Source organism: Arthrobacter crystallopoietes (assembly GCF_017603825.1).
Classification (GTDB): domain Bacteria; phylum Actinomycetota; class Actinomycetes; order Actinomycetales; family Micrococcaceae; genus Crystallibacter; species Crystallibacter crystallopoietes_B.
The window spans coordinates 450444-562860 of record NZ_CP072014.1 but is presented as its reverse complement, the minus strand read 5'-3'; the positions used below and the strand labels follow the sequence as shown (position 1 = coordinate 562860).

The window sequence follows — 112417 nt, the reverse complement described above, 5'->3', positions numbered from 1 at the left end:
GCATCGACCTGGCTTTGGAGGTCGTACATGTATGGAGCTGCAGATTATGACTCTCCTGATGCCTCCGTCCCTTCTGGATTATCGAAGAGTATGTTCATGCTCGGAACCTTTTTCGCTCTTCTAGGCCTGTCCGTCGCCCTGTCCATAGCGGAAGCAGAGCGCTACTAAATGTTCCCTGCTCCTCGAAGGCCGACGGATCCGGTGCGTGAGCTGTGTGCTAACGGGCGACCACCTCTTGACGGCGCAAGGCTGTCCGGTCGCAGGGAGTCAGCGTGCCGTTAAATACCTGCCTCGGCCTTGCCATCGCGTTCGTCTCAGCGATTGGGCTGCTGCTGCACGCGCGCTCCGAGCGTCCGGGAGTCTCACGCGGGAAGCGTCCTTACTTTATGGAGGGCATGCCCTGGGTGCTGGTTTTCCACCCTATTGTTCTATTCTTCGGATTTTGCGCCTACTTAGGGGGTCAAGATTTCGTAGGCTCTGGCATCCCGGGCCTTGCTGCTTGGGGCGTGTTGTGGCCGGCAGCAGCCGAGGTGGCTTCTTGCGGACGCCCTTACAGGGTAGCCCGCCTGCTCGGGCTGTACTCAGAGTATCGATTTGCCCTGGTGTTCACCTCTGAACACAAGAATTACCGTAGGAAAATGCGTCCCTTACGGCCGACGGAATGGAAGCTCTTCGCCCTCGTTCTACCTGTCATCTTTGTCGGCGTTGTGCTGACCAGCCTCTTCTCTGAGATTCTTTTCCAATAGACCCCAACGTGCGTTGAAGGATCCTCAAAGGACGCTTGAATGAGCGCTGTGGTCCGGAGATCTTTGGTTCGAGCCCTTTCCAAGCACAATTCGATTCAATGGGAGGGACGGGAGCAATCGCGCCAGAAGCCGCGATGCCACATGAATATGTTCCAGGACTACAGGAGCTCGCTATGAAAAGATTTCCCCCACTTGAGGTACTTCTAGCACTTGCCGTGGTCTTGACCGGTTGTGGTGATTTCTCAGGCGAGGCTGTACAGCACGCAGGTGTCGTCACCGGTCCCAAGGATGAGATGCTTCTGATTAATCCGGACAGCGGCGTCGAGAACTTTGAGATGGAAGCAGGGTTCGAGGGGACCTTGCTCCTGAGCGACGAGAACTGCGTCATCGGCAGGACGGTCGAGGGGCGCGACATGGCACTCGTGTTCCCCGCCGGTACAAGTCTCCAAGGTGGGAACCCGCTAACCGTGGAAGTGGAAGGACGATCAATCGAGGTCGGGATCCCCCTGTCCGTCACGCTGGGCGGAGGTGTGATTTCCCAAGGGCAGCTCGGAAAACTCTTAGAGAAAGCACCAGAACAATGCCGTCGCGAGGAAACCTTCTACGTGCAGACCGTCTCTACTCGCTAATTCGAGAGTGGCCGGCAAGAGGAAAGCCAGCGAAATAACGCGTTCTGGTTCAACCCTCTCGCACTCAATCACCGACTGCTGCGAATAGTATCCCGATGCTCGTCATGCGGGGGTAGCCCCTGCCCGGCAAAATCTTCGTTAGCGGATCGGCAAACGGCTCTAGCAACTCTAGGGTTTCGTCAAGTGAGTGGAGAGACCCTTGATGAAGGGCACGGCGGGTCAAAGTTCAGGCAGGAATGGGAGACCAATGTTCCCGAAGCGAGGACAAGTCTGGACATACCGCGAACGCGGAAGGTTTCTGAGCTTCGTTTGGGGCCTACCGCTAGTGCCGATGATCGCGATCGGCATCTACTTTGGTGTAACCCAATCGAACTGGAGCCTGCTGCTAATAGCTCTCGTTGCTGTCGTGGGATTAGCTTTGTTCTTGTTTAGCAGCGAACGTAGCCATCGCGGGGAGCCGTAGACCTGACAGCGTTAGATCCAAACGGAATGATTTCCATCTCTCGAAAGGATGTGTGAGTTTGCGGATCGTTCAGAGACTGAGGCTGGAACATCGTCGGCTCCCTCAGCCAGTGCGAATGTTCCGTTGGCTTATTGCAACGCTGGTGGTGCTAGTTTTGTGTTTTGCAGTTTCGGCCCTGATCTTTCGCTTTCCCCTCTCAGCGTTGAACGCCTTGTTGTCTGCTGTCCTCGTGGGAATTATGGCCTGTTGTTTCGGCCTGGGGCTGCTGAAGTGGATCAACTACAAGGGCACTGCTGATATTTGGGCGAACAATGTAAGGGGGCGAGGTTTCGATAGCGCCGGGGCGGGTTGGCTCGTGGACAGGGGTACCATCCGAGGGATCGGCGCACTCCAAGCAATCTTTTCCGTAGTCTGCGCTGTTAGCGCCCTCGTGCAAGTCCTATTTCCCTAGTGACAATCACCGCCGTGACAAGACGATTGGAGTCACCTGAACAAGTGTCCGGTGGAGCATCGGCTACCGGGACATCGGCTGGCACCTACCAGGGCGCAAAGAACCTATAGGTGTCAGGGGCTCCCTTCGCTCGCTCATGAGACCGATACAGGCGTGGACCTGACCGGCAGCCGAATACAGTTGTCTCGACGCGCGCTTTCCGGGTCGTTTCGGTGAAGGCGACCATGCGTCCCAAAGCGATCGCCTCTGCGAGCTCGACGAGGGTTTCGAGTCGGGCATCTGCGCGACCTTGATCAGGAACAGGCCCAAGCAGATCGAAGTATCCGGTGGAGAACCCGATTTGGATGTCTATACCGCTTGCTTCCCAGCCGACGTCAAGGATGCTGGCACCCTCAGCCTCTGGCCTCCATTCGAGAAGGACATCCTCGGGGTACATCGAGTCGGGGCGCTGGTTCATAGGTACATGTACCGGGAGCACTTCGGTTAGTGCTGCAACCAGGTCAGCGAGCTCGGTCCTAACCACATTTGTTGCTGCGGCTCGCTTGCTGAATAGCTTCATAGGCTCACCATAGCGGCGGCATTCAGGGTAAGCCCACAATGTTCGTGTGACTACTGGGGTTACAAGCAGGGCACGCTGGAGGATCAGGTTACGGGACATTCTGGCGCACTAGCGCAGCGGTAGATGGCGCAGCCTATTCCTCGACGCCAAGTACAGCGGATTTCTTCTCCTCTACGGCAGCGCCGGGTCTGGCGCCGATGGCCATTCTAATTTCGGAACCTTGTTTGTACGCGCGTCTGCGCAGGGTCAGGCATGGGCATCAGCGCATCTGTGGAAGGGAGCGTGTGGATAGCCAGGCGGCTACGGCTCCGAGGAGTGGGACGACGATGAGGACGGCGATGACTTGGGCCCAGGGGACGATAACGCTGTAGTCCCGGATGAGAGCCAGGATGGCGATGGCCGGCAGCAGCCCGGCCACGACGCCCAGCGTTCCTCCTATCCCTGAGGTCAGCAGACTTTGGGCGGCTGCAAGTGCTTTCCGCATCCGTGGTGCAGCCCCAACGCCGGCAAGGGTCGTCTGGTCTGCCCGACCGTCGGCGAGGGCGAGCCCGGCGGTGATGCCGGCTGCAGTGAGTGCAACCAGGGCAGCGAACGCCGCAACAGACCACGCGATTATTTGCGAGCCGGCCGGTGGTCCGGGTTCATAGGCAAAGGGGGTGTTGGTGCTGTTGGTGGATGCCAGTTGCTGCTGGACCCGATCTGCTTCGTCCGTGGTCGGTGTGCGTTCCATGTCTACCCACAGCCCGTAGTCCCATGTGGGGATGCCGAGTTCGTCGGCGGTCTGGGGAGAGATCATGCCCATGACATCGATGTCGCGCACGCCTTCTGTCAGGAATGCGTTCAGCTCATGGGACTCGACGACAGAGGGGCCGAGCTTCTCACCAATCGCTCCGCCGCCGCTGGGGTCAATCACCTCGATGGTCGCCTTGCCGCTGTCTTCATATACCGGGTTGAGCAGCACGGCGCTTCCCGTTTCCAGTGCGCTCAGCGTTTGAGCATCGGGTTCCTTTCCGAGCAGTGCTGCAAGTTCGGACTCGCCCCCGACCAACAGCTGTGGGAAACCGGAGGCTCCTGTCGGCGCGTCGGCGCACCTCCAGTCAGCGGGATCAGGGGCGGTGCCGTCTGGTTGAGGGCAGGTGTTCGTTTCCGGTATGGCCATCTGGTACTGGGTGCAGTTGTATAAGTCGGTGCAGGCACTCATGACGGAACTGATGATCATGGATTGGTGCACTGGTCCCATGACGTCCTCGACGGCGTCGAGGAGAGGTTGGTGGTCGAGTTGTTCAAGTGTTCCGGCCTGTCCGGGCGATGCTGGTTCCTCTAGTTGCTGCAGTCCGAGGACGGCGTCTGTTTCCTGCAGGGTCCAGTGATGGTCGTTCTTGGCCTTTTCATAGAAGGCGGCTGTTCCGGTCATGGCCAGTGTTGCCATGGCAGTGGCTGCCAGAATTGCCGCGATGGAGGGCACGCTGCGGGCCCGGTTCCGTGTCGCATCACGGGCGGCCATGCGCAGCGGGACGGGAAGCCGGCCGGCGAGTGAGGCAACCGTTTCGAGGACCCGCCCGGTCAGCATGACAAGCCCGAGCAACAGGCACAGTGCCGCTGATCCGAGGGCAACGAGGCTGACTACGAACCGTAGCGACCCGCTCGTTGCCGAGCCACCGGCTGCCAGCAGGCCGCCCGCGCTGCCCGAAACCAGTGCCGTGGTGAGCAAGACCAGGGCGGTTCTGATCCGTGCAGGCTGCTGGGGCGGGGCCTGGGAACTGCGTAGCGCCGCGAACGCGTCCTGGCGGGCGACCGCCCGGGCGGGAACCAGAGCCGCGATGAGGGCTGCAACAGTGCCCAGCAGTGCGATCAGGGCCAGCGCCGGCCAGGGAACGTGATAGCCGGGAATTGGCAGTACATCCGCGGCATGGAATGCCGTCGTGGTGAGCCAAGCCAAACCGAGACCCAGAACTGCACCGCCGAAACCCGCGATGCCGCCGAGGATGATGCCGGAGCTCAGGACTACGCCCTGGAGTCTGGAGGCCTCGGCACCGGTAGCCGAAAGGAGGGCGAGGGCGCGGCGTTGTTTCCGCACTCCGACAGCGAAGGCAGCGCCTGCGAGCATAGTGGTCTCGGCCAGTGCAAGGAGTCCTGCGACTGCGCCCAGCAGCACCATCTCGGGTTTGATCGTCGAGGAGAGTGCGCCGAAGTCGGCATAGTCTTCGGCGGCGGGCGGATTCATGATAACGGCACGGGACAAGGCGACAACGCCGACCCTGTTGAGGGCTCGAACTTCCGCCCATGCGAGGGGAGCATCGCCGGCGAGGTACAGCCGGTCCCGGTCGGCGAAGTCGGAGAGTGGATGGGCGGGGGCCACGTACAGGACCTCGGCCGATTTCAACACACCCGTCTGGTGCAGAACACCGCTGACGGTGTAACTGCCATCGGCAGTGTTGATCCGGTCCCCGACGCCGATGCCCAGTCGCTCCATGAGGCCCTGGCTGGCCAGCACTTCCCCGGCTCCGGGGGCTGCACCATCGGCGAGTTCGTATTTGCCGGCAAAGGCGGGGTCGAGGGCGTCCACGGCAGCGAGTTCCACAGAAACCGGGACTTCGCCCTTGAGCACATCAACGGCACCCAGTGATTCGGTCAGTGTGGCGTGCCCGTCCGGAGCGGCGGCGTCGAGGCTAGCCGGAACCAGATCAGGGTCAGCTTCTCCGATGCCGAGAATCAGCGATTCGTTCAGCGGATGCTGGGTCAACGGCAACGGGTACCCATCGGCTACCGAGAGCCTTGCCTGTGTCTGCCCGAGTTCGCGCTGGGCTGTTTCCTGCGGTAGCGGCTGTGTGCTGGCCGCTACCGTGGCGGCAGCGGCAAGTGCTGCGACCGGAAGTGCAATCAGGGCGACAATCAGCAGGCTGCGGGCCCGGTGCGCCAGGATGTCCCTCCAGGCAAGGCGGAACGACAACCGGGAGAGCTGTATCGAATTTCGGCGTCGGGCCGGTGTGCGTTTCATTGCCAGCTTCCCGAGAGGAGATCGGCAGGATTCCGGGCAGGCGCCGATTCATCGATTATCCGTCCGTCGCGGATGAACACGACCCGGTCTGCCCAGGCAGCATGTCGTGCCTCATGGGTCACGAGCATGACGGCGCAGCCGGCATCAGCTCTGGCACGCAGGACCGAGAGGATCTCGTCCCCGGTCGCGGAGTCCAACGCTCCGGTCGGTTCGTCAGCCAGGATTAGCCGGCGGTCACCAACAATGGCGCGCGCGATGGCAACCCGTTGCTGCTGCCCGCCGGAAAGCTGGTCCATGAAACGTCCGGCGAGGTGTTCAATGCCCACCTGGCGCAGCGCATCGACGGCCTGCCTTCGTGCCTTGCGCAGCGGGACTCCATCGAGTTCGCGTGGCAGGGCCACATTCTCGGCCGCGGTCAGCGTCGGAATGAGGTTGAAGTCCTGGAAAACGTAGCCGACCGAGCGGCGGCGCAGCTGCGCCAGCCCGTCCTGGTCCAGTTTCGCCAACGGCACTGATCCGACATACACGTCCCCCGCGGTCGGCCGGTCCAGGCCGCCGGCAATGGAGAGGAGCGAGGATTTCCCGGAACCGGACGGTCCCATTACCGCGATGAATTCACCGGTGTGGATTGTCAGGTCCACGTCGCGCAGGGCCGCGACCGCCGTGGCGCCTTCTCCGTAGGTTCGGCACACTCCGGCCAGTTGCAAAGCTTCCGGCATGACGGTCAGCCCTTCCGTTCCGTGGTTGCCGCTGAGGCGCCGGCTGCTGCCTGTCGGGTGTCCGGCCCCTGGTGCAGGGGCCGGACACCGTTGCCGATACCGGATGCATCCTTGGCCAGCTGGGTCAGCCGCGATTCGCAGTGATCCAGCCAGCGCACTTCGGCCTCGGTGCTGAAGATCAGCGAGTCCAGCACCAGCAGCCAGGCCGTGTCGTCGACCCGGCCGGCCGCAGCGGTGTCGCGCCTGGCCTTGTTGTAGTTCTGCAGCGACCGGATCGAGGCCGTGCGTTGGGCCTGGACCAACCGGGCAACATCCACCCCCGGCAGCGTGACTGCCAGGGCCAGTTTGATGGCCAGCTCGTTCCGGGGTGGGTTGGTCATGGTCACCGGTTGCGAAAACCACTGATCAACCTCCGCCGCGCCTGCCGGGGTCAGCCGGTACATCACATGGCCTTCACCGTCGTCACCGTCGTTAGCCACCAGACCGTCCCGTTCCAGACGGTCCAGCGTGCTGTAGACCTGGCCAACGTTGAGCGGCCAGGTTGAGCCCGTTCGTTGCTCAAACTCGGCCCTCAACTGGTAGCCGTAACGCGGCCGCTCCCCCAACAAGGCCAATAACCCGTGACGCACCGACATGACCGACCCCTTAGAAATGCATACTCAGTATCTAGCATCTGAATACTTGCATACGGAGTATGCAACCTGCAAGCCGGGGGATGACGAATGGTTCTTTACCCTTGTCGCGGCCAGGGCCGGCGAGAAAGTGTCCTGGTCGGTGGCCGACCGGACGCTCTAGACGCACGGTAAAGGATCCCTTCAACGGGCACTTTCGCTATGCGGCTAGGCCTGTCTGTCCCTACGAGAGCGGCGACGTTTTATGAGTAGTCCGATGAGATTGGCGGCGGCGAATCCAAAAGTCGCAACCACCAGCACGATTTTAAAAGTCACCCAGCCTGGCGTCGAGACGGGTGTGAATAAAGCAGCCGTTCCTGTGACGAGACCTACTACTACACCCCCCACGTCGGGAAATCCTCGGGTGTTCATTGGTGTCCTCCGATCGATGTTTCATAACCTCAGTTTCATTGAAGGCATTCGCCAACGGGACGGGCGCTATCTCCTTCGCATGACACGCCGGTAGACAACCAGCCAGAAAAGAGCCATGCAAAGCCCCACCGTCACCAGTATCCAGGCCAGGTTGAAAGCCGTTCCGGTTAGAGGAACGCTCATCATCAGCGACGCCAAAAACATGCCGGAGCCCACAAGAGCCATGCCCAAGGCAAAGGAAGCATTGAGGAGGGGTCGCCGCAATTTCGCGTCTGAATCAGAACCGGCCATGGCTGAGGCTATCAACGTCCAGCTGTGCTTTTCCTAGGGCAGCATTGATCCCTCTTTCCTTGTACGAGTCGTCGCGCAGAAGGATCGCTACTTGGAACGGCAAAGGTGCAAGTCTAGATCACCTCTGGTGGTTCTCCAGATGAGGCTGGTTCGAGGATTGGATCGGGCGGCGTCCTGCCCAGCCTGCCATCAAAAGCCCTACCAAAACCCCTGCGCTTGCGAAGCCCTCCGGCGAGGTCCAACCTAGCTCCGGCAACGTCAGAGCCACGGCTACGACTGCGCAGGACAGCAGGAACTCCGTGGCGGCCTGCAGGGGCCGGTGCCTGTAGCCGGGCGATGCAATGAAGTGAGCCAGTGGAACCGCTGGCACCACGGCGAGTAGGGCGAGGCCCAAGATGGGATAGAACCCGTAAAGGACGAAGAACAGCGACGACGCCGCCAGGAGCGCCACGAACAGTGCCAGCTTTCCGGCCTGCCGTCCCCTGCCGTAGCTGCGCCAGCGCCGGCAGATGATGGCCCATGCCGGCAGACCCAGCAGCCAGAGCCCGCCCCAGTAGCCGGTGCCCAGCGCCCACAACGCCACCATCACAAGACCGGGCACGACGAAGGCCAGCAGCTGGCCCCAGGAAACCTCCCTGATGCCCGGGCCGAACATGAACAGCCCAATCAGGGCGTAGACAACCACATATCCGGGCAGCAGCTCAGGGTCGGGCCGGGTCCCCAGCCTCAGTAGGAGCAACAGGATGCCGATAATCGACACAGCAACAGCAGCCACAGTCCAGGGTCGGCCCGGACCTGATGCCTCGCTAAGCCAATAGTGCCGATCCTTCAAGGTCTCCACCTCGGCAGTATTGCATAGCAACTGCGCTTCAGATCGCCATACAAGGTCGCGATTTAGCAGCGGCCAGCGAATGACTAAAACAGGTCTCTATGACGATCAGGCTTATCGGACCAGCGACCGCCAACCCGAACTGTGAAGACTCCAACGTCCTGAACTAACTTTCACACCGGTCTTTGGCCTGCCATTCAGTTTCCTCTACGCATCTCATTGAGAGCGCGCACAATTTCGCGCATCTTCTTTTCGTGCGGGGTAGCACCGTTGGGCTGTTCAATACCGGAGGCTCCCATTGGTGTCATGCCCAATACCGTCGAGTCCAGGCGGAACGTATCCCTGTACTCGGATGCTTCACGGTTGTCGCTCTTATAGGTGACCGTCAGATCAACTGGTTGATCGAAACCCACCGGATGGCTTGATCGGGGATGCTTGCTCGGCCCCAAACTCCAGTAAGACCGAATGCTTGTGTTCGGCGGAAGTGTCTGGGGTGTTTCGAACATCGTCCGGAGGGCTTTGGTCAGAATGTCTTCTTCAGGCCAAGCCGAAACGGTCAGTCTCAGATCATAGGCGGCCGACCGTCCAGAATTGCGCAGGATCAGATCCCAAGCTTGATTGCCTCCGATGCTTGGCACAATCTAGGCGAAGACGTAAGGACGTGTCTGGGAGCGGCTGTCATGCTTCATTTGATCCAGTGTTGCCTTGGCTGTTTGCCATGCCTTTAACGCTCCGACGACCAGCCCTATGGTGGCGGCAGCAGTCGCGCAGGTCCCGATCATGGTCCAAAGAAGTATGGTGTGCTCGCTCACCCATTGATTCTAGGCTGATGCCTCCCGACCAAAGGAGCCATAAACGACTGGCTCAGATGAGCGAACCTAACTATATGTCCGTCGCCGCTAGAAACTACTCATGATCGTCCGGTAATCGATCCTCAAACGGATTGCGAGAGATCGTTCTTCAGGGCGTAGTAGAGCTCTCTGGCGACGTAGCGTTTGAGGCTGCGGATTACGTCTGATTTGGAATGCCCCTGGCTGATTTTCCGATCACGGTATGCCTGCGATTTCGGATCGATTTTCAGCCTGCCGACAGTGATGAGGTAAATGACCCTGTTGGCTTGGCGGTTGCCGCCGCGGTGAAGCCGCATCCGGTGAGATTTACCTGATGAGACAGGCACGGGAGCGACTCCGCAGAGCCGTGCGAAGGCGGCTTCGCTGGGAAATCTTTCAATGTTTTCGCCGGCCGTGATCAGCAGCTGGGCGGCGCTGACCGGTCCGACTTGGGGCAGTGCCATAACCGTGGGCGCAACGGCGTGGAGGAGGCGGTGCAGATGTTTATCCGCAGCGTTGATCTGTGCGGTGAGGTCTTCAACTCGGCGCCCGAGTTCACGCAGCGCGTATTTGGCTGCCTGCTCGGGCTGGTTTAGCCGATCCAAATCCGGCCGAAGCGACCTGGCTTGCGTGGCTTTTGCCTGAAGAGTTTTGGCATCAAGGCGCTGCCTCAGTGTCCCGGGCGCGGTGACAAGGATGTCGCGTAGCTGTACAAGTGCTGCTGTGCGGGACTTGATTGCTGAGTCCCGCACAAGATGCAGATTCCGGATGGCTTCAATCGTGCCGGTGGTGTCCTTCGCAGGCGAGGAACATTCCCCGGAGAGGACTTTCCGCGCGGCTTCTTCCGCGTCGATGGCATCGTTCTTGCCAGACCGGCTGCGCGTCAGGGCGTGGCCCCGGTTGACTTCGACGACGTCCACACCGGCCGCGAGCAAGTGCCTCGTCAGCCCTGCCCCGTAAGACCCGGTGCATTCGACTCCGAAGGCGTTGATGATTCCAAAGCCGGCGGCCCAGTCCAGAAGCTCCTGGTAGCCGGCTAGGTCCGTGGAAAACTTCCGGTCGCCCAGAACCTGCCCCAGTGAATCCAGTGCGGCGGCGTGGTGGACCAGAGAGTGGGTGTCCACACCGATCGTGACGGTAGTGATCGTTTGTGTCGTTGTTAGAGTCATGCTCTCTCATTCCGGTAGAGGGAAGGGTTGAGGCGAGCACGGTGGACCGGGCCGGGCGGACAAAGCACTGAAGAGCTAAGCTGCACGTTCCTATCAAGTCACATCTCCCGTCCGGCCCGGTCGCCCATGGTGAGTGGCAGGGGAACGGAACCGACATATCTCCTCCTGGACAGTTCCAGCAGTCAGTGCTGGCCGTCACGCAGCGGGTAAGTCAGGAGCCCCTCCCCTGCCACATGGCATCCATCATTCCTCAGTGTGCAGCGGGGCCGAAGATGCGGCCTGCGCCTACATGTACGGCTGGGCCAAGGCTTACGACGACGCCAATATCCGCGGCATCAGCAACCCCGAGGACTATCTGTGGTGGCTCGACGTCGAAACCGAGAATAGCTGGTCGACTGACAAGGTCGCTAACGCCGCCGATCTGGAGGGCATGACCGACTACTTCGAGAGCATCGGCGCCGACGTCGGCATCTATTCCACCAGCGTCCAGTGGGGCCAGATCGTTGGCCGTGTCAGCGCGGACAGCAGCCTGGCGGGGCTCCCGAGTTGGCTGGCCGGCGCCCGGACAGCCAACGGGGCCAAGAACAACTGCTCCTCTGCGCCGCTTACTCCCGGCGGCTTCGTGTCCGTCACGCAGTTCGTCTCGCGCGGCTTCGACTACGACTACTCCTGCATCTAGCCCACCGGCTACCGGATTCGGCCTGCTGACTGCTGCCGGCCCCGCCGACGACATCCACCAACTAACGACGACGGCCGCCCTCCCGTTCGGGAAGGCGGCCGTTCGAGGCTCCTGGCCGGGTGGCCCTACTGCTGGGGCTGGCCGGCGATATTGACCAGCCAGTTGATGCCGAATTTGTCCGTGAACATGCCGAAGGTGTCGCCCCAGGGGGCCTTCTCCAGCGGTTCGGCGATGGTGGCGCCCTCGGTCAGCTTGTCCCAGTAGCCGCACAGTTCTGCTTCGTCGTCGCCGCTGAGCGAGACCGAGATGTTGTCCCCGGGGTTGTAGGCCATGCCGTTCGGGGTGTCCGCGCACATGAGGGTGAGGCCGTTCGGGGTTTCCAGCATGGAGTGCATGATCTTCTCCCCTTCGGCCGGATCGTCACTCGCGTGCAAGTCGGCGAATGTGCTGCGGCTCAGTTCGCCGCCGAAGGCTGCGTGGTAAAAGTCCATGGCCTGCCGGGCATTGTCGCGGAAGCTAAGGTACGGGTTGAGGCGCGTTGCCATGATCGAACTCCTTTGTTGGTCATGCTCGTGTGCTGTCCAAGGTTGATTATTTACCAGTGGCTACGGGTAGGGAAGACTACGGAGAGACCGAAAGTTGGTTCCATGCCAGTTCAGTTGTCATCGCACGCGCAGGTCTTGGTTGAGGAGAGGCTCCGCGCTGCGGGCTGTGTCTTTGCCGAGGACGAGGCGCAGTTGCTGGTCGCTGCTGCGGTGACACCGGCGGTGCTTGAGGACATGCTTGCCCGGCGGGTTGCCGGGCTGCCGCTGGAGCAGATTCTCGGCTGGGCGGAGTTTTGCGGCCTGCGGATCGCCGTGGAGCCCGGCGTGTTTGTGCCCCGCCGCCGGACGGAGTTTCTGGCTTCCAAGGCCATCGATTTGGCTTGCCGCGTGGACGGACTACCGGTAGCGGTTGACCTTTGCTGCGGCTCGGGTGCTGTCGCAGCCGCGCTGGCCAGCACAGTCAGCGGGCTGGAGCTGTATGCAGCGGATATCGACCAGGCGGCCGTAAACTGCGCTCGCCGCAATATCGGCACGGCCGGCAAGGTCTTCGAAGGGGATCTCTACGATGCCCTGCCCATTGACCTGCGCGGCCGGGTGGACGTCCTCGTCGCCAATGCACCTTACGTTCCCACCGGAGCGATCGGACTGATGCCGCCGGAAGCCCGTCTGCATGAACCGCAGATTGCGCTCGACGGCGGGACGGACGGACTGGATATCCAGCGGCGCATAGTCGATGCCCACGAGTGGCTGGCGCCCGGGGGCTACCTGCTGGTCGAGACCGGCCCGAGCCAACTGCCCGAGACCGCCAGGGTTTTCGCATGCAACGGTTTTGCCGTTCAAGCCAACTTTTCCGCGGAACTGGATGCCGCAGTCGTTATTGGGACCATCCCCGGGAAGTAGAGACAACGGCGGCAACACAAGCCGCCTTCCCAGTGGCGTTGACGCAAACCGGTTTGTAATGCAAACTAGTTTGCAGAGTCCACTACGACGAAAGGCCCGCGAGCATGGCACCGCATTCCAACAACACTGGCGCCCAGCCCGGCGAACCGGAAGAAGCGCCGCTGGACCTGCACGCCGCGCTGCGCCTGGTCAACGACTCCGAAACCAAGGCCCGGGACGAACTCCAGGGCAACGAGGCCGGCGTCTACCTGATCTGGGGTTTCGCCTGGCTGCTTGGCTACGGTTCCATGCACGGGGCCCGGTTCGGCTGGCTCCCGCTCGGTGCCGGGGCGTCGCTGACAGTCTTCGCCGCGTGCATTACGGTCGCGCTGTCGACCACGGTCTACATCGTGACCCGCCAACGGCGCGGCATCCGCGGCCACTCGTCCTTCGTCGGCGCCATGTACGGGGGCGCATGGGCGCTCGGCTTCATCGTGATGGGCGCGTTGGCCGGTGTAGTCGGCGGCGCCGTCGATGACTTCTGGCTCACCGGCATGATCATCAACGGGATCGCGCTGCTGATTGTGGGACTGATGTATATGGTCGGTGGCGCCATGTTCAACGACAAGAGCCAGGCCCGGCTGGGCATCTGGTTCCTCGTGGTGAACCTCGCCGCAATTCTGGCCGGTCCGGAAAACTTCGTGACCGTGTGCTTCATCCTCGGTCCGCTCGGCTTCTTCGCAGGAGCCGTGGCCGAATTCCGCCGGCGCCGGCGGCTGCGCAACGGGCGGGTGTAACCGTGCCCGAACTGGACCCGGTGATCCACGCCGAATCCCGGCTGCGCGCCATCACCATCCTGAACGAGGTGGGGGAGCGGGACAAGATTGCCTTCACCAAGCTGCGCAAGATGCTGGACATGACCGCCGGCAACCTCTCCACCCACCTGCGCAAGCTCGAAGACGCCGGTTATGTGGAGGTCACCAAGACCATCGAGGGCCGGACCCCCGCCACCTACGTGGGCATCACCGCCAAGGGCAAGGCCGCCTATGCGCAGTACCGGGTGGCGCTGCGCGAACTGCTCACCGGCCTGCCTTAGTCATGCACCGGCAAGTATCCGCAATCACTCAGGATCACCGATGGGCCTGCTTGGTCCCAACAGCGGGTAAGTCCAGGCTGATCAGTTTGCTCACTGGCCTCCGCCGGCGCGACCCCGGCACGGTGGAACTGTTCGGCCACAATCCGCTGGACTCGGTAGTGCTGGGCGCGCCGAACCGCCGGGAACAGGGCCGCCGGTTCAATAGGCGGCGGCAAGAGCCACTAACGACGGCGGACGGACCGGTCGCCTCTCCCGCACGCCTGGATAGACGGTACGGAGTCCTAAGCTGGGAGGCGTGAGTCCTAAACAACCTGTCGCGCCCGTCACTGGGCAGGGCCTGAACCGTGCCATTCTCGCCCTCGCGCTGCCGGCCTTCGGCGCGCTGATCGCCGAGCCGCTGTTCCTGCTGGCTGATTCGGCGATTGTCGGCCACTTGGGTGTGGCCCAACTGGCCGGCGTGGGACTCGCGGCCACCGTGGTGCAGACCGTGGTGGGCCTGATGGTGTTCCTGGCCTATTCGACCACGCCCGCTGTGGCCCGGCTGCTCGGTGCAGGGCGACATGCGGATGCGCTCGCCGTCGGCCGGGACGGTATTTGGCTCGCCTTCTTCCTCGGCCTGGTGCTCTCCGTGGCCGGCTGGGTGTCGGCTCCCGCTCTCGCGTCCGCGATGGGGGCGGCAGGCGAGGTGCACGGCTATGCGGTGGATTATCTGCGCTGGTCGATGCCGGGGCTGACCGCGATGTTGATCGTGCTAGCGGCTACCGGTGTGCTGCGCGGGCTGCAGGACACTAAGACCCCGCTGCTGGTGGCCGGCATCGGCTTCCTGGTTAACATCGGGCTGAATTTCGTGCTGGTCTACGGGCTGGATCTGTCCGTGGCTGGATCGGCCATGGGCACCAGCCTGGTGCAGTGGGGGATGGCCGCCGTTTATTTGGTCATCGTCTACCGCGGCAGCGTGAAATACGGCGTGCCGCTGGCGCCCACCTGGACCGGGGTTAAGGCCACCACACACGTGGGCTCGTGGCTGATGCTGCGTACCCTGAGTCTGCGGGTCGCGATCCTCGCCACGGTCTTCGTGGCCACGGCACAGGGGCCGGTGAGCCTGGCTGCGCACCAACTGGTCATGACGGTCTTCACCTTCCTCGCCTTCGCGCTGGACGCCATCGCGATCGCGGCGCAGGCGCTGATCGGCAAGGAACTCGGGGCGGGCAACAAGGCTCTGGCACATTCGCTGACCCGCCGGATGATTGTCTGGGGCGTCGGCTTCGGGGTCATCACCGGCGTGCTGCTGGCACTCGCCGGACCGCACCTGGGCTGGATCTTCTCGTCCGACGCAGCCGTGCAGGATGCGTTCGCCATCGGAGTGCTGCTGCTGGCGCTCAGCCAGCCGATCTGCGGTTTCGTCTTCGTGCTCGACGGCGTGCTGATCGGCGCCGGTGACGCAAAGTATCTGGCGATTGCCGGCGTCGTAAATCTCTTGGTCTACGTGCCGCTGCTGGCCTGGGTGCAGCTGTCGGCGCTCAGCGGCGTCGCCGGATTGGCCTGGCTTTGGGCGGCATTCGGGCTGGGCTACATGGCCGCGCGGGGCCTGACGCTCGGCTGGCGGGTCCGCACGGATGCATGGATGGTCACCGGAGCGCACTAAACTCGAGGGGTGAGCACTAACAGCACTGTCCAGGCCGCAGCCTACTGGCAGCCCGTTTTGATGCGGGCGCTTGTCGCGGCCGCGTTCGGCATCCTCACCATTTTCTGGCCCGAGCCGGGGGACACGGTCATGGCCCTGGCCGGCGGTGCGTTCCTGCTGCTCAGCGGCGCGGCGGTGTGGCTGCTGGCGCGCAAGCCCGAGGCCAGCGAGTACCGGACGCTGCTGCAGCTCGAAGCCGGCGCGTTCGCCGTCGCGGGGGCGCTGGCGTTCGCGCTGCAGACCCCATCCACCTTCACCATCCTCGCCACGGCGGCGCTGCTCATCGGTGGCGGCGCGGAACTGGTGCTGTGGTGGCAGAACCGCGGCCCGCAGGGCTCGGTCCTGTCCAAGGACTGGCTGATCGTCGGCACCGCCTTGGTGGGCTTCGGCGCGGCCCTGCCGTTCTTCACCTACCTTGGCGCGCACGCGCTGCTGGGTGTCCTCGGCGGCGCGGCGATCATCACCGCCGTCGTACTGGGGATCGCCGCCCTGACCTACCGCTTCGATTCCCGCAAGGCCGCCGCCGGCTAACCCCGGCCCCGCAGCCGTGACTGCGCCCACACCGAAATCCCGACGTCTTCTACAGCCGGTAGACTGGAGTGAGACTTTTCGCAGTAATCAGGAGGAATTCATCGTGGGCAACAACGCTTCGGGCGAGCCGAACGGACCGCGGATGTCGGTCAAGGGGCCGCTGATTTTCTCCGCTGCGCTCGGCGTGATCGCCGGTTTCTGCACGATGATCTTCTCCACCGGCGGCGCCGAAAACCAGCTGCGCTGGGACCTGGGCATCACCGCGGCCGGCATCGCCTTCATCGCCACATTGCTGGTGGTGGCCGTGCTGACCATGGCGGGCAAGGACAACCCGGACCACCTGAGCCAAGGGTCGGGCGTCAATCGCAGCTCGGCGAAGATCCCGGGCGGCGCCGGCAGCGTAGGCGGGACTACGCGTGCTCCCCGCGAGCCCCAGACGGATCCCGACACCATTCGCGATGAAGACCAGAACGACGACGGCGGCAGCCACCGTCCGCAGGTGTGAGCGTCTGACGCTTTCGCCGGCGAATCTACCCGCTGGCTTTCCATGGCCCCGAGCTGACAAGCTGGGGCCATGACTTTTGGACAGGAGACAGGTGAGACCGCCGAGGGCAAGACCCTGCTGTTAGCCGAGCTCTGGTACCGGGGCGATCCCGGGCTCTCCTCGGCCGGGTTGCGGGACAAGCTTGAGGCCCGGTTCCCCGGGGCTGCCTTCTCCGAAGGCGTCACCCTGCTCCCGCACCGGGAGCATTCGTTTGAACTCCGAGGCAAGACCGTCAGCCTCAGCACCGGGCTGGCGGAGCCGTCCGAGCCGCTGCCCGCAGCGGACGCGCTCGAAGCCACGCCCACCGACCAAAGCTGGACCTGGCCCGATGCCGGCCAAGTGGTGCCCAGCTGCACGCACCGGATCCTGGTCACCGAAGTCCTCTCCAGCACCTTTGAACCGCGGCCGCGGGTGGAGTCTTTCCGCAGCGTCCTCCAGTTCCTGGTTGGGGAGACCAACCCGGCGGCCATCCGGTGGTTGCACAACTCCCATTGGCGGGAACCGGGCGAACTCGAGGCGGCACATCCGCTGGCCGGGCCGGTTAACATGCGGTTCTTCCTGGTGACCAATGACGAGGGAGCCATGGTGGTGGACAGCCTGGGCATGCACCAACTGGGCCTGCCCGATGTGCAGATCCACTTCCGGGACAAGGACCCCAACATGCTGGTGGAGCTGGCCTTCAACGTGGCCGCCTACCTCTACGAGAACGGGCCGGTGATCGCAGGCGGCACCACCTTGAACGGTCCGGACGGCTTGGTGCTGACCTGTTCCTGGGAAGACTCGCTGATCGGGCCGCTGCGCAGCGTCATCGATCTGGAGCCCGGGGCGCCCTTTGCCGCCGGGCGCCGTAGTTGAGGTGCAGGGCGGCTGCTGGTAAGACTCTGGTATGAGTGCGGCCGGTAATGAACCACGCTCTTCGGCAGCACATGCAGCGGACGCCGCCGAAGAGCTCTCCAACACGACGACGCTGGATGTCTTTGCCCGCGTCGGCTTCGCCGTACTCGGCCTGATCCACATTCTCATCGGGGCCATTGCCCTGCGGATCGCCTTGGGCGGCTACGGCGAGGCTGATCCTGCCGGCGCCGTGGAGATCCTGGCATCACGGCCGGTGCTGGGCCCGCTGATGATGTGGACCTGCTTTGCCAGCTGTCTGGGCCTCGCACTGTGGCAACTCAGCGAGGCATCCCTGCGTGCCCGGCACCTGCCGCGCAAGGAACAGATCTCCAAGGGCATCTCCTCCGGTTCCTTGAGCGTGACGTATGCCCTGTTCGCGTTCATGTTCGCCCGGTTCGCCCTCGGTGACGAATCCGACTCAGGCGAATCCACCAAAGACTTCACCATCGCGATGCTCCGGCATCCCCTGGGCGTGCCGTTCCTCCTGGCGGTGGGCGGCACAGTCATCGGCATCGGGATCTACTTTGTGGTCAAGGCGTTGCGCAGGCAGTTCACAGATGAACTGGACTTCGGCGATTCGAAGCGCGGCAGGGCGTTGCGCGTCCTCGGCGTAGCGGGACATATCGCGAAGGGTGTTGCCCTGTTCCTCGTCGGGCTGCTGATTATCATCGCCGGCGTCACGCACCGGCCGAGCCAATCCACCGGGCTGGACGGCAGCCTGAAGGCCCTCCCGGAGCAGCCCTTCGGCATCGTCGCCCTGGTCGCCATCGCCGTCGGACTGATGTGTTACGGGGTCTTCGCGATCATCCGTGCCCGCTACGGGCGCATGTAGCGCAGAGATGAAGGGCCGGTCCGCACCCGGAATCGGGAGCGGACCGGCCCTGGGTTTCTGATAGCGCAGAGCTACGGGATCATGCCGGTGGTGGTGCCCGTGGTTTCAGGGGATCCCGGAGTTCCCGTTGTCCCGGTGGAGCCTGGGACGCCGGTGCTGGGAGTGCCGCTGTAGCTGCCCGAACCGGAGGTGCCGGACGAGGAGGATCCGGCGTCGTTCTTATGCAGAACCCCCTTCGCCTTTTCGGTTACCTTTTCCTGCAGCTGCGGCGCCTTTTCCTTGGCCCATTCAGTGCCTTCGGACACCTTGTGCTGGACCTTGGGATCATTCCATAGCTTCTGGGCCTGGACCTTGATCTTCTCGTAGCTTTCGCGGCCGGCCCGGGAACCAAGCACAAAGCCCGCGCCGACGCCCGCTACAAACACAATCTTCTTCAACATGAGGGCTCCTCCAGTTCATCTGACACTGTTGCCGGACTATTCCTCAGCCTACTGATGATTCGGTAATGCGCAATATCCGGATGGTACTTATGCGGTAGCTTTGCGGGCGCGGTAGGCAGCCACGTGGGTGCGGTTGGCGCAGTTGCCGGTATCGCAGAAGCGCTTGGAGCGGTTGCGGGAGAGGTCTACCAGGACGGCGTTGCAGTCCTCGGCGGCGCAGACCCGCAGCCGGTCGAGTTCCTTCTCGCGGATCACGTCCACCAAGGCCATGGCCGCATCAACCGCCATCCGGATGTCCAGCGGCGCATCCGGCGTGGTGGCGTGCAGGTGGTAGTCCCAACCGTCGTGTTGGACCAGTTGGGGTAAGGCGCGGCCGTTGCGCAGGATGTTGTTGACCAGGCGCACGGCTTCGTCTTCCTCCGCCGTCCAGACTGCCCGTAGCCGTGGCCGCAGGTGACGCACCGCGCGCAGTTCCCCCATGGTGTGGCTGCGTGAGCCGGAGTACTCGTTCGCCTTCACGAACTCGTCCAGGTCTGCCAAGGTGTTCAGCTGGTCCACCTCGGACTCGGCGGTGTTGATCAACTTGGCCGCGTCGATCAGCGATCTTTCCGTGTCATGGGCAAACACCATCTTGACTCCTGAATATGCTCGGCATTACTGTCACTACTATATCCATCTTTAGGTCCTGACATGCTCCAATTTTCCGCGTTCATCCGGGGTGGCGGGCCGTCAATTAGCGCATTCGAGGTAACCATGGGCGGCGGTACCGTGTCGGTCAAGCCTGCAAGAGGCATCATTAGATCCTCCGCCGTATCCGGGGTGGGCATCGCCCTGTTCTCTTCGGCGGTGTTCGGGTTGTCGGGGTCTTTTGCAAAGTCCCTGCTGGAGGCGGGCTGGACACCCGGCGCCGCCGTTGCCGTCCGCATGCTCGGGGCCGCATTGGTGCTCACCGTTCCGGCGCTCATTGTGCTGCACGGCCGCTGGAGCCAGGTCCGGCAGAACTGGAAGACCATCGTGCTGTTCGGGCTGATCGGGGTGGCTGGCTGCCAGCTCGCCTATTTCAACGCCGTATCGACTCTCTCCGTTGGTGTAGCGTTGCTGCTCGAGTTCATGGCCCCCGTGCTGATTGTGCTCTGGCTGTGGCTGACGAGCCGCCGGCGGCCCCGCTCCGCCACGATGGCCGGCACCGTCCTGGCCGTGGCCGGACTGGTGCTGGTGCTGGATGTTTTCGGCGACGTGCGCCTCGACCTCGGCGGCATCCTCTGGGGCCTCGCGGCCGCAGTGTGCCTGGTCATCTACTTCTTCATCACCGCGCGGCACAATGACTCCCTGCCGCCGCTGGTTCTGGCGGCAGGCGGACTGCTGGTGGGTGGTGCGTCCATGGTGGTGCTGGGTGCGGCCCGGGTTCTGCCCATGGCGGTGAGCACCGCGGATGTTAGCCTGGCCGGTTGGCGGACGAGCTGGTGGGTGCCGCTGGCGGCGCTGGTGCTGCTGTCCACCGTGATCTCCTACGTCACGGGCATCATGGCTGCCCGGGCGCTCGGCACCAAGGTGGCGTCTTTCGTCTCCCTGACCGAGGTGCTCTTTGCCGTGCTGTGGGCATGGCTGCTGCTGGGCGAACTACCCGCAGCCATCCAGCTGCTGGGCGGTGCGCTGATCGTGCTGGGCGTAGTGCTTGTCCGGCTGGATGAACTGCGGGGCCCGCGGCTGAGGGTACAGGCGTAGGTGCTGTGAGTTGTGTCTCAAGCTATGGCCTGCGGCACATGGTGGCGTAGCGGAGCTCATATAGTTAATGGCTGCGGTGATTTTGAACACTTGTTCGCAGCACGAACACCGCCCCGTGTGGCCGACGTTCTCCCGTTGGCTCACGGCCCAAGTCAGCAACAGTAAGGCCCTGCAATGGATATCAAGTCGCGCATCGAAGCGGCCCCCATGAAGCGCACCCAGGTCGGCGTCATTGCCATCTGCACCGCGCTGTACATGATCGACGGCTTCGACGTCCTCGTCATGGCGTTCAGCGCCAACGCCGTCAGTGAATACTGGGGCCTGAGTGCGTCCCAGCTCGGCATCCTGCTCAGCTCCGCCCTGGTCGGCATGGCCATCGGCTCGATCTTCGTCTCCACCATCGCTGACATTATCGGCCGCCAGAAGACGCTGGCGCTCGGAGCCTTGGTTGTCGCCCTGGGCATGCTCGCCTCGGCTTTCGTACCGAGCTACGAACTTCTGGTCGTGCTTCGCTTCATCACCGGCCTGGCCGTGGGCACGTTGCAGGCCACCGCAAATGTCCTCGCGTCCGAGTTCACCAACGCCAAGCGGCGCTCCACCTCCCTGGCGATCGTCAGCATCGGCCAGCCGATCGGCGGCGTGCTGGGCGGCATGGCCACCGGCGTGCTGATCCTGCAGTTCGGTTGGCGGTCGGCCTTCCTGTTCGGCGCGATCATCACCGCCATCATGATTCCGTTCATCCTCCGTGCCGTGCCGGAGTCCGTGGACTACCTGCTGGTCCGCCGGCCGGTCAACGCTCTGGAGCGCGTCAACAAGGTCCTGGCCCGAATCGAACAGCCGGCGGTCACGGAATTGCCCGCGCCGGCCCCGGCTCCGGCCAAAAAGAAATCCCGTTTCGCAGACGTGCTTACCGGTGTCAACGCCCGCCGCACTATCCTCATCTCGCTGGCGTACTTCATCCTGATGGCCAGCTTCTACTTCGCCAACTCCTGGACCCCGAAACTGGTGACCGCCAGCGGCTTCAGCGAGCAGGACGGCATCACGGCCGGCGTCCTCTTCAGCACGGGGGCCATCATTGGCGCCGTCGTACTGGGATTCTTCGGTGCACGCTTCCCGATGCGCAAGGTCCTGGCCGTCTTCTTCGTCATGGGCGGCCTCACCTTCGGCGCGTTCTCGCTGTCCACAGGATCGCTCGCCGGCGCCCTGCTGGCGGCGGCCTTGGTCGGTTTCGGCTCAAACGCCCCGATTGCCGGCATGCTCGCCATCAGCCCGACCTACTACACCTCCGAGGTCCGCGGCACGGCGCTGGGCCTTGTCATCGGCATGGGCCGCGTGGGCGCCATCGCATCCCCGATGATCGCCGGTACCTTGATGGACGGCGGCTGGCAGCCGACCGACCTGTACTTCCTGTTCATCATTCCGATGCTGATCGGCGCCGTGGTGATCTCCATGCTGGGCAAGCCCGTCCTGGGCGAGCCTGCCGCCGCCGGCGCCCAGAGCGGCGCAAGCGAGCGGGAGCTGACCAACAGCCACTAGTTACCCTGGAGAGTTTGATGCGGGAGGGGCCCCTGCTGCCGATTACGACGGCGGCGGGGGCCTTTCCTCTTACATCCCACCGGCACTCTGGCGCACACTGGAAAGAGGCAATCCAGAAACCCGAGGAGCTTTCCATGTGCCGCAACATCCGCCGTCTCTACAATTTCGAGCCGTCCGCCACGAGCGCCGAGGTCGAGGCCGCCGCATTGCAGTACGTCCGCAAAGTCAGCGGCACCAACAAACCCTCCAAGGCCAATGAAGAGGCCTTCAACGAGGCGGTACACGAAATCGCGCACATAACGGCGCACCTGCTCGATTCGCTCGTGACCACAGCACCGCCGAAGAACCGCGATGAAGAAGCAGCCAAGGCGAAGGCCCGCGCGGCCGTCCGCTATGGCGCCGCCGGGTAGCCGGTGAAGTCGCTCCTGCGCTGGTCCAATGCGATCGTCCTGGTCGCTGTCGCCGGCATGATGCTGGTCGTTTACGGCAACCGGGGCCAATGGGTGCAGGCGCTCGTGGTCGCCGCTATCCTGCTGGCCGCCGCATGGTTTGTCAGTCCCGTTTACGGCGGCCGGCAAAAACCGTGGTCAACGCTTCGGCAGCGCCAACAGTACGAGCCCGGAGTGGTGATCTTCTGGCGGCCGGGCTGTGTCTACTGCATGCGGATGATGGCCTCGCTGAGCCGGACCCGGCGCAAGGCGCAGTGGGTCAATATCTGGCGCGATGCCGAGGCGGCCGCGTTTGTCCGCGAGCATAATGACGGGAATGAAACGGTACCCACGGTCATCCTGCGCGACGGGGTTGTCACCAACCCCCATCCGGAAATTGTGCGTCGGGAACTCGTCCGGGGGTAATGCCGCCCCGGAAAGGGCGGGGGCTCTCCGACGCCGGGGAGCCGCCGCCCATCCGGAGCGGAAGGCGCTGGTTACCGGGCGAAGGCCCGCAGCCGCAGGGAGTTCGCCACCACCAGTACCGAGCTCGCGGCCATCGCAGCGCCGGCGATCATCGGGTTCAGCAACCCGAACGCCGCCACCGGGATGCCGAGGGTGTTGTAGGCGAAGGCCCAGAACAGGTTGCTCTTGATGGTGCTCAAGGTCTTGCGGCTCAGCTCGATGGACTGCACCACCTGGCCCAGATCGCTGCCCATCACCGTGATGTCCGCGGCCTCGATGGCAACATCCGTCCCTGCACCCATGGCGATCCCGAGGTCGGCCTGCGCCAAAGCAGCAGCATCATTCACGCCGTCGCCGACCATCGCCACGGTCTTGCCTGCGTCCTGCAGCTTCTGCACGGCCTCGACCTTGCCCTCGGGGAGGACGTCGGCGAAGACGTCTTCAGCGGCAATTCCGACGGCGGCGGCAACCTGGGCGGCGACCGCGCCGTTGTCTCCGGTCAGCAGGATCGGGCGGAGGCCCAGTTCCTTGAGGCGGGCAATCGCCGTGGCCGAGCTGTCCTTGATGGTGTCCTTGAGGTTGACGATGCCGGCAAGTTCGCCGTCCACGGCCACCCAGATGGCGGTCGCGCCGGACTCCTGCTGTTCCAGCAGCATGGCGCGGTCCTGCGCCGACAGGTTGACGCCGTTCTCTTCCAACCACCCGGTCCGGCCGGCCACCACGGTGAGCCGTCCGCCGTCGCTATTTGTCACGGTGCCGCGCACACCGCCGCCGGCCGCACTGTGGAAATCCGCCAGAGCCGGCAAGCCGGGCTGCCCTGACGCGCTTACGGCTGCCCCGGCGGCGGCCGAGGCGAGGCGCTCCTTGGCTGCGTCGACGATCGCGTGGGCGATCGGGTGCTCGGAGCCGGATTCGACCGCGCCGGCCAGCGCCAGTACTTCGTCTTCCGCATGAGAACCAAGGGCGACGACGCCGGAAACAGCCTGCTTGCCGGTGGTCACCGTGCCCGTCTTGTCCAGCAGAATGGTGTCCACATGCCGGGTGTCCTCAAGGATCTGCGGGCCCTTGATCAGGATGCCCAGCTGCGCGCCCCTGCCCGTACCGGTGAGCAGCGCGGTCGGCGTGGCCAGCCCCAATGCGCAGGGGCAGGCGATGACCAGCACCGTCACCGCGGCGGTGAAGGCGGACTCCAGGTCACCGGTGAGGACCAGCCAGAGGACAAAAGTAACGACGGCGATGGCGATCACGATGGGGACGAAGACCGAGCTGATGCGGTCCGCCAGCCGCGCGATGGGCGCTTTGCCTGCCTGTGCCTGGCTGACCAGCCGGCCCATCTGCGCCAACGTCGTGTCCGAGCCGACGCGGGTCGCCCGGACCAGCAGGCGGCCGGACGTGTTGATGGTGGCGCCGGTGACAGTGTCGTCCACGTCCACTTCCACCGGGACGGATTCGCCGGTGATCAGGGACGTATCGACGGCGGAATGTCCCTCGACCACGTAGCCGTCCGTGGCGATCTTTTCACCGGGGCGGACCACGATGAGGTCGCCGGGAACCAGTTGGTCCGCGGATACTTTCGCCTCGGCGCCATCGCGCAGTACGGTGGCTTCCTTGGCCCCGAGATCCAGCAAGGATTTGAGCGCGTTGCCTGCCTTCTGTTTGGCGTTGGCTTCGAGATAGCGGCCCAGCAGCAGGAAGGTCGTGACGACGGCGGCGGTCTCGAAGTAGAGCGCGTGGTCGGCCATGCTGCCGTGGACGTGCTCCGTCATCATCGGGTCCATCAGCAGTTGCCATGCGGAGAAGAAGAACGCCGCGAGGACGCCGATCGACACCAGCGTGTCCATGGTCGAGGCCAGATGCCGTGCGTTGATCGCCGCGGCGCGGTGGAAAGGCCAGGCCGACCAGAAGACCACGGGGATGGACAATGGGAAGACAACCCACCCCCAGTGCGGGAACTGCGCGCCCGGAATCATCGAGATGGCGAAGATCGGGAGGGTCAGGATGGTGGCTGCCCACAGCCGTGGCCGCAGTTGCGACGCCGTGCCGCCGTGCGCCATGTGGTCCTCGTGGTCGGCGTGCTCGTTATGCGGGGCGCCTTCGCGGGCGTCCCTGCGCCTAGACGCAGTAATGTTCGCAGGCTCTCCTGATTCCTCGCTGCGCCACAACTCGTGCTGCCCGGATGCGCCCGCCTCCGGGGCCTCGCGATGGGTGGCGTCCTGGGGCGAGGATTTGATGCGGGCACGGTAGCCGGTGGCCTTGACCGTGTCGAGCAACTGCTGGTCCGACACGTTTTCGGGCACGGTGACCTGCGCCGATTCGAGGGGGAGGTTGACGCTGGCTTGGACACCTTCGAGCTTGCCCAGTTTGCGCTCCACGCGGTTGACGCAGGACGCGCACGTCATGCCTTCGATCTCCAGCTCGACCAGGCGGGTCGGAGCCACCTGCATACCGCTGATTCCGGCGGAGCCGGCCTGGTTGCTGCTAGTAATCCGGGCACCCGTGTTCTGGGCCATGATTGCCTTCTTCCCCTTCGATTGTCAAAGGCGGGCCGTTCGCTTGACGCTGGGCCCGCCGTCGTACTCTTACGCGTCTGCTGCCACGACCAGGTAACCCGCTTCGGCTACGGCTTCGCCGATCTGTTCCGGATCCAGGGCATCGGTGGAGTTGACGGTCGCGGTGGAAATGCCGCCCTTGTTCAGCTCGATGGCCACATCCTGCACGCCCTTGATGGCCTTGAGTTCTTCGGTGACTGCGTCAATGCAGTGGCCGCAGGTCATGCCGTCAATGCTGACTTTGGTGATGGTGCTCATGGTTCCTCCTGTTGGAATTGATTCTGTTCTGGCCTAGCGCAGCAGCCGGCCGATAGCGTCCGAGGCTTCCTTGACCTTGTCCTGGACGATCGCTGGGTCTCCGGCGGCTTCGGAGTCCTTCGCGGCGCCGACGACGCAGTGCGCGATGTGGTCCTCGAGCAGGCCGATGCTGACGGCGTGCAGGGCCTTGTTGACTGCGGACACCTGCGTGAGGATGTCGATGCAGTACTTGTCCTCGTCCACCATGCGGGCGATACCCCGGACCTGGCCCTCGATCCGCTTGAGCCTGCGCAGGTAGGCCGCCTTGTCGGTGGTGTAGGCGTGCCCGATGTGCTCGTCGGCTGCGAGGGCATCCTCAAGGACCGACGGCTCGGCCGCGGGAAGTTCTGTGTGGCTCATGGCGTTCCTTCCGTGGATTACTAGGTTCAATGTATACCCCTTGGGGGTATGAATCAAGGGCGTGTGGCCGACGCCTCAGCACTGGAGATTCAGTGCGATGTCGGAGTGTGACTTCTCGCCGCCGGGCCTCGTCACGGCGGGAACGTGCCTTAAACGCGAGAACGTCCCTTACTCCCGGGTGTCGGGCAGGTAAGGGACGTTCTCGCGGCGGAATGCTGGTCCGGGCCAGAGGATTCGGACCCAGGACTCAGGACTGGGTGTCGCGCAAGGTGCGGAAGGCCAGCCAGGCCGCGGCAACCATCAGCACGGAGGCGATTCCGGCCGTGACCGTGACACCGCTGTCGAAGGCGTGGAAAGCCGACTCCAGGAGCGGGTCCGCCGTCCTGCCGGGAAGTTCGGCGGCAGTGTTGATGGCGCCGCCCAATGTTTCGCTCGCGATGGTCTGTTGCGACGCCGTGAGGTTCGCGGGCAGGTCGATGTTCTGCCGGTAGGCCGCCACCAGGATGCTGCCGAGTACCGCGGTGCCGAAGACCGAGCCCACTTCGTAGGCCGTTTCGGAAACCGCCGACGCGGCACCGGCCTTGGCCGCCGGAACGCTGGAGAGGATCAGGTCGTTGGAGAGCGTCTCCGAAGCTCCCACTCCCGCGCCAAGTACCGCAAAGGCCAGCATGAGGTTTCCGGCCGAAGCGCCGGGGGTTGCGGCCACCATCCAGTAGGCCGTTGCAGAAAGCAGCAGCGCGGCTGACACCACCAGATGCGGGCGGATCCGGCGCACCAGCGGCACCGCCAGCAGGCCGGCAGTGATGGTGATCGCCAGACCGGGCAGCAGTACCAGCCCGGCATCGAGCGGGCTCAGCCCGAGGACCAGCTGCAGGTGCTGGGACACGAAGTACAGGAAGCCGACCAGCGAGAACACCGCCAGCAGGTTGACCAGTACCGCACCGGTGAAGGGCCGGACCGTGAAAAGCCGTACGTCCAGCATCGGCTGGGAGCGGCGGAGCTGGCGCCGGGTGAACAGCCAGCCGGCAGTCACTCCGAGCACGGCAATGCCCAGGGTGGCCATGAGGTTGCCGCCGTTGGCGAGGTTCTTGATGGCGTAGACCACCGGCAGCATCGTTGCGATGGAGAGGAAAATGCTCCAAATATCGACGGCGCCCGGTGCCGGATCCTTGGATTCCGGCACGAAAAGCGGGGTCAGGATCAGCATCAGCACCAGCACCGGAACGGCCAGCAGGAACACGGATCCCCACCAGAAGTGTTCCAGCAGCAGTCCGCCCAGGATCGGGCCCAGCGCGGCGCCGGCGGAGAAGCCGGCGGCCCAGACCGCGATGGCCAGACGGCGCTGTCCGCGGTCGGTGAAGATGTTGCGGATCAGGGAGAGCGTGGCCGGCATCAGCATGGCACCGAAGACGCCCAGGCCGGCACGCGCGGCCACCAGTACCTCGGCGCTTGGTGCGAAGGCTGCGAGCGCCGAGAAGACGGCAAAGCCCACGGCGCCCGTGATGAGCATGCGCCGGCGGCCGAACCGGTCGCCCAAGCTCCCCATGGCGACCAGCAGGCCGGCGAGAACCAGGGGATAGATGTCGATGATCCAGAGCAGGGTAGTCCCGCTGGTGTTGAACTCCAGCGAGATGGCAGGCAGGGCAAAGCTCAGCACCGTATTGTCCACGGCGACCAGCAGTACCGGCAGCATGAGTGCTGCCAGAGCGGTCCATTCTTTCCGGCCGGCACGTTGGGTGATGGTGAGCATAGTGCACCTCCTGAAAATTGCGGGGACGCATTTACTGTACCGGCTGGACGGTTTAGTGGCAAGCGGATCGAAAGCTAGGATGGATGGATGGCCAGCGCAAAAGACCGGATCCTCGACAGCTTTGAAGACATCCTCATCAAGGAGGGCGAACGGGCGGCCACTATGGATGCCGTTGCGGCGGCGGCAGGGGTGTCCAAGGGAGGGCTGCTCTACCACTTCCCCTCCAAGGAGGCCATGGTAGAAGGGCTCTGCGAACGGCTCGCGGCGCTGACAGCGGAGGATGCGGAGAAGATCGGCAAGGCGCCCGAAGGAGCGGCCCGCTACTACGTGCGCACTTCTTTATATGTGGACTCGCCGCTGGACCGGGCCATCGTCGCCGTGGCCCGCTTGGTGCAGCAGGGGCATCCCGCGGCCGCCCAGACCTTTGCCCGTATCGAGGGGCTTTGGCTGGATGCGCTGGAGAAGGCCCTCGGCAGCAGGCCGGTTGCACAGGCCATCAAGCTGATGGGGGACGGACTCTATTACAGCGCTACCTTTTTCTCCGGGGCTAGCCAGCCCGCCAAAGTTACCGAAGCAGAATTGGAAGCGCTGCTGGAGCAGGTAGACGCACTGGTGGAGCGCATCTAAGGCTGAGCGGACTACCGGCCGGCCGGAATCGACCCGGCGCGGGCGTCAGGCATGCGTTTCTTCTTCCACCAAAGCGGTGGCGATACTGTCCGAATCTTCCAGTGCGGCGAGGTAGCGTTCGGCGTCGAGCGCGGCAGCGCAGCCGGTGCCCGCGGCGGTGATGGCCTGCCGGTAGCGGTGGTCCACGGCGTCGCCGCACGCGAAGACGCCCCGCTGGCTGGTCACGGTGGTGGGGGAGTCCACCTTGATATAGCCCTCCGCATCCAGATCGATCTGGCCCTTGACCAGTTCGGTCCGCGGCAGGTGACCGATGGCCACGAAGATCCCGGTGGCGGCCAGTTGGCGCGTCGCCCCGGTAACAGTGTCCGTCAGCGTCACGCCGGAGACCTTGCCGTTGCCGTGGATGGCGGAAACGGTGCTGTTCCATTCGAAGCGGATCTTCTCGTTGTCCCGCGCCCGCTGCGCCATGATCTTCGATGCCCGCAGCGCATCCCTACGTACGACGACGGTGACGGACTTTCCGAAGCGGGTCAGGAAGAGTGCTTCCTCCATGGCCGAATCCCCGCCGCCGACGACGATGATGTCCTGGTTTCGGAAGAAGAACCCGTCGCAGGTGGCGCACCAGGAGACGCCGTGGCCGGAGAACTTCTTTTCCTCCGGCAGCCCGAGTTCCTTGTAGGCGGAGCCGGTGGCCAGGATGACCGCCGGCGCCTGGTAGACGTTCTCGCCGGCGGTGACCACTTCTTTAAGGTGGCCTTCAAGCGAGACGGAGGAGACGTCGTCGTACTCAATGGTCGCGCCGAACTTCTCCGCCTGCTGCTGCAGGCTCTCCATCAGCTCCGGACCCTGGATACCCTCGGGAAAGCCCGGAAAATTCTCCACATCCGTCGTGTTCATCAGCGCGCCGCCCGCGGTGACGGCGCCGGCAATTACGCGCGGTTCCAGCCCGGCCCGCGCGGCGTAGATCGCTGCCGTGTAGCCCGCGGGACCGGAACCGATAATGATGATCTTCTCGCTCATGATGTTTCTCCTTCAGGTGCCGTCGCCGCGGGCTAGCTGGCGTCCGGGTGCAGCGCGGGGAGCAGGCCGGAAACCAGGCTCTGGACGCGTGCCTTGATGTCATCGCGCAGGACGCGGGCGGCCCCAACGTCCTTGCCTGCAGGGTCCCTCAGCTCCCAGTCCTCGTACTTCCGGCCGGGGATGACCGGAACATCGACGCCGCCGCCCAAGGTGATGACCATATTGGCGTCATGGAGCTGCTCCGTGGTGAGCTGCCTGGTGGTGCGGCCGGAAATGTCGATTCCGTCCTCCGCCATGGCTTCCACTACCGCCGGATTGACCTCTTTTGCCGGCCGTGAACCGGCGGACCGGACATCGATGGCGCCTCTGGACAGGTGCTCCAGATAGGCGGCGGCCATTTGCGAGCGGCCCGCGTTGTGGACGCAGACGAAGAGGACGGTGGGCTTGTGGCTGTTGGTCTCGGTCATGGCGGGTCCTTTGCTTCTGCCGGCAGTGCCTCTAGTGGGTGAAGAAACGTTCCGGCGCGGGCTGTATAGACCAGTGCAACAAGAACCGCGGCTAGTATCAAGAGCCTTCGCCTTCCCGGCAGGCGCGAAGACCCTCCCGGCAGCCGATCTGCGCATAATGGACTCCACGCCCTTCTTCGGAACCAGCCAGCAGAAAGCGACCTCATGACCCCGCAGCCAGGTAAGCCCAGCGTCCTCTTTGTCTGCTCCTCCAACAGCGGCAAGTCCCCGATGGCCGCCGGCTTGCTGGAAAAACTCGCCAACGGCACGGTGGATGTGCACTCCTGCGGCACCAATCCCGGGACCGCGGTCAACCAGGAATCGGCCGAGGCGCTGCTCGAGAAGGGCATCGACATCAGCGGCGGCACGCCTACGGCGGTGACCGAAGAAGCGCAGCGGGCGGCCGACGTCGTCGTTATCTTGGGCAGCAACGCGCAGCTGGAGGAGGTGCCGGGCACGCGCTACGAGCGCTGGGAGATCAGCGAACCGAGCCTGCGCGACATCCACGGCATGGAACGGATGCGCTTGGTGCGCGACGAGATCGACGCCCGTGTGCACCGGCTCTACGAAGAACTCGTCGGCGAGTAACGATCTCGGGCAATCAGGCCTGCGCGGCCCCGGCATCTTGATGCTCGTGCTCGTCCACGGACTCTTGGGACATCCAGAGCAGTTCCCAAACGTGGCCGTCGGGGTCGGCGATGGAGGCGCCGTACATGCCGGGCATGCTTTCCTTGGCTGGCAGGTAGACGCTGCCGCCGCTGGCCTGCGCCTTGCCCACCAGGTCATCGACTTCTTCGACCGACGAGGCGGTGAGGCAGTTCAGGACTTCCTTCGCGGAGGAGCCCAGATGCGGGGTGCTGCCCTCGGCAAGGAAGCCTGCGAAGAAGTCCTGCTTCAAAAGCATGACAAAAATGGTGTCGGAGATGACGATGCAGGAGCCCTCATCCGAACTGAAGTCCGGGTTCAGGGTGAAGCCCAGGCCGAGGTAGAAGTCCGTAGCCTTCTGCAGGTCGGAGACGGGGAGGTTGGCGAAAATCATGCGGTCCATGGCAGATCCTTATCAAGTGGAATGAACGAGTAGAGGAACTTGTGGAGCTGATCGCGTGCAAAGCGCACAGTGTTCACCTTAAATGAGCCGGATACCTCGGTCCATAGTTCGCCGCCCGGAAATGCCGACAGGCCTCAGGGGGGGATATGCGCGGAACGCGAGCTGTCAGATGGCCAGGTGCTTCGACAGGGCCGGGAGCAGGCTGGCGGCTGCGCTGACGGCGATGGCGGCCGGTTCTTTACCGGGGAGGCCGGGCAGCCCGATCGGGCAACTGATGGTGTCGATGGCCTCGGAGCTGTGACCTTCTGCCTGCAGTTTCTGGCGGAACCTGGACCACTTGGCCGAGGATCCGATGAGGCCGACTGAGCCGAGGTTGCCCCTGCGCAGCGCGGCGTCGCACAGCAGGAAGTCTTCGGCATGGTCGTGGGTCATGATGAACACGTGGGACCCCGGCGGCAGTCCTGCCAAAGTGGTATCCGGAACAGCGCTGTGCTTGGGCTGGACTTCGGCCGGTCCCGCCAGGATGTCGGCGAGGTGCGCCGGATTAAGCTGGTCGGCCCTGTTGTCCACAAGGTGCAGTTGGATCGGCAGCCGGGAAAGGATCCGGGCCAGTTCATGGCCTACGTGCCCCATGCCGAAGATGGCAACGGTGGCGCGGGCAGGAAACGGCTCGAGCAGAACACTGACTACTCCTCCGCAGCACTGCTGCCCATGCTCGGTGACGGCATGTTCATTGAGCGGGAACGGCAGGCATTCCGGGACCGTGCTTCCTGACCGGAGCAGCGCGCGTGCCCGGTCGATGACCGTTGCCTCGAGGTTGCCGCCCCCGATGCTGCCCCAGGTGGACTCGGCGCCGACCAGCATCTTTGCCCCCGCCTCCCGCGGGGCATGGCCCCGCGCCTCGGTGACCGTAGCCAAGACGCTTGGCAGGCCAGCCGAGCGCAGATCCTGCAGCGCCTGCAGCCAGTCCATCTCAGCCTGCTGCGGTACTAACAGATGAAGGCGCGGATTCGTCCCCTGCCCGGGCCCCGCCGTCGTAAGCCTTCGAGGTTGTCTCCCGCGCTGACTGGATCGCCCAGAAGACCGCCTCGGGGGTTGCCGGGCTGGCCAATTCGACGGGCTGGTCCCCGGCACCGAACGCAGCCACGGCCTGGCGCAGGGCCTCCCTGACGCTGAAGGCAAGCATGAGCGGCGGTTCACCCACCGCTTTGGAACCATAGACGACGCCGCTTTCGGTGGCCTGCTCGAAGAGATGGACGTTGAACTCCTCGGGCATCTCGGAGAAGCTGGGCAGCTTGTAGGTGCTGGCGGACTGGGTCGCCAGACGCCCCCGGTGCTCGCCGTCGGACTCGTCCCAGCGCAGTTCCTCAAGCGTCAGCCATCCGGCGCCCTGGACGAAGCCACCCTCGATCTGGCCGAGGTCGATGAGCGGGGAGAGGCTGTCGCCGACATCGTGGACAATGTCCGTCCGCAGCTGGCGGTACGCGCCGGTGAACCCGTCCACCTCCACCTCGGAAACGGCTGCCCCGTAGGCGAAGTACTTGAACGGCTCCCCTTGCATGCGGGCGCTGTCCCAGTGCAATCCCGAGGTGCGGTAGTAACCGGCCGCCCAAAGCGGAATCCGCTGGAAGTAAGCGTCGTTGGCCAGATCGGCGAAGGCAATGTCCCTGTCGTGGAAGCCGATGCCGGTCACTTTCCCGTTGGCGAACCGGACGTCATCGGGGTGGATGTTCATCTTGCGGGCCGCCACCTCGGCCAGCCGTGCGCTGATATGCTCGCAGGCGTCCTTGATGGCCCCGCCGTTCAGGTCCGCTCCTGAGCTGGCCGCCGTGGCCGACGTGTTCGGCACCTTGTCCGTGCGGGTGGGGGCCAGACGGATGAAATCCAGCGGAACGCCCAAGGCAGTGGCAGCGACCTGGCACATTTTGGTGTGCAGGCCCTGGCCCATTTCCGTGCCGCCGTGATTGATCAGGACGGAGCCGTCCTTATATACGTGCACGAGCGCGCCGGCTTGGTTGAAGGCCGTGAGGTTGAACGAGATGCCGAACTTCACCGGAGTGATGGCGAGGGCACGCCGGTTATGCGGGTGCGCGGCGTTGAAGGCGTCGATATCTGCCCGCCGGCGCACGACGTCGGCACGTTCCAGCAGGGTTTGCCAGATGTTGTGCAGCCGCTCGGCATGGCGGACCGGCTGGCCGTACGGCGTGGTCTGCCCGGGAACGTAGAGGTTGCGCTGCCGCAGTTCGCCCGGGTCGAGCCCCAGTGCCGGGGCGGCTCTGCCCATGACCTCCTCGATGAGGAACATGCCCTGCGGGCCGCCGAAGCCGCGGAACGCCGTCTGGGACGTCTTGTTGGTCTTCGCGATCCGGCCATCAACGTGCACGTTAGGGATCCAGTAGGAATTGTCCACGTGGCACAACGCACGGGTCAGGACTGGCTCCGAAAGATCAAGGCTCCACCCGCCGTCGCTGGTCAGCGTAGCCTTCAGCGCCTGGATGCGGCCATCCTGGTCGAAGCCGGCCTCCCACCTGGCGTGGAACGGGTGGCGCTTGCCCGTCATCGTGATGTCCTGGGTGCGGTTAAGGCGCAGGCGCACCGGCCGGCCGGTGAGAACGGCGCCCAGCGCGGCGACCGCGCCGAAGCCGTGGGGCTGCATTTCCTTGCCGCCGAAGCCGCCGCCCATGCGCAGGCACTGGACGGTGACATCGTGGTTGTGCCGGCCCAACACGTGCGCCACGATTTCCTGTGTCTCCGACGGATGCTGCGTGCTGCTGTGGACAAAGATCTGCCCGCCCTCATCGAGGTACGCGAACGATGCGTGGGTCTCCAGATAAAAGTGCTCCTGGCCGCCGTACTCGATCTCGCCGGAAAACCGGTGCGCAGATCCCTGCAGAGCCGCGTCGGCGTCGCCCCTGCTGAGGGTCGGCTGGAGGCCCTGGAAGCTCTCCGCCTCGATGGCTTCCGTGAGCGTCAGCAGCGAGGGGAGCGGGTCGTAGCTAACTTCGACGGCCTCCGCGCCCAGCCGCGCGGCCTCGGGTGTTTCGCCAAGCACCCAGCAGATGGCATGGCCGTAGTACATGACCTCGGTGGGAAAAAGCGGCTCGTCGTGCTTGGTGCCGGCGTCGTTAACGCCGGGAACGTCCGCTCCGGTCAGCACCCGGACTACTCCCGGGACCTGCAGCGCCGGTTCGGTTCGCAAGGAGGTTACGACGGCGTGGGCATGGGGTGCCTGGACGGGCCAGGCATGCAGCACATTCTGGCGGCCCACGATGAGGTCGTCGGTGTAGAGGGCGGTACCCGTGACATGCAGTGCGGCGGATTCGTGCGGCACCGACACGCCAACGACGGGATTGACCGGGCGGTCGGCAAGGGATTTCATCGGGCTACCTCCACAGCGGATGCCGTTTCCGCATAAAACTTGAGCAACGCCTGTCCGAGCATGGCCGAACGATACTTGGCGCTCGCCCTGAAATCGTCGATCGGAGTGCCTTCAGCGGACATGACGGCGGCGGCAGCCTCGGCCGTTTCACCTGTCCACGGCTGGCCCGCCAGCGCCTGCTCCGTGCTGGTTGCCCGGATCGGCGTGGCCGCTACGCCCCCGACCCCTATCCGAACGGAGGAGACGGTGCCGCCGTCGAGCTGCATGGCGAAAGCGACGGCGACACTCGAAATGTCGTCAAAACGGCGCTTGGCGATCTTGTAAAAGGCGGTGTTTTCCGCCAGCGGCAGCGGGATCCGCACCTCGCGCAGGAGCTCGCCGGATTTCCTGACGCTCTGGCGGTACCCGGTGAAGTATTCAGCCAGTGCGACTTCCCGCTCACCGCCTGCGGAGGCCAGCACGACCGACGCGTTCAGGGCCAGCAGCGCTGGCGCCGAATCACCGATCGGCGATCCTGTCGCGAGGTTGCCGCCCAGGCTTGCCGTATTGCGGATCAGCGGAGAGGCGAACTGGGGGAAGAGCTGGCTCAGCAACGGGACGCGCCCCGAGAGCCCGCGATCGATCTCGCTGAGGCTCAGGGCCGCCCCGATGGTGATCCGGTCGCTGCCGACCTCCAGCGTCCGCAGCGGTTCGAGCCGGTCGATGGCAAGGGTCAGCGGCGGCCGCGTGTGCCGCAGGTTCACCTCCACTCCGAGGTCCGTGGCGCCGGCGACCAGCTTGGCTTCCGGATTCTGCTCGAGCAGGTCGAAGAGCTCTTCCATGGCTGCAGGCCGGACGAAGCGGGCGCCGTCGACAATTTTTTCCGTGGGTTGAGCGGCAGGTGCGGGGCCACCCTGCCGGACAAGCAGCGGGTCGGATCCATCGGGGGAGCCGAGCGCGTACGCGGCGTCCCGGATGGGCCGGTAGCCGGTGCAGCGGCACAGATTGCCGCTCAGGGCGTGCAGGTCGAAGCCGTTGGGTCCGCTTTCATGGTCGGTCGCATGCTCCTCGCCGGCCACCGCGGTCCCGGTCTGCACCGCGGCACCGGAGCGGGCAGCATCCCGCTCGGGGCGGTAGTACTCGGCGGCCATGGAGCAGATGAACCCCGGCGTGCAGTAGCCGCATTGCGCTCCGCCGCGGTCCGCCATCTCCCGTTGAACGGGGTGCAGGGCCTCCTCGGAGCAAGGCCCCGGTGCGGTACCGAGGCCCTCTGCAGTCACGATTTCCTGGCCGTCGAACGCCAAGGCAGGAGGCAGGCACGCGTTGATTGAGGTCCAGCGGCTTCGGTCGGCCCCGTTGGGGCGGGCGACGAGGATGGCACACGCACCGCACTCACCCTCGGCGCACCCTTCCTTCGCCCCGGTCAACCCCTCTGTTCTCAACCAGTCGAGCAGCCGGGTGTGCGGACCGGCCCCGCCGCAATCGCGCAGTTGGCCGTTGACCGTTATCTGGCTATCGCCCATGCCTCAATCTCCTCAGCGCCCTCGTTAGACGTGCTTGAGAATCATCCTGTGACTCACACCATACTGCGCCATGCGTAGGTGTAAACCCAAGAACGACGGCGGATCCACCCTTCCGCCGTGATCGCCACCACCGGGTGCGTTGCGCGAAAGGGGCGGCCGCGGCCAGCAAGCTTTGTCGTCGTCGAGCGCCTGAAAGAGTCTTTGGAACGGGGGGCTTCTTGTATGACCTTGGTCACGGGGAGGGTGTCGCGGCTGCGACCCGGAAGCGCGACCCGCGCGGCCCTTTGCTGCCATTGAGTTTTTCGTTTAAGCGGGAGTGTCGCCAGCGGCAGGTCAATGTGGCGCGTGTCACGCAATCACACCGAAGGGGCGCAAATATACGTCACAGAAGATTTGCCTCATGGAAATTCCCGACGGTACGGTACCAAACTAACCAGCCCGAGAAGGAGTCGCCGTGACTTCTCCTGGACGGATCGACCGGCACTGCGCCGGGATCTTCGGCTGGCAGGGGCTCCCGGCAACGCGCAAGACAGTGCGTGAACGCGCAGGACAGTGCGAACCGGTCAGATAGACAGCCCCGCCACAGACCACTTTTCCCACTCCCCAGGAGAAAACACCCATGTCAACCATGCAGGAAACACCTCCCACGATGACGGCGTCGACTTCCACGGCCGACCCCGTACAGCTGCGCCAGGCCGCGCTCCCGCGGCGTGCCCGTCCGCTGGCGATACTGCGGATCCTGCTGGGGTCGGTCTTTCTCTGGGCCTTCTTCGATAAGACCTTCGGCCTGGGTTTCGCCACAGCACCCGAGAAGGCCTGGCTCGCGGGCGGCTCGCCCACTGCAGGCTACTTAGGCAGCGTGGAAGGTTCGTTCGCAGGACTGTTCCAGTCGCTGGCTGGCGCGCCGGTCGTGGACTGGGCCTTCATGCTTGGCCTGCTGGCCGTTGGTACGGCACTGGTTCTTGGCATCGCGCTCCGTGCAGCCGCTGTCGGCGGCACCGCCCTCATGATCCTGATGTGGCTGTCTTCGCTGCCGCTCAAGTCCAATCCGGTCATCGACGAGCACATCGTCTACGCGGCGGCAATGATCGTCCTGGCCGCAACACACGCCGGCAACACGTTTGGCCTGGGCCGCCAGTGGTCAGCCCTGACCTCGTCCCCGGCCCTGCGCTGGTTGCGCTAACTACATCCTTCAGTAGCTCGTTCCCGGGATGACCTTGTACCCGTCGCTGTCCGCACTTACGGTGGAACCAGACGACAACGGAGGGCCTGAGATGACTGAGAAGAGCATTGAACAATGGTGGCCGGAGCTGCATACGGCAACCAAACAATGGTTCCGGCAGAACTTGCGGGCCGAGAGCATTGAGTCGGATGTCGCCCTCGAGGTTTATGACGCGGGCGGCCCGGATCTTAAAGACACAACGCTCGCGCAGAAGGACTGGGACTTCATTGAGACGCAGTCCGAATTCGTAGACTAGGACGGCAGACTGACGGTCGCGGAAGCGTCAACCGGATTTCCGGTTGGCGCTTCCTGCCGTTCATGAGGATGCTGCAGGATGGAACCATGACTCAGGGCTACAGCGCGGACTTCCTGCTGACCACCGTTGAACTTCCCCGTCCCGCAACCGCAGTGAAGGTGCTGGATTACACGCATTTCACGATTTGCCTCAACACACAGCAACGGCTCGCGGAGCTGGCCGCAGTGAATATCGACGGCGACCAGCTCCAGGACTTGCCACGGGAAGACAGCTGGCGGCTGGATCCGAGGCTGGCCGCGGAGCTGCAGGCCGGTGAAGAGCTGTACCGCGGAAACGACCTGGACCGCGGGCACCTGGTGCGGCGGCTGGACCCGGTGTGGGGCAGCCGGGCCGAGGCCGCGAAGGCCAATACCGAGACCTTTTTCTATACGAATGCGGCGCCGCAGGTGAACATCTTCAACCAGTCCAAGGAGCTGTGGCTGGGCTTGGAGGACTACCTCTAGGTCCACGCCGACAATTACGACACCCGGCTCAGCGTCTTTACCGGTCCGGTCTTCGACAGTGCGGATCCGCAATACCGGGGCTTTTCGATCCCACTGCTGTTCTGGAAAGTGGCAGCCTGGCGTGCGGCCGAAGGAATCGCGAGCACGGCCTACATCCTGGACCAGTCTCCCTTGCTGGACGAGCTCGAACTGGAAAGGCAGACCGCCGCCGCCACGGCAGCGGGCGAGATTCCGCCGCTTGGGCCGTACCGGACCTTCCAGGTTCCCGTGCAGGACGTCCAGTCCCTTACCGGACTCGGGCTGGAGCAGCTTGTCGAAGCCGACCGGTTCACCCCGCGGGGGCATGATCGTGACGGACGCCCGCGGTGGCTCCTGTTGGAAAAGCCGGAGCAGATGCGCTTGAAGCCCTGAGCCGGCCAGCGTTGGCGGCCGGGGGCTAGGCCAGCAGCCAGGCCGCGATGATGAGGGCCGGCACCGCCAGCGCGGAGGACAGCAGCACCACGTCGCGGGCCACCGTGACGCCGCGGCCGTAGCGGCTGGCGAAGAGGAACACATTCTGCGCCGAAGGCAGGGCCGCCATGATGACCGCCCCGAAGACCAGTCCCGCGTCCAGCCGGAACAGGAATGTGGCCACCAGGTAAGTGAGCAGCGGCATCACCGCTGACTTGAGGGCGGTGGCGACGATGACCTCGGTGCGCCCCTCGCTCACCTTCAGCGGACGGCTGCCGCGCAGCGACATGCCGAAAGCCATCAGCACCAGCGGAACGGCCGCACCGCCCAGCAGCATCAGGGGCTCCCAGACCACTTCGGGAAGTTCGACGCCGGTCCAGGCCACGGCCACGCCCAGGAACGACGCGATGATCATCGGATTGCGGAACGGCTGCGTCAGGATGTTTTTCAGCGACGGTTTGCGTCCGGAGGAGAGATCCAGAATGGTCAGGTACGCCGGTGCCAGCAACAACAGCTGGATCAGCAGCACCGGCGCCACCGGCGTCGCGTTCCCCAGGGCATAGAGGGCGATCGGTATGCCGATGTTATTCGCATTGACGTAGGAGCTGGCCATGGCTCCCACCGCGGTTTCGGCGGCAGGACGGCGGAACCAGATCCGGCTGAGCAGCACATAAAGCCCCGCCGTCGCCACCGCGGTGATCAGGGCAATCGGCACGTAGGCGGAGAAGACCGCCGCCAGATCTGCCTGGGCGAGCACGGTAAACAGCAGCGCCGGATTGGTGATGAAGAAGGCGGTTTGGGTCAGCGCCTGTCCGGCGTGCGGGCCGCCGATCTGGAAGCGGGCGGCAATGTAGCCAACCACAATGACGGCGCCGACTATGGCGAAACCAATCAGGACGCCGACCAACAGATACCTCCGTAATTCAGGCAAAAAGGGTCCGGCCCCGCCGCCTTGGACAGCGGGGCCGGACCCTTCGACTTTACTAGCGGACCAGCTTTCCTAACGCACCAGCGCCGGCCGCTTCGGGTTGAACTCCCAGCCGGGCACCAGGTACTGCATGGCGGCGGCATCGTCCCGGGCACCGAGCCCGTGTGCGAGGTAGAGCTGGTGTGCGGCGTCGAGCGCCTGCCGGTCCAGCTCGACGCCGAGGCCAGGACGCGCCGGAACCTCGATGTAGCCGCCCTTGATCTGCAGCGGGTCCGTGGTCAGCCCCTGGCCGTCCTGCCAGATCCAGTGCGTGTCCAGTGCAGTGATCTTGCCTGGTGCCGCCGCGCCGACCTGGGTGAACATGGCCAGCGAGATATCGAAGTGGTTGTTCGAGTGCGAACCCCAGGTCAGACCGAAGTCGTTGCACAGCTGCGCCACCCGGACGGAGCCCTGCATGGTCCAGAAATGCGGATCCGCCAGCGGAATATCAACGGCGTTCGTGCGGATGGCGTGGGCCATCTGACGCCAATCCGTGGCGATCATGTTGGTGGCTGTCGGCAGGCCGGTGGCACGCTTGAACTCCGCCATGGTCTCGCGGCCGGAGTAGGTTCCCTCCGGACCGCACGGATCCTCGGCATACGCCAGCACATCGCCCAAACCGCTGCAGAGTTCAATGGCTTCCTGCAGTAGCCAGCCGCCGTTGGGATCAAGCGTAATCCGGGCCTCCGGGAAGCGCTTAGCCAGCGCGGTTACCGCGGCGACCTCTTCCTTGCCGGAGAGCACGCCGCCCTTAAGCTTGAAGTCCTGGAACCCGTAGCGCTGCTGGGCGGCTTCGGCCAGGGCCACAATCGCCTCCGGCGTCATGGCCTCCTCGCGGCGCAGCCGTTCCCAATCGTCGGCCGGGTTGTCCTCGGCCAGATACGGCAGGTCGGTCCTTTTCCGGTCGGCAACGTAGAACAGGTAGCCGAGCATCTGGACCTTGTCCCGCTGCTGGCCTTCGCCGAGGAGCTCGGCCACCGGCACGCCCAGATGCTGACCCATCAGATCCAGCAGCCCGGATTCCAGCGCCGTGACGGCGTGGATGGTAGTGCGCAGATCGAAGGTTTGGGCGCCGCGTCCACCTGCATCCCGGTCGGCGAAAGCGACGGAGACCTTGCGCAGGAGCTGACGGTACAGCGAGATCGGCTGGCCGACGAGGATGCTGCCAGCTTCCTCGATGGTGCTGCGGATGGCTTCGCCGCCGGGCACTTCACCCAGACCGGTGTTGCCGTTGCTGTCGGTAATGATGGCGATGTTCCGCGTGAAGAACGGGCCGTGGGCACCGCTGAGGTTCAGGAGCATGCTGTCGTGGCCGGCAACCGGGACGGCTTCGACCGAGACGATCGTGGGAGTGTTGCTTGCCATGCGCTAGTCCTTCGGAGTTTCTACGCTGCCGTCGAGGCGGCGGTTCAGTTTCCACGGGTTGTTGTCCTGCAGCGGCTCCGGCAGGAGCTCGGCCGGAACGTTCTGGTAGCTGACCGGGCGCTGGAAGCGGTGGATGGCCAGGCTGCCTACGGAGGTGGACCGCGGGTCGGACGTGGCCGGGAACGGCCCGCCGTGGACCATCGCGTGTCCAACTTCGACGCCGGTGGGCCAGCCGTTGAAGAGGATGCGGCCTACCCTGCGCTCCAGTACGGGGAGCAGCTCGCGGGCCGCTGCCTCATCGCCCGGCGCGTAATGGACTGTGGCGGTGAGCTGGCCCTGGAGGTTCTCGGTTGCGGTGGCGAGCTCGCCCGCGTCCGAGTACCGCACGAAGAGCCCGGCCGCGCCGAAGACTTCCTCCTGCAGCCGCGGGGAAGCCGCAAAGTTCTCCGCGGTGGTGCTGAACAGCCGTGGTGCCGGGGCATTCTCGGTGGCGCCCGGAGTGCCCTCGGCGACCTGCTCCACGCCGTCGGCCGCCGCCAGTTCCTTCACGCCTTCTTCCCAAGCGCCGGCGATGCCCGGCGTGAGCATAGTCTGGCCTGCGCAGGAACTCAGCGAGCCGGCTGCGGCGCTGATGAAGGCGTCGCCGGTTTTGCCTTCGGGGACAAAGACCAGCCCGGGGTTGGTGCAGAACTGGCCAGCCCCCATGGTCAGTGATCCGACGAAGTCGCCGGCCAGAGCAGCCGTATCGTCGGCGATGGCGCCGGGCAGGACAAACACCGGGTTGATGGAAGACATCTCGGCGTACACCGGAATCGGTTCCGGCCGCGCCGCTGCAGTCTTCATCAGGGCGATGCCGCCGGCCTGCGAGCCGGTGAAGCCCACGGCCTTGATGCGCGGATCCGCCACAAGGGCCTGGCCGACCGAACGGCCGGCGCCGAAGAGCAGCGAGAAGACGCCGTCGGGCAGGTCGCTGTCCTTGACGGCCTTCGCCACGGCTTGGCCCACCAGTTCGGCGGTGCCGGGGTGGGCGTTGTGCGCCTTGACGATCACCGGGCAGCCGGCGGCCAGCGCGGAGGCAGTGTCTCCGCCCGCGGTAGAGAACGCCAGCGGGAAGTTGCTCGCGCCGAATACGGCGACGGGGCCCAGCGGAATGTGGCGCTGGCGGATGTCCACCCGAGCCGCCGGTTTGCGGTCCGGCTGCGCCGGATCGATGCGGACCTGCAGGTGGTCGCCCTGACGGACGACGGCGGCGAACATCCGCAGCTGTCCGACGGTGCGGCCGCGCTCGCCTTCCAGCCGGCCGGCGGGCAGGCCGGTTTCGGCCGTGCCGCGTTCGGTCAGCTCGGCGCCGATGGCTTCGATGTTGTCGGCGATACGCTCAAGGAACGCTGCGCGCACCTCGGGGGAGGTAGCGCGGTAGGTATCGAAGGCTGCTTCGGCGGCCTTGGTGGCGTCTTCGAGCTGTGCCACGCTGACCATGCCGAAGGCAGGCTCAAGCTTTTCGCCGGTGGCCGGATTGATGGCATTGACCTCGCCGTCGGTCCCGTTGACCGGGGTGCCGGCGATGATGGAATTTCCTGTAATGGGCACGGGCAATCTCCTAGCTGATTTTGTTGATCAGGGTGGTCAGTTCGTGCAGGTCGGACTCGGTGAGGTCCTGCAGCGGCGGGCGGACCTTGCCGCCGTCGCGGCCCACGGCGGTCAGGCCGGCCTTGACGATGGACACGCCGTAGCCCTTCACCCGGTCGCGGATGTCGAGGTACGGAATAACGAAGTCGTTGAGCTTCTGGTACACGGCCGTGCGGTTTTCGGCGCGGACATCCTTGTAGAAACCGAGCGCGAATTCGGGCACGAAGTTGAACATCGCGGAGGAGTAGGTGCTCACGCCCAGCTGCAGCAGCGGCAGCGCGAAGGTCTCCGCCGTCGGCAGTCCGCCGATGTAGGAGAGACGCTCGCCCACCTTGGCATAGATACGGGTCATCTGCTCGATGTTGCCGATGCCGTCCTTGAAGCCGATCAGGTTCGGGTTGCGTTCGGCCAGGATAGCTACCGAGGTGTCCGTCAGGACGGCGTTCGCCCGGCTGTAGACGATGACGCCGAGGTTCGTGGCGCGACAGACGGCGCTGACGTGTTCGATCAGGCCTTCCTGGTCCGCCTCGGTCAAGTACGGCGGCAGCAGCAGCAGGCCGTCCGCGCCGGCGGCCTCGGCGGACTTCGCCTGCTCGATGGCCTGGAAAGTCGGTCCGGTGGCGGAGGCCAGGACGGGGACCTTGCCGCCGATTTCATCCACCGCAACCCGGACTACGCGGTCCATTTCCGCGGTGGTGAGGGAGAAGCCTTCACCTGTGCCGCCGCCGGCGAAGAGACCCGCAACGTCGTAGCCGGCCTGCCAGGCGAGGTGCTCGCGGTACCGGGCCTCGTCAAACTGCAGGTCCGCATCGAAGTGCGTTACCGGAAAAGAGAGCAGACCGGATTTGATCTGGGTTGCCAATTCGGCCGGGTTCAGCTGTGCCACGTGTTGTGTCCTTAAATCGGCGGCGCCAAGTCCTTGCCTCGGCACCGAAGGGGGATGTGCATTGCTGCCAGCCTAGGAACACTTTCGATGCATGTCCAAGAGTGTTTTTGTATGGTTTGATACCTTCGCGGCATTACGACGGCGGGGCCCAGCGGCGCTGCGGATTCTCAAGCCTGCTCGATCAGGTCCATCACGCGTTGGAGGGCGGGATTCCGTGCATCCCGTTGCCAAATGGCGTACAGCTCCACCGGGTCTTCGCCGTAGCCCTCCACCCGTGCGTACTCCACGCCGTCGATGCCCAGCACGCTTGCCGACTGCGGGACCAGTGCAATGCCACGACCGGCCGCCACCAACAACACCATGGTCAGGATCTGGCTCACGGTATGGACGAAGTTAGTGTTGGTCACCGGCAACGTCCGGACCACCAGGTCGTAGAAGTAGCGCGCTTGGGTGGGGGAGTGCATGATCAGGTTTTCGTTCCGCAGGTCCTCCCCGGTGATCGCGCGCCCCAGCCGCCCCAGCGGGTGCCCGGCGGGCAAGGCGGCCACCATCGGTTCCCGGTACAGCAACCGCGAGTCGAACAGTTCCTCATCAAAGGGCGGCCGGGCCAGACCGATATCGATCTCACCCTTCACCAGGGCCGGGATCTGTTCGCGCGTCACCATCTCCGTGAGCTCGACGTCGATCTCCGGCAGGTGCGTCCCGATCTCGTTCAGCAGGGCGCCCAGCAGGCCGTAGGTGGAAGCCGCGGTGAAGCCGATGCGGATGGTGCCCGCCGCGCCGGCCGAGATCCGCCGGGCCAGATCCGGGGCGCTGTCTGCCAGGGCGAGCAGTTTGTGTGCTTCGACGAGGAAGGCTTCGCCGGCCGAGGTGAGGGTCACCCGGCGGTTGTCCCGCTCGAAGAGTTGCACCTGGATGGCCCGCTCAAGCTTTTGGATTTGCCGGCTCAGGGGCGGCTGGGTCATATTGAGGCGTTCTGCGGCGCGGCCGAAATGGAGTTCTTCGGCAACCGCCACGAAACCGCGAAGCTGGTCGAGTGAGTACATGATGCACAGAGGGTATCACTTCATGCCTTATTGGGCTTGGACAAGTATCATGAGCTGTCCCTAGGCTTCCAGAAGCACCTTGCAGTGGTGATGGGCCTCACAACCGTTCTTGGGTCCGCAGCGACACCCTGCACCATCCAAAAGGAGACCTAAATGTTCGCATCCAAGCTCACCCGCCGCGCGGCCGTGTCCGCCAGCGCGGGCCTGGCGCTTGCCCTGAGCCTGTCCGCCTGCGGCGGGAACGTTTCCGATTCCGGGGCGGCCGCAGACGGCAGCGAGTTTCCGTCCGGTCCCGTGACCTTGACCATCGGCCAGGACCCGGGCGGCAGCACCGACCGGATCGGCCGTGCCCTGGCAGAGAACGCCGCGGATCCGCTGGGCGTGGCCATTCCCGTGGTCAACAAGCCCGGGGCCAACGGCGCCCTGGCCACCAAGGAAGTTGCCGGCATGGAACCGGACGGCCAGAACCTGATTCTGCTCAACGCCTCCCTGATCACCATTACGCCGCTCGCCGTCAGCGAGGACGAAGCGGTCTCGCTGGATGACGTCGAAGTCATCACCGGTATCTCCCAGGACGACTACGTACTGGTAGCCAACGCGGATTCCGGCCTGAAGACCATGGAGGACATCACCAGCGCCGACAAGAAGTTCAACTTCGCCACCACCGGCGTTGGCACCGGCAGCCAACTGGCCCAGGCGCTGCTGTTCAAGCAGGCCGAGGTTGAGGGAACCGACGTTCCGTTCGACGGCGGTTCCCCGGCCATGACCGCCCTGCTGGGCAACCAGGTGGATCTGGCGACCATCCAGCTCGGCGAGGCCATGCCGCAGATCGAGGCCGGCAAGCTGACCCCGATCGTGACCTTCTCCGAAGAGCGCAACCAGTACCTGCCCGACACACCCACAGCCATCGAGGCCGGCTACGACGTTCCGGTGTCCCAGTACCGTGCGGTCGCCGCACCGAAGGGCACCCCGGAGCCGGTCATCGCGGAGCTGAAGGAAGCCTTCACCGCCGCGTTCGAGTCGGAGAAGTACAAGGAGTTCAACGAGCAGAATCTGTTCACTCCGACCCAGATCGACGGCGAGCAGCTGGCCGAAGACTGGAAGGGCTACGCCGAGAAGTACAAGGCCCTCACCGAGGAATACGGCATTGATCTCGGAGGCGAGAAGTGACATCACCACACGGTGATGGCTCCAACCTCGGCGGCAGCGACGTTCGCGCTGCCGCCGAGGCGGGCTCCGTACTCGATGATCTGACGCCGGAGCAGCTCGCGGCCGAATGGGACGAGGACAAGCCCCCCGCAGCAGGCCCGCTGGCCAACATTGCGGCGGCCGCCGTCGTCGTCGTTATTGGCGTTGCCGGTATCTTCCTGTCCCTAACCATGGGGCTGGGGACGCCCGAGGCGCCGGAACCGGGCATGTGGCCGTTCATCATCAGCGTGGTGCTGGTTGTCCTGGCTGCCGCGTTGGCGGTCTTCGGCCGGAACATGCTGGACGCCGAGAAGTTCTCCTCCTCGAGCTGGGCCGTGCTCGCCGGGGTCGGCACGCTGATCGGCTTCGTGCTGCTGGTGGGAACCATCGGTTTCGAGATCCCGTCCCTGCTGCTGACGTTCGTCTGGCTGAGGTTCCTGGGCAAGGAAACCTGGCGGATGTCCACGGTGCTCAGCTTCGCCGTTGTCGCGGCCTTCTACCTGATCTTCGTCGTGGCCCTCGGCGTGCCCGTCCCGCATTTGTTCTAGGGAAGACTCATGGAATTTTTTGAACCGGTGATCAACGGTTTCGGCGTGGTGCTGGAACCGACGAACCTGTTGTACTGCCTGCTCGGCGTCATGATCGGCATGCTGATCGGTGTGCTGCCTGGCCTGGGCCCCGCCGCGACCATCGCGATCCTGCTGCCGCTGACCTACGGCGTAGAGCCGGTCACCGCGATCATCATGCTGGCCGGCATCTTCTACGGTGCGCAGTACGGCGGCACCATCACGTCCGTCCTGCTGCGGCTGCCGGGTGAAGCCTCCGCCGTGGTTACGGTGTTCGACGGCTACGCGCTGGCCAAGCAGGGCAAGGCCGGAACGGCGCTGGGCATCGCGGCCATCGGCTCGTTCATCGGCGGTACCGTTGCCATCTTCGGCCTGACCCTGCTGGCCCCGATCGTCGCCGGCTTCGCGCTGGACTTCGGCCCGCCGGAATACACCGCCCTGGCGCTGCTGGGCATCCTTCTGGTGGCCACGGTCAGCAACGGGGGCAAGCTTAAGTCCGTCATCGCTGCGGGCCTCGGCCTGCTGCTGGCTACGGTGGGCCGAGACGGCTTCACCGGCGAATCCCGCTTCACGTTCGGCAGCCTCTCGCTGGCCGACGGCCTGGACTTCGTGCCGATCGCCATGGGCATCTTTGGGCTCGGTGAAATCCTCTACAACCTGGAACAGCGCCACAATAAGGTGCAGGCTCCCGCGAAGGTGGCCAACGTCTGGCCCTCGCGCCAGGACCTCAAGCAGTCCTCCGGCGCCATCGCCCGCGGCTCCGTCCTGGGCTTCTTCCTGGGCATCCTGCCCGGCGGCGGCGCCACGCTCTCCTCGCTGGCCGCCTACGCCATGGAGAAGAAGCGGGCCAAGAACCCCGAGCGCTTCGGCCGCGGCGCGGTAGAGGGCGTGGCCGCACCGGAAACGGCCAACAACGCGGCGGCAACGTCGTCGTTCATCCCGCTGCTGACCCTGGGCATCCCCGCCAACGCCACCATGGCGATCATTTTCGGCGCGCTGTTGATCCAGGGCGTCACGCCCGGCCCGCAGCTGGTGGCCAACGACCCGGAACTGTTCTGGGGCGTGGTGAACTCGATGTACATCGGGAACATCCTGCTGCTGATCATGTCCATCCCGCTGGTGGGCATTTTCGTCAAGATCCTGCGCGTCCGCGCCGCCATCCTGGCCCCGATCACCGTGCTGATCACCCTGATCGGCGTCTATACCATCCGCAACAGCATCTTCGACATCTGGCTGGTCATCTTCTTCGGCGTGATCGGCTACTTGATGAAGAAGTTCGGCTTCGAACCGGGGCCGCTGGTGCTGGCCTTCGTGCTCGGCGCCCTGCTGGAAGAGAACCTGCGCCGTTCGCTGCTGGTCTTCGGCGGCGACGCGGCCGGCTTCGTCACCCGTCCGATTTCCGGCGTACTGCTGCTGGTCTTCCTGATGGTCATCTTCCTGCCGCTGATCCAGTCTCTGTTCAAGAAAGCCCGTGCCAAAAAGGCCATCACCACCGACGCTCCGTCGCGGAAGAATGAAAAGGAATCAGTATGAGTATTCTGGTCGGCTACCTGCCCACCCCCGAAGGCGAAGCCGCGCTCACCGCCGGCATTGCCGAAGCCAAGCTGCGCGGGCTGGATATGGTGATTCTCAATTCCCCGCGCAAGGGTGCCCCGGTGGATGCCGCGCTGGCCTCGCCCGAGCAGGTTGCCGAGCTGGTACAGCGGGCCGCGGACGCGGGCATCACCGCCACCGTCCGCCAGCCCGGCCACACCGATGACCTGACCGATGAATTCATGGAGGTGGCGGACGCTGTCAACGCGTCCCTGATCGTCATCGGCCTGCGCAAGCGCTCCCAGGTGGGCAAGTTCATCATGGGCAGCCAAGCCCAGCGGATCCTGCTCCAGGCGGACCGCCCGGTCCTCGCGGTCAAGGCGCCGGACGGCTTCTAATACCGCGTACGACGGCGGCTGCCGGCTTTTCGTTCGAAAGGCCGGCAGCCGCTGCTGTGCTTTGGGCGGAGTTTGCTGCTAGTCGGGGCGGCGTGCCAGCCGCGCGCGGGAGTTGGCCAGATGCGTGCGCATGGCGGCTGCGGCGGATTGCGCGTCCTGCCGGCCGATGGCGTCGAAGACCGTCTCGTGTTCGAAGGCTACGCGGGAGAAGTGCGTCTCCTCGCCGTCGTCGTTGTTTGCCAGCAGCCGGGTTTGGGGCATGGCGATCATCGCAGGCCCGAGCGAGGCGAGCAGGTCCACATAGAACCGGTTGTTGGTGGCGACGGCGATGGCCCGGTGGAACCGGAAGTCCGCCTCCACCGCTTCGCTGGGTTTGTCCCGGGCGGAGCGGAAGTCCGCCAGCGCGCTGCCGATCTTGGCAAGCTGGGTGGGGGTGCGGTGCAGCGCGGCCAGGGCCGAGGCCTCCACCTCCAGGCCGAGCCGGAAGTCGAGCAGCTGCAGCCGGTCCTCGGGGGTGCGGATCTGCTCGGGCCCGGCGGTGAAGGACTCCTCGCTGGGCCGGGTCAGCACATAGGTGCCCTTGCCGCGGTAGGTCTCCACCAGTCCGGCCGCCTGCAGCCGCGAGATCGCCTCGCGGATGACGGTGCGGCTGACGGCGAACTGCTCCATGAGCGCGCTTTCCGCCGGCAGTTTGTCGCCGGGGCCGATGCCGCCGTCGACAATGCTGCTCCTGATCTGCTCCACCACGGAGTGGGTGAGGCTGCGGGAGGATCCGCGGTCGACGGCGGCGGGCTCGGCCATGGTGGTCCTTGTTGTTCTCGGTGGGCTAGTTCGTGCCGAACTCTACCGTGTCCGTGGTCCAGGCATGGGCCTGCTCGCTGAGCGTGAAGCCCAGGCCCGGCCGGTTGGGGACGATCATGCGGCCGTCGCGGGTTTCCAGGCGCTCGTTGAACAGTGGGTTGAGCCATTCGAAGTGCTCCACCCAGGGCTCGCGCGGGTAAGCCGCGGCCAGGTGCAGGTGGATCTCCATGGCGAAGTGCGGTGCCAGTTGGAGTCCGGCCTGGTCCGCCAAGGCTGCCAAGCGGAGGAAGGGTGTGATGCCGCCGATCCGCGGGGCGTCCGGCTGGATGATGTCCACGCTGCGGTTATCGATCAGGCTGATGTGCTCGGTGACGCTGGAAAGCATCTCCCCCGTGGCGATCGAGGTATCCAAGGCGTTGGCCAGCTGGGCGTGGCCTTCCGCGTCGTAAGCATCCAGGGGTTCCTCGATCCAGACCAGATTGAACTGCTCCAGCACCCGGCCGAAGCGCATGGCCGTGGGCCGGTCCCACTGCTGGTTGGCATCAACCATCAGCGGCACGTCGTCGCCGAGATGCTCGCGCACGGCGGTGACGCGAGCCAGATCAAGCTTGGTATCCGGCTGGCCCACTTTGATCTTGATGCCGCCGATGCCCGCGGCGAGCGAGGCGCTGGCGCGCTCCTTGACCTCCTCGATGGGTGCTTGCAGGAAGCCGCCGGAGGTGTTGTAGGTCTGCACGGAATCGCGGTAGGCGCCCAGCAGTTTGGCCAGCGGCAGGTTGGCCCGCTTGGCCTTGAGGTCGTAGAGCGCGATGTCCAGCGCTGCGATGGCTTGGGTGGCGACGCCGCTGCGGCCCACCGAGGCGCCGGCCCAGAGCAGCTTCTGGTAGACCCGTCCGATGTCATTCGGGTCCTCACCGATCAGATTGTCCGCGACCTCCTTGGCGTGGGCGTACTGGGCGGGGCCGCCGGCACGCTTGGAGTAGCTGAAGCCAATGCCGTGGTGGCCGTCTTGCGTGGTGATCTCGGCGAAGAGGAACACGATCTCGGTCATCGGCTTCTGCCGGCCGGTCAGGACTTTGGCATCGCTGATTGGCGTCTGTAGCGGGAGTGTCAGCGTCGAGAGCTTCACATGCCGGATGCGGTCAGTGGTGGCTTCACCGCCCGAGATGGCGGCGAGTGGATTGGAGAAGGTGGTGGCGGTCATCGGGGTCCTTTAATCGGGTTGGCGATGCTTGAAATAGTACAAGTGGAAGACTTGTACTACAAGTACCTCTTGCGGCTGGCATTGCGGGAACGCATGTATGTTGGTTTCAAGCCGCCCCGAGCGGTCCCGATGACATTCTCGAAGAGGAGACCCCGATGGCAGGAATCATCATTGTTGGAGTGGATGGCAGCGAAACATCGATGAAGGCTGCCCGAACTGCCGCACGGCTTGCCGCCGGACTCTCGGCGGAGCTGAGGGTGGTCACCGCCCATGCAAAAGATAACGCCGAGGTGGTGCGCATCGGGAACGACAAGTGGTATCTGTCGGACTCGGCAACGGCCGAAAAAGTGGCGAAGCAAGCTGCCGGTGATCTCGCCACAGAGGGGCTGGCCACCAGCTATGCCGCGCTTCATGGCAAGCCGCAGGACGTCCTGATCGACGAGGCAGAGCGGGTTGACGCCCAGTTGATCGTGGTGGGCAATGTGGGGATGAAGGGGCTGGGTCGCGTGCTCGGGAGCGTGGCAACGTCCGTGGCGCAGCGCGCATCCTGCGACGTGTACATCGCCAGGACCGACTCCTGAGAGCGGGAACCTGATTGAACTCGCTGAAGGTGGCTGACCGCGCCCTCGTTCCGCACTTCGAAGTCATGAAGATCCTGCACAGGGTCGCCCAGATGCGGGCGGCGGGACGGGACGTGGTCTCGCTTTGCGCCGGCGAACCCTCCGGCGGGGCGCCTCGGGGAGTGTCGGCGAAGGCTGCGGAGGTTCACGCGTCCGGCATACCCTTGACATACACCAGCGCCCTGGGGATCAGCGAACTGCGCGACGCCGTGGCGGGGCACTACCGCCGCTGGTACGGGCTGGAACTTGAAGCCGACGAGGTGGCCATCACCACAGGCTCCTCGGGCGCGTTCATGCTCACGTTCCTGGCCGCCTTCAACCCTGGCGACCGGGTGGCGCTGGCCCGGCCCGGGTACCCCGCTTACCGGAACATCCTCAGCTCGCTGGGCTGCGAAGTGGTGGAGATCGACTGCGGTACGGCCGAGCGCTACCAGCCGACGCCCGCCCTGCTGGACGCTGCAACCGCCGCCCACGGTCCGCTCGCTGGACTGATCCTCGCCTCGCCGGCGAACCCCACGGGAACGATGGTCTCCCGTGCCGAGCTTGCGGCGCTGACGCAGTGGTGCGCGGCCAACGGAGTGCGGCTGGTCAGCGACGAAATCTACCACGGCATCACCTACCCCGCCGACCCCCAGGCGCCCGACGCCCGAGGTGTGTGTGCCTGGGAATTGGACCGGAACGGCGTCGTTATTTCCTCGTTTTCGAAGTACTGGGGGATGACCGGCTGGCGGCTGGGCTGGGCACTGATGCCGCGGGACCTGGCTCCGGCGATGGAAGCGCTCGCCGGCAATGTGGCACTCTGCCCGCCTGCGCCGGCTCAACTGGCGGCCGTCGAAGCCTTCACTGCGGATTCCTACAGCCAGGCGGAGGCCGCCGTGGCCGAGTTCGCCGCGATCCGGCAGATCCTGCTGGACAACCTCGGCAGGCTGCAGTGGGGGACAGCCGCGCCAGCCGACGGGGCGTTCTATCTCTACGCCGAGTTGGGAGACCAGTTGGCCGGTTTCGCGGACTCCGGCGAATACTGCCGGGCACTGCTGGAACAGGAAGGTGTCGCACTGGTGCCGGGCTCCGATTTCGACGCCGTCAACGGCCGCCGGTCCGTCAGGCTCTCTTTCGCTGCGGGTAGGGAGGCAGTGGCCGAAGCCGTGGAGCGGATCATCCACTTCCAGGAGAGCCGCAGCCAGGCCTGAAGGGTATTGCGCCAGTTATAAGCCGGCCGGTTCCCCGCTGGTGAGTGCCGCTGTGGAACGTGGCCGGGTGCCGCCGTCGTTGGTCGGTTGGTTGGTTGGTTGGTTGGTTGGTTGGTCGGTGCACGGAGCCCTTGTGTCAGGGCTGTAGCGGCGGCATGCGGTCCAGGTGCTGGGACGGCACCCGGTCGCGGTCATACGTAATTTCGGTGTAGCCGTGCGGCGCGGGCAAGCCGTCCGGACCGAGGTTGACGAAGACGATTTTCTCGATGGTCAGGATGGACTGGCGGGTGAACATGTTGCGTACTTCTGCCCGCATCGTCAGGGAGGTACGGCCGAAATGCGTGGCTGTCAGCCCCATCTCGATCAGGTCACCCTGCTGGGCAGAACTGACAAAGTTGATCTCGGACATGTACTTGGTCACCGCCATCCCGTTGCCGAGTTGGACGATGGCGTAGATGGCGGCTTCCTCGTCGATCCAGCGCAGCAGGCTGCCGCCGAAGAGCGTGCCGTTGGCATTGAGGTCTTCGGGCCGCACCCATTTGCGGGTATGGAAGGTGATGTCGCCATTGTTCATGAGTTGACCCTAACCGATGAATGAGCAGGGCGAATTCAACGGCTTGGGTCCCTGGCGGTGGGAACGCCCGTGGCGGACCCTGCTGATCGGGATGTTTGGTAGGGCCGCGCATATGGCTGACGTTCTTCCGCCATACGATCCTGATTCGAAAGGTTTTCCCGCCGGGCAGATTGCGGCGGGACATGAACAGCAGGACTGAGCGGCCCGCGGAAGCAGAAAGGCCGCCAGCCGCGCAATGCGGACTGACGGCCTTTCCTGTTCGTTGCGGGGACAGGATTTGAACCTGTGACCTCCGGGTTATGAGCCCGGCGAGCTACCGAACTGCTCCACCCCGCGGCGTAGTTATGACTCTAGACCCCTAAGTACCCAAACGACGAATTTGGTGAGCTGCCTCACGAATCCGCGCCCGTTGGCCCGATTCGCGAGGCAGCATGCCGTCAGGCCACGCTGATTCCTGAACGGCTACGGCAGCGGGAGCGGTTCGTCCAGCGGCTGGCTCTTCGGGTCCATGTCGATGCCAAGGTCCTTCGCGAACACGGTCCTGGTCGCGGTGTAGACGTGCTCTTTGCGCTCGTCGAGTTCGAACACGCGGGCACCGCGCAGATGGTGTTCCTTGGCGCCGCCAAGTCCGTAGGTGCCGAAGCCCGTGCCGGGACCGTAGCCCAGCTCGATGCCGAAGTAATTACCCGAGTAGGTGTTGATGTGGTCGTGGCCCACAAAGACACCGCGGACGTCGCCGCGCTCCTGCAGGGCGCTGAAAAGGCCGGAGTTGAAGGCACCAGTGTAGACGCTTTCGTTCTTGACGCCGACGATGCTGTGCTTGGCCACGGCAGCCGCGTGGCCGGCGTCGTCGGAACTGAACTGGGAGCCGAACCACATGTGATGGTGCTCGAACAGCGGGATGTGGAAGAACATCAGCGAAGGGATCTTGCCGTGCTGCCTTTCAGCGGCCTTGGACGCTTCCCGGTACCACTGGATCTGGCTGGGGCGGATCCAGTCGTAGCCCATCAGACCTTCGAAGTCCTGTGCACCGAGGTTCTCGGGGGCATACCGGCCGGAGTCGAGCAGCCAAATGCCGAAGGCAGGCTTGTTGCTGCTGGCGGAGCGGATGAGCAGCTGCGCATTGGACGAGCCGTCGACGCCCTTCTCCGGCCCGACGTTGACGTTGTGCTGGTAGCCGCGGACGAACTCCAGCATCCTGGCCTCGGTCATGCCGGTGCCGTTCGCCATCGAGTCCTCGTCGTGGTTGCCGAAAGTGACGGCCCACTGGATGCCGCGGGATTCCATCGGCTGCACTACGTTGTTGATGGACTGGCGCACCTCCTCGGCGGTCTTGGGCGATCCGTTGATCACGTCGCCGTTGATCAAGGCGAAGCCTGGCTTCTCGGAGTCGAGGACCTTGCCCATGAACTCGACGGTCCGCCGGTCGGTGCGCGGCCCATCCTGGGTGTCGTTGAACTGGACCACGCGGAACTTGCCGTCGGGGCCGAACGCCAGCGGCATCTTCGCGCTGCCCCTCGGCCGGAGGGGGACTGCGGCGTTGGCGCCGGGGGCCGCGGCCAGCATGCCGGCCAAGATAGCGCCGGTGCCGCCGGCGATCAGTCCGCGGCGTCCGAGATTGGGGGAGTTCGTGCTCATTTTCGTGCCTTTCATGCATCCCGACTGCAGGGGCAGCTCGGTGGCCGGCCCGGGGGAGGGCGGGCAAGTCGGGATTGCGACTTTAGGCAGGGGAAATGACCGGCAGGTTTCCGCCGGATGGAGCGCTTCCCAACGCAGTACGACGCCGGAATTAAGCTCCGGCGTCGTACTTACGCTTGTTCGGGCTACTTGAGATGGTCCACCAGCTGGTTGGCAATCCCGGTATAGCTGCCCGGGGTCAACGCCAGCAGGCGGGCTTCAGCCTCGGTGGACAGTCCCAGGCCGGAGACGAATTCCTTCATGCGTTCGGCGTCAACGCGGTGTCCGCGGGTGAGGTCCTTCAGCCGTTCGTACGGGTCGTCCATACCCTCGACACCGGCGATGGCTTCGGCGCGCATGACCATCTGGATCGCTTCGCCGAGCACCTCCCAGTTCTGGTCCAGGTCCGCGGCCAGCACTGCGGCCGGCACATCGAGCCGTTCCAGGCCCTTGGCGACGTTCGAGATGGCCAACATCGAGTGCCCGAAAGCCACGCCGATATTGCGCTGCGAGGAAGAATCGGTCAGGTCGCGCTGCCAGCGGGAGGTAACCAAGGTGGCAGCAAGGGTGTCCAGCAGGCCGTTGGAGATCTCCAGGTTGGCCTCGGCGTTCTCGAACCGGATGGGGTTGACCTTGTGCGGCATGGTGGAGGAACCGGTGGCGCCTTCCACCGGAATCTGGGCGAAGTAGCCGATGGAGATGTAGCTCCAGATGTCCGTGCACACGTTGTGCAGGATCCGGTTGAACCGGGCAATGTCCGCGTACAGCTCGGCCTGCCAGTCATGCGATTCGATCTGCGTGGTCAGCGGGTTCCAGATCAGGCCCAGACCCTCAACGAAGCTCTTGGAAACGGCCTGCCAGTCGGCGCCAGGCACCGAAGCGTAGTGGGCGGCGTAGGTGCCGGTGGCGCCGTTGATCTTGCCCAGGTACTCGGTGCGGGCGATCCGCTCGAGCTGGCGGGTCAGCCGGTGCGCGATGACCGCCAGTTCCTTGCCCAGCGTGGTGGGCGTCGCCGGCTGGCCGTGGGTGCGCGAGAGCATCGGAATATCCCGGTTGGCCTCCGCCATGTCACTGATCTGCGCCACGAGCGAGCGGGCGGCCGGCAGCCAGGCCTGCTCCACGGCACCCTTGATGCCGACGGCGTAGGAGAGATTGTTGATGTCCTCCGAGGTGCAGCCGAAATGCACCATGGCTTTGAGGTTATTGATGCCGATGTCCTCCAGCCGACGGCCTATGTAGTACTCCACGGCCTTGACGTCGTGGACCGTGACGGCCTCGATTTCGGCCAGTTCGCGGACGGAGTTGCCGTCGAAATCGGTGACGATCTTGCGCAGCGCGGCCTGCTGCTCGCCGCTGAGCGGCCCGGCCCCGGGCAGTACGGACTGGCTGGTGAGATGGATCAACCACTCGACTTCCACGTGGACGCGGTCGCGGTTCAGCGCAGCCTCGGAGAGATAGTCGACCAACGGCGCGACGGCGGAGCGGTAACGGCCGTCAAGGGGGCCAAGGGCGATTGCAGGAGTGACGTCTGCCAAGGAGACGCGGGGAGTTTCAGCCATGGACCCCATTCTTTCAAGAGTCGGGCACGATTCCCTAACCTGTCCGCTATCTTTCACGCGCCGTTCGTTGGCCGTCCGCCGGCGTGTGCCGGAGGACCCGATCTCCACAGCACACCCCCGGCAGCCTTTGCGCACATACCTGAACTGGCCTGCACGCCATCCTGTGCCGTGGCCATAACGTCGATGCAAGGGAAGGAAGAATGATGGTCGGTTGGTTGCAGAGTACGACGTCGGGGCTTGCGGTCGGCGCGACTGGAGCCGATGATCTGCGGCTAGCTGCCCAGCGGCTGTACGCCTGCGAGAACGCATTGCTGGAGCTCAATGGCCAGCTGGCGGGACTGGAACTGGCGGCCTGGGTGTCGCCAGCCGGACAGGCCTTCCGCCGCAGCTTGGTGGAACGGCAATTGCGGATGGACAACGCGGCAACAGAAGTCAGGGAGGCAGCCGCGGCCGTCAATGCCTTCGGCGTAGCGGTTGAGGCGGCCCACCTGATCCAGCCGGGCCCATGACCGGCGATCCAGAATGGTTGCCTGCCCTGACCCGGCTGGACGGGAGCTCCGGCGATCTTGGCGGCTATCGTGTGACGGGCGGAATCGGCGGCGCGGCCTTCCAGTGGGAAGAACTTGAGGACGCCGCGGTCCGGCTGCGGTCCATAGCCGCGGATGCGGATCGGATCTATTTCGACATCTATGCACTGCAGCTGACCATCCAGGACAGCCGCATCTTCATGGTGCCCGGGCGGGTGTCTGCACAGGACGCCATGCGGCGGGCGTTGGCGGCCGTCCAGGCATCGGCTGACGAGGTCCGCGAAATAGCGGACCAGGTATCCAGGGCGAGGGAGGCTTACGGGCAGGCCGAGGCAGCTGCCAACGGTGCCCTGAACGGCTTGATGCAAGGAACCTGGTGGCTGAGTACGCCCCTGGGGGCGTTGGGAAATGAGCTGCGGCCCACCCTGATGGGCACTGAGTCGCTGATCAACAACGGAACCCGCGGCCTGCTGGCGCTGCCGCCGGTACCCGGACCACCGGATGATTCCCGCTACTCTGAACCCGCATCGACCACCGAGCGTCTTGTCCCAAACCTCGTCGAGACCGCGAATGGGCTGGGCCTGTTGCAGCCTGCTCCTATTGCGGTAACCCGCCGCGCCGATGCCGGAAACGGACCCGGAGGGGAACTGGCGGCCGGGGCGGTGCCGCTGGAGGCCACACCGGCAGGACTGCTCGCTCGTGCCGGGGCTGCGGCAGCTGCCGGACCGGGAACTATCGAGATTCTGGAAACGGAAGCTGCCACCGGCAAGAGCTGGGTTGTCTCACTGCCGGGAACCCAGTCCCAGGGGCCGGAGGCCACGGCCAATCCATTCGATGAGACAGGGGTAGCCGAAGCGCTCGCCTATGACAGCCGCCATGTCTCCGCAGCGGTTTCGGCGGCCCTGGAGGAGGCCGGCGCGGAGGCCGCGGACCATGTGGTCCTGGTCGGGTACAGCCAAGGCGGCATCCACGCCATGAACATGGCCGCGGACAAGGCATTCCTGGCCGAGCACAACGTTTCCTATGTGCTCACGGCCGGCTCCCCGGTAGGCGACGTAAATCTGCCGGAAGGACTCAGAAGCCTGCACCTGGAACATGTCCAGGACTGGGTGCCCGGTGCAGACGGACGTGCCAGCCCGGATACCAGAGACCGGGTAACCGTGACCCTGACCAACGACGTAGCGACGCCTGACGGCGAAGACGGCGGCCTTGGCCCCGGACACGACTTCGGGAACTACGTGGCCGGAGCCCGGCTGCTGCAGGACAGCTCGGACGTCTCGGTGACAGATGCCGGACTGGCGCTCGGCGCCGCTGTAGGCGGAGGCCTGGCAAGCCGGCACCTGTTCACCCTTACCCGCCAGGTACCTGCCCGCGAACCCGTGCCGCCGCATAAGCGGGCATCGTCCTCATTTCGGAACCGCCCGCACGGCTACTGACGCATACGCCTCGATCAATTCCCCAATGCGCGATTTGCAACCGCCGCACCCGGTGCCGGCCCGGGTACAGGCAGAAACCTCCTCAACGCTGCTGCAGCCGCCGGCTATCGCGTTCTCCACCCCGCCGAGCGTTGCCCCGCTGCAGCGGCACAAAGTGGAGTCCGGATCGGCAGGTGCCGGCCCGTCATCCTGCTGCTCGACCGAGTCCAACCGGAACAGGGCGGTGCGGTCCGCCGGCAGTTCGGCGCCACGCTCATACAACAGCACCAGTTCGGCCGCGGTCCGGGGCATGCCGACGCAGACCAGTCCTTCAAGCACTCCGGCCCGGGTCACCATTTTGGCGTACCGCCCATGTTCCGGGTCGGCCCACTGGGCTACCTGGATGGGCGGGCGACCTGGCGAATCCCCGCCACCATCGCGTTCCGGCGGCCAAGCGTCCCAGAGCTCGGGTGAGATGTTCCCCGCCGAGGCGATGTCCAGTCCTCGTGCCTTCAGCAGCATGACGCCGGGCCGTTCCGGTGCCAGCGGCGCCGCCTGGGGCTGCGCCGTTGTCCCGCCTGCGAAGGCCACCTGCCGCCGTGGCGCGAGCTCCAGCAAACGCCGGGCAACGTATTCGGCTTGGCGCCAGCCCGGGCCGATTAGCCCCGCCGGTCCCGCACTACTGCCTGAACATTCCGCGCAGCCGCCATCGCCGCACGCTACCTGGGCGCAGTCGCCGATGGCGAATATCCGTCCTTCCACATCGGCTTCGAGCCTGTGGTTCACCAGGATGCCCTTGTCCACCCCCAGTCCGCAACCGGCAGCCAGTTCGGTCCTCGCCCGCACCCCGCAGGAGAGGAGCAGAAGATCGGCGGGAAGCTCGGTCCCGTCCTCGAGTACCAGCGCGTGGAACTGGTGACGGACTCCCGCGGACGGGCGGAAAACAACCCCGGTGGAACGGACATCGGACGCCAGCCGGACTCCGTTGGTTTGCAGCGCACTGGCCAGCATTCGTCCGCCGCCGGGATCAAGGTTGCGGGCCAGCGGGTGCGGTCCGTGATGGACCACGGTGACGTCGGCTCCTTCCTCGGCCGCGGCCAGCGCCGCTTCGATGCCAAGAATTCCGCCGCCAAGAACGACGACCCGGCCGCGGGAACCGACAACGGCACGCAGCTTCGCCGCATCCTCCAGATCCCGCAGAGCTGTCACGCCGGGCGGCAGCAAATGCACGGCGGCCGGGTCAGGGTTCAGGCCGGCCAGCGTAGGGACCACGGCCTGCGCGCCGGTGGCGAGCACCAGGCGGTCGAAGGGCTCCTGTGTTCCGTCATCCAGCAGCACGGTCCTGCGCGCCCGGTCGATCCGACGGACGGTGCGGCCCAGCAGCACCGTGGCACCGTCGCCGCGGAGCTGGGCGGCATCGGCCAGCCCGATGGCCTCGCCGCTGGTTCGCCCTGTACCGACGTCGGCAACCAGGACACGGTTGTAGGCCGCCACACCTTCGGCGCCGATGACCGTCAGGTCCAGCCGGCCCTCGCGGACCGCGGGACGGACCTCATCGACAAGGCGGGCTGCCACCGGACCGAAGCCGACAATGACAACGCGTTCCACAATCCCTTCCACGTTCTGACCGCTCACAGGGCCCCTGCTTTCACCATCACGCGGACCTGTACGGCGGTCGATTTGAATTCGGGCATGCCGGAAATGGGATCGGTGGCCGCGGACGTGAGGACGTTGGCCGACTGCTCCTCGCGGAAATGGAAGGGCAGGAAGACCGTATCCGGCCTGATCCCGATCGTCACATCGGCCCTGACCCGGACCGAGCCGCGGTCGCTCGTGACTTCCAGCAGGTCTCCATCGGCGACACCCAGGCCCTGCGCCGTTACTGGATGCACCTGCAGCCGTGCTTCGGGCTGTGCAGCGGCGAGCTCGGCAACCCGCCGTGTCTGGGCGCCGGATTGGTAATGCTCCAGCAGCCGTCCGGTCACCAGCGTGAGGCTGCCCGGTCCATTGAGGACTTCGGCCGGTGCCGTGGGCGAGACGGGCACCAGCTTGGCCCGGCCGTCGTCGTGCGCAAAGCAGTCCAGGAACAACCGCGGCGTACCCGCGGACCCGGTCGGGAACGGCCAGTAGGCCTCCGCGCCCGCGTCGAGCATGCCATAGCTGATACCCGAATAGTCGGCCGGACCGCCGGCAGAAGCCCGCCGAAGTTCCTCGAACACGGCTGCGGCGTCAGCGCTGAAGCTCGACGGTGCGTTCAGCCGCCGGGCCAGTTCGGCCATGATCCAAAGCTCGGAGCGTGCCCCTGCAGGCGGATCGATGGAACGGCGGCGCCGCAGCACACGCCCCTCAAGGTTGGTCATCGTCCCTTCTTCCTCCGCCCATTGCAGGACGGGCAGCACGAGGTCCGCCTCGGCAGCGGTCTCGGAAAGGAAGAAGTCGGAGACCATGAGAAAGTCCAGATTGCGCAGCCCGCGGATCACGGCCGCGTTATCCGGGGCAGAAACTGCCACATTGGACCCGTGCACCAGCAGACAGCGCACTCCGCCGGGCCGGCCCAGGTCCATGAGCATTTCGACGGCGGGAACACCGGGACCGGGAATCTGCTCCGGCCGTACACCCCAGACACCGGCCACATGTTCCCGGGCGGCCGGATCGGTGATCCTGCGGTAGCCCGGCAGCTGGTCGGCCTTTTGCCCGTGCTCGCGGGCACCTTGCCCGTTGCCCTGCCCGGTGAGCGTGCCGTAGCCGCTGTGACTGCTGCCCGGAAGCCCCAGCAGCAGGCTCAAGTTGATGGCCGCGGTGGCGGTGTCCGTACCGTCGATATGCTGCTCAACCCCGCGGCCCGTGAGGATATAGGTCCCGCTCGTCGCCTGTCCGGCCGCACCAAGACGTGCTCCGGATGCCAGCCGGTGCGCTGTCTCGCGGATCAGTTCCGCCGGAACACCGGTCACGGTCTGGACCCGTGCTGGCCACCAGTGGTTCAGGCTCCGCAGCAGTGCCCCAAAGCCTGTGGTGCGTTCGCGGATAAACGATTCGTCAGCCAGTCCCTCATGGACGACGACGTGGGCAATGCCCAGCAGGAGCGCCAGGTCCGTACCCGGTGTCGGTTGGAGGTGTAGCCCTGCGCCGGCCTCCGTCAAAGCGGCGGTGGCAGTATGCCGCGGATCCACCACTATAAGGCCGGCCGCAGCCCGGGCGCCCTGCAGATGCTGGACAAACGGCGGCATGGTGTCCGCGACGTTGGAGCCCAAGAGCAGGACGGTGTGGGCTTGGTCCAGATCGGCCAGCGGAAACGGCAGCCCCCGGTCCACGCCGAACGCCCGGTTCCCTGCGGCTGCGGCGGAGGACATACAGAACCGGCCGTTGTAGTCGATCCGGGAGGTGCCCAGGGCCAGCCGGGCGAATTTGCCCAGCTGGTATGCCTTTTCGTTGGTCAAGCCGCCGCTGCCGAAGACCCCCACCGAGTCCGGCCCGTGCAGCGAGCGGGAGCTGCGGATGGCCCCGGCCGCCAGGTCGAGGGCTTCATCCCAGCCGATCGGCCGGAAGCTGCCGTCGCCGCCGCGCAGCAGTGGTTCGGTCAGCCGTTCCGGCGAGTCCAGCAGCGCCGGCGACGTCCAGCCTTTCCGGCACAAACCTCCGCGGTTCGTGGGAAAGTCCCGGCCGGCTGCTTCCAGCGGCGTCCCGGCAGCAGGGAGAGCTGGTTTGCCGTCGTCGTAATTTGGTTCGGTAGCCACGGTTGCGGCCGACGGTCCATGGGGCGCCAGCCGCATCGCGCACTGCAGCGCGCAGTAGGGGCAGTGCGTATCCACGGCCATCAGACACCGCCCCGCGCCATCTCGGAACCGGGCCGCAGGTAGCAGAACCAGGCCACCGCCAGCATCACCGCGTAGGCCGCCACGAATCCGTAGAACGCGCCGGTGTAACTGCCGGTGGCCGTATTGGAGGCATTGAGCACCTGCGGAATCAGGAAGCCCCCGTAAGCGCCGATGGCGGAAACCAGACCGAGCGCCGCAGCCGCCTTGCGCTCGCTGCCGACGTCCACGCTGCTGCGGGTCGTCCCGGTCCGGCCGCGGATGGCGAAGATGCGCGGGATCATCCGGTAGGTGGCACCGTTGCCGAAGCCGCTCGCGGTGAACAGTGCCAGGAACAGCAGCAGGAAGAGCCAGAAGTTCGCCAGCGGCAGCGTCCACACCACGGCCAGCGCAATCAACGCCATGGTTGCGAACGAAGCTACCGTCATCCTTGCTCCGCCGAAGCGGTCCGCCAGCTTGCCGCCCAGCGGCCGGGCCAGCGATCCCACCAGCGGGCCCAGGAACGCCAGCGAGAGAGCGGCCGAGCCCACAGCAAAGGAGGAGAACCCGGGGAAGACGTCGTGGATGAGCTTCGGGAAGACACCGGAGAAACCGATGAAGGAGCCGAAGGTGCCGATGTAGAGCAACGCCATGATCCACAGGTGCGGCTCGCGCAAGGCTGCCACGGAACCGGCGGCGTCGCCCTTCGCGTGCGAGAGATTGTGCATGTACTTCCGCGCACCCCAGGCGGCCAGCAGGATCAGCGGCACCCAGATCAGCCCGCCCAGCGGGAGGTTGAGCGAAACGGCCGCTCCGAGCGTGATCACCAATGGCACCACCAACTGCGCGACGGCGGCGCCAAGGTTTCCGCCGGCGGCGTTCAGCCCCAGCGCATAGCCCTTTTCGGCCGCGGGGTAGAAGTAGGTGATGTTGGCCATCGAACTGGCGAAGTTGCCGCCGCCAAGGCCTGCCAGACCCGCCATCAGCAGCATCAGGCCGAAGGGCGTCTCGGGATTGGCCACGCACGCGGCCAGCCCGATGGACGGTACCAGGAGCAGCAGGGCGGAGATCACGGTCCAGTTCCGGCCACCGAACTTCGGCACCATAAAGGTGTACGGAATCCGCAGGGTGGCTCCGACCAGGCTCGGAATCGAGATCAGCCAGAAGATCTGCGAGTTAGTGAAGTCGAACCCTGCCGCAGGGAGTTGGACAGCCATGATCGACCACAACTGCCAGACGACAAAGCCCAGGAACTCGCAGAAGATGGACCAGTTCAGGTTGGTCCGCGCGATCGGCCGGCCTGCGGTTTCCCAGAAGTCCTTGTCTTCCGGATCCCAGCCGTCCACCCACCGGCCCGGACGTATCTGCAGCCGCGAATCTGCCTCAGCGCCGGCGCGCCCGGCGCCGGTGGTCCTGATCTGGTCAACACTCATTCAGTCCTCCAAAAGGGAGCGGTTTCACCCTGTTGGTAAGACTGTAGGAACGGAGTGTTTCGGTAGCAGTGGCCACACGTTACGGGCGGATCAAAAGTGCCTCACCGTGCCGCCGGCCGCCGGTGAGACCAGCAGGTCTACCTGGTCCGCGTGATCGATCCGGCGATCAGGGACACGAGACTGATAATCAGCGAGCCGATTACCGCGGTCCAGAAAAAGGAGTCCACCACAAAGTTCACCGGTGTGTAGGAAGAGAGCCACGCCGTGAGCAACAGCATGAGCGCGTTGATAATGATGGTGAACAAGCCCAGCGTCAGGATCGTGACCGGCAGCGACAGGAAGCTGACGATCGGCCGCACAATGGCGTTCACGAGCCCGAAAATGAGTCCGATAAAGAGGAACGCAAGTACGACGCCGGCCGTTGAGTTTCCCTGCGCAACCTCCGTTGCCGCTGTGCTTTCCACGGTAATGCCCGGCAGGACCCAGCTTGCTATCCAAAGCGCCAGGCCATTGATCAGAACACGCACAATGAACTTTCCCATGGCTTTATGCTGTCATACCGCTGATCCCGGGGCACTTGATCCGGCGTGACAGACGCCTCGTTGCATCACCGTATTCTTTAACCCATGACTTCTACCCAGAACCCCACCAACGTAGCTGCGGTTCAGACGGCAGCCCAGGACCGTCAGATCCGCCCCCGACCGGTGATGGACCGATTGCCCAAGTATGCAGCAGGCAAACCGCCGGCCGTTATTGAAGGGCTGCAGCCGTACAAGCTCTCTTCCAATGAGAACCCGCTTCCGCCGATCCCTGAAGTGCTGGAGGCTATCCAGTCCCAGCACAACATCCAGCGCTACCCGGATCCGCTGTCGACAGCCTTGCGCACTGAACTGAGCCGTTTCCTGGATGTGCCGGCCGAGGACATCGTCACCGGAGCCGGCAGCCTGGGCGCACTGGTCCAGATCCTGCAGACCTTCGCTGGCCAGAGCGAGGACGGCACGGCGGATGAGGTGGTGTACGCCTGGCGCTCCTTCGAGGCCTACCCGATCATGATCGGCCTCTCCGGCGCAGCCAGCGTGCAGATCCCCAACCAGGCGGACGGCTCGCACGACCTTGAGGCCATGGCGGCCGCCCTCAATGAGCGCACCAAAGTCGTCCTGCTGTGCACCCCTAACAATCCCACCGGCCCGGCCCTTACCACCGCCCAGGTGGAGGACTTCCTGGCCAAGGTCCCGCAGGACGTGGTGGTGGTCATCGACGAGGCCTACACCGAGTTTGTCCGGGATCCGGAAGTCGTGGACGGCATCAAGGCGTACAAGAAGTACCCGAACGTGATCGTCCTGCGCACCTTTTCCAAGGCCCATGGCCTGGCTAATCTCCGGGTTGGATACTCCGTCTCCAACCCGGAGCTCACCCAGCACCTGCGGGTCGCCGCGACGCCCTTCGCCGTGTCCAGCCTTGCCGAGGATGCTGCAATTGCGTCGCTGAAGCACTACGACAAGGTTGTGGAAAGGGTACAAAGCCTCGTGGACGAACGGGACCGTGTGGTGGCCGGCCTGAGCGAGCTTGGCTGGAAGATACCGGAGTCCCAGGGCAACTTTGTCTGGCTCCCGCTGGGCGAGAATGCCCAGGGCTTTGCCGCCTACGCGGGGGAGCAGGCCCTATCCGTGCGGGCCTTCCCCAATGAAGGGGTCCGGGTCAGCATCGGCGAGGTGGAGGCCAACACCCGTTTCCTCTCCCTGTGTGCGAACTATACAAAAGGCCCCGGCGTTTCCTGACCGTAACAACAGCGGGGCCGAGGCCCGGTATCGTTAGGCTGGAACAGAAAACCGACCAATATATGCCTTTCGGGTAATGCATTCCGCGCAAGGCATATATCAGCAGCTAAGGTAACCGTCGACGGGCGGCATGCCGGCGAGGAGTTCGTATGGGCGCTGAGCACCTGCCCACCTCTGAATTCGACATTGAGGAACTTGAGCAGTCCATGACCTCCAGCGACCCCGCAGACGCTCCGGAAATGGTGCAGCTACTTGCCTCGGACGGAACGCTGCGGGAGGACGTCCAGTACGGGCCCTACGCCGCGCATCTGGACGGCGAGGCCCTGCGCGGGCTGTACCGGGACATGTTCCTGGTGAGGCGCTTCGACCAGGAAGCCGTGGCGCTGCAGCGCCAGGGGCAACTCGTTATGTGGCCGCCGTTGCTGGGGCAGGAAGCCGCCCAGATAGGCTCCGGGACCGCATTGCAGGCGAATGACTATGTCTTCCCGACGTATCGTGAGCACGGTGTGGCGCTGACCCGCGGGCTCGAGCTGTCCGCCTTGCTCAAGCTCTTCCGCGGTGTTTCCAGCGGCGGTTGGGATCCCCGGGAAAAGAACTTCCACCTCTACACGCTGGTCCTCGCCGCCCAGACCCTGCACGCCGTCGGCTACGCCATGGGCCTGCAGCGGGACAGTGAGGACGGCGTCAGTGTCGCCTACTTCGGCGATGGAGCCAGCTCCGAGGGGGACGTTCACGAGTCGATGGTCTTCGCGGCCTCGAACCAGTCTCCCGTGGTCTTCTTCTGCCAGAACAACCACTGGGCCATCTCCGTGCCTACCGAAGTGCAGTCGCGGATCCCGCTGTCGAACCGTGCCAGCGGCTACGGCTTCCCGGGGATCCGGGTGGACGGCAATGATGTGGTTGCCGTCCACGCCGTCATGCGCTGGGCGTTGGAGCATGCCCGTTCCGGCCGTGGCCCGGTGCTCATCGAGGCGTTCACCTACCGGATGAGCGCGCACACCACCGCCGACGATCCCACCAAGTACCGGCTCTCCGCCGAGGAGGACGCGTGGAAGGAAAAAGACCCGCTTAAGCGCCTGGAACGGTATCTGCGCTCCAGCAACACCGCGGATGACTCCTTTTTCGAGCAGGTTGAAGTCCAGGGCGATGAGCTGGCAGCCAAGGTCCGCGCCGAGGTCCTGGCCATGACCGGTCCGGAAATGGTGCAGAGCTTCAACAACGTCTACGCCGACCCGCACCCGCTGGTCGCCGAAGAGCTCGCCTGGCACCGGGAGTATGAGGCAGGCTTCGCGGACGCCGACGAGGCAGGGGAGAACAACTAGTGGCCAACATGACCATTGCCAAGGCCATTACCGCCGGCCTGCGCGAAACGATGAAAAACAACCCGAAGTCCATGCTTATGGGCGAGGATATCGGCGCTTTGGGCGGCGTCTACCGGGTGACCGAAGGCCTGCAGGCCGAGTTCGGCAAGACCCGCGTGGTCGACACCCCGCTTGCAGAATCCGGCATTATCGGCACGGCGATCGGCCTGGCGTTCCGCGGTTATCGGCCGATTTGCGAAATCCAGTTCGACGGTTTCGTGTTCCCGGGCTTCAATCAGATCACCACGCAGCTGGCCAAAATCCATGCCCGTAGTTCCGGCGATCTCAGTGCGCCCGTTGTCATCCGCATTCCCTACGGCGGCGGTATCGGCTCCATCGAGCACCACTCGGAATCGCCGGAGGCGCTCTTCGCGCATACCGCGGGGCTGCGGATCATTACCCCGTCCAATCCGCACGACGCCTACTGGATGATCCAGCAGGCCGTCGAGTCGAACGACCCGGTCATCGTGTTCGAGCCCAAGCGCCGCTATTGGCTCAAGGGCGAAGTGGACACGGAGAGTCCCGGCCAGGACGCGTTCAGCGCCAAGGTGGTCCGCGAGGGAACGGACGCCACCATAGTCGCTTACGGCCCGCTGGTGCCGGTTGCACTGGCAGCGGCGCAAGCTGCCGAAGATGACGGCAACAGCGTGGAGGTGATCGATCTGCGCTCCATCTCGCCGATCGACTTCGACACCATTACGACGTCGGTGCGCAAGACCGGGCACCTGATCGTCACTCACGAGGCACCCACGTTCGGCGGCGTCGGCGGCGAGATTGCCGCACGTATCTCCGAACGCGCCTTCTTCAGCCTCGAGGCCCCGGTCCTGCGGGTGGGCGGTTTCCACATGCCCTACCCCGTGGCCAAGGTGGAAGAGCACTATCTTCCGGACATCGACCGCCTGCTTGAGGCCCTCGACCGTTCCCTCGCCTACTGACGTATCGGAGTTTCCATGTCGAACATCGAATCATTCAACCTCCCCGACGTCGGCGAAGGCCTGGTCGAAGCCGAAATCGTCTCCTGGAAGGTCAAGCCCGGGGACACCGTCGCCGTCAATGACGTGATCGTGGAGATCGAAACGGCCAAATCCCTGGTGGAGCTACCAAGCCCTTACGCGGGCGTCGTAGCGGAACTGCTCGTGCCCGAGGGCCAGACCATCGAGGTAGGCACACCGATCATCTCCGTGAGCGTCGGCGGTGCCGGTCAGCCCGCACCCGTGAAGGACTCCGGGGACGCGCTTCAGGCCACCGCGCGTCCGGTTAAAGGTGCCCTGCCGCAGGAGGCGCCAGGGAAAACGGAGGGCGATCCGCTGGCTGGCGTGGTCGGGTCAGCGCCCGCAGCCAGCGAACCAGGCCCGACAAGCGGGTCGCTGGTCGGCTCAGGACCGAAGGCCGATGCCGTCAAGCGCCGGCCGCGCCGCACATCAAGCCCCAGCCCAACTGCGGACCAAACAACGACGACGGCTCCCCATCACCACGGCGTCTCCGATTCGGCGCCACAGCAGCATGCACCGCACGTGCCGCCGGTTCCCTCGGCAGCGTCCCCTGACTCCGCGGGCGAAAGCGGACTAACCCGGGATGGTTCCAAGGGACAGCAGCGCGGCGAGGCCGTGCAGGCCGCGGTGAACCGCTTGCTGACCCGTGTGCTGGCGAAGCCGCCGGTGCGCAAGGCCGCCAAGGATCTGGGGATCGATCTGGCGGACATCACCCCTACAGGCCGCGGTGGAGAGGTCACCAAGGCGGACCTGCTGAGCTATCAGGCACAGCGGGATGCCGAACTGGACCAGGCCGAGACCTTCTGGGCGCCGAGCAAGAAGCCGCAGAACCAGCGCATCGAACGGGTCAAGGTCAAGGGTGTCCGCAAGGCCACGGCTAGGGCCATGGTCGAATCGGCCTTCTCCGCTCCGCATGTAAGCATCTTCGTGGATGTGGACGCCTCCCGGACGATGGAGTTCGTCAAGCGGCTTAAGGCCAGCCGCGACTTCGAAGGCATCAAGATTTCACCGTTGCTGATTCTGGCTAAAGCGGTGATTTGGGCGGCAGCGCGGAACCCCTCCGTCAACGCCACGTGGACCGATGACGAGATCCTGATCAAGCACTTCATGAATCTCGGGATCGCTGCCGCCACGCCGCGCGGTCTGATGGTGCCGAACATCAAGGATGCACAGGATCTGTCCCTGAAGGAACTGGCCATCGCCCTCAACGAGCTGGCTACCAAAGCGCGCGCGGGCAAGACCCAACCGGCCGAGATGCAGGGCGGCACGTTGACCATCACCAACGTTGGTGCATTGGGCATCGACACCGGCACTCCCATCATCAATCCGGGCGAAGTCGCGATCGTGGCCTTCGGCACCATCAAGCAGAAGCCTTGGGTGCTGGACGGGGAAGTCATTCCTCGCTGGATCACTACCCTTGGCGGCTCCTTTGACCATCGTGTGGTGGACGGCGACCTCTCCGCCCGCTTTATGGCCGACGTTGCCGCGATTTTGGAAGAACCGGCGCTCCTGCTCGATTAAGTGCCGCGGAACGGCGTAGTCGTCGACGGGATCCGCGACGGACGCGCGAAGTGGTTCCCTTCTGTCGTGGGCTATGATCGAGCGCATGTGGCGAAAAGGAGTCCATCCCGATGACCAGCACTGATCTGTCCGGTTCTGTTTCCACCGCGGACCTGTATGACGAGCGAGGCGAGGACCTCCAGTCGGTGCCGCTGCAGTTCCAGGACCTGGGCGGCAACGTTGCATTCAGCGGACCCATCCGTACCATTCGCTGCTATGAAGACAACGGATTGGTGAAATCCGTTCTGAATTCACCCGGCGAAGGCTCGGTTCTCGTGGTGGACGGCGGCGGCTCGCTCAACACCGCCCTGATGGGGGACATGATCGCCGCAGCAGCGGTAGAAAACGGTTGGGCCGGCGTCATCATCAATGGGCCCATTCGCGACCGCACTGCCATTGCGCAACTGTCGCTGGGGGTCAAGGCACTGGGCAGTAACCCGCGCAAGAGTGCTAAGGACTCTCTTGGCGAGGTGGACGTACCCGTCGAGATCGCTGGTGTGGCATTCCGGCCAGGCGCGATGGCTTATGCCGACGTGGACGGCATCCTCGTCGAGCGCTGACCATTCGACAACAGGGATCGCCTGTGCCTGTGATTGACTGGGGCCATGAGCAATAACCGACCTTCGGGGTCCGGCAACCGTCCCGACGTGCCTAAGATCGACTGGCGGCGCACCTTGTGGGGCATGGCCGTCATATTCCTGCTGAGCTATGTATTCATATTTCTGTTCCCGGGCATGAACGGCATTCTGCGCATCATCCTTGTCCTTGGCCTCTACTTCGGTGGCCGCTATGTCTACTACAAGTACCTCAAGAAGCGCTAATAGCTGCTATCAGGCGCTCATAGCCTCCTGCAATACGGGAGCCAGCCGCCGCACGCCCTCGCGGATGTTCTCTGCTGACACGGCGCTAAATGCCAGCCTGAGCTTGCTGGAGGGATCGTCGGACGGGGTGAAAGCGGCACCGGGAATGAAGATGACGCCGGCGTCGATCGCCTTGTACAGCAGTGGATAGGTATCGATTCCCTCCGGCAGGCTCACCCAGACGAAGAAACCTCCCTGCGGCTGCGTCCAGCTGACGCCCTCCGGCATGAAGTCTTCGAGCGCGTGGAGCATGGCTGCGCATCGCTCGGAATAGAGGCTGCGGTAGGTGGTGATCTGGCCGCGCCAATCGTGGCCATCCAGATACTCCGAGATGAGCATCTGGTTCAGCGTGGGCGGGCAGAGCGTGACGGCCTCGCTGGCTAGGTAGAAACGCCGTTGCAAGTGCGCCGGCACCAGGGCCCATCCGATCCTCAGCCCGGGCGCGAGAATCTTGGAAAACGAGCCCATGTAGATTACGTCGTCCGGGTTGCCAGCGCGGAGCGGGGCGATCGGATGGCCATCGAAGCGCAGCAAGCCGTACGGGTTGTCCTCAATAATCAGGATGTTCGCGTCCTGGCAGATCTCCACGATGCGCTGCCGGCGCTCTGCGGCGAGCGTGATGCCCGACGGGTTGTTGAAGTTGGGGATGGTGTAAAGGAACTTGATGTTGCCGCCGGCAGATTGGACCTCATCAATCCGCCGCTGCAGTTCATCGGGGACGAGGCCAAGCTCGTCCATGGCCACGGTCTCCACTATGACCTCGTAAGCCTCGAAAGTGTTCAGGGCACCCACATAAGTTGGGTCTTCGCAGAGCACAACATCGCCGGGATTGCAGAAGACTTTGCAGGCGACGTCTTGGGCGGACTGGGAACCGGTGGTGATCACAACGTTCGCCGGGTCCGCATCCTCAATGCCCTCCTCGGCCATCACTTCGCAGGCCTGGGCCCGAAGCCGCTCGGTTCCTTGGCCGCCGCCGTACTGGAGAGCTGTTAGGCCCTGCTCTGTTATGAGACGGTAGGCCATCCCGCCGAGCTTCTCCAGAGGCAGGGACTGCAGGAACGGATTCCCGCCAGCGAGAGAGACGAGGCCAGGCTGCAGCGAAATATCGAAGACATCACGAACGGCGGACTGCTTGATTTTGGCGGCCCGGTCGGAGTAAAGGCTGTGGTGCCGATGTGAAGTGACCGCGCGTTCAAGGGCAACTTCGGTTTCGGTTGGCATGTCGGCAGAAGCGGAAGATTCCTGTGTTCTCACTCACACAGGATAACCCGAACAGTTGCTCTGAAGGCAACACCTGTTTTCTATTTGTGTTGTTGACGGCTTGCTTCGGGATTAAAGCCAGCCCGCTTCTTTGGCCTTCAACGCTGCCTGGAAGCGGCTTTCGGCGCCCAGTTCTTCGAGCATCCATGCGATATGCCGCCGGCAGGTGCGCACGCTGATGTCCAGCCTCCGTGCAATCACTTCGTCGGAATAACCAGCAGCCATGCCCCGGAGTACGGACCGCTGGATGCTGTTGAGGCCAGCAGGGGTTCGGCTTTCAGCCTCCCAGCCGTAGGGGGTGGCAAGTTCCCATGCCACGTTGAATAGCTGCGTGAATACATGGATCAGATTGACATCACGCACCACCAGAGCTGCTCGATCGTCCGCGTCCAGTTGGCGGGCAACGAGTGCCAAGGACTGGTCGAAGATCAGGACTTTCAGTGGCACGTAGGGCAATGTCCGATATTCCAAGCCCGCAGGGGCTGTGGCGGCGACCGCCTTCCGCGTAGGCACATGATCGAGAGTGCTGGCGTTATAGAGATTTTTTCTGACTATCCCGCGTTCCAGGAGTTCCAGGTCCTTCTGGATGCCCTCTTCATGGACCTCCGCCGTAGATCCTGAGCCGGGCTGGCTGATCAGGACCTGTTCTGTGACATCCCGCCCATAGTCAATCAGCAACTTTCGAATTACCCCAGGGTCTTCGAGTATTTCAATGGACGAATCGAGGGCGATTCGCTTTCGTGCCGCAAGGTATGTGGGAACAAGCGAAGCCATGTCGCTCCGGTGCCCGCTGATCTTGGCGCGTAGATCGATAAGCAGGCGTTCGTCGGCCTCGACTAGCTGCGCCAAGGCCACGTCCGGAGAGATGGCAGTAAAGCAGTCCACATCCGGCGCCGGCTGTTGGAACAGGCGTCGTCCAGTGAGCTCAGTAATGGCGCTATTGAGATCCCGAATGGTGTAGCCGAGCGCAGTCGAAGCGGACTCCTTGGTCCAGTCCGGGTGGGTTACCGCGTATTCATAGAGCTCAAAGGCTGTCCCACTCAACATTTGGTGCCCCCTCAAGCATGATTCGCGACAAGTAACTATTTGCCATGTCCGGTATATGCCACCCAACTGTAGTGGTCATACTCAAATCATACTCATGTTGGAAAATCCTTGAATCAGGCGGGAATCCGCGGTTTCGACCAGGTGTCAGGACGTTCAAGGACGCCGGGATTCGTCCCGATAAGGGCATGTCATGATGTTGCCCCCTTATGGACTGGACAGTATGCAGGGTGACGCGGAACTCTTGAAGAGTCGGGGGAACGATACTCGATGGATTGCCACTCACATCGAAGGGGAATGACATGTTCAAGAAGATCGCCGGCATTACGGCAGGTCTACTGCTTGCTGTAGGTGCGGTCTCGGCGGCCACTCCTGCGGTGGCAGTCGACCAGGGCCAGCAGTCCAACGCAATCGTTACGGCTGCCTGGGACTGGTAAAAAGCTGCCCCACCGCAACAGCATACCCGCTGATCCTGTAACCAGGACGGCAACGGCTATCCCTCCCCAACCACCAGCGAGCAGATCTAGGAGAAGCGCATGAGCCAGCTGACAGCCGTACGCTCTTCGGAAAAGCTCAGTCTCAAACGCTACTGGTGGGTCCTGTCTATTTACACGGGTAGACAAGACGTAGCCGAAACCGTCATAGGAGAACTGGTTACACCACTGGTGGCCCACGCTCGCCGCGAAGGCGTGGGCCGCTGGTACTTCAGTCACCATGTTGATGAGGTGGGGCCTCACATAAAGGTCCGGTTCCTGGGCCACCGCTCAGCCCTTGATAGCCTCCAAAGGTTTGAGTTGGCGGCCCGGAACCGGCTCCTTGAGATCCTGCCAACCGTTCGAGTCCAGCAGCACTATGTCGTGTCGCCGGACAGCGTGGATCTGATCGGCACTCTAGGAACGGATTCTGTCGCCTTGGTGCAGGAATCGGATCTGGACAGATTCGGCGGGCTCGAAGGGCTCGAACTTGCCGAAGAGGTCTTCGAACTGTCTTCTGAACTTGGTAGCTGGGCAGCGCAGCGGTTCAACAAGTCGCAAGGCCGCACTGCCCTCGGCGCCCTGTTGCTCTCCGACGCTGCTTGGGCCATGCTCAACGGGCCGAAGGCTCCGCAATGGCCTGACCGCCGCCGGCTCTCCTGGGATTACTGCTGGGACAACCACCTCCGTGTCTCGACAATGGAGCTTGGACGTGGCGCTGCCAAAGCCCGACTCGGTTTGGCCGCCACTCTGGCGCCGAAAACCGCACCGATGCACCGTCTGATGGCCGCCACTGCAGCCGAGGGAAGCGTGCAAAACTGGCGTCGCCGCTGGAAGCGGGCTATTGACGCCTACTTGTACCGGGCAGATAAATCGAGGGTTAGCCGCGGTGCGCAGAATCTGACTTTTAGCCAGTCACATCTGATGATGAACCGCTTGGGCTTCACACTGTGGGAAGAGGCGGCTTTGGGAATTTATGCCCGTGCCTGGACTCCGGAAACTGAATCCGCTCTGTTGGAGAAGAGAAGACGATGACTCCCTATGGCATCACATCGGCGCCCTTGGGCCCGCTGGCCTCCGGCAACAAAGAACAAGGCCCGGCTTCAGCACTCGACCAGATCGGAGTTGTGGGAGCTCATGGCCAGGATGGCGATCTGTGGAACTTGACTGGCAGCGATTACTCGCGAGATGCAGCTTGGGCAGACCACGCCTGGCAGTAAATCCCGCATCACAACCCCATGAACCACTGGCCGGAGCTTCCCCCAACGGCTCCGGCCAGTTACCCCCCCCAATAAAACTACTGGCCGGAACTTCCCCCAACGGTTCCGGCCAGTTCCCCCAAGGCTTACTGGCCGGAACTGCCCCCAACGGTTCCGGCCAGTCGGCTGTTCGGGGCCAAACTGTACGCTCCCCGTCTGTCCCCGCTCGTTGCTGGCTACTTCACGTCGAGGAGTTTTTCAATTGGGATGCCGTTGACCAGCACCACGGCTTCGGCAACACCGGCGGCTGTGGCGGCGGTCTGCTCCAGCTGCGCTTCGATGCGAGGACCGTCACAGGTTCCACCGACCGTAACACTGCCGGACAGCTTAACTGTCACGGTATCGCCGTCGTAGCTGCTGCCCTGGTAGGACAATGCGGAGGAATTCAGCGCGTTATAGAGGCCTGACTCGCCAAGAAACTCTTGCTTGTTTGCCAACAAATGTGTGATGCTCGCCCCAAGCTGATCGGTGAACGTTACAGGTTGTGTAAGGGTGGCAATGAGGCTGTCGCCGCACCCTATGCCGCCGCCTGAAGTCTCCTCGCCGGCAAGCCCGATGTAATAGATGGTCAAAGGAACTGTAATGGCGGCCTGTGCAGCTGGTGCTTTGGGAGCGGCAGGGCCGCGTCCGCTGAGGTAATCCTCAATCCGGATCCCGTTGACCAGGATGATGGCCTCGCCGACTCCGGCGGCAGTGGCTGCGGTCTGCCTCAGCTGCCATTCCACCCGCGGGTCATCGCACGAGCCTCCGGATTTGAGCTCGCCGGAAAGGTGGACAGTGACGGTGTCACCATCGATCCTGGCTCGTTCGAAGGTCAGTGCGGATTCGTGGAGGGCGTTGTAGAGTCCGGATGATCCGTGCAATCTATCCCCGTCCGCGAGCAGGTGCTCGATGCTGGCCTGGACCTGATCGTTAGTCTTGACAGGCTCCGTATAGGTGGCGACGAGGCTGTCCCTGCAGCCGATCTCCGCGCCGGAGGCACCTCCGTCTTCTACTGCGATGTAGTACATCGTCAGGGGAACTCCGGCCCCGTTCTCGGATCTCACTGAAACTTCCGACTGGGTGACAGGCGATGTAGCCTTTTCCTCGGTCGGTGCGGGGGCCTTAACCGGTGGCGCCGACGCCGCTGGCGGATCCGATGGGCCGCGAACCGGAGTTGTAGGCGGGGTAATGGCCTGGGGCTCGGCAGCGACCGTGGCCGGTGGATTTGCCGTGGGTGACTGCCCTTGTCCGGTCGAAGGGCTGCACGCTGTCAGAGCCAGCAGCAGTGCTGCGGATGCGGTCCCCAGAACTCGTTGCCTGCTCATATTGACCCCGTGTAAACGTGATGCCGCCGGAACGAGGATGCTCATGTCTCCGCTCAGGGGCCGGTGGCCTGTGGTTATCACTCACGATACGCGCGAAAGAACCAGCCACAAATGGGTTTCCGGTCACCATCCCGTTGCAGGTTTGTCACGTCCAGGACTCATCGATTCTACGCAGTTCTGACACTGGAGAGTCGTGAGCTCCCGTTTGTTATCTCGCTTCACAATTCGTTGAAAAGTTCAATTCAGTCCCGCATAGGGGCGTCACCGAGTATCGTGTCTATAACGAAGAGGTGATGTGTTTGACGTCACAAAAGGAGTCGCGCAGACTGATGGGTGAACACGCGTTCGTTAAGCGAACATTCAGGTTATCCCGTGTCTCCAAGGGATCACTAAGGAGTAGAAATGAAACGTAGACTGACCGCGCTTGTGGCCGCAGTTTCAGTGCTCGCCCTATCTGCCTGCGGCAGTGGCTCCCCGAGCGGTGGCGGCTCCGAGGCGCCCGCCGACGCCGGTAGCGGCGGACTGACCAAGATCACCGTCGGGGTGATCCCGATTGTGGATACAGCGCCCATCTGGCTCGGTGACGAGAAGGGCTTCTTCGCCGAAGAAGGTCTTGAGTTGGATCTACAGACCGCTACCGGCGGAGCCGCGATCGTTCCCGGCGTGGTCAGCGGTAGTTTTGACTTTGCTTTCTCCAATCTGATTTCGGTGATGGTGGCGAACGACAAAGGACTGGACCTGCAGTTCGTTGCCAACGGGGCCTCCACCACCGGTGAGGAAGGGGCAGGCTTTGGTGCCGTAGTCGTTCCGGAAGATTCCGACATTAAGTCCGCGGCCGACCTCGAAGGCAAGACCGTTTCGGTCAACAATCTCTCCAATATCGGCGACACAACCATCAAGCACGTGGTTGAAAAGGACGGCGGCAACCCGGACAACATCGACTTCGTGGAAGTCGCATTCCCGGACGCTCCGGCAGCACTCCAGAACGGCCAGGTCGATGCCGCGTGGATCCTGGATCCGTTCCTGACCCAGGCGCGGTCAGAGGGAGCCCGGGTAATTTCGTGGAATTTCACGGAGATGCATCCCGAGCTTGACATTGCCGGCTACTTTACGACTTCCGAAAAGGTTCAGAGCGAACCGGAACTTGTGGACAAGTTCACCAGGGCCATGAACAAGTCACTTGAATACGCGCAGGAGAACCCGCAGGAGGTCCGGGACATTGTCGGAACCTACACCGAAATCGATGCTGAAACCCTCGCAAAGCTGACCCTGCCGGAATACCGCCCGGAGTTCAGCCGTGAAGCGGCCCAGACGCTCGGCGAAGCGGCCGCAAAGTACGGCACGTTGAGCGAGGCCCCGAACCTGGATGAGCTGCTGCCATGACCCAAGAAGCCGTAACAACCAATAGTGCTGCGCCCATCCCGCGGGGCGGAAAGCAGCCAGCAAAGAAGCTGCCGTCGAAGCAGTTGCTTGGGATCGCGGGCATTATCGGGTTTTTGTTGCTGTGGGAGTTGGTTCCCCGGGTGGGCATCGTTGAGCCCCGCTTCCTGCCGCCGGCCAGTGAGGTCATCGCGGCGCTGGTCACTGACTTCGGTTTGACGGCGTTCTGGGTTGCGGTGGGCGAGACCATGCTGGCCTGGGCGATCGGTCTGGTGATGGCGATCGTGCTGGCCGTGGTGCTGGGCTTCATTATCGGTTCGTCGATGTTCCTGCGGAAGTTCACCAACTCGACCGTGGAGTTCCTCCGTCCGATACCGTCGGTGGCGTTGATTCCGCTGGCCGTGCTGCTGTTCGGCGTGAAGATCGAATCAACCCTGATGCTGGTGGTCTACGCATCGTTCTGGCAGGTCTTCATCCAGGTGCTTTACGGGGTCGCCGATGTGGACAATGTGGCGATGCAGACGGCCAAGTCCTACGGCCTGGGCTCCATGGCGCGGGTCCGCCACGTGGTGTTCCCGACGGCCCTGCCGTACCTGATGACCGGCATCCGCCTTGCCGCCTCGGTGGCGCTGATCCTGGCGATCACGGCGGAACTGGTGATCGGTTCGCCCGGTTTGGGCAGGGAGATCGCCCTGGCCCAGTCGGGCGGCGCGATCTCGGGGATGTACGCGCTGGTACTCGCGACCGGCCTGATCGGCGTCGTCATTAATCTGCTCATGCGTTTCATTGAGCGCAAGACCCTGTCCTGGCATTCCTCGATCCGTTCGGAGGTGATCGTATGAGGTTCTTGAAGACTCTCGGATACGTGCTGGCACTGCCTCTGATCCTGGTTGCGATCTGGTGGGCTTCGACGCTGGGGGAGACGAATTTCTTCGTGCCGACCCCGGCCCTGCTGGCCGAGGCGTTTGCCGAGACATGGTTCGGGGAGCGGATCCTCTCTGATGTGCTGCCCAGTATCGGGCGGTTGGTCGTCGGAGTTGTCTCGGCGATCATCATCGGCATTGTCGCGGGCCTGCTGATCGGTTCGGTCAAGTGGCTGCGGGATCTGACGGAGCCGGTGCTCGAATTCTTCCGCGCCATTCCGCCGCCGGTCCTGGTGCCGGTGCTGATGCTGCTGATGGGCATTACGGACGGTATGAAGGTCGCGGTGATCATTTCGGGTTGCGTGTGGCCGGTGCTGCTGAACACCATCGAAGGTGTCCGCGCCATTGACGGGGTGCTCTCGGATTCGGCGCACACCTACGGCATCCACGGCTGGGCGCGGATCAAGTACCTGGTGCTTCCCTCGGCCGGTCCGCAGATCATGGCCGGTATCCGCCAGTGCCTGTCCATCGGCTTGATCCTGATGGTCATTTCCGAAATGTTCGCCTCGTCCTCGGGGCTCGGCTTCACGATCGTGCAGTTCCAGCGGTCCTTCGCGATTCCGGAAATGTGGTCCGGGATTGTGGTCCTGGGCCTGATCGGCGTCGCCTTGTCATTCATCTTCCAGTGGACCGAGCGGCGTGTGCTGCGCTGGTACCACGGCCTGCGAGAGGTAGAAAATGCAGTCTGAAACAACACCCGGAACCACTCCCGCCCCGGCAGGCAAGACCCTGCCCGGGAACGAGGCCATGCTCTCGGTCCGGAACCTGAAAAAGGTCTACAAGACCGACGGCGGCGACATCGAGGCCGTGCGAAACCTGACTTTCGACCTGAAGGCCGGCGAGCTGGCCTGCCTGGTAGGCCCGTCCGGCTCCGGCAAGACCACCCTGCTCAAGTGCATCTCCGGGCTGATGGCGCCGACCGAGGGCGAAGTGCTGCTAAACGGTACACGCGTCTCCGGGCCGCCGAAGAAGATGGCCGTCGTGTTCCAGGAATACGGCCGCTCCCTCTTTCCTTGGATGCGGGTGCGCGAGAACGTCGAGCTGCCGCTGAAGAACCAGGGCGTGCCGCGGGCCGAGCGGGACAAGCTTGTCGACGATGCGCTGGAGGCCGTCGGACTGTCCCACGTGCCGCAGTCCTACCCCTGGCAGCTCTCCGGTGGCATGCAGCAGCGCGTGGCGATCGCCCGCGCCGTGGCGTACCAGCCCGAAGTGCTGCTCATGGACGAGCCGTTCGCCGCGGTGGACGCGCAGACCCGGGCGGACCTGGAAGACCTGATCCGCACGGTCTGGCGCAAACTCGGCGTCACGGTCCTGTTCGTCACCCACGACATCGACGAGTCCGTCTACCTCGGTGAACGCGTGATCATCCTTTCCAGCTCGCCGACGGTCATCCAGGAAGACCTGGCCATCGATCTGCCGGACGAGCGTGACCAGCTCAACACTCGCTCGCTGCCACGCTTCACCGAACTGCGCCACCACGTCTACGAACAAATCCAGCTCGCCAAACAGGGCCACCGCCCCGCGGCTGCGGTCCAGACCGATTCCGGCGCAGGTTCCGCCACGGCCTGATAAGCCCGTGCGAACAAAAAGCGCCGGCCTTCCCCGCTGGGGAGGCCGGCGCTTCCGGTCGAACTGTCTAGAACGCGATGCGCTTGAGCAGATCGCGAAGGGTTTCGCGTTCTTGCGGCGATAGCGTTGACAGGGACTGGTCCTCTGCGCGGCGGATTATCCCCTCGGCGCGCTTGTAGAGGTTCCGGCCCGCTGTCGTGGCCACGATGACCTTGGAGCGTCGGTCGCGCGGGTCTGTTTCACGGGTGACGGCGCCGCGCTGCTCCAGTTGGTCCACCAGGGCGACGATCTGGCTGGGATCCAGGCTAAGGAAGTCCGCGAGTTCGCGCTGTGAAGGATTCTCGCCGCTGCATGCAAGGGAGAGGACCGAATAGGAACGGACCTTCAAATCCAGCTCCGCGAGCATGTTGTTGGCCCGTCCTGACCCCAAGGACCGGGCGCGCGCCGTGAGGAACTCGATCTCGTTGGCCAGTTCGGTGGTGTGGAGACGCTGGGCCCCGTTTGCGTTCTCGGCCAGGTCGGCGTCGTTGCCCCTGGTCGTAGTTTGTGCGGACATCGTTCCTCATCCGTTGATTGGTTCAATACTGTTGACTTTTTCAATGGTATACGTTGTCATTGATCTTAGTTCAGGATAACCCCAAACACTGGTCTGAGACCGGTGGAAGCGAAGGAGCTTTAGATGTCACTGGCAGGAAAAGTAGCCATTGTTACTGGTAGCGGACGCGGACTGGGTCTCGCCTATGCTCAGGAGCTCGCCCGCCAGGGTGCCGCCGTCGTTATTAATGATGTTGACGAGCAGGTGGCCGGCGAGGCCGTCGAGAGCATCACCGGTGCCGGCGGCAAGGCCGTGGCCGTTGTCGCTCCCGTCGGTTCCACCGAGACCGCGCAGCAGTTGGTCAAGACCGCCGTCGAATCCTTCGGCGGGCTGGACATCCTGGTCACCAACGCCGGCGTGCTGCGGGACAAGTCCCTGCTGAAGATGACCGATGAGGACTTCGACCTGGTCATCAATGTGCACCTGCGCGGGACCTTCACCTGCGTCCGCGAGGCCTACGCCTACTTCAAGGAAAACAACGTCGCCGGCCGGATTATCACCATCGGGTCCCCGACCGGGCAGCGCGGCAACTTCGGCCAGACCAACTACGCCGCCGCGAAGGCCGGCATTGTCGGTATGGTGCGCACTTGGGCGCTGGAAATGAAGAAGGCCGGCGTCACCGCCAACGCCATCATTCCGGTGGCGGCGACGGCCATGACCAAGACCGTGCCGTTCTTCCAGAAGGCTGTGGAGGCCGACGAGCGCGGCGAGGCCATGCCGGACTTCTTCCGCAAGGACCTGGGCTTTGGAACGGCCGACGACGTTGCCGGCCTGGTGGCCTTCCTCGCCTCCGACGCCGCGGCCAAGGTGACCGGCCAAGCGATCGGTGTCGGCGGCGACCGCCTGCAGCTGTGGTCGCACCCGGAGGCCGTGGCCACCGAGTACAAGGACGGCGGCTGGAGCTACGAGGAACTGGTCGAGCGGTTCGATGATCTCTTCGGCGAGCGGCTGCAGAGCGTGGGCGAGGAGTTCCCGGAACTGCCCGCCGACCTGCAGCCCGAAGCAGCGGGAGCCAAGTAAACATGGCGGCGACGGCATACGAACTCGGGATCGACGCCGGGGCGATTGAAGCGGTCGACATGCACGTGCATGTGGAGATCGACAGCTGCGGCCACGTGTCCCTGCCTCCGGCGCTGAACGACGCGTCGAGCAAGTACTTCAAGGCCGAGGAGCGCACGCCGTCCCTGGACAGCATCGCGGAAACCTACCGCGGGCTGAACATGGCCGCCGTCGTCTTCACCGTCGACGCGCGCACCAAGCTCAAGCGCGAACCCAACAGCATCGAGGACATGGTCGAGGGCGCGGCGCGGAACAATGACGTGCTGATCCCGTTTGGCTCCGTCGACCCGCTGACCGGTGCGGACGCGATCGACCGGGCCAAGCGGCTGGCCGGCGACTACGGGGTGCGCGGCTTCAAATTCCACCCCAGCCTGCAGGGCTTCGACCCGAGCGATGAGCAATACTACCCTCTCTGGGAGGTGCTGCAGGAAATCGGTCTGCCGGCAATCTTCCACACCGGCCAGAACGGCATGGGTGCCGGACTGCCCGGCGGCTACGGCATCAAGTTGGCCTATTCCAACCCGCTGCTGCTCGACGCCGTCGCTGCGGACTTCCCGGAGTTCCAGATCATCATGGCCCACCCCTCGGTGCCCTGGCAGGACGAGGCGAATTCGATTGCCACGCACAAGGCAAACGTCTACATCGACCTCTCCGGATGGTCCCCGAAGTACTTCCCGGAGTCACTGGTCAAAATGTCCAACTCCGTGCTGCAGGACAAGGTCCTCTTCGGCACGGACTACCCGCTGATTACCCCGCAGAAATGGCTCAGCGCATTCGCCGACCTGCCGCTGAAGGATGAAGTCCGGCCGAAAATCCTGAAGGCCAACGCCGTGAAGCTGCTGGGCCTCGAGACTGGGAAAAAGGCATGAGCGTGACCGCAGACGTACGAACCGGAGCCGCGGCGGGACGGTTCTACCCGTCGGACCAGTACGGCTTCTCATCCCTGCTAACCGAGAATGAACTCGCGGTGCTGGGGCGGCTGCGCAAGGTGCTGGACGAGCAGGTCCAGCCGCTGCTTGCCGACTACTGGGAGGCCGGAGAGTTCCCCTACCAGATTGCGCAGCCGCTGTTCGATCTGAACCTGATGGAACCCTCGCAGCCCGACGGCGGCGCCACCGCCAGCGGGCTCTATGTGGGGTTCCGGAACTTTGAACTGGCCCGCACTGATGCCTCCGTGGCGACGTTCTACAACGCCCAATCCGGCCTGTTCCGCACCGCTGTCAATCTCGGCGGCAGCGCCGAGCAAGCGGCGGAACTGGACCCGAAGATCCGCTCCTTTGAGTACAAGGGCGTCTTCGCGCTGACCGAGCCGGAACATGGCTCGGACATCGCCGGCGGGCTGGAAACCAGTGCCCGGAGGGACGGCGACACCTGGATCATCAACGGCGCCAAGCGCTGGATCGGGGGAGCGGCCTCCGCCGACGTGCTGGCGGTTTTCGCCCGGGACGAGGCGGACCAGCAGGTCAAGGCTTTCCTTGTTCAGACCGACGCGCGGGGCGTGGCCATCTCCAAGATCCACCGGAAGACCTCGCTGCGCATGATGCAGAACGCCGATATCGACTTCCGCGATGTGACAGTGCCGGAATCCGCGCGGTTGCAGAACGTCAACTCCTTTGCCGACGTCGCCGCAATGCTGCGGAACATGCGCTCGGACGTAGCGTGGATTGCTGCCGGACTGCAGGCCGGGGCTTACGAGGCGGCGGTGCGGTACGTGAAGCAGCGCCAGCAGTTCGGCAAGAGCCTGGGCAGCTTCCAGCTGGTACAGGAGAAGCTTGCCACGATGCTAGGCAACGTCACCGCTTCCCTTGGGATGGTGGTGCGGCTGACCCAGCAGCAGGAACAGGGCATCTACGCGGATGAGAACTCCGCGCTGGCCAAGATGTTCTGCTGTGCCCGGATGCGCGAAACCGTCGCCCTGGCCCGCGAAGTGGTTGGCGGCAACGGGATCACGCTGGACACCGACGTCGCACGTTTCCACGCCGATGCGGAAGCTGTCTATTCCTACGAAGGCACGCATGAGATCAATGCGCTGATCGTCGGGCGGGCTATCACGGGCAAGGGAGCCTTCCGCTAGAAATCCGTCAGAACCATCAACATCTACCCTTTCAGGAGCATCTTATGAGCAACCTCGTTGTCACTTTCGAAGAACTGTCCGGGCTGGTCGGCAAGGACCTCGGCTACACCGATTACCTTGAGATCACCCAGGACCAGATCAACACCTTCGCCGACGCCACCAATGACCACCAGTGGATTCACACAGACCCGGAGAAGGCCAAGGACGGTCCCTTCGGCGCCCCGATCGCGCACGGCTTCCTCAGCCTGTCGCTCATCATCCCGCTGTGGAGCGAACTGTTCGACGTCGAGGGCGTCAAGACCAAGGTCAACTACGGACTGGACCGCGTCCGCTTCACCAACCCGGTCAAGGTCGGTGCCAAGGTCCGCCTGCACTCCGTTATCGCCGAAGTCACCGAGGTCAAGGGCGGCGTGCAGATCAAGACCAGCAACACCATCGAGATCGAAGGCGAAGAACGTCCCGCCGTCGTCGCGGAATTCCTCGCCCGCTTTTACGCGTAAACCCCACGCCAGGACACGTCAGCGTCCGGGCGAACTCACTACCCACCTCAAGGAAGAGGCTCGTTATGAAAAGGCACATCTCTAAAGTTCTTGCCGGTGGCGCCATCGTTGCGCTTGCTCTGACCGGCTGTGGATCGGGCTCTCCGTCCGGATCCGGCGGCAGCCCGGCCGGATCGGGGGCGGCTAAGGAGGGACTGACCGATGTCACTGTCGGCATCCTGTCCATTGCCCCTTCCGCCGCAGTGCAGTACGGCATCGACGAGGGCATCTTCGAAAAGCACGGGTTGAATGTTGAACTGCAGACCGGCCAGGGCGGCGCAGCGATGCTTCCGGCTGTTTCCACCGGCACCATGAATTTCGCGGTGGGCAATCCGCTCTCGGTCATGACCGCGGTGGATAAGGGCCTGGACATGAAAATCGTGTCCGGCTATTCGGCTTCGCATGCCGAAGGCGAAGATGCTAACGGTGTGGTGGCAAGGAAGGACTCGGGGATTGAGAACTTCGCCGATCTGGAAGGCAAGACCACGTCGGTCAATGCCGTCAAGACACAGGGCGACCTCACCATCATGGAAAGCGCGGAGATCGACGGCGGCGATCCCTCGGCATTGAAGTTCAACGAGATGCCGTTCCCAGATATGGAAGCACAGCTGGAACGGGGCAACACGGACGCTATCTGGATTCCGGAGCCCTTCCTGTCGCGGGCACTGGCCAACGATGAGTACAAGCTTGTGGGCTACCCGAACCAGAAAGCCATTCCGGGCATGCCAACGATGGTGACCTTTACCAGTGGCGGCTTCGCCGAGGAGAATCCGGAGATCGTTGCCGACTTCAAGGCCGCTGTGACGGAAACTCTTGCCGCTGCGGAAGAGGATCCCGACGCCGTGCGTGCAATCCTGCCGGAATTCATGGGGATGGACGCCGCCGTTGCTGAGAAGTTGAAGATGGAAGCCTTCAATGGTGAAGTCCCGGCCGAGCAACTGCAAAAGATGGGCGAGCTCATGCTCAAGTATGAGTTCGTGGACAAGGCGCCTGATGTGGCAGCCATGACCGTCCAGTAACCGAACGTACTAACCCGCGGATGGGCGGTTCCCTGTACAGGGGAGCCGCCCATACGCGTGCTTTCCTCGCTTAGAGCTGCAGGCAGGCGCGGAGCAACACCAGACAGCCCAGGGCAGCTGATCCGCAGGCTTAGTGGCCGAACCTGTCGGCGTCGAGAATCTCGTCGTCGCCGATATCCAGAGCGCTGATCCGGTGCAGCTCCTCGCCAGTGAGGACGAAGTCGAAAATGCTGAAGTTCTCTGCCAGCCGTTGCGGATTCGACGACTTGGGGATGACGACGTGCCCCAGCAGGGTGTGCCAGCGCAGCACGATCTGGGCCGGTGTCTTCTGGTACTTTTCGGCCAGTTCCGTGATGACCGGCTCTTTGAGCAGATCGCCGCCGCGGCCGATGGGGCTCCAGGCCTGGGTAGCGATGCCGCGTTCCTGGTGGATGGCGACGATGTCCCGCCGGGTGTGCCTCGGATCCAGTTGGATCTGGTTTACCTCAGGCACGAGGCCCGAATCGAAGAGGTGCTGCAAATGGGCCGGCTTGAAATTGGAGGTGCCGATGGCGCGGACCCGGCCGTCCGACAGCAGCTTTGTCATACCCGCAAAGGCATCGACGTACCGGTCCTGGGCGGGATTGGGCCAGTGGATGAGTAACAGGTCGATGTACTCGACGCCTAGGCGTCGGGCGCTGGCTTCAAAGGCCTGTTCAACGCCGTCGTAGCTGTGCCATTCCTTGTTGAACTTGCTGGTCAGGAAGACATCGCCGCGGTCCAGCCCGCTGCGCCGCAGACCCTCGCCGACTCCTTGTTCATTGCCGTAGTTCTCGGCGGTATCGATCATCCGGTAACCGATTTTCAGGGCTGCCTCGACGGCGTCGGCTGTTTCCGCGTTGTCCATGGGCCAGGTGCCAAGGCCAAGAAACGGCAGCTTAGCACCGTTCCGCAGCTCAATGATCGGAGCAAGTTCTACGCTCACGGGACCTCCTGTGATCGTTTCTGAAGCATGGGTGATGTTGCCAGACCCTCAGCCTAAGGGCTCCCGCGCTCGGGTTGAACCCGGAAAGCAAAAGCGGAGAGCCGCTGCCCTGGCTGGTGCCAGCTGCAGCCGCTCTCCGCTCCGTATCTGGTGAGGATGCTTACGCATTGACCAGTTCCACCGCGTTGGCCAAGGCGGAGACGACGCCGGCGATCTCGGCGGCCGACTCGGCGTGGTCCTTGGGGTGGGTCGTGGCGAAGACCTCGAAGCGGGCGCCGATGGACAGCTTGGCGTCCTCGAGCACCTTGGCCTGGGCGATGCCCAGCGCCTTGCGGGCGTCGTCGTGCGCCCACTGTGCACCGTAGGGGGAGGGCGAGGTGCCGATGACTGCGGCCGGCATGCCGTTCAGCGCGCCGGCGCCGAACGGGCGGGACAGCCAGTCGATGGCGTTGTTCAGCACGGCCGGGGTGGTGCCGTTGTATTCGGGGGAGACCAGCAGCACGGCGTCCGACTCCTTGGCAGCCTCGCGCAGCGCCTCGGCGGCTGCCGGAACGGAGCCTTCAACGTCCAGGTCCTCGTTGTAGAACGGGATGTTCTCGAGGCCGTCGTAGATCCGTACGTCGGTACCTTCAGGGGCGACCGTTGCGGCGGCTTCGGCCAGCTGGCGGTTGATGGAACCGTTGCGAAGGCTGCCGACGAGGGTCAGGACCTTGATGCTCATGAAATCTCCTAGCAAAGTAGTACGTGCACCATCGGTAACCACGTACTTCCCTGCAACCATTCCCCACAAGGCCTGTTTCGCCCTGTGTTTCCGCTCACGGTAGGCGCGAAGCGCCAGGTGGCTCAGCCTTGCGGCTGCTTCTGTTCGCGGGTTTCGAGCCAGGCGAGCACATCCCGCAGCCTGATGCGCCGGTGCGTGCCGCGGTATTCCACCGGGATGGTCCCGGCATCGGTCAGCCGCCGCATATAGGTGAGCGAAACACCGGCAACTTCGGCCGCCTGCGAGGTATTGAGCAGGTCCTCGGCGGAACTGACCATGACCGCGTCGCCTTGGGCAAAGCGTTGCAAAACATCGACGACGGCGTCGCGCGCCTGGGTGGGAAGCTTCACCGTGGTGCCATTGACGAAAACGGTTACATCATCGCTGTCTGCCAGGGCCCGGGCCAGCCGCTTGGTTTCGGCGTCGGACAAAGCGTCGGTGGTGCGGGGTTTCAACTGCGCCATAATCACACCTTAAGCCACAGCTGCTACACAGGCCGAGCGCCGGGCCGTAGGCGCACAAAGCGCGTGAATCGCGTGATGTTGACCGCATTCTTCACCCAAGAAGTTAGCTGGTTGCGCCTGCGTTAAGTAGGCTCTAAGTATGCCCACGTTCAGAAACAGCCGCGCCGCAGCACTGCCTGCAAAACTTTCCCGTTCCTGGCTCCTCGCCTCGGCCGCCGATGAAGCCAATTTCGCTCCGGCGCTGGCGTCGGAAGCCGATTCGGTGATCTTCGACATGGAAGACGCAGTGCCGGCCCCGGGCAAGGCTGAAGCGCGCGAACGCGTGGTGGAAGCGCTGTCCACGGGCATGACGGCCTGGGTGCGCGTGAACGGCATCGACACCGAGTACTGGGCCGATGATCTGGCGGCGCTGTCCAAGGCGCCGGGGCTGCGCGGTGTCATGCTGGCCATGACCGAGCGGCCGGACCAGGTCACCCACACCGCCATGCGACTGCAGGCCGGCACCCCGGTGCTTGCGCTTATCGAGTCGGCCATCGGCATCGAGAACGCCACGGACATTGCGCGCGCTCCGGGCACCTTCCGCCTGGCTTTCGGAGTGGGCGACTTCCGCAAGGATACCGGCGCCAGCGACGATCCGATGGCCTTGGCCTACGCGCGCTCCCGGTTGGTCGTGGCGTCCCGGGTGGGGCAGCTGCCCGGCCCGATCGACGGCCCCACCGTGGGCGCGCTGGGCGATGAGCTGAAGCAGGCCTGCAAGGTCACGGCGTCCATGGGCATGACCGGCAAGCTGTGCCTGCTGCTGGAAGCCGCGGACACCATCAATAAATCGCTTTCGCCGAGCGAGTCCGAAATCCGCTGGGCACACGAACTTCTGGACGCGCATGCCGCCGGGGCCGTGGTGGGCGATGGCTCCTACCTGCCGCGACTTGCCCGCGCCGAAAAGATCTCCTCGCTCGCCGACTCGTACGGCCTCTGGAACGCTTAAGGTTCTCGGGGCATCCGGGACCTACTGGGCAAGCAGGTCCCGGAGGCTCAGCGGCGGACGGCCGGTGAGCAGCTCGACGTCGTTGGTTGTCTGGTCCAGCTCGCCGTTGGCGATCGCCGTGTAGGTGCTCACCCACGCATCCAGCTGCCAGTCGGGGGCGCCGTAGTGCGCCCGGGAGGCGTACGCTTCTTCAACCGTTTCATTGAGGAACGACGTCGGCCGTCCCGTTGCGTCGGCGATGATGGCTGCCGCTTCGGTCAGGTTGATCGATTCCGGTCCGGTCAGCTCGTACGCGAAGCCGGCGTGAGCCACGGGCTGCTGCAGGATCGCCGCTGCGGCGCGGGCAACATCCTCGCGGGCCACGAAGCCGGCCTTGCCGTCGCCGGCCGGGCCGCGGATGACGCCGTTCTCATCGGCAAAGTGCGGCAGGATGTCGGCGTAGAAGTTGTTCCGCAGCAGTGTGTGCTTGCGGCCCGTTTCCCGCAGTTTCTGTTCGGTGGCGTAGTGGGTCCGGGCCAGGGTGAAGGTGGCGTCCGGCCCGGCGCCGAAGAACGAGGTGTAGACGATGTGCTCCACGCCTGCCTCCACGGCGGCGTCAATGAACGTTTCGTGCTGCTCGAGGCGGTCCTCGGACTCAGAGGCGGAGACCATGAGGAGCGTCTTGATGCCTTCCAAAGCACGGCGGGAGGCGTCCTTGTCGCCAAAGTCGGCCTGCGCCGTCGTCATGCCTTGAAGTTTCGGGGCCTTGGTCTCATCGCGCACAATCAGGCGTGCCGGGACTCCCACCTCGGAGAGCAGCCGGGCAACCATGCCGCCCAGGGAGCCGCTGGCTCCGGTGATGGCGGTTTCGGCGGAAGCGGACGCGGGAGTGGGTTCAGCGCTCATGGGTACAGCATATTCCGCACTGCCGCCGAGCAGGGAAGTTCATCCGCTGTTTGCCCGGCCGTTGCCGCGCGCGGCTAGCGTGAGGCGGGTGGCAGGTCTATTTGTAGCGCTCGGGGATAGTTTCACGGAGGGTGTGGGGGACCGCGACGCCAAGTTCCCCAACGGCGTGCGTGGCTGGGCGGACCGGGTGGCGAAGCAGCTGGGCAAGCAGGACCCGGAGTTCCGCTACGCCAACCTCGCGGTGCGGAGCAAGCGGCTGCACCAGATCGTGGCGGACCAGATCGAGCCCGCCGTGGCGATGAAGCCGACGCTCGTTTCCTTTTATGCCGGCGGCAACGACATTCTTGAGCTGCGCAAGGATATGGACGCCCTGCTGCAGCAGTATGAAAACGCGGTGGCGCGGCTGGCCTCCACCGGCGCGCAGCTGCTGCTGTTCACCGGCTTCGATGTGATGCTGCCGCCGGTGCTCGAGCCGATGCGGCGCCGCAACTGGCTGTACAACGAGGCGGTGCGCGAGATTGCCCGCCGGTACGATGCGCTGCTGGTGGACCACTGGGCGTTTGAGATCTACCAGGACCCGCGGATGTGGGACACCGACAAACTGCACATGTCTCCGGTGGGGCACAAATACATGGCCGCGCAGGTGCTCTCGGCGCTCGGCGTGCGGCACACCCTCAAGCTCAAGCAATTGGAGCCGCTGGAGCGGGCGGGCTGGCGGGAGCTGGCGCGGGTGGAACGGGCCTGGCTGCGGGACTGGGTGGTGCCGATGTTCGGGCGCAAGCTTAAAGGCGTCACGCTGGGGGACAACCTGCCGCCGCGCTGGCCGGAGCCGGTGCAGGTTTCGGCGGGGCTGAAGAAGCTCGCTAAACAATCCGGCCGCGCGCCGGTCGGCTGACCCACGGGGCCTAAACTGGTTCCATCATGAAGACTATGCGCAGATTCAAAACACCCTTCGTCTGGCTCGTCGTCGTGGCCATGGTGGCCACAATCGGGGCGGGCTTCATCACGCAGTTCGCCGGACAGTAAGGGGCGCAGCGAGCGGTGGCAATCCAGGATCCGGGCGAGACCGGGCAGGCTTTTCCCGCGGCCCCGGACGTTTACAGCGAACCCACCCGTAAGGTCGGGCCGGGCTGGATCACCGCCGTCCTGCTGACTAACCTCGGCATCAACGCGGTCCTCTTCGCCTCGCTGCAGGTGCTGCTGGCCCAGCAGTCGCAGAGTTTCGACGCCGCGAACAAGGAAGCCGTGCTGGCGCTGGCCACCGGGTTCGGCGCGGCCGTGTCGCTGGTGGCCAACCCGATCGCCGGGGCGCTCAGCGACCGGACCACCTCGCGACTGGGCCGGCGCGTCCCGTGGGTCCTCGGCGGAACCGTCCTGGCCTTCGCCGCCCTGCTCATGCTCTCCGGGGCCCCGAACGTCGCCGTCATGGTTCTCGGCTGGTGCCTGGTCCAGGCTGGCTGCAACGGCGCTTATGCCGCGGTGACGGCCACGATTCCGGACAAGGTGCCCACGCTGCAGCGCGGGCAGGTGGGCGGTCTGGCCGCGATGGGCCAGACCGTGGGCATCGTCTTCGGTGTGGTTCTCGCCAATCTCGCCGGTGGCTTTGTCCTCGGCTACATTTACTGCGCGGTGTTCCTGGCCGTAAGCATCGTCGCGTTCCTGATCAAGGGCCGGGACACTCCGCTGGATCCGGCCCTTCGCCCGCCGTTTGTGTGGGGCCGGTTCCTGAAGAGCTTCTACATCTCCCCGGCCAAGTACCCCGACTTCGGCTGGGCTTGGCTGACGCGGTTCCTGGTCAACCTGGGCAACAACCTCTTCACGCTCTACCTGTTCTTCTTCCTGCAGGACGCCGTGGGCCACGCCGATCCGGCCGCCGGTGTGCTGATCCTGACCGGCATCTACGCGGTAATGGTGATGATTACCGCCGTCATCGGCGGACCGTGGAGCGACCGGCTGGGCCGCCGGAAGCCGTTCGTGATCGCTTCCGCGGTGACCATTGCGACGGCGTCCATGCTGGTGGCATTCTGGCCTAGCTGGCCGATGGCGCTCGTGGCGGCGGCCGTACTCGGAGCCGGTTTCGGCATGTTCCTGGCGGTCGACTTCGCCCTGCTGACCCAGGTGCTGCCCAGCGCGGCGGACCGGGGCAAGGATCTGGGCGTGATCAACGTGGCGAACTCGCTGCCGCAGGTTTTCGCGCCGCTGGTGGCGGCCCCCGTGGTGCTCTACCTGGGCGGCTACACAGCATTGTTTGTGCTCGCCGCGGTGGTGGGCCTGCTCGGGGCGGTGTTCGTGGTGAAGATCAAGGGCGTGCAGTAGGCGAGCAGTAACGGAACAATTCGGGTGGAACCGGCCGTTACGTGGTGGGGTACTCCGTTCCACAATGTTTCTACAGGCTGTAGAATTTAGGTGTCAGGACGGCAGCGTCGAAAGGAAGTTTGTGGATATTTTCCTCGACCTTCCGTTGGGCTGGGCGATTCTGGCACTGTTCTGCGTCGCCATGATGCGCTCAAACGCCACCTACTGGATCGGCCGCGGAATCGCCGCCGGCGGCCGCCATACGCGGTTCGAGCGGCACCTCAACGGCCCGGTCATGAAGCGTGCCGAGCGGTTCATGAACACTTTCGGACCCTTCGCGGTCACGCTGTGCTTCCTCACCGTCGGCATCCAGACCGCGGTGGTCAGCAGCGCCGGAATCGCGAGGATGCGAATGATCCGGTTCCTGCCCGCCGTCGTGCTGGGCAGTCTCCTCTGGGCAATCGTCTACGCAACGGTGGGGATGGCCGCGATCGCCGCCTGGGTGGCGCTGGTCCTCGCGTCCCCGATCGCCGCCGTCGTTATTGTGGTGGTACTGCTGGGCGTTCTGGGCTTCCTGATCTGGCGCAGGAACCGCGGCAAGCGGCAGGGCCCACAACCGGAAGAACTAACGACGGCGGAGCCCGCCGAGGGCGCGTCCGATCCGACATTCAGTGCGGCGCCACCGGACCATACGGACCGTTCCGCATAGGCTGGGGCTATGGAAGCCCAGATTATCGTCACGCTCGTTTGCGGCCTGCTCATCGCCGTCGGCGTAGCCGGAATTATTGTTCCCGTGCTGCCCGGTGCCATCACTATCGGCGTCAGCCTGCTCATCTGGGCGCTCGTCCTGCAGAACACGGTGGGCTGGGTGGTGTTCGCGCTGGGCGCGGTGCTGGTGGTTGCCGGCATGTTGGCCAGCGCCGTCCTCACGGGCAAACGGCTGAAGGGCCGCCAGATTCCCAACCGCTCCATTGTGGTCGGCGTGGTGGTTGGACTGGTGGGCATGTTCGTCATCCCGGTGGTGGGACTGTTTGTCGGTTTTACGGTAGGCCTGCTGCTCAGCGAGTACCTGCGCCAGCGGGAACTGCGCCCCGCGCTGCACTCAAGTGCGGTTGCGTTGAAAGCGATGGGAATCGGCATCCTGATCGAGCTGGGCTGCGCCTTCGCAGCCGGCAGCATCTGGAGCATCGGCGTCATCCTGCACTTCTTCTTCTAACCCGCCGGCTTTCCGCCGAGCGGCTAGCCCCGGCGGCTACTCTTCGTGGAGCAACCCCGTGATGCGGTAGGGGATGACCTCCCGCAGGAACATCTGCGTGGACGTCCTGGTGATGCCCGGGCACAGCCTGATTTCCTCGCTGACCCGGTACAGGTCGTCCGGGCTCCTGGCCACCACCCGCAGCAGCAGGTCGGTATCTCCGGCCGGTGCGTGGCATTCGAGCACCTCCGGAATGTTCCGCAAGGCGTCGATGGCATCGTTGAGCTTGCTCTGGTCCAGCTCGGCGCTGACCATGGCCGTGACGCCGCGTCCGACGGCTTCGGGAACGACCCGGGCCGAATTCGGTCGCAATGTGCCAGCCGCCGCCAGCCGTTCCAGTCTGGAGTGCACTGTGCCGCGGGCCAATCCGAGCTTCTGTGCGAGCAGCATGACGGGAATCCTGGGATCCTCGTCGAGGGCGAGGAGGATTTTGCGGTCCGTCTGGTCGAGTTGCTGCAAAATGACCACTTCCTGTCCTGCAAAGGGTGCCTACTTTGATCAGTTTGACCAACTAATGAACCAACTATTGCACGGATTGCCCGAGTCCTGCTGAAATGGTTCCCAGAACGGACCGCGCCACAAGCAAGTGTCCGTGAGGTGCAGGAGAAACGGCACAACCCGCCGCGAACCTGTCAGAGGAGCCCGCAAAGCGCCGACCTTGTTGTTCACCAGCTTTAGACCCCTGAATCCGCCGATCCTGGCAGATTCAGGGGTCTTGCTGCTTTATGCACTGGCCGGCGGGCGTCAGCCGGAGGCCTCCACCGGCGCCTGGGTCCTCGGCTGGAAGAACCGGCGGTAACCAAGGAACAGCACAATGGCCAGTCCGATGGTCACCGTGATGAAGGTGAGCGTGGTGTCTCCGGACAGGAAGCCGCGGAAAATGCTGTAGATCAGGGTGAAGAGACTGCCCAGCATGACGCCGTTGGCGAGAACCTTGTTCCGCTTCTCGAGCAGCAGGCTGAGCCCGAGCATCACCACCGACGCTGCAAGCGATACCGTGGTGACATTGCGGTTGTAGGCTTCGTTTTCATCCATCCAGGCACGGTTCGCGATCTCGTATTCCCGCTGGGCCTCCTGCTGCTGGGCCAGCTCTTCATTCGTTGGCGACGTACTTGTCGGGACGGACAATTCGATGGGAAATTCCGGCATCTCAGGCGGCGGGTAGAAGGTCCGGACGCCGAGACCGACGAACAACGCAAGAATGACCCCCAGGAAGACCGTGTAAACGGCCTTGAGCACTTTGTCGTCCATGAGCAGATTCTAGGTCTGTTGTGCGGTGTCGGCATGGCTGCGGGAGAAGTGCTCCCGATTCGTTATTGCCGGCTGTGTGATGCCGTCGCGTAAAGGTTTTTAACGCCTCAGCTTGTTCCAAAGCCGCCAGCCGCCATATGATCGAACGCAGTGGCACGGGGCTTTAGCTCAGTTGGTAGAGCGTTTCGTTCGCAATGAAAAGGTCAGGGGTTCGATTCCCCTAAGCTCCACTATTGACGGGGATTTTTGCCTCTTGCTGGAGGCAACCCCGCACTTTGCCTCGATGGCCGTTCTGAAATCGCATTGTCATGGCACTACGGTAACGCCATCTGCGGGATAGCTTTTGATTCCGGTGCATGCGGTTGTGAGCATGAACTAGCCAAGCATAAGTGAGTGCTTCAACATAATGGAAAGCGGCGGAAAGGATTCCTCTCCGTCGCTTTCCGTGTAGTGCTGTGCCGCATCCGATCGGCTGAATGAATGTGTTCAGCCGTTGAGCTCATGAGTGACGACTTCGTACTCTTCGACGTCGAGAATCTCCAGCTTCAGGGAACTGCTTGCCTCGGAGCGAAGGCTGTTCGCCATTTCCTTACTTGCAGCCAGGTTCTCCTCTGTGTCGTACAGCGCGATGGATAAAGACTTACCGCTCCCCTTCCCATTCATGAAATAAAAGCCCCGGCAGCCCGGGATTTCCAGCACCCGCCTGACGAGATCCTGAGCTGGGCCGCTGGAACCGTCCTGGCTGCCTCGGTAAGTGCTGACTCGAGCAAACATAGTTGCCTCCAATGGTTTATTAGCCGGAGCCTCGCCTGCCGCTGCCTATCCGGGCGCCATTTTCGGGGGTCAACGTCGCCTCGCGGCAAGCTATATCGGTGGTCAGGGCTCCTCCCACCAGTAGGAACCTGTCAGCGCCTGCAGGCAATACCGGGACCGGACAATATTGCCGGCACTTCGTCACAGGTAGGGCTACTTGCAGTCGTTCCGGTACTGCCGTGCATGGCACCCAGAACCGCAGCCGGCATACTTGCGTTCATCCACTCCTAGGGCTGGCTAGAAGCATCAGCGTGAGGCCGCACTGTGCCGTTTCATCGCGTTGAACGGCCCTATTATCGATGTGCAGGCTCACCCCGTGTGCGCCAGGAGCGGTCCCTGGAGCGCTGAAGCCGGCTGCTTGACTCCAACGCCGCTATCCATCGTCTCCTCTCCGGTCATGTAACGGTGAAGAACCCAGGTATTGGTCGCGCTGCGCGGTGAGGTGCTCAATATCGCGTCGGTGGTTTGCCGAAGGGAACGCTCGGTGAAGAGGGAGGTGATCCTTCCGATTTCTGCCTTGGTGGGTGTCGTAAATTGACGCGAGCTCATGCAGGAACAGCATGCTGTTCCTGCAACCGGCCGACGATCCGGTCAAGCTCTTTGCGGTCAACATCACGCAACACCGTTCGGTCCAGGAGTCGTTTGGTCTCGTTCAGGTCCCTCGGCTCCATGGCCACTCGCCTGACATACGGACTGATTGGACCTGAGCTGCGCGAGTTGAGCCAGCGCCAGTTCCGGCTCCGTGAGGCACACCACCAGATGAATATTGCTGTTCGCCCCTTAAAACGTTTCTCCTGTGCAAATAATGGGGAGTACAAACAGAATGGAGGAAGCAACATGCGTGGAAGCAGTCTTATTTGGACCATCGTAGGCGTCCTGGCAGCCATTGCCTTGATCATCTGGATCGTTTCGGCGGTTTAGGACATCTCCTCCGAGTAGTTAGAAGAAGCCCCGGCCGCAGTTCATTGGCCGGGGCTTCTTCGCGCACCAGGACTTTGTGCACTGGGCGCAGACAGCGGCACTACCGCTGGCAGCCCGCAAATCTTGAGCATGCGTAAGACATATTGTGGAGGCAGGCATATTCGGCTATCGGAACGAGGAACACTATGACCACGCTCAAAGAACAGCTCAAGGCCGACGTCGTCGTACATATGAAGGCAGGCAACAAGGTTGCCTTGACCACCGTGCGCAACGTCCTGGGAGAAATTGCCACGCGTGAGAAGTCAGGCAAGACGCCGATGGAACTGGACGATGCCCAGGTGACTGCCCTCCTGCAGAAGGAAGCAGCCAAGCGACGCGACACCGCCAACACCTACACCGAGGCGGGAGAAGACGGCCGCGCTGCCGCCGAGATTGCCGAAGCGGAGATTATCGAGGCCTACCTGCCGGAGCCGCTCACGGCAACGGACGTGGAGGCCATCGTGGACGGGGTAATAGCCGGGCTCAAGGCCGACGGCGCCGAGCTCTCGATGCGACAGATGGGTGTGGTCATGAAGCCGGTCACCGCCAAGGTCGCTGGCCGCTTCGACGGCAAGGCCGTCAGCGAGATCGTCCGCAACCGTCTCGCGCAGTAGCTGCCAGCAGGCCACGGATAAGTGGCACACTCTGTTCCATGCGTGAATTCGTTGTCTTCGGCACTGGCTCGCAGGTTCCCACGCGGACCCGCAACCACAACGGGTACCTGCTGCGCTGGGACGGCGAGGGACTGCTGTTCGATCCGGGGGAGGGCACGCAGCGGCAGATGATCTATGCCGGCGTATCCGCGGGGCAGATCACGCGCATCTGCCTTACCCACGTCCACGGAGACCACTGCTATGGCCTGCCCGGCGTGCTGTCGCGCATGGCGCTGGACGGCGTCGCCCATCCGGTGGATCTGCACTATCCGGCCTCAGGTGAGGAAGTTGTCAAAGCGCTGGTGTCCGTTTCGTCCCCCGGCATCGATCTGCGGCTGCATCCGCACGCGGAGGCTGGGCCGATCGCGCCGGGACTGGAGGTGCGGCCTTTGCATCACCGCATCGAAACCTACGGCTACCGGCTCGTCGAACTTGATGGCCGCACACTCTTGCCGGAGAAGCTTGCGACCTCCGGGATTTCAGGGCCCGACGTCGGCCGCCTGCAGCGCGAAGGGAAGCTGGGCGGCGTGAACTTGGAGGATGTGAGCGTTCCGCGGCCTGGCCAGCGCTTCGCATTCGTGATGGATACGGCTCCTTGTGCAGGTGCCGAGGAACTGGCGGATGGCGCCGACATGCTGGTGGCTGAGTCCACTTTTGACGATGATGAGGCCGAACTGGCCGCCCAGTACCGACACCTCACGGCTGGGCAAGCAGGTGCCTTGGCGGCCGCCGGCGGGGTTGGACTGCTGGTGCTGACCCACTTCTCGTCGCGTTACGTAGACGTTGGACCGCTCGAAGAACAGGCGCGTGCGCAGGCAGGTGGAACAGTTGTCCAAGCGGCGAACGATTTTGACCGGATTGGATTCCCCAAGCGACGGCGCCAATCTGCTTAGGAGGTTTTTCCAAGTCTCGTATACGAAAGTAATAGTGGTCAGAGACCCCATACGGTCAAAGGCCCTGGACCCCGGCGGCTCGCCCCAGCTGCCGGGGTCCGGTTATGTCAATGGCTAGCGGAGTGCAACGAGGGGGGACAGGGACGGCGCCCAGTCCCCTGGAACCGGACGCCGTGCTTCTTATTGATCCTAATTAGTGCTTGCGGTCGTGATCACGGTTACAAATGCGGACCGAGTCATCGCTACGTACCCAGCCTTCTTCCTCGCTGTGAGTGAAGGCCACATAGCGGCCGCAACGCAGATCGCGGAACTCGACAGTAAAGTCTTCCTCATCGTCGTCCAGCCATACGCGCTCCCGCTCCACGACATGCCCGTTGCGGACAAGGTAAACGGTCACCCGCTGGTCGTCTTCATATCCTTCGCCGCTGACTTCGACGGCTCGTCTACCATCTCTCTCAATTTCCAGCACAGCGTCGTCGTTGTCGCCGCGATCGCGGTGGTTGTCTCTCCGATCGTCGTGGTCGCGGCGGTTGTCTCTCCGGTCGTCGTGGTCGCGGCGGTTATCGTCTCCGTCGCGCCAGCGGCCGTCGTTGTCCCTTTGAGGATGGTCCGCTAAAGTGGCGGATCCGCTATCTGCGCTGGCTGGTGCTGCAATTCCCAGTCCTGCAAGGAGTCCAAGCAACGTACCTGTGATTAAGGTAAACAGGCGCCACGTTATTGATGACTTTTTCATGATGACTTTTTACTTCCTGGTTTTGCCGGGCACAGCGAATCGCACGAGCGTTCGCCTCGTTTCCCTGAAAACGGCACAAGCCCCCGGCCACGCATCCTCGCGTGCCGTTTCATGTTGTGCGAAGACCGATCGCGGCATCACTCGGACCGGTTTGTAATCGTACAGTTCCAGTTTGCTTCAACTGGTGAAGCCCTCCCCAAGAGCTTGCCCCTGCACCGTGCTTCTGCGGTGTGTCTGTAACAGTAGGCCTGCGATAACTTGCCGACAACCCCGAAATTGGGTATTTACTTCAGCAGTTAGGCCGGTCGGCGCAGGGCAGGGCACTCCCGCAGGTTGGGGGGACCGTTCAAGCCTCAGCCGGTGGGCTCGTGGCGCGAAAAGGTAAGCGTCTCTCCGCGCGCTCCATCCATCCAGATGCTCTGGCAGGCGGCAGCCATTTCTTCGAGTCCTTCGACTACCGTCCCGAAGACGTTTCCCGGTACCCAGCCCTGGTCCCCGTTGATCAGCAGGTTGTTGCGGCCGTAGAACAACGCCAAATCGATGATGGCTTCAGGCGTCTGGACCCGGTCGCCGGCGTTGTAGCCGTAGGCCGGGGTATGGAGGATGTCCGCGTTGAAGGTGAAGTAGCACAGGTCGCCGGGGATCGGGGTGATGGTGGTGTTTTCCGGTCCAGGCTCCTGCGGCGCGAACGCCGGCAGCAGGTTGTAGATCTCGTTGCGTGCGTACTTGCCGTGGAAGACCTGGCCGGATTGTGGCAGCGCATCCCAGACCGCCACTGCCGTCCTCGGGGCCTCGTCGTCGAGCAGTCTGGCAATGCAGGAGACCTGCCGCTGCTCCAGCGAAACCTTGATAAACCGGGCCACCTGATCCTCCTTGTTCGCGTTCCTGCCAGCCATAACAGCTCGATAACGGCGGCAGGAAAAATACACAAAAAATTTCCTTCGATTCTTAATGCGAGGGTAACCGATCATGCCCTACGATTGTCAACAATCAACCATTGCGGTACGTGTGAGGAGGGGAAATGACTTCACTTGCAAGCTATGCAAGTATGGTCCCGGCGGGCCCGCTGGTGCTGAACAAAATCGGCGTAGTCGCCCCTTATGACATGGCGTTGGATCACGAAATGGCGCGCTGGGCTGAAGGCCGCGCGGACCTCTATTTCGCCCGCTCGCCCTTCGAGCCTGTCCTGGTCGGCGTCGAACAGGCCGAGCTTGTGAGCCGACCGGACATCGTTGCCGATACGGCCTGGCGGATCAGCGCTGTTTCACCGGATTGTTATATCTACGCCTGCACGTCCGGCAGTTTTATTCACGGTATCCAAGGTGAACGGGAATTCGTCTCCGCGGTGCAGGGCTACGGCGTGCCTAATGTCCTCACCGTTTCCGGCGCCATCCTCAAGGCCCTGGCGGCACTCGATCTGCACAGCATCGCCGTCGCCACGCCCTACACCGCACCCGTCACCGAACGTTTCGTGAAGTTCCTGAATGAGGACGGGTTGGACGTCCGGCACGTCTCGATGCTCGGGCTGTCGGGCGAGATCTGGAAGGTGCCCTACTCCTACACCGCCGAACTGATTGTTTCCGCCGACCGGCCGGATGCCGAGGCGATCGTGGTGGCCTGCACCAATCTGCCGACCTACCACTTGATCGAACCGCTGGAGCGCCTGCTCGGCAAGCCCATTATTACCGCCAACCAGGCGGTCATGTGGGCCGCCCTCCACCATCTGGGCCTGGCACCGGTGGGGCCGGGCCAGCGACTCCTGAGCGTCCACCCGACGCAACGATAGAACGCCGAATGAAGAAAGCAGGTGCAGACATGACCCGAGTGCCCACCATCGGATTGCTCTACCCCGGAGTCGGAGCCGAGGACGACTTCCCTCGGCTGGAACAACGCCTTGACGGCCAGCTTCGGCTGCCGGTGGTCACGACGGCCGGGGGAGACGTGCTCCATACGGTGGACACCCTCGTGAACGTGGGCAGTACGGCAAACCTACTCGACGGCGCTCGCCGGGTCGCCGCCTACCAACCCGATGCGGTGATGTGGGCCTGCACCTCGGGCTCCTTCGTGTACGGCTGGGAGGGCGCGCAGGAGCAGGCCCGCCGGATCGGCGAAGACCTGGACCTGCCGGCATCCTCAACCTCGTTGGCCTTCGCGCACGCGGTCAAGCACCTCGGGTTGTCCACCGTAGCCATTGCCGCCAGCTACCCCGAAGATCTGGCCCGGCACTTTCGGCGTTTCCTCGCGGATGCAAGCATCGACGTAGTTCATCTGGGCAGCAGCGGGATAGCGACGGCGGGAGAGGTGGGCCTGATGGGCTTGGATGAGATTGCCCGCATGGCCGCGGCCGCGGACCGCCCCGAAGCGGAGGCAGTGCTGATCCCGGATACCGCCATGCACTCGCTCGCCTGGCTCGACGAACTTGAGGACGCCGTCGGCAAGCCCGTACTCACGGCCAACCAGGTCACCGTCTGGGAGGGGCTGCGCATCGCCGGCCTGCTGCGGAACTTCAGCGGCCTGGGCAGCCTGTTCCGCTCCACCGAAGCCATCCGAATTCCGGCAGGAAGCTGACCACCATGACCACCGAAACAACGACGACGGCGCTCGCCGACTTCTCCGCCGTAGAACTGCTTCAGGGGTACAAGGCCAGGGAAATTTCGCCGGTCGAGGCCACCGCGGCGAGCCTGGCGCGCATCAAAGCGCACAACGCCGAATTCAATGCGTTCTGCCTGGTCGCGGAGGATGAGGCGCTGGCCGCGGCACGGGAATCAGAACAGCGCTGGGCTGCGGGTAAGCCGGCCGGGCCGCTGGATGGCGTGCCCACCTCGATTAAGGACCTGCTGCTAACCAAGGGCTGGCCGACGCTGCGCGGTTCCAAGCTGATCAATCCGGACCAGGAATGGAACGAGGACGCTCCCGCGGTCGCCGCGATGCGCGCGGCCGGTGCGGTGTTCGTCGGCAAGACCACCACGCCGGAGTTCGGCTGGAAGGGCGTGACGGACAACCCGCTGACGGGCATTACCGGCAACCCGTGGGATGCGTCCAAAACCTGCGGCGGTTCGTCCGGTGGTTCGGCAACCGCCGTCGCGCTGGGCATGGGCGCACTGTCCGTGGGGACCGACGGCGGCGGCTCGGTGCGGATTCCCGCGTCGTTCTCGGGGATTGTGGGTATGAAGCCGACCTACGGCACCATTCCGCTGTACCCGCCGACGCCGTATGGCACGCTGGCGCACGCCGGACCGATGACGAGGACGGTTCAGGACAACGCTTTGCTGCTGGATGTGCTGGCCGCCTCCGATTCGCGGGACTGGTCCGCGCTGGCACCGCCGCGGCAGTCCTTCACTGAGGGGCTGTACGACGGCATCAAGGGGCTGCGGATGGGCTTCAGCCCGGACCTGGGTTTCGCCACAGTCGATCCGGAGGTAGAGCGGTTGGTGGCCCGGGCCGTGGACCTGCTTGCCACGCTTGGTGCGGAGGTCGAGACAGCGGATCCGGGCATCCAGGATCCGATCAATGAGTACCATGCGTTGTGGTTTGCCGGGGCCGGCAAGGTCATCCGTGCCTACGACGAGGCACGCTGGGGCGAGCTGGACCCGGGGCTGCTGGAGGTCTGCCGGCAGGGCCACGCGGTGACCGTGGACCAGTACCTCGACGCCAACGCTGTCCGGGCGAATCTGGGCCTGCGGCTCGGCGCTTTCCACGAGCAGTATGACCTGCTGGTCACCCCCACCATGCCGATTCCGGCGTTCGACGTCGGCTGTGAAGTTCCGCCGGGATCCGGCCTGAAGCGTTGGGCCCAGTGGTCCCCGTTCACGTACCCGTTCAACATGACCCAGCAGCCAGCCATCAGCGTGCCGTGCGGTTTGACAGCCTCGGGGCTGCCGGTGGGACTGCAGATTGTGGGCCCGCGGCACGCCGACGCGCTGGTGCTTCGGGCTGCGGCGGCGTATGAGCAGGCACGCGGGGAATTCGGGCGGCCGCCGGCACTTGCGACAGGGGAGCGGCGGGAGTAGTTTCGGCGGCGGAGCGTTCAGCCGGCGGATTTTTAGGCGCTGGCCGGCGCCGGGACTGCTGCGGCGTCGCGCTTGGACACGGCGGTCGGCTTGGCCGCCGCTCCGGCCGGTGTCTCCGCATCGCGACTAGGTGTCTGCCCGTCAGGCGAAGGCGCTTCGGCTTCGGCGTCGGGAGCCGTTATGTCTGCTTCCTGCAGCCGCAGCATTTCCTCCATGGACTCGGTGAGGTCCACCGTCGCTGTTTCCATGTGGTCCACGATGGCGGCATGCAAGCCCTCGGCGTCCTTGGCGACGAGCAGGTCGATCATCTGCTGGTGCTCTTCGACCAGCATGTCGATCCGGCGGTAGGAGATCTTTACGTGGACCATGCAGATCCGGGATTCTGCCGCTAGGGTGATGAACATGCGTGAGAGACGCGAATTACCCGAGGCCGCCACGAGTGTTTCGTGGAACTTCAAGTCGAGTTCGGCGACCTTGGTCCAGTCCCGGGCCGCTACGGCATCCGGTAGCTTCCTAACCAGGGTGGTCAGCTTTCGTGCGGTCTGCTTGATGGTTTTGTCACCGGCTGCGATTATTTCGGCGGCGGCCGCCGTTTCCACAGCCCGCCGGGCAACGTAGATCTCATGGACGTCCTTAGGCGTGAGCTCCAGGACGAAGACTCCGCGGTTCCGGTGGCCCACTAGCAGGCCCTCCTGGCTCAAACGCTGGAGTGCTTCCCGCACTGGCCCGCGGGACACCTTGAGCTTTGCGGCGATGGCAGCCTCGGTGACTTGCTCGCCCAGCTCAAAAGAGCCGTTGATGATGCGGTTCCGCAGCCGGTTGGCGATCAGCACAGCGGTGGGACGCTCCTCCAACGCCGCCAGATCGTCAAGTCCAGGCATGTTGGAAGCCCTCCGTCGATTGTTGACCATTCGCTACTGTCATCACGACCATTCTAGGTCGTTGGGCTTGGCGAATGTGGATTGTCAACAATCAAGAATGCTATTGGCCGGGATTCCGGCGCTCCTTGAGCTGCCTGAGTTCCTCTTCCGCGCCCAGCCTGGTCTCCAGTTCCTCGAAGGCCTGCAGGACCTGCGGCGAGTTCGGGTCGGACCATGCCAGCTCTTCGTAGGCCGCGGCCTGTGCCTGCATCCGTCGGGCCTCGTGCTCCGCTTCCCGCGCTGCGGCGTTGGCGGCGGCGGCCTGCTGGCCGGACGCGGTCAGGGTTTCGCGCAACCCAAGGGCGGCCTGCGCCGCGTTATGGTCTGCTTTGAGGGACTGGTAGCGCAATCTGGAATCCTCGATTCCGTGCTCCAGCCGCATGAGAGTCTGTTCGAGCCCGCGCACTTGGGCGTCCAGTTGCTGGCGCTGTCCCGTCAAGGTTTCCAGCCACTTGCCCACGGTGATGCTGCGCTGCAGCGCCTGCCGCGCGCCGTCGTCGTTTCCTGCCTGCACCGCTTCTTCGGCGAAGCGGTTGAGCGAAGCCACCTCAGCGGCGGCCTGCTCGGCCAGCAGCTCCACGCGACGGCGGTTTGCAGCGACGTCCGCGACGCTGCGGCGGGCCTGGTCCAGTAGGTCAAGCTGATGCTGGTGGGCGCCGTCGAGGGAGCTGATGGGGTTCTCGGGCTCCTGGCTGGCGGCCGACCGTTTGGCTCGGATGATGCGGGAAAGGCGTCGTCCGATCGACATGGCAGGATCCTTTAGCGGTGAGAGGAGCTGGGCAGGGTCAGGGCCGTGGTCAGGGGAGTTGCCGCGAGCCGTATGCCGTGTTCCAGGTCCGCAGCGCATCCACTTCCAACGCCAGATGCGTGCTAACGCGCTCGATCTGCGAAGTGCTGACGGTATGCCCGTTCTGCAGCAGCGACTGGCGCAGCTCCGCGGACAATCCGGACAGCCTTTCGACCTGCTCGGAGAGCCCCGGGACAAGGGTCTTACGCAGTTGCGGATTCGGTTCACGCTGCGCGAGATGCAGTTGTTCGTCCAAAGCGCGCTCCGCGCGGGCAAGGTTGGCGGCGACCGCAGGCAGATCGCCCAGCGGCCGGCCCTGGGCATCGGCGGCAGCCAGCGAGCGGACGGTTGCCTCGGAGGAGCGCTCCAGCTGCATTCTCAGCCGCGCCAGTTTGCGACCGGCGTCATCCGCGGCGACTGACCGGACGACCATGCTGCCCTTCCGCACCCCGCGCTGCACTACACCGGAACGCCGGATCCGGCGGACCACCAGCCAGCATGTGACGGCGAATGCCAGACCCATGGCAGCTACCACAGCGCCACCAATCAGCAGGATCTGCGGCACTACCTCGGTCACAAATTCAGCGGCACTGGGGTCAACGGTGGTTGGGAGCATAACAACCATTCTGCCCTCCCGGGTCTGCTTCTTGCTAGTGGAGTGTCCCAGGCAACAAAAAACGGAGCCGGCCTCTTCGTGAGAAGAAACCGGCTCCGTTTGGAATCAGTGTGCGGCGTTAGCCGCAGCCACCTTTAGAGGGAGCGGATGTTCGCTGCCTGCAGGCCCTTGGGGCCCTGGGTGGTCTCGAACTCGACCTTCTGCTCTTCGCGCAGTTCGCGGTAGCCACCATTGGCTTCGATAGCCGAGTAGTGAGCGAAAACGTCGGCAGAGCCGTCGTCCGGAGCGATGAAGCCGAAGCCCTTTTCGGAATTAAACCATTTCACGGTTCCTGTTGCCATTTTTGTACTCCTCTAGAGCCTTGAATGAGATCCCGCTTTTCGGGACCCCTCGCAGCGGTGTTCTTTACGGCCGTTCAGAGAAGCACAAGTTACTCCGGCGGAGGAACCTGTTGCTCAAAATCAAATGCGCAACACAACAACTACAGGGATAACTGTACAGGATGTTTGGGAGGGCCAATTACCACTGCTTCTACCACCGCTTTGTGCGTGTTCAGCCGCCGTTCAGATTCGGCGGCTACACTGAAACGTATCTGCAGGGCATACGCCCGTTTATCACACGGCTGGGAAGTCGGACTCAATCCCCCGAAGGCCGTATGAGCATCACAGCATCACCGCGCAATGCCCGGACAACCCGCGGAACGGCTGCCTCGAGCAGCTATTCGAATCTGATCAAGACCATCCGCGAAGCCGGCCTCTTGCGCCGTCGTACTTCTTTTTACATCACCCTCTTCGTGGCCCTCTGCCTGGGGTTGGCAGGCGCCGCCACCGGCTTCGTGCTGCTGGGCGACAGCTGGTTCCAGCTGATCATTGCCGGTGTACTGGGCGTCCTGTTCACGCAGTTGGCGTTCATTGCGCACGAGGCCTCGCACCGGCAGGTGTTCGAATCGGGTCCGGCGAATGACCGTGCCGGCCGCGTGCTGGCCAACGTCTTTGTCGGCATCAGCTACCAGTGGTGGATTAACAAGCACAACCGCCACCACGCCAACCCCAACACCTTGGGCAAGGACCCGGATATCGAGCAGGACACCATTTCGTTCCTGCCGGAGCAGGTCGCCGAGCGCAAGGGCTTCATGGCCTGGTTGACCCGCCGCCAGGGCTACCTGTTCTTCCCGCTGCTCACGCTCGAGGGCCTGAACCTGCACGCCACGTCCATCCGGTACCTGTTCTCGCGCGAGACCGTCAAGGGCCGCAAGCGCGAACTGGGCATGGTGTTTGCCCGGCTGGCCTTGTACATCGCGGCCATCTTCTACTTCCTGCCGCTCGGCATGGCCTTCGCCTTTCTCGGCGTGCAGCTGGCCGTCTTCGGCGTCTACATGGGTGCGTCCTTTGCGCCGAACCACAAGGGCATGCCGCTGATCCCCAAGGATTCCAAGGTGGACTTCCTTAGCCGCCAGGTCCTGACCAGCCGCAATATCATTGGCCGCACCCGATTGGGCAACCGCTTCATCAACGGCCTGATGGGCGGGCTGAACTACCAGGTGGAGCACCACCTCTTCCCAAGCATGCCGCGGCCCAACCTGGCTCACGCCAGCGAGATCGTCCGCGAATACTGCGCCACGCACAAGATCCCCTACACAGAGACCACGTTGCCGCAGTCGTATGGCATTGTGATCAACTACCTCAACAAGGTGGGCCTGTCGGCGCGGGATCCGTTCGATTGCCCGATGGTCAACACCTACCGCCCGCGGTAATCCCAGACCATCGAACAACGACGGCGGTGCCTGGCTGGCGCCGCCGTTTCGGATTAAGCGCGGCTCACGACGACGGCGGCTGCGCGCGTTGTGTGACTCCTTCGGTTGTCTCCATTGGATGCGCGATTTCATCCTGCGGCATCCGGGCAAGGAGAATGGCGGCGATCGCGAGCACGGGCGACGCCACGGCAACCACCACGTAGATCAGCCAGATCGGCACCACCTCGGCGACCGGTCCTGCGAGAGCCATCGACACCGGCATCAGCGCCAGTGAGACAAAGAAGTCCAGGCTGGAGACGCGGCCGAGCAGGTGGGGCGGAACCCGGCGTTGCAGCAGCGTTCCCCAGATGACCTGCGCCACGCCCCAGGTGAAGCCGCAGGTGGCGAGCGCTGCCGCCATGAGCCAGAAGCTGTTGGTCAGCCCGAGAATGCCCATCGGCACGGTCCCGAAACCCCACAGCAGCATCATCAGGGTCAGATAACGCCGGGGCAGCCGGAAGCTGGACACTGTCAACGCACCGGCCGCGCCGCCGACCCCGAACATCGCCAACATGAATCCGAACGTCTGGGCCCCGCCACCGAGTTGTTGCCGGATGGCAAAGGGCAGCAGCACTTCCAGCGGCCCCATCAGCAGGAGCAATAGGACAATGGCGTACAGCAGCGTCCACAACAGCCACGGCGTGCGGACCGTGTAGGCAACGCCTTCGCGCAGGTCAGCCCACACGGAGGAACGGGCCGGTGCCGAAGGTGCGCCGCCGCCACCCGAGCGCAGACGCAGCAGGATGCTGAAGGCAATGGTGTGGGCGGCGGCGATGAGCGCGGCGGTGTGGCCCGGGCTGGTCGCTGCGATCACCATGCCCGCGACCGCCGGGCCGGCTGCCTGCTGCAGCACCGGCCGGATGGTGCCCTCCATGCCGTTGGCGGCGAGAAGCTCCTCAGGCGGCAGGATGCGCGGCAGAATAGCGGAATAGGCCGGGAAGAAGAAGGCCGATGCGATGCCCAGCATCGCTGCAGCTGCAGCGACATGCCACAGCTGCAGCCGCCCGGTCAGGGCCAAAAGAGTGACAGATGCCAAGGCCACCAGGTTGACCGCTTCCACACAGATCAGGATCAGTCTGCGGGGCAACCGGTCCGCCGCAATGCCGCCGAGGAGCACAAAGGAGACCAGCCCAAGACCCGCCAGCGCGGCCACGAACGACAGTTCTGCCGGGCCGCCGCCGAGGGCGATGACCTGGTAGACCATGGTCACGGCCCACATGCCGCTGCCGAAGATGGAGATGGACAGGGCCGTGATCAGGATCCGGAAGTCGTGCCGGCCCAGCGGCCTCAAGGCCCGGAGCCTCGCGGCCCCGGACCGCCGCGCAGCAGTAATTACGGGTTGCTTCTGTGCGAAAAGCTTCTTCATGGCAGCTGTCGGTTCCTGTGCGGCCGAAGACTGCGCCGTTCGCTGGCGATCGGCCGCGCAGTTTTACTGTCCGCTTGCTACGTTGCCGCGTCAAGGGGGCAGCGGCAGCACTTTAGGGCCTGTCCGGTGGTTGCAGCAGCGGGATGGTTGCCGGGGCGCCGGACCGCCGAAACCCTACATCTGGGTAAAGGCCGCAGTGGCCGGATCCGCCCCGATCCTGTTGCCGGCTTCCAGTGCCGTGATGGCGTTAACCTCGTCCGGGGCAAGCGTCAGGTCGGCCGAAGCGAGGTTCTCGGCCATGCGCTCCGGGCTCACGGTCTTGGGGATGACGATACTGCCCTGGGCCAGATGCCAGGCCAGGACGATCTGCGCTGGCGTCGCGTTGTGCTTGGCCGCCAAGTCGGTGACCGTAGCATGGTTCAGGTCCGCGCCCTGGCCCAGCGGGCTGTAGGCCTCGATGGCGATGCCGTGCTTGCGGCTCAGCTCCACCGTCTCCGCCTGCTGCAGCGTCGGGTGGATTTCGATCTGGTTTACGGCCGGCACGAGATCCGCCGCCGCGAGCACGGCCTCCAGGTGCTCGGGAAGGAAGTTGGAGACACCGACGGCGCGGGAGCCGCCGTCGGACTGGATCTTCTCCAGTTCCTTCCAGACCTGGACATAGAGGTTCTGCGTCGGAACCGGCCAGTGGATTAAGTACAAGTCCACATAGTCCAGGCCGAGCTCTTGCAGGCTGTTATCGAACGCTTTACGTGACATGGACTGCTCGCCGTTGCGCAGCTTGGTAGTAATGAACAGGTCTTCGCGGGCAATGCCGCTGGCCTTGAGGGCGGCGCCGACACCGGACTCGTTGCGGTAGGCCGCAGCCGTATCGATATGACGGTAGCCCGCTTCAAGGGCTGCTTCGACGGCGCGCTGTGTTTCGGCCGGCGGCACCTGGAAGACACCGAAGCCAAGCTGGGGAATAGAGACGGAGTTGTTCAGTTCGATCGCGGGCACAGTGGCCATGGTGGTTTCCTTCACGGTAGACGGACAGGCTCTTTCGCGGGCTATTTTTTGGGTACATGGACGCCGAAGACCCGCAGTTCGGCCAAATGCTGCGCGTCCTGGTCCTCGATCGTGATGTCCACGATGTTGTTGCGGCCGTAGCGGGTGCGCTCAACGCCGGTGGCGATCAGCTTGGAGCCGGCCGCTCCTGGTGCAATATAGGTGATTTCCGCTTGGCGGGAAACGGAGGGGTGTCCGAGGGATTCGCAGACAAATGCGAAAACAGTGTCGCCCAAGGTGAACAGGTAGCCGCCATGCAGGATGCCGTGACCGTTGAGCATACTGTCCTGTACCGCCATGGACATGACCACGCGGCCGGCTTCGGCTTCCACCACCTCGATGCCCAGGTGCTGCGAGGACTTATCGAAAGAGTAGAGGTGGCGGATCCGGTCTTCGACCGTCTCGTAATCTTTGGCTGCGGGCGTGGTCACAGTTTCCTCCATGACAGTGGCGTGGGTCTCGAAGTCAACCGTATCGGAGAGACAGCCCGATGGAGGACGCCTCCAAGAAGTCAGTCGTCGCTGGAGCGGATCTGCCGACGTGCGCTGAGCAGGTCCACCCCGGGACGGTAGGCCACGTAATTCTCCGCGGCGTCGAGCACCTCAACGATGTGGGCCCGGTCCGCACCGACGAGTCCGACGCCGAGCCCGGCGCGCCGGTGCAGGTTGTGATGGTCGACTTCGGCGATGGAAACGTCGAAGCGTTTTCGCACCTCGGCGATGACGGGCCGGACAACAGAGCGTTTCTCCTTTAGGGAATGGACATCTCCCAGAAGCAGGTCCAGTTCAATCCAGCCGATCCACATGTACCCATGGTGCCTTGGCCCCGATGATTTGTCGCCGTTCCCTGCGGCGGCTGAGGGCACGATCCCGGCGCGGAATCAGTTCAGATGCCGGTCGAGGAACGCCAGGGAGCGGTTCCAGGCATCGGTTGCGGCGGCTTCGTTATAGGCCTTCGGATTGCGGTCGTTGAAAAAGGCGTGGCCGGCATTGGGATAGACCACCGAGTCGAAGCTGATTCCGGCTTCCTGCAGGCCGGCCTCGACCTCCGGCAGTTTCTCGATCAGCCGGGTGTCGCGCTCGCCGTAGAACGCAAGCACCGGGCAGCCGATGTGGTGAAACTCGTCCACACTGAAGTTCGCGTGGCCGTAGAAGGGCACTGCAGCCTTCAGCGCCGGTTCGTGGACCGCCAGTGACCAGGCGTAGGTGCCGCCGAAGCTGAAACCTGTCACGGCGATGCGTCCGGCTACGGCGGCGTTGCCTTTCAGGTAGTCGAAGCAACGCTTCGCGTTGGCGGTAATGCCGGCGATTGTCTTCTTCGATCGCAGCGGGGCGAGGAAGGGGCGCATCCGGGGCTGCGTGGCGCTGCGTCTTTCCGGATGCGCCATCGCCTCGCCCAGTTGGGCGGCCACATCGACGTCCAGACCCGTACTCGAGAGCAGGTCAGGGGCGACCGCAAAGTAACCTTGGGCAGCGAAGCGGTCGGCCACGTCCCGAACATGGTCGTTCAGGCCCCACACTTCGTGGATGACGATGAGGCCGCCCTTGATGTCCAGGCCCGGGGTGCTCTGGTAGACCGGAAGAGCGTTCTCGCCAGTGCCGATCTCGACCATTTCTCCCATGCGGCCACTCTTGCACGGCTTGGCGCCGGGGAGAAGGGGGCAGGGCGGTCATGCGAGTTCAGGAATGGAAGCGGGAGCCCACTGCGGTGTGGGCGAAGGCGGCCCGGCTGAAGCGAGTTTAGGATGCGTCGCATATCAATCCGGGCCTAATATGTATTTCTCATTAGTAATGAGCGCGTCCTAATCTGGAAGCGGTGGTATTCATCAGGACGCGAAGAAGAAACGGAGGTGCGTAATGGAAACCCGGCACCTGCGTTATTTTATTGCCGTGGCCGAGGAACGGCATTTCGGCCGCGCGGCCGATCGTCTGCGCATGGCCCAGCCGCCGCTCTCCCAGCAAATCAAGCAGCTCGAAGAGCAGTTGGGCACGCTCCTTTTCACCCGCACTACGCGCAAAGTTGAGCTCACGCCCGCCGGTGAGATGCTCCTGGAGCGCGGGCGGCGGATTCTCGAAGACCTGGAGACACTGCAATCCGATGTCACACAGGTGGGCACCGGCGTGCAGGGCATCCTGCGGATCGGTTTTGCCGGCTCCGCGACCTACCGCTTAATGCCGCAGATCGTCCGCGAGGCCAAGGACAAACTGCCCGGGGTCCAGCTCAAGGTCCGCGGCGAGATGCTGACGCCGCAGATGGTGGACGGCTTGGAAGACCACAGCCTTGACGTTGCGATCCTGCGGCCACCGGTCCGCGCCGCAGGACTGGAACTGAAGTTCCTCGAACACGACGAACTGGTGGTGGCGCTGCCGGATGATTCTCCCCTGGCCGCCTTCGAAACAGTGTCACTCGAACAGCTCGCAGGGGAGCAGTTCATCAGCTACCCCGCGAATTCCGCGGTCAACGAGGCCTTCATCGATGCCTGCCGCAAAGCCGGCTTCTACCCGAACGTTGTACAGGAAGCCCGCGAAACGTCCACCCTGCTTTCCTTCGTCGCGGCCGGGACCGGAGTGGCGCTGATTCCTACCACCACACGCACCCTTTCCATCCGCGGCACCGTCTTCCGCGAGCTCAAGGACGCACCCGTTGTGGACCTGGCGATGGCCTGGCGCGGCGCGGACACCAGGCCGCTGGTCGCCCGCTTTACCGAACTTCTGCAATCCGTCACCCAGCCCGTAAAGGAACGTTGACCCGTGAAAATCGAGCGCATCGAGGCAATTCCCTATTCCATCCCGTACGCCAAACCGCTGAAGTTTGCCAGCGGCCAGGTCACCGAGGCAGACCACGTGCTGATCCGGGTCCACACCGATGAAGGCATCGTCGGCACCGCTGACACCCCGCCGCGGCCCTACACCTACGGCGAGACGCAGGACTCCATTGTTTCGGTGGTCACGAAAATCTTCGCACCCGCCGTCGTCGGTCTTGATCCAATGGACCGGCAGAAGATCCACGCCATCCTGTCGCGGACCATCCACAACCAGACTGCCAAGGGCGGGCTGGACATCGCGCTCTGGGACATCATCGGCCAGACGGCCAACGCCCCGGTCAGTTCCCTGCTGGGCGGCTACACCGACGCCATGGACGTCTCCCACATGCTCGGCTTCCAGCCCGCGCAGAAGCTGCTCGACGAGGCCCTGCGCTTCCGCGGCGATTACGGCATCAACACCTTCAAGCTCAAGGTCGGGCGGCGGCCGCTCGCGCTGGACATCGAGGCCTGCCACGTCCTGCGCGAGGGGCTGGGCCAGGACACTGAGCTGTACCTGGACGCCAACCGCGGCTGGACTGCCAATGAGGCGATGGAAGTACTGCGCCAGACGGACGGCCTGGGACTCTCGCTGCTAGAGGAACCGTGCGACGCCAAGGAAGCCATGAGCCGGCGCCGGCTGGTGGACAAGTCCCCGATTCCCGTGGTGGGGGATGAAAGCGTACCGACGGCGGGGGATGTTTCCCGCGAACTGCTCTCCGGCGGCTGCAACGCGATCAGCATCAAGACCGCCCGCAGCGGTTTCACCGAGGCCCAGCAGATTCTGGGCCTGTGCACCGGACTCGGCGTCGACGTCGTTATGGGTAACCAGATCGATACACAGATCGGCACCGTTGCCACCGTGACCTTCGGTGCCGCGCACGAAGCCACTTCGCGCCGTGCCGGCGAGCTGTCCAACTTCCTGGACATGAGCGATGACCTGCTGGCCGAGCCGCTGGTGATCAAGGACGGCAAGATCAGCGTCCGCCAGGTCCCCGGTGTCGGGGCCGCCATCGATGAAGCCAAGCTGGCACATTACCGCCAGGACAACAAGTAACCACGCCGTTCCCAACCGAAGGAATCACATGCTGTATCTGGTCCGAATGGACGTCAACCTGCCCGTCGACATGCCCGCCGAGGAAGCCGCCTCGATCAAGGCCACCGAGAAGGCCTACTCGCAGAAACTCCAGCAGGATGGCCGCTGGGCCAGCATCTGGCGCGTCGTCGGTGAGTACGCCAACTACTCAGTGTTCGACGTCGAAAGCAACGACGAGCTGCACGAACTGCTCTCCGGGCTGCCGCTGTTCCCGTACATGGACATTGACGTGATCCCGCTGGCGAAGCACCCGTCCTCGATCAAGTAGCACGGCCGCGGCTTTCGGTAGACCGACGCCCCTGGTTCCCACTGGAGCCAGGGGCGTTGGCTTTTGCCGGAGTCAGGGGCGTTGGCCTTCCGGCCGGTACCGCGCCGCCAGCTCGGTGCGGGAACGGATCTGGAGCTTCGCGTAGATCCGGGTCAGGTGGTACTCCACCGTTTTGACCGAGACTATGAGCTCCTGTGCCGCCTCGCGGTTGCTTCTGCCCTGCGCGACGAGCAGGGCCACGGCGTGTTCCTGCGCCGTCAAGGAACTGCCATCCGCGTCTTCGCGTCGCTGGACATCGACGCCGCTGGCCGCGAGCTCACGGTCGCACCGGGCGACATAGATTTCCGCGCCCAGTAAGGCAAAAGCCTGCCGTGCGGCGGCCAGCTGCTGGGAGGACTCCCGCCGTTTGCCCGCGCGACGCAGGCTCTGGCCGTAGGCATACTGTACCCGCGCACGGTGGTACGGGGCAGACAAGGGCGCCAGCTGCCCCAAGGCGCCCTCGAACGAGCGGCGCATGGCGTCGAGGTCGCCGCGGGCGGCATGGATGCGGCCGCGCACATATCTCAGCTGGGACAGCGCGGTGCGGTGCCGGCGTTCCGCGGCCAGGCTCTCGTACGGCGCGAGGAACGCCGAAGCTTCTTCGACGCGGTCCTGCAGGACCAGCGCGTTGGCATAGGTGTCCTGCCAGATCCAGAAAAAGGGTTCGGACAGTTGACCCGGCCATGTCTGCGCGAGCGGCGCAAGCACCCGGATAACCCCTTGGTAGTCAGCGCGTGCCTCCATTAGTTGGGCCTGGGCCAGCAACGCGGGACTGAGCATGCTTTCATAATTTTCCGCCGATGCCGTACCCAGGCGGAGGTGTTCGCGGGCCCGGTCCTCGTTGCCGCGCAGCGCATGGATCTGGATAGCGGT

At 64.2% G+C, this 112417-nt stretch carries 116 protein-coding genes, 2 tRNA genes and 1 pseudogene (1 of these 119 running past the window's edge); 61 read left to right on the top strand and 58 right to left on the bottom strand.

Annotation, left to right across the window (positions count from 1 at the left end; translation table 11 throughout):
* The first annotated feature begins 272 nt into the window (after positions 1–272).
* Together J5251_RS02725 and J5251_RS02720 are read left to right on the top strand one after the other, a co-directional pair.
* Positions 273–746 (top strand): hypothetical protein, encoded by a 474-nt coding sequence (locus tag J5251_RS02725; RefSeq protein WP_139005824.1) that lies wholly within the window; start codon positions 273–275, stop codon positions 744–746.
* A 173-nt stretch (positions 747–919) separates the two neighbouring features.
* Positions 920–1375 carry a hypothetical protein gene (locus J5251_RS02720; RefSeq protein WP_208575094.1) on the top strand — a complete coding sequence of 152 codons (456 nt, stop codon included), beginning with the start codon at positions 920–922 and terminating at the stop codon, positions 1373–1375.
* Positions 1376–2374: 999 nt separating this feature from the next.
* Here J5251_RS02720 and J5251_RS02715 read toward each other — a convergent pair.
* The 8 genes from J5251_RS02715 to J5251_RS02680 form a co-directional block, all read right to left on the bottom strand.
* Entirely contained in the window at positions 2375–2848 is a 474-nt protein-coding gene (locus tag J5251_RS02715) for a hypothetical protein (RefSeq protein WP_208575093.1), read from the bottom strand.
* Between the two features lie 259 nt (positions 2849–3107).
* A complete protein-coding gene (locus J5251_RS02710) occupies positions 3108–5846 on the bottom strand; it encodes an FtsX-like permease family protein (RefSeq protein WP_208575092.1) in 2739 nt (912 codons plus the stop codon).
* Positions 5843–6565 carry an ABC transporter ATP-binding protein gene (locus tag J5251_RS02705; RefSeq protein WP_208575091.1) on the bottom strand — a complete coding sequence of 241 codons (723 nt, stop codon included), beginning with the start codon at positions 6563–6565 and terminating at the stop codon, positions 5843–5845. The genes J5251_RS02710 and J5251_RS02705 overlap by 4 nt, the downstream gene beginning before the upstream one ends.
* Positions 6566–6570: 5 nt before the next feature.
* A complete protein-coding gene (locus J5251_RS02700) occupies positions 6571–7200 on the bottom strand; it encodes a PadR family transcriptional regulator (RefSeq protein WP_208575090.1) in 630 nt (209 codons plus the stop codon).
* Positions 7201–8017: 817 nt separating this feature from the next.
* Complete coding sequence (locus tag J5251_RS02695; RefSeq protein ID WP_139005833.1) at positions 8018–8674, bottom strand: hypothetical protein; 657 nt, start codon at positions 8672–8674, stop codon at positions 8018–8020.
* A 251-nt stretch (positions 8675–8925) separates the two neighbouring features.
* A complete protein-coding gene (locus tag J5251_RS02690) occupies positions 8926–9366 on the bottom strand; it encodes a hypothetical protein (protein ID WP_139005834.1) in 441 nt (146 codons plus the stop codon).
* A gap of 3 nt (positions 9367–9369) precedes the next feature.
* Positions 9370–9540 (bottom strand): hypothetical protein, encoded by a 171-nt coding sequence (locus J5251_RS02685; RefSeq protein WP_171059399.1) that lies wholly within the window; start codon positions 9538–9540, stop codon positions 9370–9372.
* Between the two features lie 122 nt (positions 9541–9662).
* Entirely contained in the window at positions 9663–10727 is a 1065-nt protein-coding gene (locus J5251_RS02680; protein ID WP_139005835.1) for an IS110 family transposase, read from the bottom strand.
* Positions 10728–10980: 253 nt separating this feature from the next.
* On the opposite strand from J5251_RS02680, the gene J5251_RS02675 reads away from it, so the two are divergent.
* A complete protein-coding gene (locus tag J5251_RS02675) occupies positions 10981–11406 on the top strand; it encodes a hypothetical protein (protein WP_348272957.1) in 426 nt (141 codons plus the stop codon).
* A 125-nt stretch (positions 11407–11531) separates the two neighbouring features.
* Here the strand turns inward: J5251_RS02675 and J5251_RS02670 are convergent, their stop codons facing one another.
* Entirely contained in the window at positions 11532–11951 is a 420-nt protein-coding gene (locus J5251_RS02670) for a VOC family protein (RefSeq protein ID WP_208575089.1), read from the bottom strand.
* Positions 11952–12053: 102 nt separating this feature from the next.
* Between J5251_RS02670 and J5251_RS02665 the strand changes: the two genes are divergently transcribed.
* The 8 genes from J5251_RS02665 to J5251_RS02630 all read left to right on the top strand — a co-directional run bounded on the left by J5251_RS02665 (position 12054) and on the right by J5251_RS02630 (position 18411).
* Positions 12054–12851, top strand: coding sequence for a putative protein N(5)-glutamine methyltransferase (locus J5251_RS02665; protein ID WP_208575088.1), 798 nt, complete (start codon positions 12054–12056; stop codon positions 12849–12851).
* Positions 12852–12955: 104 nt separating this feature from the next.
* Positions 12956–13627, top strand: coding sequence for a hypothetical protein (locus J5251_RS02660; RefSeq protein ID WP_208575087.1), 672 nt, complete (start codon positions 12956–12958; stop codon positions 13625–13627).
* 2 nt (positions 13628–13629) lie between these two features.
* Positions 13630–13926: a transcriptional regulator gene (locus J5251_RS02655; RefSeq protein ID WP_139005505.1), complete on the top strand. Its 297-nt coding sequence runs from the start codon at positions 13630–13632 to the stop codon at positions 13924–13926.
* Positions 13927–14221: 295 nt separating this feature from the next.
* Positions 14222–15571, top strand: coding sequence for an MATE family efflux transporter (locus J5251_RS02650; RefSeq protein WP_171059374.1), 1350 nt, complete (start codon positions 14222–14224; stop codon positions 15569–15571).
* Positions 15572–15580: 9 nt separating this feature from the next.
* A complete protein-coding gene (locus J5251_RS02645; RefSeq protein WP_208575086.1) occupies positions 15581–16141 on the top strand; it encodes a hypothetical protein in 561 nt (186 codons plus the stop codon).
* A gap of 103 nt (positions 16142–16244) precedes the next feature.
* Positions 16245–16646: a hypothetical protein gene (locus J5251_RS02640; protein ID WP_208575085.1), complete on the top strand. Its 402-nt coding sequence runs from the start codon at positions 16245–16247 to the stop codon at positions 16644–16646.
* Between the two features lie 69 nt (positions 16647–16715).
* Positions 16716–17540: a DUF4261 domain-containing protein gene (locus tag J5251_RS02635; RefSeq protein ID WP_208575084.1), complete on the top strand. Its 825-nt coding sequence runs from the start codon at positions 16716–16718 to the stop codon at positions 17538–17540.
* A 31-nt stretch (positions 17541–17571) separates the two neighbouring features.
* The gene (locus tag J5251_RS02630; protein ID WP_208575083.1) at positions 17572–18411 is read left to right on the top strand and encodes a DUF1206 domain-containing protein; all 840 of its coding nucleotides are present in this window, start codon (positions 17572–17574) and stop codon (positions 18409–18411) included.
* A gap of 71 nt (positions 18412–18482) precedes the next feature.
* Here the strand turns inward: J5251_RS02630 and J5251_RS02625 are convergent, their stop codons facing one another.
* Together J5251_RS02625 and J5251_RS02620 are read right to left on the bottom strand one after the other, a co-directional pair.
* The gene (locus J5251_RS02625; RefSeq protein ID WP_208575082.1) at positions 18483–18851 is read right to left on the bottom strand and encodes a YtxH domain-containing protein; all 369 of its coding nucleotides are present in this window, start codon (positions 18849–18851) and stop codon (positions 18483–18485) included.
* An 87-nt stretch (positions 18852–18938) separates the two neighbouring features.
* Positions 18939–19481, bottom strand: a complete 543-nt coding sequence (locus J5251_RS02620; protein WP_208575081.1) for a CGNR zinc finger domain-containing protein — start codon at positions 19479–19481, stop codon at positions 18939–18941.
* A 123-nt stretch (positions 19482–19604) separates the two neighbouring features.
* On the opposite strand from J5251_RS02620, the gene J5251_RS02615 reads away from it, so the two are divergent.
* The 4 genes from J5251_RS02615 to J5251_RS02600 all read left to right on the top strand — a co-directional run bounded on the left by J5251_RS02615 (position 19605) and on the right by J5251_RS02600 (position 22966).
* Positions 19605–20576 (top strand): EamA family transporter, encoded by a 972-nt coding sequence (locus J5251_RS02615; RefSeq protein WP_208576025.1) that lies wholly within the window; start codon positions 19605–19607, stop codon positions 20574–20576.
* Between the two features lie 174 nt (positions 20577–20750).
* The gene (locus J5251_RS02610) at positions 20751–22112 is read left to right on the top strand and encodes an MFS transporter (protein WP_208575080.1); all 1362 of its coding nucleotides are present in this window, start codon (positions 20751–20753) and stop codon (positions 22110–22112) included.
* Positions 22113–22246: 134 nt separating this feature from the next.
* Complete coding sequence (locus J5251_RS02605) at positions 22247–22522, top strand: DUF2277 domain-containing protein (RefSeq protein ID WP_208575079.1); 276 nt, start codon at positions 22247–22249, stop codon at positions 22520–22522.
* Positions 22523–22525: 3 nt separating this feature from the next.
* A complete protein-coding gene (locus tag J5251_RS02600; protein ID WP_244250768.1) occupies positions 22526–22966 on the top strand; it encodes a glutaredoxin domain-containing protein in 441 nt (146 codons plus the stop codon).
* Positions 22967–23037: 71 nt separating this feature from the next.
* On the opposite strand, the gene J5251_RS02595 is transcribed toward J5251_RS02600, so the two are convergent.
* The 4 genes from J5251_RS02595 to J5251_RS02580 form a co-directional block, all read right to left on the bottom strand.
* Positions 23038–25449, bottom strand: a complete 2412-nt coding sequence (locus J5251_RS02595) for a heavy metal translocating P-type ATPase (RefSeq protein ID WP_244250909.1) — start codon at positions 25447–25449, stop codon at positions 23038–23040.
* A 135-nt stretch (positions 25450–25584) separates the two neighbouring features.
* Positions 25585–25812, bottom strand: coding sequence for a heavy-metal-associated domain-containing protein (locus J5251_RS02590; RefSeq protein WP_139005497.1), 228 nt, complete (start codon positions 25810–25812; stop codon positions 25585–25587).
* 33 nt (positions 25813–25845) lie between these two features.
* The gene (locus J5251_RS02585) at positions 25846–26211 is read right to left on the bottom strand and encodes a metal-sensitive transcriptional regulator (protein ID WP_244250766.1); all 366 of its coding nucleotides are present in this window, start codon (positions 26209–26211) and stop codon (positions 25846–25848) included.
* A gap of 247 nt (positions 26212–26458) precedes the next feature.
* Positions 26459–27961, bottom strand: coding sequence for an MFS transporter (locus J5251_RS02580; RefSeq protein ID WP_208575077.1), 1503 nt, complete (start codon positions 27959–27961; stop codon positions 26459–26461).
* A gap of 87 nt (positions 27962–28048) precedes the next feature.
* Between J5251_RS02580 and J5251_RS02575 the strand changes: the two genes are divergently transcribed.
* Complete coding sequence (locus J5251_RS02575; RefSeq protein WP_208575076.1) at positions 28049–28588, top strand: TetR/AcrR family transcriptional regulator; 540 nt, start codon at positions 28049–28051, stop codon at positions 28586–28588.
* Positions 28589–28633: 45 nt separating this feature from the next.
* Here J5251_RS02575 and trxB read toward each other — a convergent pair whose 3' ends face one another.
* Both trxB and J5251_RS02565 read right to left on the bottom strand, forming a co-directional pair.
* Entirely contained in the window at positions 28634–29608 is a 975-nt protein-coding gene (gene trxB, locus J5251_RS02570) for a thioredoxin-disulfide reductase (protein ID WP_432264410.1), read from the bottom strand.
* A gap of 32 nt (positions 29609–29640) precedes the next feature.
* Complete coding sequence (locus J5251_RS02565; protein ID WP_139006946.1) at positions 29641–30075, bottom strand: low molecular weight phosphatase family protein; 435 nt, start codon at positions 30073–30075, stop codon at positions 29641–29643.
* A 204-nt stretch (positions 30076–30279) separates the two neighbouring features.
* On the opposite strand from J5251_RS02565, the gene J5251_RS02560 reads away from it, so the two are divergent.
* Complete coding sequence (locus J5251_RS02560; protein ID WP_139006947.1) at positions 30280–30702, top strand: low molecular weight phosphatase family protein; 423 nt, start codon at positions 30280–30282, stop codon at positions 30700–30702.
* A 13-nt stretch (positions 30703–30715) separates the two neighbouring features.
* Here the strand turns inward: J5251_RS02560 and J5251_RS02555 are convergent, their stop codons facing one another.
* From J5251_RS02555 to J5251_RS02540, 4 genes are all read right to left on the bottom strand, one after another.
* Complete coding sequence (locus tag J5251_RS02555; protein ID WP_139006948.1) at positions 30716–31162, bottom strand: VOC family protein; 447 nt, start codon at positions 31160–31162, stop codon at positions 30716–30718.
* A gap of 165 nt (positions 31163–31327) precedes the next feature.
* Entirely contained in the window at positions 31328–32134 is an 807-nt protein-coding gene (gene xdhC / locus J5251_RS02550; RefSeq protein ID WP_139006949.1) for a xanthine dehydrogenase accessory protein XdhC, read from the bottom strand.
* Position 32135: 1 nt separating this feature from the next.
* A complete protein-coding gene (gene xdhB, locus J5251_RS02545) occupies positions 32136–34541 on the bottom strand; it encodes a xanthine dehydrogenase molybdopterin binding subunit (protein WP_139006950.1) in 2406 nt (801 codons plus the stop codon).
* Entirely contained in the window at positions 34538–36043 is a 1506-nt protein-coding gene (locus tag J5251_RS02540; RefSeq protein ID WP_139006951.1) for a xanthine dehydrogenase small subunit, read from the bottom strand. Before J5251_RS02540 ends, xdhB begins: the two co-directional genes overlap by 4 nt.
* A 619-nt stretch (positions 36044–36662) precedes the next feature.
* Between J5251_RS02540 and J5251_RS02535 the strand changes: the two genes are divergently transcribed.
* The 3 genes and pseudogenes from J5251_RS02535 (at position 36663) to J5251_RS02525 (ending at position 38435) form a co-directional block, all read left to right on the top strand.
* Positions 36663–37226, top strand: coding sequence for a DoxX family membrane protein (locus J5251_RS02535; RefSeq protein WP_205676862.1), 564 nt, complete (start codon positions 36663–36665; stop codon positions 37224–37226).
* A 91-nt stretch (positions 37227–37317) separates the two neighbouring features.
* Positions 37318–37521, top strand: a complete 204-nt coding sequence (locus J5251_RS02530; RefSeq protein WP_139006952.1) for a hypothetical protein — start codon at positions 37318–37320, stop codon at positions 37519–37521.
* 62 nt (positions 37522–37583) lie between these two features.
* Positions 37584–38435, top strand: a pseudogene (locus tag J5251_RS02525) (DNA/RNA non-specific endonuclease).
* Positions 38436–38460: 25 nt separating this feature from the next.
* On the opposite strand, the gene J5251_RS02520 reads toward J5251_RS02525, so the two are convergent.
* From J5251_RS02520 to J5251_RS02500, 5 genes are all read right to left on the bottom strand, one after another.
* Entirely contained in the window at positions 38461–39381 is a 921-nt protein-coding gene (locus J5251_RS02520; RefSeq protein WP_139006954.1) for an AEC family transporter, read from the bottom strand.
* A gap of 93 nt (positions 39382–39474) precedes the next feature.
* Positions 39475–40806, bottom strand: a complete 1332-nt coding sequence (locus J5251_RS02515) for an enolase C-terminal domain-like protein (RefSeq protein ID WP_139006955.1) — start codon at positions 40804–40806, stop codon at positions 39475–39477.
* Positions 40807–40809: 3 nt separating this feature from the next.
* Positions 40810–42396 carry an aldehyde dehydrogenase (NADP(+)) gene (locus tag J5251_RS02510; RefSeq protein WP_139006956.1) on the bottom strand — a complete coding sequence of 529 codons (1587 nt, stop codon included), beginning with the start codon at positions 42394–42396 and terminating at the stop codon, positions 40810–40812.
* 10 nt (positions 42397–42406) lie between these two features.
* On the bottom strand, positions 42407–43321 hold the full coding sequence (gene kdgD / locus J5251_RS02505) for a 5-dehydro-4-deoxyglucarate dehydratase (protein ID WP_139006957.1): 915 nt from the start codon (positions 43319–43321) through the stop codon (positions 42407–42409).
* Positions 43322–43488: 167 nt separating this feature from the next.
* A complete protein-coding gene (locus J5251_RS02500) occupies positions 43489–44367 on the bottom strand; it encodes a LysR family transcriptional regulator (protein WP_208575075.1) in 879 nt (292 codons plus the stop codon).
* Between the two features lie 153 nt (positions 44368–44520).
* Here J5251_RS02500 and J5251_RS02495 point away from each other — a divergent pair, with 153 nt between their 5' ends.
* From J5251_RS02495 to J5251_RS02480, 4 genes are read left to right on the top strand one after another with little or no spacing between them, the layout of a single operon-like run.
* Positions 44521–45537 carry a Bug family tripartite tricarboxylate transporter substrate binding protein gene (locus J5251_RS02495; RefSeq protein ID WP_139006959.1) on the top strand — a complete coding sequence of 339 codons (1017 nt, stop codon included), beginning with the start codon at positions 44521–44523 and terminating at the stop codon, positions 45535–45537.
* A complete protein-coding gene (locus tag J5251_RS02490) occupies positions 45534–46103 on the top strand; it encodes a tripartite tricarboxylate transporter TctB family protein (RefSeq protein WP_139006960.1) in 570 nt (189 codons plus the stop codon). Before J5251_RS02495 ends, J5251_RS02490 begins: the two co-directional genes overlap by 4 nt.
* A gap of 9 nt (positions 46104–46112) precedes the next feature.
* Entirely contained in the window at positions 46113–47654 is a 1542-nt protein-coding gene (locus J5251_RS02485) for a tripartite tricarboxylate transporter permease (protein ID WP_139006961.1), read from the top strand.
* Positions 47651–48052: a universal stress protein gene (locus J5251_RS02480; protein WP_139006962.1), complete on the top strand. Its 402-nt coding sequence runs from the start codon at positions 47651–47653 to the stop codon at positions 48050–48052. The genes J5251_RS02485 and J5251_RS02480 overlap by 4 nt, the downstream gene beginning before the upstream one ends.
* A 78-nt stretch (positions 48053–48130) precedes the next feature.
* On the opposite strand, the gene J5251_RS02475 is transcribed toward J5251_RS02480, so the two are convergent.
* The gene (locus tag J5251_RS02475; RefSeq protein WP_139006963.1) at positions 48131–48853 is read right to left on the bottom strand and encodes a FadR/GntR family transcriptional regulator; all 723 of its coding nucleotides are present in this window, start codon (positions 48851–48853) and stop codon (positions 48131–48133) included.
* A 25-nt stretch (positions 48854–48878) separates the two neighbouring features.
* The gene (locus J5251_RS02470) at positions 48879–50057 is read right to left on the bottom strand and encodes an L-talarate/galactarate dehydratase (RefSeq protein WP_139006964.1); all 1179 of its coding nucleotides are present in this window, start codon (positions 50055–50057) and stop codon (positions 48879–48881) included.
* Between the two features lie 155 nt (positions 50058–50212).
* Between J5251_RS02470 and J5251_RS02465 the strand changes: the two genes are divergently transcribed.
* Together J5251_RS02465 and J5251_RS02460 are read left to right on the top strand one after the other, a co-directional pair.
* On the top strand, positions 50213–50638 hold the full coding sequence (locus J5251_RS02465) for a universal stress protein (protein ID WP_139006965.1): 426 nt from the start codon (positions 50213–50215) through the stop codon (positions 50636–50638).
* A 65-nt stretch (positions 50639–50703) separates the two neighbouring features.
* On the top strand, positions 50704–51867 hold the full coding sequence (locus J5251_RS02460; RefSeq protein WP_139006985.1) for a pyridoxal phosphate-dependent aminotransferase: 1164 nt from the start codon (positions 50704–50706) through the stop codon (positions 51865–51867).
* A gap of 136 nt (positions 51868–52003) precedes the next feature.
* On the opposite strand, the gene J5251_RS02455 is transcribed toward J5251_RS02460, so the two are convergent.
* The 4 genes from J5251_RS02455 to purB form a co-directional block, all read right to left on the bottom strand.
* Positions 52004–52441: an acyl-CoA thioesterase gene (locus J5251_RS02455; protein ID WP_139006966.1), complete on the bottom strand. Its 438-nt coding sequence runs from the start codon at positions 52439–52441 to the stop codon at positions 52004–52006.
* Between the two features lie 262 nt (positions 52442–52703).
* Positions 52704–52777 (bottom strand) — tRNA-Met (locus tag J5251_RS02450).
* 126 nt (positions 52778–52903) lie between these two features.
* On the bottom strand, positions 52904–54079 hold the full coding sequence (locus tag J5251_RS02445) for a metallophosphoesterase family protein (RefSeq protein ID WP_139006967.1): 1176 nt from the start codon (positions 54077–54079) through the stop codon (positions 52904–52906).
* Between the two features lie 185 nt (positions 54080–54264).
* On the bottom strand, positions 54265–55677 hold the full coding sequence (gene purB, locus J5251_RS02440) for an adenylosuccinate lyase (protein ID WP_139006968.1): 1413 nt from the start codon (positions 55675–55677) through the stop codon (positions 54265–54267).
* 200 nt (positions 55678–55877) lie between these two features.
* Here purB and J5251_RS02435 point away from each other — a divergent pair, with 200 nt between their 5' ends.
* Positions 55878–56186: a hypothetical protein gene (locus J5251_RS02435; RefSeq protein WP_171059483.1), complete on the top strand. Its 309-nt coding sequence runs from the start codon at positions 55878–55880 to the stop codon at positions 56184–56186.
* A complete protein-coding gene (locus tag J5251_RS02430; protein WP_139006970.1) occupies positions 56183–57640 on the top strand; it encodes a hypothetical protein in 1458 nt (485 codons plus the stop codon). The genes J5251_RS02435 and J5251_RS02430 overlap by 4 nt, the downstream gene beginning before the upstream one ends.
* Here the strand turns inward: J5251_RS02430 and J5251_RS02425 are convergent.
* The 4 genes from J5251_RS02425 to J5251_RS02410 all read right to left on the bottom strand — a co-directional run bounded on the left by J5251_RS02425 (position 57611) and on the right by J5251_RS02410 (position 63385).
* Positions 57611–59230, bottom strand: a complete 1620-nt coding sequence (locus J5251_RS02425; protein WP_208576022.1) for an FAD-dependent oxidoreductase — start codon at positions 59228–59230, stop codon at positions 57611–57613. The genes J5251_RS02430 and J5251_RS02425 overlap by 30 nt on opposite strands.
* A 20-nt stretch (positions 59231–59250) precedes the next feature.
* Complete coding sequence (locus tag J5251_RS02420; RefSeq protein WP_208575074.1) at positions 59251–61434, bottom strand: molybdopterin oxidoreductase family protein; 2184 nt, start codon at positions 61432–61434, stop codon at positions 59251–59253.
* Entirely contained in the window at positions 61434–62843 is a 1410-nt protein-coding gene (locus J5251_RS02415) for an MFS transporter (protein WP_208575073.1), read from the bottom strand. Before J5251_RS02415 ends, J5251_RS02420 begins: the two co-directional genes overlap by 1 nt.
* A gap of 137 nt (positions 62844–62980) precedes the next feature.
* Positions 62981–63385 carry a phage holin family protein gene (locus tag J5251_RS02410; protein WP_208575072.1) on the bottom strand — a complete coding sequence of 135 codons (405 nt, stop codon included), beginning with the start codon at positions 63383–63385 and terminating at the stop codon, positions 62981–62983.
* An 84-nt stretch (positions 63386–63469) separates the two neighbouring features.
* Between J5251_RS02410 and J5251_RS02405 the strand changes: the two genes are divergently transcribed.
* From J5251_RS02405 to J5251_RS02380, 6 genes are all read left to right on the top strand, one after another.
* Positions 63470–64621, top strand: coding sequence for a histidinol-phosphate transaminase (locus J5251_RS02405; RefSeq protein ID WP_208575071.1), 1152 nt, complete (start codon positions 63470–63472; stop codon positions 64619–64621).
* Positions 64622–64770: 149 nt separating this feature from the next.
* Complete coding sequence (gene pdhA, locus J5251_RS02400; protein ID WP_208575070.1) at positions 64771–65943, top strand: pyruvate dehydrogenase (acetyl-transferring) E1 component subunit alpha; 1173 nt, start codon at positions 64771–64773, stop codon at positions 65941–65943.
* Positions 65943–66917 (top strand): alpha-ketoacid dehydrogenase subunit beta, encoded by a 975-nt coding sequence (locus tag J5251_RS02395; protein ID WP_208575069.1) that lies wholly within the window; start codon positions 65943–65945, stop codon positions 66915–66917. Before pdhA ends, J5251_RS02395 begins: the two co-directional genes overlap by 1 nt.
* Positions 66918–66932: 15 nt before the next feature.
* Positions 66933–68495, top strand: a complete 1563-nt coding sequence (locus J5251_RS02390) for a dihydrolipoamide acetyltransferase family protein (RefSeq protein WP_208575068.1) — start codon at positions 66933–66935, stop codon at positions 68493–68495.
* Positions 68496–68605: 110 nt separating this feature from the next.
* Complete coding sequence (gene rraA / locus J5251_RS02385) at positions 68606–69094, top strand: ribonuclease E activity regulator RraA (protein WP_208575067.1); 489 nt, start codon at positions 68606–68608, stop codon at positions 69092–69094.
* A 45-nt stretch (positions 69095–69139) separates the two neighbouring features.
* Positions 69140–69355 carry a hypothetical protein gene (locus J5251_RS02380; RefSeq protein ID WP_139006979.1) on the top strand — a complete coding sequence of 72 codons (216 nt, stop codon included), beginning with the start codon at positions 69140–69142 and terminating at the stop codon, positions 69353–69355.
* 9 nt (positions 69356–69364) lie between these two features.
* Here the strand turns inward: J5251_RS02380 and J5251_RS02375 are convergent, their stop codons facing one another.
* On the bottom strand, positions 69365–70615 hold the full coding sequence (locus tag J5251_RS02375) for a PLP-dependent aminotransferase family protein (protein ID WP_208576021.1): 1251 nt from the start codon (positions 70613–70615) through the stop codon (positions 69365–69367).
* A 111-nt stretch (positions 70616–70726) separates the two neighbouring features.
* On the bottom strand, positions 70727–71701 hold the full coding sequence (locus J5251_RS02370; RefSeq protein WP_208575066.1) for a helix-turn-helix transcriptional regulator: 975 nt from the start codon (positions 71699–71701) through the stop codon (positions 70727–70729).
* A 299-nt stretch (positions 71702–72000) separates the two neighbouring features.
* Here J5251_RS02370 and J5251_RS20455 point away from each other — a divergent pair, with 299 nt between their 5' ends.
* Together J5251_RS20455 and J5251_RS02365 are read left to right on the top strand one after the other, a co-directional pair.
* Positions 72001–72135 carry a hypothetical protein gene (locus J5251_RS20455; RefSeq protein WP_257790781.1) on the top strand — a complete coding sequence of 45 codons (135 nt, stop codon included), beginning with the start codon at positions 72001–72003 and terminating at the stop codon, positions 72133–72135.
* Positions 72136–72234: 99 nt separating this feature from the next.
* Entirely contained in the window at positions 72235–73206 is a 972-nt protein-coding gene (locus J5251_RS02365; RefSeq protein ID WP_208575065.1) for a lantibiotic dehydratase C-terminal domain-containing protein, read from the top strand.
* A gap of 400 nt (positions 73207–73606) precedes the next feature.
* On the opposite strand, the gene J5251_RS20245 is transcribed toward J5251_RS02365, so the two are convergent.
* Positions 73607–74476, bottom strand: coding sequence for a GerMN domain-containing protein (locus J5251_RS20245; protein WP_244250765.1), 870 nt, complete (start codon positions 74474–74476; stop codon positions 73607–73609).
* A 663-nt stretch (positions 74477–75139) separates the two neighbouring features.
* Between J5251_RS20245 and J5251_RS02350 the strand changes: the two genes are divergently transcribed.
* Genes J5251_RS02350 through J5251_RS02335 form a run of 4 tightly spaced genes read left to right on the top strand, consistent with a single transcriptional unit; the run spans position 75140 to position 78609 of the window.
* Positions 75140–76120, top strand: a complete 981-nt coding sequence (locus tag J5251_RS02350) for an ABC transporter substrate-binding protein (RefSeq protein WP_208575064.1) — start codon at positions 75140–75142, stop codon at positions 76118–76120.
* Positions 76117–76959, top strand: coding sequence for an ABC transporter permease (locus J5251_RS02345; RefSeq protein ID WP_171059485.1), 843 nt, complete (start codon positions 76117–76119; stop codon positions 76957–76959). The genes J5251_RS02350 and J5251_RS02345 overlap by 4 nt, the downstream gene beginning before the upstream one ends.
* On the top strand, positions 76956–77729 hold the full coding sequence (locus J5251_RS02340; RefSeq protein ID WP_208575063.1) for an ABC transporter permease: 774 nt from the start codon (positions 76956–76958) through the stop codon (positions 77727–77729). The genes J5251_RS02345 and J5251_RS02340 overlap by 4 nt, the downstream gene beginning before the upstream one ends.
* Positions 77719–78609, top strand: coding sequence for an ABC transporter ATP-binding protein (locus J5251_RS02335; RefSeq protein ID WP_074700646.1), 891 nt, complete (start codon positions 77719–77721; stop codon positions 78607–78609). Before J5251_RS02340 ends, J5251_RS02335 begins: the two co-directional genes overlap by 11 nt.
* 67 nt (positions 78610–78676) lie before the next feature.
* Here J5251_RS02335 and J5251_RS02330 read toward each other — a convergent pair whose 3' ends face one another.
* A complete protein-coding gene (locus tag J5251_RS02330) occupies positions 78677–79165 on the bottom strand; it encodes a MarR family winged helix-turn-helix transcriptional regulator (protein ID WP_276608412.1) in 489 nt (162 codons plus the stop codon).
* A 123-nt stretch (positions 79166–79288) separates the two neighbouring features.
* Between J5251_RS02330 and J5251_RS02325 the strand changes: the two genes are divergently transcribed.
* The 5 genes from J5251_RS02325 (at position 79289) to J5251_RS02305 (ending at position 83895) form a co-directional block, all read left to right on the top strand.
* Complete coding sequence (locus J5251_RS02325; protein ID WP_208575062.1) at positions 79289–80224, top strand: SDR family NAD(P)-dependent oxidoreductase; 936 nt, start codon at positions 79289–79291, stop codon at positions 80222–80224.
* 2 nt (positions 80225–80226) lie between these two features.
* A complete protein-coding gene (locus J5251_RS02320) occupies positions 80227–81132 on the top strand; it encodes an amidohydrolase family protein (RefSeq protein WP_208575061.1) in 906 nt (301 codons plus the stop codon).
* Positions 81129–82337 carry an acyl-CoA dehydrogenase family protein gene (locus J5251_RS02315; RefSeq protein WP_208575060.1) on the top strand — a complete coding sequence of 403 codons (1209 nt, stop codon included), beginning with the start codon at positions 81129–81131 and terminating at the stop codon, positions 82335–82337. Before J5251_RS02320 ends, J5251_RS02315 begins: the two co-directional genes overlap by 4 nt.
* A 44-nt stretch (positions 82338–82381) precedes the next feature.
* On the top strand, positions 82382–82837 hold the full coding sequence (locus tag J5251_RS02310; RefSeq protein ID WP_074700654.1) for a MaoC family dehydratase: 456 nt from the start codon (positions 82382–82384) through the stop codon (positions 82835–82837).
* 65 nt (positions 82838–82902) lie between these two features.
* Positions 82903–83895, top strand: coding sequence for an ABC transporter substrate-binding protein (locus J5251_RS02305; protein ID WP_208575059.1), 993 nt, complete (start codon positions 82903–82905; stop codon positions 83893–83895).
* A 130-nt stretch (positions 83896–84025) separates the two neighbouring features.
* Here J5251_RS02305 and J5251_RS02300 read toward each other — a convergent pair whose 3' ends face one another.
* From J5251_RS02300 to J5251_RS02290, 3 genes are all read right to left on the bottom strand, one after another.
* On the bottom strand, positions 84026–84859 hold the full coding sequence (locus J5251_RS02300) for an aldo/keto reductase (protein ID WP_208575058.1): 834 nt from the start codon (positions 84857–84859) through the stop codon (positions 84026–84028).
* Positions 84860–85019: 160 nt separating this feature from the next.
* Positions 85020–85580, bottom strand: a complete 561-nt coding sequence (locus J5251_RS02295; protein WP_208575057.1) for an NAD(P)H-dependent oxidoreductase — start codon at positions 85578–85580, stop codon at positions 85020–85022.
* A 122-nt stretch (positions 85581–85702) separates the two neighbouring features.
* Positions 85703–86083, bottom strand: coding sequence for a helix-turn-helix domain-containing protein (locus J5251_RS02290; protein ID WP_208575056.1), 381 nt, complete (start codon positions 86081–86083; stop codon positions 85703–85705).
* A gap of 139 nt (positions 86084–86222) precedes the next feature.
* Here J5251_RS02290 and J5251_RS02285 point away from each other — a divergent pair, with 139 nt between their 5' ends.
* Entirely contained in the window at positions 86223–87068 is an 846-nt protein-coding gene (locus J5251_RS02285; RefSeq protein ID WP_139007110.1) for an HpcH/HpaI aldolase/citrate lyase family protein, read from the top strand.
* Positions 87069–87089: 21 nt separating this feature from the next.
* Here the strand turns inward: J5251_RS02285 and J5251_RS02280 are convergent, their stop codons facing one another.
* On the bottom strand, positions 87090–87953 hold the full coding sequence (locus J5251_RS02280) for an SDR family oxidoreductase (protein WP_208575055.1): 864 nt from the start codon (positions 87951–87953) through the stop codon (positions 87090–87092).
* A gap of 88 nt (positions 87954–88041) precedes the next feature.
* Here J5251_RS02280 and J5251_RS02275 point away from each other — a divergent pair, with 88 nt between their 5' ends.
* From J5251_RS02275 to J5251_RS02260, 4 genes are all read left to right on the top strand, one after another.
* Positions 88042–88848, top strand: coding sequence for an SGNH/GDSL hydrolase family protein (locus tag J5251_RS02275; RefSeq protein WP_244250763.1), 807 nt, complete (start codon positions 88042–88044; stop codon positions 88846–88848).
* Positions 88849–89000: 152 nt separating this feature from the next.
* Positions 89001–90269, top strand: coding sequence for an MFS transporter (locus J5251_RS02270; RefSeq protein ID WP_139007139.1), 1269 nt, complete (start codon positions 89001–89003; stop codon positions 90267–90269).
* Positions 90270–90390: 121 nt separating this feature from the next.
* The gene (locus tag J5251_RS02265; RefSeq protein WP_208575053.1) at positions 90391–90957 is read left to right on the top strand and encodes a DedA family protein; all 567 of its coding nucleotides are present in this window, start codon (positions 90391–90393) and stop codon (positions 90955–90957) included.
* Between the two features lie 9 nt (positions 90958–90966).
* Positions 90967–91464 carry a DUF456 domain-containing protein gene (locus J5251_RS02260; protein WP_139007113.1) on the top strand — a complete coding sequence of 166 codons (498 nt, stop codon included), beginning with the start codon at positions 90967–90969 and terminating at the stop codon, positions 91462–91464.
* A 36-nt stretch (positions 91465–91500) separates the two neighbouring features.
* Here the strand turns inward: J5251_RS02260 and J5251_RS02255 are convergent, their stop codons facing one another.
* Positions 91501–91971: an Lrp/AsnC family transcriptional regulator gene (locus J5251_RS02255; protein ID WP_139007114.1), complete on the bottom strand. Its 471-nt coding sequence runs from the start codon at positions 91969–91971 to the stop codon at positions 91501–91503.
* A 276-nt stretch (positions 91972–92247) separates the two neighbouring features.
* Positions 92248–92754 (bottom strand): hypothetical protein, encoded by a 507-nt coding sequence (locus tag J5251_RS02250; protein WP_139007115.1) that lies wholly within the window; start codon positions 92752–92754, stop codon positions 92248–92250.
* Between the two features lie 157 nt (positions 92755–92911).
* Here J5251_RS02250 and J5251_RS02245 point away from each other — a divergent pair.
* Positions 92912–92984 (top strand) — tRNA-Ala (locus J5251_RS02245).
* A 256-nt stretch (positions 92985–93240) separates the two neighbouring features.
* On the opposite strand, the gene J5251_RS02240 is transcribed toward J5251_RS02245, so the two are convergent.
* Positions 93241–93528 carry a hypothetical protein gene (locus J5251_RS02240; protein WP_208575052.1) on the bottom strand — a complete coding sequence of 96 codons (288 nt, stop codon included), beginning with the start codon at positions 93526–93528 and terminating at the stop codon, positions 93241–93243.
* Positions 93529–94673: 1145 nt separating this feature from the next.
* Between J5251_RS02240 and J5251_RS02235 the strand changes: the two genes are divergently transcribed.
* The 3 genes from J5251_RS02235 (at position 94674) to J5251_RS02225 (ending at position 96689) form a co-directional block, all read left to right on the top strand.
* Positions 94674–95141: a GatB/YqeY domain-containing protein gene (locus J5251_RS02235; RefSeq protein ID WP_139007117.1), complete on the top strand. Its 468-nt coding sequence runs from the start codon at positions 94674–94676 to the stop codon at positions 95139–95141.
* Between the two features lie 38 nt (positions 95142–95179).
* Positions 95180–96073 carry a ribonuclease Z gene (locus J5251_RS02230; protein ID WP_139007118.1) on the top strand — a complete coding sequence of 298 codons (894 nt, stop codon included), beginning with the start codon at positions 95180–95182 and terminating at the stop codon, positions 96071–96073.
* Between the two features lie 208 nt (positions 96074–96281).
* Positions 96282–96689, top strand: coding sequence for a hypothetical protein (locus J5251_RS02225; protein WP_208575051.1), 408 nt, complete (start codon positions 96282–96284; stop codon positions 96687–96689).
* Positions 96690–97159: 470 nt separating this feature from the next.
* Here J5251_RS02225 and J5251_RS02220 read toward each other — a convergent pair whose 3' ends face one another.
* On the bottom strand, positions 97160–97669 hold the full coding sequence (locus J5251_RS02220) for a DUF3830 family protein (RefSeq protein WP_208575050.1): 510 nt from the start codon (positions 97667–97669) through the stop codon (positions 97160–97162).
* 158 nt (positions 97670–97827) lie between these two features.
* Between J5251_RS02220 and J5251_RS02215 the strand changes: the two genes are divergently transcribed.
* The 3 genes from J5251_RS02215 to J5251_RS02205 are packed head-to-tail and all read left to right on the top strand — an operon-like array spanning position 97828 to position 100816.
* The gene (locus tag J5251_RS02215; RefSeq protein ID WP_240793263.1) at positions 97828–98592 is read left to right on the top strand and encodes a maleate cis-trans isomerase family protein; all 765 of its coding nucleotides are present in this window, start codon (positions 97828–97830) and stop codon (positions 98590–98592) included.
* A 29-nt stretch (positions 98593–98621) separates the two neighbouring features.
* Positions 98622–99374 carry a maleate cis-trans isomerase family protein gene (locus J5251_RS02210; protein ID WP_208575049.1) on the top strand — a complete coding sequence of 251 codons (753 nt, stop codon included), beginning with the start codon at positions 98622–98624 and terminating at the stop codon, positions 99372–99374.
* Between the two features lie 5 nt (positions 99375–99379).
* Positions 99380–100816 carry an amidase gene (locus tag J5251_RS02205; RefSeq protein ID WP_208575048.1) on the top strand — a complete coding sequence of 479 codons (1437 nt, stop codon included), beginning with the start codon at positions 99380–99382 and terminating at the stop codon, positions 100814–100816.
* 32 nt (positions 100817–100848) lie between these two features.
* Here the strand turns inward: J5251_RS02205 and J5251_RS02200 are convergent, their stop codons facing one another.
* From J5251_RS02200 to J5251_RS02185, 4 genes are all read right to left on the bottom strand, one after another.
* On the bottom strand, positions 100849–101697 hold the full coding sequence (locus J5251_RS02200; RefSeq protein ID WP_171059494.1) for a GntR family transcriptional regulator: 849 nt from the start codon (positions 101695–101697) through the stop codon (positions 100849–100851).
* A 100-nt stretch (positions 101698–101797) separates the two neighbouring features.
* Positions 101798–102484 carry a PspA/IM30 family protein gene (locus J5251_RS02195; RefSeq protein WP_208575047.1) on the bottom strand — a complete coding sequence of 229 codons (687 nt, stop codon included), beginning with the start codon at positions 102482–102484 and terminating at the stop codon, positions 101798–101800.
* A 49-nt stretch (positions 102485–102533) separates the two neighbouring features.
* Entirely contained in the window at positions 102534–103139 is a 606-nt protein-coding gene (locus tag J5251_RS02190) for a hypothetical protein (protein WP_139007124.1), read from the bottom strand.
* 134 nt (positions 103140–103273) lie between these two features.
* On the bottom strand, positions 103274–103480 hold the full coding sequence (locus J5251_RS02185; RefSeq protein ID WP_139007125.1) for a cold-shock protein: 207 nt from the start codon (positions 103478–103480) through the stop codon (positions 103274–103276).
* 314 nt (positions 103481–103794) lie between these two features.
* Here J5251_RS02185 and J5251_RS02180 point away from each other — a divergent pair, with 314 nt between their 5' ends.
* Entirely contained in the window at positions 103795–104892 is a 1098-nt protein-coding gene (locus J5251_RS02180; RefSeq protein ID WP_208575046.1) for a fatty acid desaturase family protein, read from the top strand.
* Positions 104893–104956: 64 nt separating this feature from the next.
* On the opposite strand, the gene J5251_RS02175 is transcribed toward J5251_RS02180, so the two are convergent.
* The 5 genes from J5251_RS02175 to J5251_RS02155 form a co-directional block, all read right to left on the bottom strand.
* Positions 104957–106297: an MFS transporter gene (locus J5251_RS02175; protein ID WP_208575045.1), complete on the bottom strand. Its 1341-nt coding sequence runs from the start codon at positions 106295–106297 to the stop codon at positions 104957–104959.
* Between the two features lie 174 nt (positions 106298–106471).
* Positions 106472–107302, bottom strand: a complete 831-nt coding sequence (locus J5251_RS02170) for an aldo/keto reductase (protein ID WP_208575044.1) — start codon at positions 107300–107302, stop codon at positions 106472–106474.
* A gap of 41 nt (positions 107303–107343) precedes the next feature.
* Positions 107344–107772 carry a hotdog fold thioesterase gene (locus tag J5251_RS02165; RefSeq protein WP_208575043.1) on the bottom strand — a complete coding sequence of 143 codons (429 nt, stop codon included), beginning with the start codon at positions 107770–107772 and terminating at the stop codon, positions 107344–107346.
* Positions 107773–107852: 80 nt separating this feature from the next.
* Positions 107853–108146 carry a DUF503 domain-containing protein gene (locus J5251_RS02160; RefSeq protein WP_139007129.1) on the bottom strand — a complete coding sequence of 98 codons (294 nt, stop codon included), beginning with the start codon at positions 108144–108146 and terminating at the stop codon, positions 107853–107855.
* A 75-nt stretch (positions 108147–108221) separates the two neighbouring features.
* Positions 108222–108962, bottom strand: coding sequence for a dienelactone hydrolase family protein (locus J5251_RS02155; protein ID WP_244250762.1), 741 nt, complete (start codon positions 108960–108962; stop codon positions 108222–108224).
* Between the two features lie 235 nt (positions 108963–109197).
* Here J5251_RS02155 and J5251_RS02150 point away from each other — a divergent pair, with 235 nt between their 5' ends.
* The 3 genes from J5251_RS02150 to catC are packed head-to-tail and all read left to right on the top strand — an operon-like array spanning position 109198 to position 111505.
* Positions 109198–110088 (top strand): LysR substrate-binding domain-containing protein, encoded by an 891-nt coding sequence (locus tag J5251_RS02150; protein WP_139007130.1) that lies wholly within the window; start codon positions 109198–109200, stop codon positions 110086–110088.
* Positions 110089–110091: 3 nt separating this feature from the next.
* Positions 110092–111198, top strand: coding sequence for an enolase C-terminal domain-like protein (locus tag J5251_RS02145; protein WP_208575042.1), 1107 nt, complete (start codon positions 110092–110094; stop codon positions 111196–111198).
* A gap of 28 nt (positions 111199–111226) precedes the next feature.
* Positions 111227–111505 (top strand): muconolactone Delta-isomerase, encoded by a 279-nt coding sequence (gene catC / locus J5251_RS02140; RefSeq protein ID WP_139007132.1) that lies wholly within the window; start codon positions 111227–111229, stop codon positions 111503–111505.
* Between the two features lie 72 nt (positions 111506–111577).
* On the opposite strand, the gene J5251_RS02135 is transcribed toward catC, so the two are convergent.
* Positions 111578–112417, bottom strand: partial view of a helix-turn-helix transcriptional regulator gene (locus J5251_RS02135; RefSeq protein WP_208575041.1) — the final stretch only. The gene runs 1836 nt beyond the window's last position; only the last 840 of its 2676 coding nucleotides appear in the window; the start codon falls outside the window, past its right edge — the gene reads right to left on this strand; the stop codon is at positions 111578–111580.

Coding starts and splice junctions, on each gene's coding strand:
- J5251_RS02405 (WP_208575071.1), top strand. CDS start 63,470: ATGACTTCTACCCAGAACCCCACCAACGTAGCTGCGGTTCAGACGGCA.
- J5251_RS02160 (WP_139007129.1), bottom strand. CDS start 108,146: ATGTGGATCGGCTGGATTGAACTGGACCTGCTTCTGGGAGATGTCCAT.
- J5251_RS02155 (WP_244250762.1), bottom strand. CDS start 108,962: ATGGGAGAAATGGTCGAGATCGGCACTGGCGAGAACGCTCTTCCGGTC.
- J5251_RS02530 (WP_139006952.1), top strand. CDS start 37,318: ATGACTGAGAAGAGCATTGAACAATGGTGGCCGGAGCTGCATACGGCA.
- J5251_RS02470 (WP_139006964.1), bottom strand. CDS start 50,057: ATGACCGCCACCACCTTCTCCAATCCACTCGCCGCCATCTCGGGCGGT.
- J5251_RS02290 (WP_208575056.1), bottom strand. CDS start 86,083: ATGGCGCAGTTGAAACCCCGCACCACCGACGCTTTGTCCGACGCCGAA.
- J5251_RS02665 (WP_208575088.1), top strand. CDS start 12,054: ATGCCAGTTCAGTTGTCATCGCACGCGCAGGTCTTGGTTGAGGAGAGG.
- J5251_RS02590 (WP_139005497.1), bottom strand. CDS start 25,812: ATGAGCACCATCACCAAAGTCAGCATTGACGGCATGACCTGCGGCCAC.
- J5251_RS20455 (WP_257790781.1), top strand. CDS start 72,001: ATGTTCAAGAAGATCGCCGGCATTACGGCAGGTCTACTGCTTGCTGTA.
- J5251_RS02495 (WP_139006959.1), top strand. CDS start 44,521: ATGTTCGCATCCAAGCTCACCCGCCGCGCGGCCGTGTCCGCCAGCGCG.
- J5251_RS02700 (WP_208575090.1), bottom strand. CDS start 7,200: ATGTCGGTGCGTCACGGGTTATTGGCCTTGTTGGGGGAGCGGCCGCGT.
- J5251_RS02410 (WP_208575072.1), bottom strand. CDS start 63,385: ATGGGAAAGTTCATTGTGCGTGTTCTGATCAATGGCCTGGCGCTTTGG.
- catC (WP_139007132.1), top strand. CDS start 111,227: ATGCTGTATCTGGTCCGAATGGACGTCAACCTGCCCGTCGACATGCCC.
- J5251_RS02390 (WP_208575068.1), top strand. CDS start 66,933: ATGTCGAACATCGAATCATTCAACCTCCCCGACGTCGGCGAAGGCCTG.
- J5251_RS02380 (WP_139006979.1), top strand. CDS start 69,140: ATGAGCAATAACCGACCTTCGGGGTCCGGCAACCGTCCCGACGTGCCT.
- pdhA (WP_208575070.1), top strand. CDS start 64,771: ATGGGCGCTGAGCACCTGCCCACCTCTGAATTCGACATTGAGGAACTT.
- J5251_RS02475 (WP_139006963.1), bottom strand. CDS start 48,853: ATGGCCGAGCCCGCCGCCGTCGACCGCGGATCCTCCCGCAGCCTCACC.
- J5251_RS02240 (WP_208575052.1), bottom strand. CDS start 93,528: ATGTTTGCTCGAGTCAGCACTTACCGAGGCAGCCAGGACGGTTCCAGC.
- J5251_RS02635 (WP_208575084.1), top strand. CDS start 16,716: ATGACTTTTGGACAGGAGACAGGTGAGACCGCCGAGGGCAAGACCCTG.
- J5251_RS02365 (WP_208575065.1), top strand. CDS start 72,235: ATGAGCCAGCTGACAGCCGTACGCTCTTCGGAAAAGCTCAGTCTCAAA.
- J5251_RS02175 (WP_208575045.1), bottom strand. CDS start 106,297: ATGAAGAAGCTTTTCGCACAGAAGCAACCCGTAATTACTGCTGCGCGG.
- J5251_RS02210 (WP_208575049.1), top strand. CDS start 98,622: ATGACCCGAGTGCCCACCATCGGATTGCTCTACCCCGGAGTCGGAGCC.
- J5251_RS02615 (WP_208576025.1), top strand. CDS start 19,605: ATGGGCGGCGGTACCGTGTCGGTCAAGCCTGCAAGAGGCATCATTAGA.
- J5251_RS02435 (WP_171059483.1), top strand. CDS start 55,878: ATGATGGTCGGTTGGTTGCAGAGTACGACGTCGGGGCTTGCGGTCGGC.
- J5251_RS02660 (WP_208575087.1), top strand. CDS start 12,956: ATGGCACCGCATTCCAACAACACTGGCGCCCAGCCCGGCGAACCGGAA.
- J5251_RS02610 (WP_208575080.1), top strand. CDS start 20,751: ATGGATATCAAGTCGCGCATCGAAGCGGCCCCCATGAAGCGCACCCAG.
- trxB (WP_432264410.1), bottom strand. CDS start 29,608: ATGAGCGAGAAGATCATCATTATCGGTTCCGGTCCCGCGGGCTACACG.
- xdhB (WP_139006950.1), bottom strand. CDS start 34,541: ATGAAATCCCTTGCCGACCGCCCGGTCAATCCCGTCGTTGGCGTGTCG.
- xdhC (WP_139006949.1), bottom strand. CDS start 32,134: ATGGACTGGCTGCAGGCGCTGCAGGATCTGCGCTCGGCTGGCCTGCCA.
- J5251_RS02370 (WP_208575066.1), bottom strand. CDS start 71,701: ATGTTGAGTGGGACAGCCTTTGAGCTCTATGAATACGCGGTAACCCAC.
- J5251_RS02595 (WP_244250909.1), bottom strand. CDS start 25,449: ATGCAGGTGGCTCCGACCCGCCTGGTCGAGCTGGAGATCGAAGGCATG.
- J5251_RS02630 (WP_208575083.1), top strand. CDS start 17,572: ATGAGTGCGGCCGGTAATGAACCACGCTCTTCGGCAGCACATGCAGCG.
- J5251_RS02420 (WP_208575074.1), bottom strand. CDS start 61,434: ATGGCCGTGGATACGCACTGCCCCTACTGCGCGCTGCAGTGCGCGATG.
- J5251_RS02500 (WP_208575075.1), bottom strand. CDS start 44,367: ATGTACTCACTCGACCAGCTTCGCGGTTTCGTGGCGGTTGCCGAAGAA.
- J5251_RS02455 (WP_139006966.1), bottom strand. CDS start 52,441: ATGAACAATGGCGACATCACCTTCCATACCCGCAAATGGGTGCGGCCC.
- J5251_RS02515 (WP_139006955.1), bottom strand. CDS start 40,806: ATGGCAAGCAACACTCCCACGATCGTCTCGGTCGAAGCCGTCCCGGTT.
- J5251_RS02375 (WP_208576021.1), bottom strand. CDS start 70,615: ATGCCAACCGAAACCGAAGTTGCCCTTGAACGCGCGGTCACTTCACAT.
- J5251_RS02315 (WP_208575060.1), top strand. CDS start 81,129: ATGAGCGTGACCGCAGACGTACGAACCGGAGCCGCGGCGGGACGGTTC.
- J5251_RS02325 (WP_208575062.1), top strand. CDS start 79,289: ATGTCACTGGCAGGAAAAGTAGCCATTGTTACTGGTAGCGGACGCGGA.
- J5251_RS02585 (WP_244250766.1), bottom strand. CDS start 26,211: ATGAGCCACACAGAACTTCCCGCGGCCGAGCCGTCGGTCCTTGAGGAT.
- J5251_RS02295 (WP_208575057.1), bottom strand. CDS start 85,580: ATGAGCATCAAGGTCCTGACCCTCGTCGGCAGCCTTCGCAACGGTTCC.
- J5251_RS02200 (WP_171059494.1), bottom strand. CDS start 101,697: ATGCCTGGACTTGACGATCTGGCGGCGTTGGAGGAGCGTCCCACCGCT.
- J5251_RS02715 (WP_208575093.1), bottom strand. CDS start 2,848: ATGAAGCTATTCAGCAAGCGAGCCGCAGCAACAAATGTGGTTAGGACC.
- J5251_RS02230 (WP_139007118.1), top strand. CDS start 95,180: ATGCGTGAATTCGTTGTCTTCGGCACTGGCTCGCAGGTTCCCACGCGG.
- J5251_RS02670 (WP_208575089.1), bottom strand. CDS start 11,951: ATGGCAACGCGCCTCAACCCGTACCTTAGCTTCCGCGACAATGCCCGG.
- J5251_RS02205 (WP_208575048.1), top strand. CDS start 99,380: ATGACCACCGAAACAACGACGACGGCGCTCGCCGACTTCTCCGCCGTA.
- J5251_RS02310 (WP_074700654.1), top strand. CDS start 82,382: ATGAGCAACCTCGTTGTCACTTTCGAAGAACTGTCCGGGCTGGTCGGC.
- J5251_RS02465 (WP_139006965.1), top strand. CDS start 50,213: ATGGCAGGAATCATCATTGTTGGAGTGGATGGCAGCGAAACATCGATG.
- J5251_RS02625 (WP_208575082.1), bottom strand. CDS start 18,851: ATGTTGAAGAAGATTGTGTTTGTAGCGGGCGTCGGCGCGGGCTTTGTG.
- J5251_RS02185 (WP_139007125.1), bottom strand. CDS start 103,480: ATGGCAACAGGAACCGTGAAATGGTTTAATTCCGAAAAGGGCTTCGGC.
- J5251_RS02330 (WP_276608412.1), bottom strand. CDS start 79,165: ATGTCCGCACAAACTACGACCAGGGGCAACGACGCCGACCTGGCCGAG.
- J5251_RS02195 (WP_208575047.1), bottom strand. CDS start 102,484: ATGTCGATCGGACGACGCCTTTCCCGCATCATCCGAGCCAAACGGTCG.
- J5251_RS02575 (WP_208575076.1), top strand. CDS start 28,049: ATGGCCAGCGCAAAAGACCGGATCCTCGACAGCTTTGAAGACATCCTC.
- J5251_RS02235 (WP_139007117.1), top strand. CDS start 94,674: ATGACCACGCTCAAAGAACAGCTCAAGGCCGACGTCGTCGTACATATG.
- J5251_RS02335 (WP_074700646.1), top strand. CDS start 77,719: ATGCAGTCTGAAACAACACCCGGAACCACTCCCGCCCCGGCAGGCAAG.
- J5251_RS02705 (WP_208575091.1), bottom strand. CDS start 6,565: ATGCCGGAAGCTTTGCAACTGGCCGGAGTGTGCCGAACCTACGGAGAA.
- J5251_RS02580 (WP_208575077.1), bottom strand. CDS start 27,961: ATGCTCACCATCACCCAACGTGCCGGCCGGAAAGAATGGACCGCTCTG.
- J5251_RS02285 (WP_139007110.1), top strand. CDS start 86,223: ATGCCCACGTTCAGAAACAGCCGCGCCGCAGCACTGCCTGCAAAACTT.
- J5251_RS02605 (WP_208575079.1), top strand. CDS start 22,247: ATGTGCCGCAACATCCGCCGTCTCTACAATTTCGAGCCGTCCGCCACG.
- J5251_RS02535 (WP_205676862.1), top strand. CDS start 36,663: ATGTCAACCATGCAGGAAACACCTCCCACGATGACGGCGTCGACTTCC.
- J5251_RS02620 (WP_208575081.1), bottom strand. CDS start 19,481: ATGGTGTTTGCCCATGACACGGAAAGATCGCTGATCGACGCGGCCAAG.
- J5251_RS02215 (WP_240793263.1), top strand. CDS start 97,828: ATGACTTCACTTGCAAGCTATGCAAGTATGGTCCCGGCGGGCCCGCTG.
- J5251_RS02565 (WP_139006946.1), bottom strand. CDS start 30,075: ATGACCGAGACCAACAGCCACAAGCCCACCGTCCTCTTCGTCTGCGTC.
- J5251_RS02720 (WP_208575094.1), top strand. CDS start 920: ATGAAAAGATTTCCCCCACTTGAGGTACTTCTAGCACTTGCCGTGGTC.
- J5251_RS02345 (WP_171059485.1), top strand. CDS start 76,117: ATGACCCAAGAAGCCGTAACAACCAATAGTGCTGCGCCCATCCCGCGG.
- J5251_RS02190 (WP_139007124.1), bottom strand. CDS start 103,139: ATGCTCCCAACCACCGTTGACCCCAGTGCCGCTGAATTTGTGACCGAG.
- J5251_RS02250 (WP_139007115.1), bottom strand. CDS start 92,754: ATGGACGACAAAGTGCTCAAGGCCGTTTACACGGTCTTCCTGGGGGTC.
- J5251_RS02170 (WP_208575044.1), bottom strand. CDS start 107,302: ATGGCCACTGTGCCCGCGATCGAACTGAACAACTCCGTCTCTATTCCC.
- J5251_RS02540 (WP_139006951.1), bottom strand. CDS start 36,043: ATGGGCGATAGCCAGATAACGGTCAACGGCCAACTGCGCGATTGCGGC.
- J5251_RS02150 (WP_139007130.1), top strand. CDS start 109,198: ATGGAAACCCGGCACCTGCGTTATTTTATTGCCGTGGCCGAGGAACGG.
- J5251_RS02415 (WP_208575073.1), bottom strand. CDS start 62,843: ATGAGTGTTGACCAGATCAGGACCACCGGCGCCGGGCGCGCCGGCGCT.
- J5251_RS02350 (WP_208575064.1), top strand. CDS start 75,140: ATGAAACGTAGACTGACCGCGCTTGTGGCCGCAGTTTCAGTGCTCGCC.
- J5251_RS02320 (WP_208575061.1), top strand. CDS start 80,227: ATGGCGGCGACGGCATACGAACTCGGGATCGACGCCGGGGCGATTGAA.
- J5251_RS02305 (WP_208575059.1), top strand. CDS start 82,903: ATGAAAAGGCACATCTCTAAAGTTCTTGCCGGTGGCGCCATCGTTGCG.
- rraA (WP_208575067.1), top strand. CDS start 68,606: ATGACCAGCACTGATCTGTCCGGTTCTGTTTCCACCGCGGACCTGTAT.
- J5251_RS02485 (WP_139006961.1), top strand. CDS start 46,113: ATGGAATTTTTTGAACCGGTGATCAACGGTTTCGGCGTGGTGCTGGAA.
- J5251_RS02180 (WP_208575046.1), top strand. CDS start 103,795: ATGAGCATCACAGCATCACCGCGCAATGCCCGGACAACCCGCGGAACG.
- J5251_RS02480 (WP_139006962.1), top strand. CDS start 47,651: ATGAGTATTCTGGTCGGCTACCTGCCCACCCCCGAAGGCGAAGCCGCG.
- J5251_RS02340 (WP_208575063.1), top strand. CDS start 76,956: ATGAGGTTCTTGAAGACTCTCGGATACGTGCTGGCACTGCCTCTGATC.
- J5251_RS02430 (WP_139006970.1), top strand. CDS start 56,183: ATGACCGGCGATCCAGAATGGTTGCCTGCCCTGACCCGGCTGGACGGG.
- J5251_RS02460 (WP_139006985.1), top strand. CDS start 50,704: ATGAAGATCCTGCACAGGGTCGCCCAGATGCGGGCGGCGGGACGGGAC.
- J5251_RS02260 (WP_139007113.1), top strand. CDS start 90,967: ATGGAAGCCCAGATTATCGTCACGCTCGTTTGCGGCCTGCTCATCGCC.
- J5251_RS02680 (WP_139005835.1), bottom strand. CDS start 10,727: ATGACTCTAACAACGACACAAACGATCACTACCGTCACGATCGGTGTG.
- J5251_RS02280 (WP_208575055.1), bottom strand. CDS start 87,953: ATGAGCGCTGAACCCACTCCCGCGTCCGCTTCCGCCGAAACCGCCATC.
- J5251_RS02555 (WP_139006948.1), bottom strand. CDS start 31,162: ATGGACCGCATGATTTTCGCCAACCTCCCCGTCTCCGACCTGCAGAAG.
- purB (WP_139006968.1), bottom strand. CDS start 55,677: ATGGCTGAAACTCCCCGCGTCTCCTTGGCAGACGTCACTCCTGCAATC.
- J5251_RS02560 (WP_139006947.1), top strand. CDS start 30,280: ATGACCCCGCAGCCAGGTAAGCCCAGCGTCCTCTTTGTCTGCTCCTCC.
- J5251_RS02445 (WP_139006967.1), bottom strand. CDS start 54,079: ATGAGCACGAACTCCCCCAATCTCGGACGCCGCGGACTGATCGCCGGC.
- J5251_RS02710 (WP_208575092.1), bottom strand. CDS start 5,846: ATGAAACGCACACCGGCCCGACGCCGAAATTCGATACAGCTCTCCCGG.